This is a genomic window from Anaerocolumna sp. MB42-C2 (genome assembly GCF_030913705.1).
GTDB lineage: Bacteria > Bacillota > Clostridia > Lachnospirales > Lachnospiraceae > Anaerocolumna.
Map to the genome: position 1 here is coordinate 2,249,185 of NZ_CP133190.1, position 115,343 is coordinate 2,364,527.

The 115,343-nt window shown below is 36.8% G+C and carries 99 protein-coding genes, 4 tRNA genes, 2 pseudogenes and 1 other annotated feature (1 of these 106 running past the window's edge); of the genes and pseudogenes, 24 read left to right on the top strand and 81 right to left on the bottom strand.

Features of this window, described 5'->3' with window-relative positions:
- The 6 genes from dnaG to RBU59_RS09980 all read right to left on the bottom strand — a co-directional run.
- Positions 1–73, bottom strand: partial view of a DNA primase gene (gene dnaG / locus RBU59_RS09955; RefSeq protein WP_308147724.1) — the 5' end (the start) only. It extends 1,715 nt beyond the left edge of the window; 73 of the gene's 1,788 nt are visible here — the first part of the coding sequence; it begins with the start codon at positions 71–73; its stop codon lies beyond the left edge, outside the window.
- Positions 74–334: 261 nt separating this feature from the next.
- Positions 335–1,345 carry a deoxyguanosinetriphosphate triphosphohydrolase gene (locus RBU59_RS09960; RefSeq protein WP_308148568.1) on the bottom strand — a complete coding sequence of 337 codons (1,011 nt, stop codon included), beginning with the start codon at positions 1,343–1,345 and terminating at the stop codon, positions 335–337.
- 368 nt (positions 1,346–1,713) lie between these two features.
- Positions 1,714–1,857, bottom strand: a complete 144-nt coding sequence (locus tag RBU59_RS09965; protein ID WP_308147725.1) for a FeoB-associated Cys-rich membrane protein — start codon at positions 1,855–1,857, stop codon at positions 1,714–1,716.
- A gap of 13 nt (positions 1,858–1,870) precedes the next feature.
- A complete protein-coding gene (gene feoB / locus RBU59_RS09970; protein ID WP_308147726.1) occupies positions 1,871–3,937 on the bottom strand; it encodes a ferrous iron transport protein B in 2,067 nt (688 codons plus the stop codon).
- Positions 3,937–4,161, bottom strand: a complete 225-nt coding sequence (locus tag RBU59_RS09975) for a FeoA family protein (protein WP_308147727.1) — start codon at positions 4,159–4,161, stop codon at positions 3,937–3,939. Before RBU59_RS09975 ends, feoB begins: the two co-directional genes overlap by 1 nt.
- Positions 4,162–4,558: 397 nt before the next feature.
- Positions 4,559–4,633 (bottom strand) — tRNA-Pro (locus RBU59_RS09980).
- A gap of 336 nt (positions 4,634–4,969) precedes the next feature.
- Between RBU59_RS09980 and RBU59_RS09985 the strand changes: the two genes are divergently transcribed.
- Positions 4,970–5,605: an epoxyqueuosine reductase QueH gene (locus tag RBU59_RS09985; protein WP_308147728.1), complete on the top strand. Its 636-nt coding sequence runs from the start codon at positions 4,970–4,972 to the stop codon at positions 5,603–5,605.
- Between the two features lie 52 nt (positions 5,606–5,657).
- Here RBU59_RS09985 and RBU59_RS09990 read toward each other — a convergent pair whose 3' ends face one another.
- Together RBU59_RS09990 and RBU59_RS09995 are read right to left on the bottom strand one after the other, a co-directional pair.
- On the bottom strand, positions 5,658–5,912 hold the full coding sequence (locus RBU59_RS09990) for a helix-turn-helix domain-containing protein (RefSeq protein ID WP_308147729.1): 255 nt from the start codon (positions 5,910–5,912) through the stop codon (positions 5,658–5,660).
- Positions 5,913–6,584 carry a GOLPH3/VPS74 family protein gene (locus RBU59_RS09995; RefSeq protein ID WP_308147730.1) on the bottom strand — a complete coding sequence of 224 codons (672 nt, stop codon included), beginning with the start codon at positions 6,582–6,584 and terminating at the stop codon, positions 5,913–5,915.
- Between the two features lie 376 nt (positions 6,585–6,960).
- Between RBU59_RS09995 and RBU59_RS10000 the strand changes: the two genes are divergently transcribed.
- From RBU59_RS10000 to RBU59_RS10035, 8 genes are all read left to right on the top strand, one after another.
- Positions 6,961–7,629 carry a response regulator transcription factor gene (locus RBU59_RS10000; RefSeq protein WP_308147731.1) on the top strand — a complete coding sequence of 223 codons (669 nt, stop codon included), beginning with the start codon at positions 6,961–6,963 and terminating at the stop codon, positions 7,627–7,629.
- Positions 7,626–8,639, top strand: a complete 1,014-nt coding sequence (locus RBU59_RS10005; protein ID WP_308147732.1) for a sensor histidine kinase — start codon at positions 7,626–7,628, stop codon at positions 8,637–8,639. The genes RBU59_RS10000 and RBU59_RS10005 overlap by 4 nt, the downstream gene beginning before the upstream one ends.
- A gap of 96 nt (positions 8,640–8,735) precedes the next feature.
- Complete coding sequence (locus tag RBU59_RS10010; protein ID WP_308147733.1) at positions 8,736–9,503, top strand: ABC transporter ATP-binding protein; 768 nt, start codon at positions 8,736–8,738, stop codon at positions 9,501–9,503.
- Entirely contained in the window at positions 9,493–11,721 is a 2,229-nt protein-coding gene (locus tag RBU59_RS10015; RefSeq protein ID WP_308147734.1) for an FtsX-like permease family protein, read from the top strand. Before RBU59_RS10010 ends, RBU59_RS10015 begins: the two co-directional genes overlap by 11 nt.
- A gap of 250 nt (positions 11,722–11,971) precedes the next feature.
- On the top strand, positions 11,972–12,184 hold the full coding sequence (locus RBU59_RS10020; RefSeq protein WP_308147735.1) for a hypothetical protein: 213 nt from the start codon (positions 11,972–11,974) through the stop codon (positions 12,182–12,184).
- 7 nt (positions 12,185–12,191) lie between these two features.
- Positions 12,192–12,575 carry a DUF2085 domain-containing protein gene (locus RBU59_RS10025; RefSeq protein ID WP_308147736.1) on the top strand — a complete coding sequence of 128 codons (384 nt, stop codon included), beginning with the start codon at positions 12,192–12,194 and terminating at the stop codon, positions 12,573–12,575.
- 19 nt (positions 12,576–12,594) lie between these two features.
- Positions 12,595–13,227 carry an RNA polymerase sporulation sigma factor SigH gene (gene sigH, locus RBU59_RS10030; RefSeq protein WP_308147737.1) on the top strand — a complete coding sequence of 211 codons (633 nt, stop codon included), beginning with the start codon at positions 12,595–12,597 and terminating at the stop codon, positions 13,225–13,227.
- 84 nt (positions 13,228–13,311) lie between these two features.
- Positions 13,312–13,384, top strand: a tRNA-Thr gene (locus RBU59_RS10035).
- A gap of 215 nt (positions 13,385–13,599) precedes the next feature.
- Here the strand turns inward: RBU59_RS10035 and RBU59_RS10040 are convergent.
- Positions 13,600–13,893 carry a hypothetical protein gene (locus RBU59_RS10040; RefSeq protein WP_308147738.1) on the bottom strand — a complete coding sequence of 98 codons (294 nt, stop codon included), beginning with the start codon at positions 13,891–13,893 and terminating at the stop codon, positions 13,600–13,602.
- A 594-nt stretch (positions 13,894–14,487) separates the two neighbouring features.
- On the opposite strand from RBU59_RS10040, the gene RBU59_RS10045 reads away from it, so the two are divergent.
- Positions 14,488–15,294, top strand: a complete 807-nt coding sequence (locus RBU59_RS10045) for an EcsC family protein (protein ID WP_308147739.1) — start codon at positions 14,488–14,490, stop codon at positions 15,292–15,294.
- A gap of 139 nt (positions 15,295–15,433) precedes the next feature.
- Here the strand turns inward: RBU59_RS10045 and rlmB are convergent, their stop codons facing one another.
- From rlmB to cdd, 14 genes and pseudogenes are all read right to left on the bottom strand, one after another.
- Complete coding sequence (rlmB, locus tag RBU59_RS10050) at positions 15,434–16,174, bottom strand: 23S rRNA (guanosine(2251)-2'-O)-methyltransferase RlmB (protein WP_308147740.1); 741 nt, start codon at positions 16,172–16,174, stop codon at positions 15,434–15,436.
- Between the two features lie 30 nt (positions 16,175–16,204).
- Positions 16,205–16,675 carry a ribonuclease III domain-containing protein gene (locus RBU59_RS10055; protein WP_330698516.1) on the bottom strand — a complete coding sequence of 157 codons (471 nt, stop codon included), beginning with the start codon at positions 16,673–16,675 and terminating at the stop codon, positions 16,205–16,207.
- Positions 16,660–18,057, bottom strand: coding sequence for a cysteine--tRNA ligase (gene cysS / locus RBU59_RS10060; protein ID WP_308148570.1), 1,398 nt, complete (start codon positions 18,055–18,057; stop codon positions 16,660–16,662). Before cysS ends, RBU59_RS10055 begins: the two co-directional genes overlap by 16 nt.
- A gap of 89 nt (positions 18,058–18,146) precedes the next feature.
- The gene (gene epsC / locus RBU59_RS10065) at positions 18,147–18,809 is read right to left on the bottom strand and encodes a serine O-acetyltransferase EpsC (protein WP_308147741.1); all 663 of its coding nucleotides are present in this window, start codon (positions 18,807–18,809) and stop codon (positions 18,147–18,149) included.
- 121 nt (positions 18,810–18,930) lie between these two features.
- Positions 18,931–19,163 (bottom strand) — a binding site (T-box leader).
- 142 nt (positions 19,164–19,305) lie between these two features.
- Positions 19,306–20,508 carry a GNAT family N-acetyltransferase gene (locus RBU59_RS10070; protein WP_308147742.1) on the bottom strand — a complete coding sequence of 401 codons (1,203 nt, stop codon included), beginning with the start codon at positions 20,506–20,508 and terminating at the stop codon, positions 19,306–19,308.
- 17 nt (positions 20,509–20,525) lie between these two features.
- The gene (gene ispF / locus RBU59_RS10075; RefSeq protein ID WP_308147743.1) at positions 20,526–21,089 is read right to left on the bottom strand and encodes a 2-C-methyl-D-erythritol 2,4-cyclodiphosphate synthase; all 564 of its coding nucleotides are present in this window, start codon (positions 21,087–21,089) and stop codon (positions 20,526–20,528) included.
- A 332-nt stretch (positions 21,090–21,421) separates the two neighbouring features.
- Complete coding sequence (locus RBU59_RS10080; protein ID WP_308147744.1) at positions 21,422–22,519, bottom strand: GDSL-type esterase/lipase family protein; 1,098 nt, start codon at positions 22,517–22,519, stop codon at positions 21,422–21,424.
- Between the two features lie 23 nt (positions 22,520–22,542).
- Positions 22,543–23,946, bottom strand: a complete 1,404-nt coding sequence (locus tag RBU59_RS10085) for an MBOAT family O-acyltransferase (protein ID WP_308147745.1) — start codon at positions 23,944–23,946, stop codon at positions 22,543–22,545.
- Between the two features lie 185 nt (positions 23,947–24,131).
- Positions 24,132–24,233, bottom strand: a pseudogene (locus RBU59_RS28655) (methyl-accepting chemotaxis protein); the annotation flags it as partial.
- Positions 24,232–24,528: a hypothetical protein gene (locus RBU59_RS10090; RefSeq protein ID WP_308147746.1), complete on the bottom strand. Its 297-nt coding sequence runs from the start codon at positions 24,526–24,528 to the stop codon at positions 24,232–24,234. The pseudogene RBU59_RS28655 and the gene RBU59_RS10090, both read right to left, overlap by 2 nt.
- Positions 24,529–24,661: 133 nt before the next feature.
- A tRNA-Met gene (locus RBU59_RS10095) sits at positions 24,662–24,735 on the bottom strand.
- 51 nt (positions 24,736–24,786) lie between these two features.
- Positions 24,787–24,859 (bottom strand) — tRNA-Val (locus RBU59_RS10100).
- 237 nt (positions 24,860–25,096) lie between these two features.
- A complete protein-coding gene (locus RBU59_RS10105; RefSeq protein WP_308147747.1) occupies positions 25,097–27,115 on the bottom strand; it encodes a methyl-accepting chemotaxis protein in 2,019 nt (672 codons plus the stop codon).
- A 429-nt stretch (positions 27,116–27,544) separates the two neighbouring features.
- On the bottom strand, positions 27,545–28,069 hold the full coding sequence (cdd, locus tag RBU59_RS10110) for a cytidine deaminase (protein WP_308147748.1): 525 nt from the start codon (positions 28,067–28,069) through the stop codon (positions 27,545–27,547).
- Positions 28,070–28,374: 305 nt separating this feature from the next.
- On the opposite strand from cdd, the gene RBU59_RS10115 reads away from it, so the two are divergent.
- On the top strand, positions 28,375–29,787 hold the full coding sequence (locus tag RBU59_RS10115) for an MATE family efflux transporter (RefSeq protein WP_308147749.1): 1,413 nt from the start codon (positions 28,375–28,377) through the stop codon (positions 29,785–29,787).
- 223 nt (positions 29,788–30,010) lie between these two features.
- Here RBU59_RS10115 and RBU59_RS10120 read toward each other — a convergent pair whose 3' ends face one another.
- Positions 30,011–31,495, bottom strand: a complete 1,485-nt coding sequence (locus RBU59_RS10120; protein WP_308147750.1) for an alpha/beta hydrolase — start codon at positions 31,493–31,495, stop codon at positions 30,011–30,013.
- 269 nt (positions 31,496–31,764) lie between these two features.
- On the opposite strand from RBU59_RS10120, the gene RBU59_RS10125 reads away from it, so the two are divergent.
- Together RBU59_RS10125 and RBU59_RS10130 are read left to right on the top strand one after the other, a co-directional pair.
- The gene (locus RBU59_RS10125; protein WP_308147751.1) at positions 31,765–32,202 is read left to right on the top strand and encodes an RrF2 family transcriptional regulator; all 438 of its coding nucleotides are present in this window, start codon (positions 31,765–31,767) and stop codon (positions 32,200–32,202) included.
- Positions 32,203–32,498: 296 nt separating this feature from the next.
- Positions 32,499–33,782 carry an O-acetylhomoserine aminocarboxypropyltransferase/cysteine synthase family protein gene (locus RBU59_RS10130; protein ID WP_330698518.1) on the top strand — a complete coding sequence of 428 codons (1,284 nt, stop codon included), beginning with the start codon at positions 32,499–32,501 and terminating at the stop codon, positions 33,780–33,782.
- Between the two features lie 91 nt (positions 33,783–33,873).
- On the opposite strand, the gene RBU59_RS10135 is transcribed toward RBU59_RS10130, so the two are convergent.
- From RBU59_RS10135 to RBU59_RS10165, 7 genes are all read right to left on the bottom strand, one after another.
- Positions 33,874–34,590: a hypothetical protein gene (locus RBU59_RS10135; protein WP_308147752.1), complete on the bottom strand. Its 717-nt coding sequence runs from the start codon at positions 34,588–34,590 to the stop codon at positions 33,874–33,876.
- The gene (locus tag RBU59_RS10140; RefSeq protein WP_308147753.1) at positions 34,590–35,195 is read right to left on the bottom strand and encodes an HAD family hydrolase; all 606 of its coding nucleotides are present in this window, start codon (positions 35,193–35,195) and stop codon (positions 34,590–34,592) included. Before RBU59_RS10140 ends, RBU59_RS10135 begins: the two co-directional genes overlap by 1 nt.
- Positions 35,196–35,403: 208 nt before the next feature.
- A complete protein-coding gene (locus RBU59_RS10145) occupies positions 35,404–37,293 on the bottom strand; it encodes a beta-L-arabinofuranosidase domain-containing protein (RefSeq protein ID WP_308147754.1) in 1,890 nt (629 codons plus the stop codon).
- Between the two features lie 136 nt (positions 37,294–37,429).
- Positions 37,430–39,364: a glycoside hydrolase family 127 protein gene (locus RBU59_RS10150; protein WP_308147755.1), complete on the bottom strand. Its 1,935-nt coding sequence runs from the start codon at positions 39,362–39,364 to the stop codon at positions 37,430–37,432.
- A 104-nt stretch (positions 39,365–39,468) separates the two neighbouring features.
- On the bottom strand, positions 39,469–40,302 hold the full coding sequence (locus RBU59_RS10155) for a carbohydrate ABC transporter permease (RefSeq protein ID WP_308147756.1): 834 nt from the start codon (positions 40,300–40,302) through the stop codon (positions 39,469–39,471).
- A gap of 13 nt (positions 40,303–40,315) precedes the next feature.
- Entirely contained in the window at positions 40,316–41,221 is a 906-nt protein-coding gene (locus RBU59_RS10160; RefSeq protein ID WP_308147757.1) for a carbohydrate ABC transporter permease, read from the bottom strand.
- Between the two features lie 73 nt (positions 41,222–41,294).
- Positions 41,295–42,674, bottom strand: coding sequence for an ABC transporter substrate-binding protein (locus RBU59_RS10165; protein WP_308147758.1), 1,380 nt, complete (start codon positions 42,672–42,674; stop codon positions 41,295–41,297).
- 248 nt (positions 42,675–42,922) lie between these two features.
- Between RBU59_RS10165 and RBU59_RS10170 the strand changes: the two genes are divergently transcribed.
- The gene (locus RBU59_RS10170) at positions 42,923–43,819 is read left to right on the top strand and encodes a helix-turn-helix transcriptional regulator (protein ID WP_308147759.1); all 897 of its coding nucleotides are present in this window, start codon (positions 42,923–42,925) and stop codon (positions 43,817–43,819) included.
- A 243-nt stretch (positions 43,820–44,062) separates the two neighbouring features.
- On the opposite strand, the gene RBU59_RS10175 is transcribed toward RBU59_RS10170, so the two are convergent.
- Positions 44,063–45,595 (bottom strand): ATP-binding cassette domain-containing protein, encoded by a 1,533-nt coding sequence (locus RBU59_RS10175; RefSeq protein WP_308147760.1) that lies wholly within the window; start codon positions 45,593–45,595, stop codon positions 44,063–44,065.
- A gap of 704 nt (positions 45,596–46,299) precedes the next feature.
- Here RBU59_RS10175 and RBU59_RS10180 point away from each other — a divergent pair.
- On the top strand, positions 46,300–47,667 hold the full coding sequence (locus RBU59_RS10180; RefSeq protein WP_308143379.1) for an ISNCY family transposase: 1,368 nt from the start codon (positions 46,300–46,302) through the stop codon (positions 47,665–47,667).
- A gap of 247 nt (positions 47,668–47,914) precedes the next feature.
- On the opposite strand, the gene RBU59_RS10185 is transcribed toward RBU59_RS10180, so the two are convergent.
- From RBU59_RS10185 to RBU59_RS10205, 5 genes are all read right to left on the bottom strand, one after another.
- On the bottom strand, positions 47,915–49,342 hold the full coding sequence (locus RBU59_RS10185; RefSeq protein ID WP_308147761.1) for a S41 family peptidase: 1,428 nt from the start codon (positions 49,340–49,342) through the stop codon (positions 47,915–47,917).
- A 90-nt stretch (positions 49,343–49,432) separates the two neighbouring features.
- Entirely contained in the window at positions 49,433–50,248 is an 816-nt protein-coding gene (locus RBU59_RS10190; protein WP_308147762.1) for a TraX family protein, read from the bottom strand.
- 17 nt (positions 50,249–50,265) lie between these two features.
- Positions 50,266–51,936, bottom strand: coding sequence for a M56 family metallopeptidase (locus RBU59_RS10195; RefSeq protein WP_308147763.1), 1,671 nt, complete (start codon positions 51,934–51,936; stop codon positions 50,266–50,268).
- Position 51,937: 1 nt separating this feature from the next.
- Positions 51,938–52,297: a BlaI/MecI/CopY family transcriptional regulator gene (locus tag RBU59_RS10200; RefSeq protein WP_308147764.1), complete on the bottom strand. Its 360-nt coding sequence runs from the start codon at positions 52,295–52,297 to the stop codon at positions 51,938–51,940.
- Positions 52,298–52,678: 381 nt separating this feature from the next.
- Positions 52,679–53,536 (bottom strand): cell wall hydrolase, encoded by an 858-nt coding sequence (locus RBU59_RS10205; protein WP_308147765.1) that lies wholly within the window; start codon positions 53,534–53,536, stop codon positions 52,679–52,681.
- Positions 53,537–54,013: 477 nt separating this feature from the next.
- On the opposite strand from RBU59_RS10205, the gene RBU59_RS10210 reads away from it, so the two are divergent.
- The gene (locus RBU59_RS10210) at positions 54,014–54,532 is read left to right on the top strand and encodes a GNAT family N-acetyltransferase (RefSeq protein ID WP_308147766.1); all 519 of its coding nucleotides are present in this window, start codon (positions 54,014–54,016) and stop codon (positions 54,530–54,532) included.
- Positions 54,533–54,646: 114 nt separating this feature from the next.
- On the opposite strand, the gene rfbB is transcribed toward RBU59_RS10210, so the two are convergent.
- From rfbB to hydE, 14 genes are all read right to left on the bottom strand, one after another.
- The gene (gene rfbB / locus RBU59_RS10215; RefSeq protein WP_308147767.1) at positions 54,647–55,720 is read right to left on the bottom strand and encodes a dTDP-glucose 4,6-dehydratase; all 1,074 of its coding nucleotides are present in this window, start codon (positions 55,718–55,720) and stop codon (positions 54,647–54,649) included.
- Positions 55,721–55,725: 5 nt separating this feature from the next.
- Entirely contained in the window at positions 55,726–56,604 is an 879-nt protein-coding gene (gene rfbD / locus RBU59_RS10220) for a dTDP-4-dehydrorhamnose reductase (protein WP_308147768.1), read from the bottom strand.
- A 124-nt stretch (positions 56,605–56,728) separates the two neighbouring features.
- Entirely contained in the window at positions 56,729–57,292 is a 564-nt protein-coding gene (gene rfbC / locus RBU59_RS10225; protein ID WP_308147769.1) for a dTDP-4-dehydrorhamnose 3,5-epimerase, read from the bottom strand.
- Positions 57,293–57,376: 84 nt separating this feature from the next.
- Positions 57,377–58,246, bottom strand: coding sequence for a glucose-1-phosphate thymidylyltransferase RfbA (gene rfbA, locus RBU59_RS10230; RefSeq protein WP_308147770.1), 870 nt, complete (start codon positions 58,244–58,246; stop codon positions 57,377–57,379).
- Between the two features lie 422 nt (positions 58,247–58,668).
- Positions 58,669–59,034 carry a YbaN family protein gene (locus RBU59_RS10235; RefSeq protein ID WP_308147771.1) on the bottom strand — a complete coding sequence of 122 codons (366 nt, stop codon included), beginning with the start codon at positions 59,032–59,034 and terminating at the stop codon, positions 58,669–58,671.
- 246 nt (positions 59,035–59,280) lie between these two features.
- Positions 59,281–60,486 carry a DUF438 domain-containing protein gene (locus tag RBU59_RS10240; RefSeq protein WP_308147772.1) on the bottom strand — a complete coding sequence of 402 codons (1,206 nt, stop codon included), beginning with the start codon at positions 60,484–60,486 and terminating at the stop codon, positions 59,281–59,283.
- A 74-nt stretch (positions 60,487–60,560) separates the two neighbouring features.
- Positions 60,561–60,791 carry a DUF1858 domain-containing protein gene (locus tag RBU59_RS10245; RefSeq protein WP_308147773.1) on the bottom strand — a complete coding sequence of 77 codons (231 nt, stop codon included), beginning with the start codon at positions 60,789–60,791 and terminating at the stop codon, positions 60,561–60,563.
- Between the two features lie 102 nt (positions 60,792–60,893).
- Positions 60,894–61,577 (bottom strand): iron-sulfur cluster repair di-iron protein, encoded by a 684-nt coding sequence (gene ric / locus RBU59_RS10250; RefSeq protein WP_308147774.1) that lies wholly within the window; start codon positions 61,575–61,577, stop codon positions 60,894–60,896.
- Between the two features lie 107 nt (positions 61,578–61,684).
- A complete protein-coding gene (locus tag RBU59_RS10255; protein ID WP_308147775.1) occupies positions 61,685–62,401 on the bottom strand; it encodes a Crp/Fnr family transcriptional regulator in 717 nt (238 codons plus the stop codon).
- 179 nt (positions 62,402–62,580) lie between these two features.
- The gene (locus RBU59_RS10260; RefSeq protein WP_308147776.1) at positions 62,581–63,768 is read right to left on the bottom strand and encodes an anaerobic nitric oxide reductase flavorubredoxin; all 1,188 of its coding nucleotides are present in this window, start codon (positions 63,766–63,768) and stop codon (positions 62,581–62,583) included.
- Between the two features lie 120 nt (positions 63,769–63,888).
- A complete protein-coding gene (gene rhaM, locus RBU59_RS10265) occupies positions 63,889–64,200 on the bottom strand; it encodes an L-rhamnose mutarotase (RefSeq protein WP_308147777.1) in 312 nt (103 codons plus the stop codon).
- A 410-nt stretch (positions 64,201–64,610) separates the two neighbouring features.
- The gene (locus RBU59_RS10270; protein ID WP_308147778.1) at positions 64,611–65,039 is read right to left on the bottom strand and encodes a flavodoxin; all 429 of its coding nucleotides are present in this window, start codon (positions 65,037–65,039) and stop codon (positions 64,611–64,613) included.
- Between the two features lie 87 nt (positions 65,040–65,126).
- Positions 65,127–65,411: a DUF2325 domain-containing protein gene (locus RBU59_RS10275; protein WP_308147779.1), complete on the bottom strand. Its 285-nt coding sequence runs from the start codon at positions 65,409–65,411 to the stop codon at positions 65,127–65,129.
- A gap of 262 nt (positions 65,412–65,673) precedes the next feature.
- A complete protein-coding gene (hydE, locus tag RBU59_RS10280; RefSeq protein WP_308147780.1) occupies positions 65,674–66,729 on the bottom strand; it encodes a [FeFe] hydrogenase H-cluster radical SAM maturase HydE in 1,056 nt (351 codons plus the stop codon).
- A gap of 428 nt (positions 66,730–67,157) precedes the next feature.
- Between hydE and RBU59_RS10285 the strand changes: the two genes are divergently transcribed.
- On the top strand, positions 67,158–67,667 hold the full coding sequence (locus RBU59_RS10285) for a hypothetical protein (RefSeq protein ID WP_308147781.1): 510 nt from the start codon (positions 67,158–67,160) through the stop codon (positions 67,665–67,667).
- A 142-nt stretch (positions 67,668–67,809) separates the two neighbouring features.
- Here the strand turns inward: RBU59_RS10285 and RBU59_RS10290 are convergent, their stop codons facing one another.
- Together RBU59_RS10290 and RBU59_RS10295 are read right to left on the bottom strand one after the other, a co-directional pair.
- Positions 67,810–69,174, bottom strand: a complete 1,365-nt coding sequence (locus RBU59_RS10290) for an MATE family efflux transporter (RefSeq protein WP_308147782.1) — start codon at positions 69,172–69,174, stop codon at positions 67,810–67,812.
- Between the two features lie 103 nt (positions 69,175–69,277).
- Positions 69,278–69,733: a MarR family winged helix-turn-helix transcriptional regulator gene (locus RBU59_RS10295; protein ID WP_308147783.1), complete on the bottom strand. Its 456-nt coding sequence runs from the start codon at positions 69,731–69,733 to the stop codon at positions 69,278–69,280.
- A gap of 548 nt (positions 69,734–70,281) precedes the next feature.
- On the opposite strand from RBU59_RS10295, the gene RBU59_RS10300 reads away from it, so the two are divergent.
- A complete protein-coding gene (locus RBU59_RS10300; protein WP_308147784.1) occupies positions 70,282–71,040 on the top strand; it encodes a YfjL-like protein in 759 nt (252 codons plus the stop codon).
- 243 nt (positions 71,041–71,283) lie between these two features.
- Here RBU59_RS10300 and RBU59_RS10305 read toward each other — a convergent pair whose 3' ends face one another.
- The 4 genes from RBU59_RS10305 to RBU59_RS10320 form a co-directional block, all read right to left on the bottom strand.
- Positions 71,284–73,593, bottom strand: coding sequence for a sensor histidine kinase (locus tag RBU59_RS10305; RefSeq protein WP_308147785.1), 2,310 nt, complete (start codon positions 73,591–73,593; stop codon positions 71,284–71,286).
- Entirely contained in the window at positions 73,568–74,269 is a 702-nt protein-coding gene (locus RBU59_RS10310; protein WP_308147786.1) for a response regulator transcription factor, read from the bottom strand. Before RBU59_RS10310 ends, RBU59_RS10305 begins: the two co-directional genes overlap by 26 nt.
- A 216-nt stretch (positions 74,270–74,485) precedes the next feature.
- On the bottom strand, positions 74,486–74,998 hold the full coding sequence (locus tag RBU59_RS10315) for a DedA family protein (RefSeq protein WP_308147787.1): 513 nt from the start codon (positions 74,996–74,998) through the stop codon (positions 74,486–74,488).
- 344 nt (positions 74,999–75,342) lie between these two features.
- Positions 75,343–76,761 (bottom strand): aspartate ammonia-lyase, encoded by a 1,419-nt coding sequence (locus tag RBU59_RS10320; RefSeq protein WP_308147788.1) that lies wholly within the window; start codon positions 76,759–76,761, stop codon positions 75,343–75,345.
- Positions 76,762–77,086: 325 nt separating this feature from the next.
- On the opposite strand from RBU59_RS10320, the gene RBU59_RS10325 reads away from it, so the two are divergent.
- Complete coding sequence (locus tag RBU59_RS10325) at positions 77,087–77,548, top strand: Lrp/AsnC family transcriptional regulator (RefSeq protein ID WP_308147789.1); 462 nt, start codon at positions 77,087–77,089, stop codon at positions 77,546–77,548.
- 115 nt (positions 77,549–77,663) lie between these two features.
- Here the strand turns inward: RBU59_RS10325 and RBU59_RS10330 are convergent, their stop codons facing one another.
- The 8 genes from RBU59_RS10330 to RBU59_RS10365 all read right to left on the bottom strand — a co-directional run bounded on the left by RBU59_RS10330 (position 77,664) and on the right by RBU59_RS10365 (position 87,336).
- Complete coding sequence (locus tag RBU59_RS10330) at positions 77,664–78,833, bottom strand: iron-containing alcohol dehydrogenase (protein ID WP_308147790.1); 1,170 nt, start codon at positions 78,831–78,833, stop codon at positions 77,664–77,666.
- Between the two features lie 116 nt (positions 78,834–78,949).
- Positions 78,950–80,044: a response regulator gene (locus RBU59_RS10335; protein ID WP_308147791.1), complete on the bottom strand. Its 1,095-nt coding sequence runs from the start codon at positions 80,042–80,044 to the stop codon at positions 78,950–78,952.
- Positions 80,045–80,066: 22 nt separating this feature from the next.
- Positions 80,067–81,764: a histidine kinase N-terminal 7TM domain-containing protein gene (locus tag RBU59_RS10340; protein WP_308147792.1), complete on the bottom strand. Its 1,698-nt coding sequence runs from the start codon at positions 81,762–81,764 to the stop codon at positions 80,067–80,069.
- A gap of 349 nt (positions 81,765–82,113) precedes the next feature.
- Positions 82,114–83,268 carry a polyamine ABC transporter substrate-binding protein gene (locus RBU59_RS10345; RefSeq protein ID WP_308147793.1) on the bottom strand — a complete coding sequence of 385 codons (1,155 nt, stop codon included), beginning with the start codon at positions 83,266–83,268 and terminating at the stop codon, positions 82,114–82,116.
- A 145-nt stretch (positions 83,269–83,413) separates the two neighbouring features.
- Positions 83,414–84,187 carry an ABC transporter permease gene (locus RBU59_RS10350; protein ID WP_308147794.1) on the bottom strand — a complete coding sequence of 258 codons (774 nt, stop codon included), beginning with the start codon at positions 84,185–84,187 and terminating at the stop codon, positions 83,414–83,416.
- Positions 84,184–85,062 carry an ABC transporter permease gene (locus RBU59_RS10355; protein WP_308147795.1) on the bottom strand — a complete coding sequence of 293 codons (879 nt, stop codon included), beginning with the start codon at positions 85,060–85,062 and terminating at the stop codon, positions 84,184–84,186. The genes RBU59_RS10350 and RBU59_RS10355 overlap by 4 nt, the downstream gene beginning before the upstream one ends.
- Before the next feature lie 20 nt (positions 85,063–85,082).
- A complete protein-coding gene (locus tag RBU59_RS10360) occupies positions 85,083–86,147 on the bottom strand; it encodes an ABC transporter ATP-binding protein (protein ID WP_308147796.1) in 1,065 nt (354 codons plus the stop codon).
- Between the two features lie 82 nt (positions 86,148–86,229).
- The gene (locus RBU59_RS10365; protein ID WP_308147797.1) at positions 86,230–87,336 is read right to left on the bottom strand and encodes a M20/M25/M40 family metallo-hydrolase; all 1,107 of its coding nucleotides are present in this window, start codon (positions 87,334–87,336) and stop codon (positions 86,230–86,232) included.
- A gap of 288 nt (positions 87,337–87,624) precedes the next feature.
- On the opposite strand from RBU59_RS10365, the gene RBU59_RS10370 reads away from it, so the two are divergent.
- The gene (locus RBU59_RS10370; RefSeq protein WP_308147798.1) at positions 87,625–87,876 is read left to right on the top strand and encodes a hypothetical protein; all 252 of its coding nucleotides are present in this window, start codon (positions 87,625–87,627) and stop codon (positions 87,874–87,876) included.
- Positions 87,877–87,982: 106 nt separating this feature from the next.
- Here the strand turns inward: RBU59_RS10370 and RBU59_RS10375 are convergent, their stop codons facing one another.
- Both RBU59_RS10375 and RBU59_RS10380 read right to left on the bottom strand, forming a co-directional pair.
- A complete protein-coding gene (locus RBU59_RS10375; RefSeq protein ID WP_308147799.1) occupies positions 87,983–89,164 on the bottom strand; it encodes an iron-containing alcohol dehydrogenase in 1,182 nt (393 codons plus the stop codon).
- Between the two features lie 85 nt (positions 89,165–89,249).
- Entirely contained in the window at positions 89,250–90,242 is a 993-nt protein-coding gene (locus tag RBU59_RS10380) for an aldo/keto reductase (RefSeq protein ID WP_308147800.1), read from the bottom strand.
- Between the two features lie 412 nt (positions 90,243–90,654).
- Between RBU59_RS10380 and RBU59_RS10385 the strand changes: the two genes are divergently transcribed.
- Positions 90,655–91,326: an HD domain-containing protein gene (locus tag RBU59_RS10385; RefSeq protein ID WP_308147801.1), complete on the top strand. Its 672-nt coding sequence runs from the start codon at positions 90,655–90,657 to the stop codon at positions 91,324–91,326.
- Between the two features lie 101 nt (positions 91,327–91,427).
- Here the strand turns inward: RBU59_RS10385 and RBU59_RS10390 are convergent, their stop codons facing one another.
- Positions 91,428–93,128 carry a methyl-accepting chemotaxis protein gene (locus RBU59_RS10390; protein WP_308147802.1) on the bottom strand — a complete coding sequence of 567 codons (1,701 nt, stop codon included), beginning with the start codon at positions 93,126–93,128 and terminating at the stop codon, positions 91,428–91,430.
- A 289-nt stretch (positions 93,129–93,417) separates the two neighbouring features.
- Here RBU59_RS10390 and RBU59_RS10395 point away from each other — a divergent pair, with 289 nt between their 5' ends.
- Entirely contained in the window at positions 93,418–93,978 is a 561-nt protein-coding gene (locus RBU59_RS10395) for a tyrosine-type recombinase/integrase (protein ID WP_308147803.1), read from the top strand.
- A gap of 509 nt (positions 93,979–94,487) precedes the next feature.
- Here the strand turns inward: RBU59_RS10395 and RBU59_RS28575 are convergent.
- The 3 genes and pseudogenes from RBU59_RS28575 to RBU59_RS10415 all read right to left on the bottom strand — a co-directional run bounded on the left by RBU59_RS28575 (position 94,488) and on the right by RBU59_RS10415 (position 98,351).
- Positions 94,488–94,840 (bottom strand): annotated as a pseudogene (locus RBU59_RS28575) (4-hydroxythreonine-4-phosphate dehydrogenase PdxA).
- A complete protein-coding gene (locus RBU59_RS10410; protein ID WP_308147804.1) occupies positions 94,810–96,951 on the bottom strand; it encodes a ThuA domain-containing protein in 2,142 nt (713 codons plus the stop codon). The pseudogene RBU59_RS28575 and the gene RBU59_RS10410 overlap by 31 nt, the downstream one beginning before the upstream one ends.
- Before the next feature lie 452 nt (positions 96,952–97,403).
- Positions 97,404–98,351, bottom strand: a complete 948-nt coding sequence (locus RBU59_RS10415) for a 2-hydroxyacid dehydrogenase (RefSeq protein ID WP_308148573.1) — start codon at positions 98,349–98,351, stop codon at positions 97,404–97,406.
- 437 nt (positions 98,352–98,788) lie between these two features.
- Between RBU59_RS10415 and RBU59_RS10420 the strand changes: the two genes are divergently transcribed.
- Positions 98,789–99,565 (top strand): IclR family transcriptional regulator, encoded by a 777-nt coding sequence (locus RBU59_RS10420; protein ID WP_308147805.1) that lies wholly within the window; start codon positions 98,789–98,791, stop codon positions 99,563–99,565.
- A 288-nt stretch (positions 99,566–99,853) separates the two neighbouring features.
- Here the strand turns inward: RBU59_RS10420 and RBU59_RS10425 are convergent, their stop codons facing one another.
- The gene (locus RBU59_RS10425; protein WP_308147806.1) at positions 99,854–101,719 is read right to left on the bottom strand and encodes a beta-L-arabinofuranosidase domain-containing protein; all 1,866 of its coding nucleotides are present in this window, start codon (positions 101,717–101,719) and stop codon (positions 99,854–99,856) included.
- Positions 101,720–102,005: 286 nt separating this feature from the next.
- On the opposite strand from RBU59_RS10425, the gene RBU59_RS10430 reads away from it, so the two are divergent.
- Entirely contained in the window at positions 102,006–102,863 is an 858-nt protein-coding gene (locus tag RBU59_RS10430; RefSeq protein ID WP_308147807.1) for an AraC family transcriptional regulator, read from the top strand.
- Between the two features lie 234 nt (positions 102,864–103,097).
- On the opposite strand, the gene RBU59_RS10435 is transcribed toward RBU59_RS10430, so the two are convergent.
- The 9 genes from RBU59_RS10435 to RBU59_RS10475 form a co-directional block, all read right to left on the bottom strand.
- Complete coding sequence (locus RBU59_RS10435; RefSeq protein WP_161837760.1) at positions 103,098–103,415, bottom strand: cyclic-di-AMP receptor; 318 nt, start codon at positions 103,413–103,415, stop codon at positions 103,098–103,100.
- Between the two features lie 312 nt (positions 103,416–103,727).
- Positions 103,728–104,210 carry a C-GCAxxG-C-C family protein gene (locus tag RBU59_RS10440; protein ID WP_330698520.1) on the bottom strand — a complete coding sequence of 161 codons (483 nt, stop codon included), beginning with the start codon at positions 104,208–104,210 and terminating at the stop codon, positions 103,728–103,730.
- Between the two features lie 130 nt (positions 104,211–104,340).
- Complete coding sequence (locus RBU59_RS10445) at positions 104,341–105,183, bottom strand: ABC transporter permease (RefSeq protein ID WP_308147808.1); 843 nt, start codon at positions 105,181–105,183, stop codon at positions 104,341–104,343.
- On the bottom strand, positions 105,155–105,934 hold the full coding sequence (locus tag RBU59_RS10450; protein WP_308147809.1) for an ABC transporter permease: 780 nt from the start codon (positions 105,932–105,934) through the stop codon (positions 105,155–105,157). The genes RBU59_RS10445 and RBU59_RS10450 overlap by 29 nt, the downstream gene beginning before the upstream one ends.
- A gap of 1 nt (position 105,935) precedes the next feature.
- On the bottom strand, positions 105,936–106,691 hold the full coding sequence (locus RBU59_RS10455; protein WP_308147810.1) for an ABC transporter ATP-binding protein: 756 nt from the start codon (positions 106,689–106,691) through the stop codon (positions 105,936–105,938).
- 201 nt (positions 106,692–106,892) lie between these two features.
- On the bottom strand, positions 106,893–107,621 hold the full coding sequence (locus RBU59_RS10460) for a PadR family transcriptional regulator (RefSeq protein ID WP_308147811.1): 729 nt from the start codon (positions 107,619–107,621) through the stop codon (positions 106,893–106,895).
- Between the two features lie 199 nt (positions 107,622–107,820).
- Positions 107,821–110,730 carry a glycoside hydrolase family 38 C-terminal domain-containing protein gene (locus RBU59_RS10465; protein ID WP_308147812.1) on the bottom strand — a complete coding sequence of 970 codons (2,910 nt, stop codon included), beginning with the start codon at positions 110,728–110,730 and terminating at the stop codon, positions 107,821–107,823.
- Between the two features lie 245 nt (positions 110,731–110,975).
- The gene (locus RBU59_RS10470) at positions 110,976–113,294 is read right to left on the bottom strand and encodes a hypothetical protein (protein ID WP_308147813.1); all 2,319 of its coding nucleotides are present in this window, start codon (positions 113,292–113,294) and stop codon (positions 110,976–110,978) included.
- A gap of 240 nt (positions 113,295–113,534) precedes the next feature.
- Positions 113,535–115,304: a hypothetical protein gene (locus RBU59_RS10475; RefSeq protein ID WP_308147814.1), complete on the bottom strand. Its 1,770-nt coding sequence runs from the start codon at positions 115,302–115,304 to the stop codon at positions 113,535–113,537.
- Positions 115,305–115,343: the final 39 nt, after the last annotated feature.

Consider the following 115,343-nt stretch of genomic DNA (forward strand, 5'->3'; position numbering starts at 1 on the left):
CATAGGAACCAATTACATCCACTATGTCGTTTTTCATTCTGATTTCTTCTACCAATTCTTCAGGATAAAACATGGAACTCTCCTTTCTCGTATTTATGATTGCGAAACAATATAGTTGTCTAAATATTTCATACAATTCATACGAATTTTATAGCTTCTGTTGCCTTTAGGGGCAAGATTCAGCTCTAAAATTGTATAAAATGTATGTCATATGAATACATGTTTTGAGTTTCGCAAATGCTTAATTTTTCTATTTAGGCAATTTTAAGAGCTGACATTACCTCCGTGAAGTATTTCTTCCTTTTCAAACAAAAATAGTCCGTCCCAGGAAATCCTAATAAATACTCCAGGATCTTGGTATGGATAAATCCGTAAATTTTGCCACTGCATAACGGTCCGTCATACCGGCTATATAATCGCATACCACTCTGGTTGCAGTCTCACCTTTACTTTCCATCATATACAGGTACTCCTCCGGCAGAAGTTCTAAATTCTTAGTATAATATTCAAACAGCTGTATCAGCATAGCTTCTGCTTTCTGTTCCTCACCTTTTGCTACAGGGTTGGTATATACACTGCGAAACATATACTTCCGCATTTCAAACATCGCCTTTTCTATCTCAGGTGACATGGTGATCTCATCCGTATCTTCACTGTGACTTACAATGTCATGTATGATGGTATTTTGTCTTTCTCTGGGGCTGTGTCCCAAAATATCCGTATATTGTTTCGGTATGTCTTTCTCTGTAATAATATGGGCCCGGATAGCATCATCAATATCATGGTTGATATAAGCAATTTTATCTGACAATCGAACTATTTTACCCTCCAGGGTAGCCGGGCAGCCTTTCGTCTGATGATTTAATATGCCATCCCTTACTTCCTTTGTAAGATTCAAGCCCTTTCCGTGTTTCTCCAATAATTCCACAACCCGTATACTTTGAATATGATGTTCAAAACCCTCCGGACAGATTTGGTTCAACGCGCGTTCTCCCGCATGGCCAAAGGGAGTGTGTCCCAAATCATGACCCAGCGCAATGGCCTCCGTAAGATCTTCATTTAAACGTAAAGCTCTTGCTATCGTTCTTGCATTCTGGGATACTTCCAGGGTATGCGTTAATCTTGTACGATAATGATCTCCCTCCGGAGCTAAAAATACCTGGGTTTTATGTTTTAATCTGCGAAAAGATTTCGAATGGAGAATTCTATCCCGGTCTCTCTGGTAGATAGGACGTATATCGCAGGGTTCCTCATAAACATCTCTCCCGCTGGAACTGTCACTGAATGCAGCATACGAGCATAAATATTCATGTTCCCTTTGTTCTAATTTCTGGCGCATATTGATCTTTTTCTCTAATTTGTTATCTTCCAATTGTTCCATCAAATTAACTCCTGTCTGCCTGATTCGTCAGACTTCAAACAGCCGGTAAAAGTTAATTAATACTTTTACCTAAAACAAATTGTTTCATTTCCTGTTAATACAGGCTTAAATCAAAGAAATGTTATGCCCCAATCTTATGATAATTTGCCTATATTATTATATATTCTACCAAACTTCCTTATTTCCTTTTTTATTTTTTAATTTTTTACTAATATTACAAAAAAACCGTCGACTAAGATGCTTCTGCATAATAATCGGCGATATTTTTATAAAATTTATTAACTGTACTCCTCAGTCTGGCCATACTTGCAGCCGTCATCTGCACTTTTCGCTTATTTCTTATCCATACATTTCATTTTAGAAGGGCAGTCACCGCAGCCGCAACTGCAAAATTTTCCGGCTTTTACTGCCTTTACTTTTTTATAAATAATATAACCCGCATAGATTGCAATTAATCCACCTATAATATATGGCATACTCTGCTCCCTTCTATATAAACAGACTTCCTACCTGAAAGACCAGAACTGCTGCCAGCCAGGCAATAATCAGCTGGAATAATATTGTAAACAAGGTCCATTTCACTGACTTTAATTCTCTTGCAATTACACCTATGGCCGCTGCACAAGGAGTGTATAATAAACTGAAAACCATTAAAGCATAGGCATTCAGGGCTCCAAAACCGGCAGGTCTTAATATCTCTACCAGACTGTTCATACCCTCTGCCGAATTAATATTGGTTATGCCAAATAATACACTGAAACTGGATACAACAACTTCCTTTGCTGCAAGGCCTGATATTAATGCCACTGCTATCTGCCATAAGCCCAAACCAGCGGGGCGTAATACCGGAACTAAATACCTGCCGAGTATTGCTCCGAAACTTTCCGACATATCCTCTACCATGCCATGTAAACCAAAATTAAGTATAAACCATATTATAATGGAGGCAAGGAATATGGTGGTTCCGGCTTTTGTAAGATAATCCTTTACTTTATCCCATACATAGATTAATATGGTTCTCCCATTGGGTGCTTTATATTCAGGTAATTCAATCAGCAATGTATTTTTGATCTTATCCTGATTCCTGGCACCATCCATTTTATTCATGATAAAAGCAGTTAGAATACCAAGGATTAACCCAATTATATACATAGAAAATGCAGCAAGTGTAGCATATTTTCCAAAAAACATACTGGATATTAATACATAAATGGGTATCTTAGCGCTGCAGGACATAAAGGGTGTAATCATGATGGTACGTCTTCTGTCCTTTACATTTTCTAAGGTACGAGAAGCCATTACTGCCGGTACCGTACATCCAAATCCAAGCAGCATCGGAATAAAAGCTCTACCGGATAAACCGATCTTCCCCATCAGGCTATTCATAACATAAGCAACACGGGACATATAACCACTGTCTTCCAGAAATGCCAAAGCCAGAAATAATATAAATATATTGGGTAAAAAGGTTAAAATACCGCCTACTCCTGCTATAACTCCGTCAACGATTAAAGAAGTCAGGATATCACCTGTTCCGGTGGCTGTTAAAAATCTAAGTACTATATCGGAAAATCCATTTAAAACAAATTCAAATATGCCTTTTAAGGCATCCCCTATTGTAAATGTCAAAAAAAAGACCATTGCCATAATAAATAGAAAAATTGGCATTCCGAGATATTTATCGGTAAGTACTTTATCTACTTTATCCGTTGCTTCCACTTTTTTATTTTTATTTACCAGAACTTCTTCTATGATTTCCTCTATAAAATCATATTTCTGATTGATGATATCTGTTTCATAACTGCGTTCCACAAGCCTGCCCAGATTCACAGGATATTTTTTTATAATCTCTGTGTCCTGCTCCAGGAACTTAATAGCATGCCATCTTAAGTTATTCATATTGGGGTATTTTTCTTTTAATATTTTAGAAATTTTGTAGATTTTATATTCTATCTCATCCGAATAAACTACGGTTAATTCTTTATGCTTATTATTTGCAGGTGAATTTTGTTCCGTTATACGCTTGCCATGATGGTGTTCCAGATTATTATCTTTCTCTTTTGTTACATGATGGGCAACTGCATGCATTAATATGTCAAGTCCGGTTTTCTTTCTTGCAGAAACCGGAATAACCGGTATTCCCAGCATTTCAGGCAGCCGGTGGAGATCAATTTCCATCCCGCGTTCTTCTACAATATCCATCATATTTAAAGCCAATACTACGGGTTTTCCTAATTCTATTAATTGCAGGGTTAAATATAAATTTCTCTCTAAACTGGAAGCATCTGCGACATCAATGATAACATCTACATCATCTTCTAAGATATATTCTCTTGTCAGTTTTTCTTCCATGGTATAGGAGGTTAAACTATAAGTACCGGGCAGATCTACCAGTTTATATTTATGATTATGAAATCGAAAAACTCCTTCTTTTTTCTCAACCGTTACCCCTGGCCAGTTTGCTACTTTAAGCTTTGCTCCGGTATAAGCATTAAAAAGGGTTGTTTTACCGCAGTTTGGATTTCCTACAAACCCCACCTGTAATTCTTCTTTCATCAGGCCACCTCCTCTATAAAGATGGCTTCAGCAATCTTATTCCCAATTGCCAGCCTGGTTCCTCTGACTTTGAATACAACTGCACCGTCCGTATTCTGATTCAAAAGCTGTATTCTGGTGCCGCCTATTAACCCTAATGCTTCCAGTCTTCGTCTTACCTGTGTATCTAATTCTAAATCTTTTACAACATAACTATGTCCAATCTGTCCATCTTTAAGAGTCATAAACTGTTCACCTTTCCAATAATTCCTTATTGAGAATAATTATCATTTCCTTTTAAGTTTATTATAACTCCCTATCTGTGTAATGTCAACTCTTGTTGAATATTGTTTTCACATTTTTGTTGAATATTGTTTTCACATTTTTCGTGAATATTATATTAGAATTTTCACTTTAGTAGCGATGTCTTTCTCACAACCTGCTTGTACTGTTCTCTTCCCTTAGAACATTACTGGGAATTACGTGCAATTTACGATTGCATAAAAAAAACGACAGAATTAAATAATTCCATCGTTCTAGTTCTAATCTCTCAACTTATACCTTTACATAAATCGAGGCGACAAGATTTGAACTTGTTCTAATCTGCTCTGCCGCTCTCCACTTATCTCTTTACATAAAAAATCGAGGCGACAAGATTTGAACTTGCGACCTCTGCGTCCCTAACACAGCGCTCTAGCCAAGCTGAGCCACGCCTCGATTATTACCCTGTGAAATATCTATTGATTTTCACAGTAGATATATAATATAATATTCTGAGATAAAAATCAAGTAAATTTTTTTATTTTTATAAAATAATTGAAAAATTAGTTATTGTTCGCAGGCAACAAACGCGGCGTTTTTTTATGAGTGTATTGTCACAGAAAATCGGAGAATTGCAGCGCAAAAACGCTGCCTCTTCGTTTTGTGTGCATTGCGAAGTCTGTTATTGTTCGCGGAACAGCTGCTTTTTGCTGGGAAGTGAACAATAACAAAAATTAGTTAAAATATATTGCATGGTTACTTGTTTTTCACTACAAATATGGAGGTCCTTTTATGGATATACAAAGAAATTATCAAAAAGAACTGGATAAGCTAATTTCCGGACTAGTTATAAATAATAAAACCCCCAGGCTGTTATTACACAGCTGCTGTGCTCCCTGCAGCAGTTATGTGTTGGAATATCTGTCCCAGTTCTTTCGTATTACCATATATTATTACAATCCTAATATATCATTTGAAGAAGAGTATGCAAGGCGTATGGAAGAACAACAGCGCCTTATCCGTGAGTTACCGGTTAAAAATCCTATCGATTTTCTAAAGGGCAGCTACGAACCTGAGCGTTTCTATGAAATAGCAAAAGGTTTAGAAACATCCCCGGAAGGCAGTGAACGGTGTTTTCGTTGTTATGAGCTCCGCCTCACAGAAACAGCTAAGCTGGCTAAAAATAAGTCCTATGATTACTTCACCACTACCCTTTCCATTAGTCCTCATAAAAATGCTGCCAAATTAAATGAGATTGGTGAGAAATTAGCTCAGAAATATGATATTCCTTACCTGATTGCTGATTTTAAGAAAAAAAACGGCTATAAACGTTCCATTGAACTATCCAGAGAATATCAGCTTTACCGCCAGGATTATTGCGGTTGTGTTTATTCCAAAACAAACAGGGAGGCTTCGGACATTTTGTAACAGATGGTTTGATCATCCCCCTGTAAGGGGCCTTACAGTAAGATTATGCTCATCATTCTATTTCCTTTTTTATTTGAGGAATTGATAATCCATCTTCCTTTAGTTTTTTTATCCAAAGAATTCTCTCCAAAGTTTCAGCTCTTTTATATCGTCTTGTCAGGTTCTCCTCGGCCTGTTCAAAATGAAGCATGCCCTCCTCTGTATAAAATTTAAGGGTACTGTATCGAACACCCGATAAAAGAACTAATTCACCAATTGTAACATAATCAGCATTTTCTATAACTTCCATGGATCTTTGCCTTGACAATCAGATCACCCCGCTGCCGGATGTGCTGATTATTGTAATGATTATTGCAATCCATGTATCAATATAATCCACCATCTGCTTGATTAAAGCTCCTGCTTCGCTTTGTTTGATTTCCTTTAAACGGTCATTTAGCTTTTGCATCTCGTATTTCGAAAAATACTTTTTTATTAACCCGCTTTTATTTAATAAGACACCCAGAACAATCGCTTCATCAGAAACATTGCCTTCTTCTAAAAACTCCGCCCGCAGTTTTTCCACAACTTTTGTTACTTCACTTTCATTTGGTAAAAAGCGGACTTTGTTTTTAAATAATCCCTGCTTACTTTCTTCAACAACACACCCATCCTTAACAATGGAGTGGCCAACTGATTGGAACAGTTCATCCGGCCGTTTAAAATCAAAAGCGTATTTCTCAGCGATTGCTTCGATTTTCATCGGTTTGTTGTTCTTAATTAATTCGTATATAGGTTTCAAATACATTTTGTCAGATGACAATTCCTTATTGACAAACACTTTTTTATCATCAAACGAAATATAACCGTCCATCTGCAATTCCAGAAGACCACCAGCCAGAAGACAGGTTGAACTCTCGGTTGAGTTCGTTAATGTTGTACTGCCCTGCGGTTTCAGAGCACATAGAAAAAACTCTTGCGTAAAGGATAGATTTTTCATTATGGTTTCTCCTTGATTAATATTTTACAAATCACTTACTACTTACTACTTACTACTTACTACTTACTACTTACTACTTACGATTTCAGTATAACATATATTGTTCTTTTGTCAATATAGTTTTATGGTCTCTACAAGAATCCATGTGATATGGCGGCAGGGAACATCGGTCCTAGTTACCATAAAAACTCTGCAATCCATTAGGCCTCATTCACTGTGGCGAGCGCCGCTCGTTATTATTCCGCCGTCACATTACCTGCCGCTTTACGATAGAGTTACTGATTGAGTTTATTCGTTTAAGCGTATATACTAATAGGTAACCAAAAGTTAGGAAAGAATATATCGATGCCAGATAAGCATGAAAGGAGAAAATAGAATGGCATATAAAATCTTAATTATAGAAGATTGTAAAGAAATACAAGACGAGTTAAAAATACTGCTAACAGGTTGTGGCTACATTACATGCGTACCAAACAATTTCAATTCCATTATTGAGGATACTAAATCTCTCTCACCTGATTTAATTTTACTGGATATTGGACTCCCTGTCCAAAACGGATTTAGAGTGTGTTCGGAAATACGTAATTTTTCTACCGTTCCTATAATATTTGTAACCAGCCATAATACCGATATGGATGAATTAAACAGTATTACTATTGGTGGGGATGACTTTATCACGAAGCCATATAACACCTCAATTTTGTTAGCTCGCATTGCCTCCTTGCTAAAACGCACCTATGCTTCTAGACAAGCAGAATCTATAACTTATCAAGGAATCACTTTATATTTGGAAAGCTGTAAATTAGAATTTCAAAATCAACCGGTTGAACTTACAAAAAATGAATTAAAAATTTTAGCATTTCTTTTTAAAAATACTGGTAAAATTATTCCCCGTGCGGACTTGGTGGAATATCTATGGGATAATCAGCTATATATAGATGACAATACACTAAGCGTTAATATTACAAGGCTTCGGGATAAGCTAAAGCAAATAGGTATAACTGATTTAATCAAAACGAAACATCGTCAGGGGTATTTGATATGAAATACCGCGACTATTTAAGTGATCAGTTTTTTTGTATTGTTACGCATATTATTTCTATGGTCGGCTGTACATTTTTTTTAATTGCGGTAAATATAGATAAGGGCATCATTTGTATACTTATGTCCGTATGGATTTTAATTGTGTGCCTTTATTTGAACATCCATTATTATTTTCGTAATCGCCATTACAGAGAAATCTTAACTCAACTTAACAATCTAGATAAAAAATATCTGATTGCTGAAGTGATAGATATACCAGTACGATCGGATGATAAATTTTACTACGATATTTTGAGAGCCTCCAACAAATCCATGATTGAACAGGTATCAAAATCCCAAAGGGAACGAAAAGAATATAAAGAGTATATTGAACAGTGGATACACGATATAAAAACGCCTATCTCTGCCATGAGATTAATGTGCGAAAACAACAAGTCCGGTGTAACAAGAAAGCTCATGGTTGAACTGGAAAAGGTAATCCATTTAACGGAACAGACGCTTTATTACGCTCGAAGCGAAAATGTGGAGAAAGATTATTTTATTAAAGAGGTCATTCTATCAGTTGTGATACATGATGCAATTACAGAAAACAAGCTGCTACTTCTTCAAAATCATATCGCTGTTGAAGTAAGTAACTGCCAGTATAGTGTTTATACTGATGAAAAATGGATTGGTTTTATTCTAAATCAACTCATAGCTAATGCAGCAAAGTATTGTAGCAAAACCCCATTCTTGTCCTTTGAAGCTCGATCAGATAGAAGCAAAATTATACTTTCCGTTAGTGATAACGGAACAGGTATTTCGGAAAGTGATCTGCCTCGTATTTTTGATAAGGGATTTACCGGAGAAAATGGAAGAATTAATAAAAACTCTACCGGCATCGGCCTGTACTTATGTAAACGTCTATGTGATAGATTAAGCATCAATATTTCAGCTCATTCAAAGAAAGGAATAGGAACAACAATAGAACTTAGTTTTCCAAAAGGAGATTTCGTTAAAGTTCAGGAGTGACCCCAATGCACTTCTTACATTATTGTAAGAACTTTGAAAGAAAAGTCGATACACTTACGTTTCTTTATTCGTTAAAATGAATGTGAGGTGAAAGAAATGGAAGCAATTTTGAAAATTGAACATATTGAAAAGTATTATGGAAATAAAACCCATGTTACCAAGGCTATCGATGATATTAGTTTTGAAGTGCAAAACGGTGAATTTATTGCCATTATGGGCGCATCTGGCTCGGGCAAAACTACACTTCTCAACTGCATATCAACGATTGATAGAGTAAGTGCAGGCCATATCTTTATACATAATGACGATATTACCGAAATTAATGAAAATGAGCTTACACTTTTCCGCAGGAAAAATCTCGGCTTTGTATTTCAGGATTTTAATTTATTAGATACTCTGACCATTAGTGAAAACATTGCCATGGCTTTAACTATTAACAAAGTGCCTACAAATGAAATAGATCATCGTGTTAAGCAAATGGCTGAAAAACTGGATATACAGTCTGTTCTAAATAAATTTCCATATCAAGTTTCGGGGGGACAGAAACAACGGTGTGCCTGTGCCAGAGCCATAATTAACAAACCTAAGCTAATTTTGGCTGATGAACCTACTGGAGCCTTAGATAGCCACTCTGCGCAGATGCTTCTTAATACACTGCAAGTAATGAACCAGGAACTAGAAGCAACTATTCTCATGGTTACTCACGATGCTTTTACTGCCAGTTATGCGAAACGGGTTCTATTTCTGAAAGACGGTCGTATTTTTACAGAAATACGAAGAGGCGGACAATCACGTAAGCAGTTGTTTGGTAAAATCCTTGATGTAGTCACCCTGTTAGGAGGTGACCTATCCGATGTACGCTAAATTAGTTCTGCGAAATATAAACCGCTCTGCGAAAGATTATCTGATTTATGTACTGACAATGATTCTTGTTGTTGGATTATTTTATGGATTTCTTTCCATTACTAGTCCTTTTTATAACAGCAGGCTTCCTATTCAAATGAATTTGAACTACTTTTCCAGCAAAATGAAAGTTATTATACCATTGATAGCCTTGTTGCTTATTTTTTTAGTTTCTTATGTAAATCGCTATATGATCAAACTAAGGAAAAAAGAATTTGCTATACAAATTATTATGGGTATGGAGCAACGTACCGTTGCTTATATGTTTCTTATGGAAATGCTTATAATGGGCCTCTTTGCTGTTGGAATAGGCATACTGCTGGGAATTTTACTTTCTCAAATAGTCAGTACCATCATTATGAGTAGTTTCGGGGAATCGTACCACCTCTATTTTTCAATCTTCCCTGATACCATTGTGTGGACTTTGGCCTTTTTTACAATATTGTTTATTGTAATTAGTATTAGTAATGTTCATGTTATATGTAAACAAAAGATTATTAATATGCTGTACGATAGCCAAAAGACAGAAACCACTTCTACCATAAAAGATATGCTCCTGCCAAGCTTGCTGGTTACTTCTGTAGCTGCGGTTTGTATTCTGCTTCTCTCCATCAAAAAAATTATCCCTTTTTGGAACCAATTTAGTCAGAAAGCACAGCATATGACCGGAGCAAGTATAGTTAGTACAGTAATTTTTATATTCTGTGCAATTGCTTTTCTTGTTATAACAGGCAAGATGAAAAAAGAGGGAAGTTTTACAACGGTCTTGTTGTCTGTATTCGCTTTGATTACAGGTGTTTTACAATTGCAAATGCAAGGACTTATTGATTCTATGCTAAGAGCTGGTTTAATCAACGGTACTATTTATTCATTCATTCCCCCAATACTTTCGATAGAAATGGTAATGTTCTGTATTTTTGCCTTCTACAGTTGCCTCTCAAGGATGTTAGTCTTGATAAAAAGAAAATCTATACGTTTTAGATATAAGAATCTATTTTTACTAGGGCAAATAATTTCAAAGTTAAAGACCAATTCAAAAACAATGGCAATTTTGACCAGTGTTTTATTGTGCTCACTAGTTCTGCTTGGATGGTTGCCTACCTTTACCACACAGGTAGATGGATATTTAAAGGTGCGATCCACCTATGATGTGCAAATTTTTTCAGCTTATACAATCGTAGATAGTATTGACGATTTACCAAAGACAGGAATTGATTATTCGCGCATCAATAGTTATTTGTATAATGGGGGCTATAAGGTTAATGGCACTGCAAATGTGGAGGTATATTTTCTTAATAGCTGTGATTTTAATATAAGGATTAAAAAAGATATGCCAGTACTTGGTGTTTCCTTAGGTGATTACAACGCTCTGCTAATGCTATCAGGGCGCGAAGAAATATCCCTGCCAGAAAACAGCTATGCTATCGCATGGTCTAATACAGCATTACCGGATGAAATTGAGCATTTCAATAAAGTACATCCACAAATAGAAGCCGGAAATTATACGCTCACAAAAGCTAACGGAGCAAATTATCAAGTAAATGTAGGTATGGGTATTTTTACCAGCGGTATGCATGCAGCGTATATTTTGCCTGATTCCGTATGTAATACACTCACACTTGCAACAACTTATTATGCTGCGAATACCACAAAACCCCTTTCCTATGATTTTGCCGTAAATCTTGATAATAAAATAAGTAATTGGTTAAATAATACTGGAATTATTCCAAAAGGTAGTGGATATGTAAGACTTAAAACTTTACAGTTTAATGAAGGAATATCTAATTCACTTATGCTTAGACTAGGCGGAGCTTATACAAGTTTGGTGTTAATTGTTATCAGCCTTACTATATTAGCCTTACAACAACTTACTGATGCGGCAGAACACCGGCAAAGATTTAAGATAATAGAAAAATTAGGAGTTGATAAAACTCAAATTTACAAGTTAATACGACAGCAAATGTCTGTATGGTTTGGTCTACCTATTTTTGTATCATTATTTGGATCGGGAGTAACTCTTATCTATTTGTCTAAGGTAAATTATAGAAATTATATTCCCTATATCACAGTAAACCATGTGCTCACAAATATATTAAGCATCTATGGAATTTTCCTTTTGGTAATTGTCTGCTATTTAAAAGTGACCTATACTCTTTATAAGCGAATTATAGTGGAATAAATATCAAGGTTACTGTTCACTCCCCTGCAAAAAGCAGCAGTTTTGCGAACAATAACACACTTCGCGTTTATTGGCCTGTGAACAGTAACATATCAAGACTACCTTTTTAAAAATAAATTGGGACTTTATTGAAAATCAAAATATCCTATGTTAAACTATATATAACAATTCTTACATTTAAATAATACAAGAGATTCCTGTAGCGAAGCATCTTCCTGCAAGAATTTTCTTATAAGAGAAAGGTGTTAACATGAGATGTCCTTCGTGTGGTTCTGATCATTGCCATATTATTGAAGAGGTGGAATCCCACCAGAAAGGGTTCGGATTTTTTAAGGGCTGCTGCGGTTATTTAATCCTTGGTCCTATCGGATGGTTATGCGGCCTATGCGGCATGGGCGATAGCCATACTTCTAAAAAAGCGTTCTGGATTTGTAACCAGTGCGGCAGAAAATTCAGGGTATAAAGTATTTATGAATAAGACAGTTTCTTCCATACAATCACAAAAAAATTATCAGTTATGGTGTAAATGTATGGCTCTGGGAGAACGAACCGGATGTCATCAGCTGCCGGAGCGCAGTTTCTTTTATAAAGGTTACCAGTTACCCGTATGCGCAAGATGCACCGGTGTGCTAATGGGATATCTCCTGGCAAGCCCCTGTTATATATTATTTGGATTTCACATTGTCTTTTCTATTTTCAGTTGTATATGTATATTAACAGATTGGGTTATCCAGGCCTGTAAAATCAAATCATCTACCAATAACCGCCGGTTGATTACCGGTATATTCGGCGGTTACGGTATCATGACTCTTCAGATTGCTCTTATTAAAAAGTTAATATTCATACTGAAATAACTATGGAAGGCGGGATACTATGCTTGAGGAAAAAATGGATGCTTTATCAGATGAGGATATTATTGATTTAATTCGTAATAATGACTCGGATGCTATGGATTATATGTTAAACCGCTATAAGAATCTGGTTAGAAAAAAGGCAAAAGCGCTCTACTTAATCGGCGGTGATAAAGATGATCTAATACAAGAAGGTATGATCGGTTTATATAAAGCGATAAGAGATTATAACCCGGGCAAAGATAATTCCTTTCATAATTTTGCCGATCTTTGTATTTCCAGGCAAATATACAGTGCCATTAAGGCATCCAACCGTAAAAAGAATCTGCCTCTTAATACTTACGTATCCCTATATACTCCTGCATACAACGAAAATACTGACTTTGAGGAAAAAGAATCCTTAGTGGATCTTATGTATGAAAATAAAATTTCAAATCCTGAAGAATTAGTTATTGACAAAGAGAGTACTAATATGTTAGAATATGAACTCGTAAGGCATTTAAGCCAATTCGAAAAAGATGTTTTGGATTTGTATCTATTTGACTTCTCTTATTTACAGATAGCGGACAGGTTAAAAAAAGAACCAAAGTCAATTGATAATGCCCTGCAACGGATTAAACTCAAATTAAACAAAGTATTGAAAGAATTGTATTAATTAGTATTTTTATTATAGTTATATTAATAATCATGTTTTGACAATTCTATAATTTATCGTTTAATTCAGTATTTATATTTTTATGCTGCCATGGCTCAGTCGGTAGAGCGTCACCTTGGTAAGGTGGAGGTCACGGGTTCGATTCCCGTTGGCAGCTTCTGATAATACAGTACTTTGAGAGTTTTACAAAAATCTTTATTCCATAAGTTATTCCATAAAAATAAAATTCGTTCCCTATATTGATGGTATAGGGATTTTTTATATGAATAAGTATACATACTATAATAGGAAGAAATTGTATTGGGTATTATTTAGGTGATTTATTAATATATATAAAAAGCACCCCGAAGGATGCTTATAATATTCTAATTTTTATACTACTTTTAATTCTGCTGTTTCCATTAATAACTTTTTCAAAATATCCATTTCTTTTTTCAGTTTTAAAGATTCTATCTCTTTGTTTTTTATTTCTTCTATTATTTTTTCAAATCTCTTACCTTTTTCTAAATAATCATCACCCAGTCCAGCATTATAACATTGTTCGTAAAATATCATTTCTGCTTTCAATTCTTCCTCTTCTTCAAATCTCATTATTTCATTTGATAATTGTTTATGTTTTATTTCTCTTTCTTCATACATTGCCATATATTTTTCTTTTCTTGTCATATTCCCCACCTCCTCTCACTTACAAATTCTACCACATTATTACATTTTTTCAACTATAAATGGCACTCTGGTAAAATGCTTCAAAAGCATTTTCTAATGAATTCTTACGATCGTTTTTACTAAATACAGGAGACATTCTGATCTCAAAAAATACCTCATTTAGTGTTATTGTATTTTCCTTTTTCAAAGACACTAATGTCCCTGTCATAAATTATAGAAAACAGTCAGCAACCGATAGAAACCGGCTGAGTGGAATATATTTACATTGCAAACATAAACTTATTCTGCTACCATTTAATTGTTATATTCCCCAGTATAACATCCCAAAATTTGCCCTGTGCGCCCACCAAATGCATAGGGCCTTTTCTTTTTTTCTTATATCAGTATGTATGTCATCCAATCTATGTAATAATATAATAGAGTACGCCATCCTATTTAGTTCCCACAACACCTTAAAATTAAATTTTTAAGTTTTGTTAATGCTAATGTGATATATGTTATACAAAATATTTTAATTGGTATATACTATCATAAAGATTCATTTTATCTTAATTATTTAGTAATAAAATAATCTTATTTAGAAAGGATATCGCTATGGACCGAATGTTTATGAAACAAATGAAAAAACTAGACAGAAAAGAAGATAATATATTAAACCCTAAAGATAACCCTCTCTTAAAGAATAAAATATTACCTTTTGTGGATAAAATACAGGAAAAGGTACCGGAGAAATTAAGTGCTGCTTTAGAAACTGCTTTCTATAAAAGCTTTAAATTATTTTTCGAAAAAGGGAATGAATATATTGAAAAAACATACAACAAAGAAGATAAACAATTTGAGTTTGAGATAAATGATTATGCCATACAAAGAAAATTTAATAATAAATCCGTTAAACGACTTGATAAACCAGCTAATTATTCCAATATTATCAATACTTCATTTTCCGTGTTGGAGGGCAGTGTTTTGGGTGCTCTGGGTATCGGATTGCCTGATATTCCGATCCTTATCTCATTAATGATCAAAACCATTAATGAAGTTGCCTTAAGTTACGGCTTTAATTATAATACTCCGGCTGAAAAGACATATATCCTTATGCTGATCAGAGGAGCTTTAACTAAAGAAGAGCAGCAAAAAGAAGCGAATAAAGAAATAGATTCTTTCGGTTATAAAACGGATCACCAGATTTACACTGCTATAGATTTGGAAGAACAAATGAAATTAACCTCCTCCGTTTTATCGGATTCTTTATTAACCGCTAAATTTATACAGGGCATACCCATTGTCGGCGCTGTAGGAGGTATTGTCAATTATAATGTAATTCAGAAGGTAGGAAGATACAGTAAATTAAAATATAAAAAGAGATATTTATTAAAAAGATTCGGCAGTGAAAATAAAAATTAACTCTGTTCTTTGTTCCAATGCCTTAAAATAATTTATAAAAGAAGCTGTTAAATAATATGTTATATGTCACAGCATATACCTATTTTAACAGCTTCTTTACCTTTTTCACTTTTATATCAGAAATTATTCTATGCTAAAATCAGCCCATCCTTTGCCTTACGATTTCATATGCCAACACACCCGCAGCTACGGATGCATTCAGGGAATCTATATTTCCAAACATAGGAATTTTAGCGTTATAATCACATTTTTCCTTAATTAATCTTCCTACTCCTTCTCCTTCACTGCCGATTACCAGCCCAATGGGACCACGCAGATTAAGTTTATACATGGTTTCTCCGTCCATATCCGCACAGACAAACCAGAGTCCCTTTTCTTTCAGTTCTTCTATCGTTACGGCTAAATTTGTTACCTTGGCAACCGGAGTATAATTAATTGCTCCCGCAGATGTTTTTGCAACGGTTGCAGTTAATCCTACCGCACGCCTTTTCGGTATGATAACACCATGTGCTCCTGCCTGATTTGCAGTCCTTATAATTGCACCCAGATTATGAGGATCCTCAATATTATCTAATAAAATCAAGAAAGGAGGTTCTCCCTTTTCTTCAGCCGCTTTTAACATATCATCTATTTCTGCATATTCATATGCGGCAGCATATGCAATTACCCCCTGATGCTTTCCGGACTCAGATAATTGATCCAACCTTTCTTTTTTTACAAAAGTGATGATTGTATCACCTTTTCTTGCTTCTCTTGTTATGGATTTAATCGGTCCATCCTGACATCCATCTAAGATAAACAGCCTGTCAATGGTTTTTCCGGAACGAAAAGCCTCCAGTACTGCATTCCTGCCTTCTATTGTAAATTCTTCATATCTCATTCCAAATTAACCTCCATATGGGAAACAAAATTATTTTAATCCTGATTTTATTATTTCCAGAATCCGTGTAAATTCATTATTAAGGTAAAGATATCCGATTAAAGCTTCAAAACCGGTTGCTATACGGTACTCCGTTATACTGGCATTTTTTGCGGAGGTAAATGATTTGGCATTACGTCCTCTTTTAAATATCGCTAACTCTTCTTCGGTGAGCTTGTCCTCAATCTGATGAAACAGCTCCATTTGAGCAGGAGCTTTTACTAAATTACTTACTTTTTTGTGCAATTTATTAACAGGAGCATTCCCATTCTCCACAACTAAAGTACGTATGATTAAATCATAAACCACATCACCGATAAATGCAAGGGTAAGCGGGGAATAGGTCTTTAAATCCGTATCCGGCAGATCCATGTTTGATTTAATATATTGGATCAAAGCTAACGGTTCCTTTACCTTACTCTCGTCTTGAACAGCTGTGTTATCCTCTAAGCTCTTTTCCATCTTACGCCTTCTCTCGTATCTTCCAGAATAATACCTTTCTCTAATAAAAGGTTACGAATTTCATCGGCTTTTGCAAAATCTTTACCTTTTCTCGCATTCTGTCTGTCCTGAATTAACTGCTCTATTTCATCATCCAGGAGTTCTTCCTTTTTCTTAACCTGAAGGCCTAAAATGTCACTTAGTTTTAGAATCTTATCCAGCACTTTTTGAATCAGCTCTTTTGAGTTAGACGATGTAATTTTTGAATTAGCAGCTTTAACTATCTCAAATATAGCTGCAATAGCATCGGCGGTATTAAAATCGTCGTCCATCGCCATATCAAATTTACTATTTAAGCTCTCTGCTTCTGTTAGTATATTCTTCTCTTCCTCCGTTAGTTCTTTGGATTCTGCTGACTCCAGAAGATGCTCCAGATTATAGGTGGCAGTAAGAATTCTCTCCAAACCGTTTTTCGAAGCTTCCATTAATTCCCTGCTGAAGTTAAGCGGACTTCTATAATGCGAACTTAACATAAAGAAACGAAGTATTTGCAGGGGATACTGTTCGCTGATATCCCTTACGGTAAAAAAGTTACCTTCTGATTTTGACATTTTCTTATTATCAATATTTAAAAAAGCATTATGCATCCAGTATTTTGCAAATTCTTTTCCGTTGCAGGCTTCACTTTGTGCTATTTCATTTTCATGATGGGGAAATACCAGATCCTCACCACCGGCATGAATATCAATCTGCTCTCCAAGATATTTTTTACTCATTACAGAACATTCAATATGCCAGCCGGGTCTTCCGTCACTCCAGGGTGAAGTCCAGTAAGGTTCTCCTTCCTTTTTCGGTTTCCAGAGCACGAAGTCCAAAGGATCTTCCTTTTCATCACTGACTGCAATTCTGATTCCTGCTTCCAGATCATCAATGTTTTTCTTGGATAATTTTCCATAGTCTTTAAAACTTCTGGTTCTAAAATATACCGTACCGTTTTTCTCATAAGCATGGCCTTTTTTAATCAGCGCATCTATCATCTCAATCATGCCATCTATTTCTTCCGTAGCTTTGGGATTGGTAGTGGCAGGTTTTACATTTAAACCCTCCTGATCCTTACGGTATTCATCGATAAACCGTTCGGATATCTCCGTAGCGGAGACGCCCTCGTCATTAGCTTTTTTAATGATCTTATCATCCACATCTGTAAAATTCGATACAAAATTAACCTCATACCCCTTGTATTCAAGATATCTTCGAACGGTATCAAATACAATAATAGGTCTTGCATTCCCTATATGGATATAATTATATACAGTTGGTCCGCAGACATACATACGGACCTTTCCCTCTTCAATTGGAATAAATTCTTCTTTCTTTTTCGTTAAAGTATTATAGATTTTCATTTTAGCACCCATTGTTTAACACATCCCCAGGCTGATGTATTACACCATATAAAATGTGAAAGCATCTTACTTGGCATCCTTTCTTTTATTTATTTTTCTAATTTGTGAACTCTGTTACAGACCCGCTTTAATTCTTCCATTAATCTCTTATTTTCCTGCTGTAATCTTATTAAATCACTATAAACCGGATCCGGAAGATGTACCTGATCCATATCTTCTCTCGGTATTTTGACATTATCTCTTTTAACTACACGTCCGGGTACACCTACTACTGTAGAGTTTGGAGGAACCTCCGATAATACTACGGAACCGGCACCGATCTTAGAATTTTCACCTACCGTAAAGGATCCTAGTATTTTAGCGCCTGCACTTATCATAACGTTATTGCCTATGGTAGGATGCCTTTTTCCGCTTTCCTTCCCTGTTCCGCCTAACGTAACACCCTGATACAACGTCACATTATCGCCTACTATCGCTGTCTCACCTATTACCACTCCGTGTCCATGATCTATAAATAAACCTTTGCCGATGGTTGCTCCCGGATGAATTTCAATTCCGGTTTTTCTTACTGTTCTCTGGGAAAACCACCTGGCCAGGAAATAGTGTCTTTGTAAATATAATTTATGTGCAATTCGGTATCTTATAATCGCATGAAAACTGGGATATAAAAATACTTCAAACGGTGTTTTTATTGCCGGATCCCGCTCTTTTATAATTTGCATTTCTTCTTTAATATACCCAATAAAACCCATGAATACAACCTCCTTTGGTTAAACTCTGGCGCGTCATGTGCATCCTGCCCGGTAGGGCTTTTTATTGTATAGGGAAGTTCGGAGAACTTACCTATACAATAAAAAACTCCGTCTCTTACAGGTAAGAGACGAAGTTTATCCGTGGTTCCACTCTATTTTGCATCAGGTTTTAATTACCTTATACAGTCTTATGTCAGATAACGGCTGTGTCCGGATTAAGCTAAGCTATACCTGCCTCACCTAATCAGCTCCCAAATGCACTTCGTTTATATTCTGGCAAAGAATGCTTTCAGCCGGTGACATTCCATCTCTGCTGCCTTACCTATAAACTACTTTTTTGTTCAACGCTTTTCTTATATTTATTTATAATACTGTATCTATTCTATGCAAAAATCAACAAAATGTCAACCTTTGAGTAAAGTATTTTCCAACCGTTAATTCAAACATATTATAATTTTGCCTCGCTGTGAAACTGTTTTCAAACATCTTAATACTCTTACACAACCTCATTGATAAAAACATCTTTATAATTGTCAATCTTCTTTAATTTATCTAAAATCTCTAAAGGTTTTCCGTTAATATTTAGTTTAGCAATCTCATTTTCTCTCATTCTTCCAAAAAACAGTTTTGTTAAGTCCGCTATATCCGCCGTAATCTCCGGCTCTTGATCGGTTAAACTGGCAATACAACCCAGAGGTGAAAATTGCAGCTGATACGTACCGTTATTATCTGTTATAATGGAATCTTCAACTTTCATATATACAGTAGTTTCTTCTTTTGCTGTGATGCTTTTAATAAAGTTACTCCAATTCACTATTCTTGCCATAATTGTTGGATTGGAATGATGTTCAGAACCAGCTGCTGCATCGCTTTTGCTTATAATTTCGGATGAAAAAGCGTTCATCACTATCTCTTCGTAATTTTTCCCGCAGATACATTCGGCTATTCCTATACCGCCATCAGTCATGTATGCAGTATAACCGATTATTTCATCTTCCAACAGGCAGACTAAAACATTTCCCTTTCCACTTTCCATCTCATGGATTAAACGTTTGTAATAATAAGGGGAACGTTTTACGTAAATATTGTAATGCTTTGTTAAAAAACTATTTGTAAACTCCGTCAGCGCCGAAATCATATCTTCTTCATTACTTTTTACATTAACTATCCGTAATTCGCCTTTTATTGCTTCATGTAAATTCAAGCCGCTATTTCTTATTTGTGTCGCTTTTAACAATTTATCTCTCCAGCCTTCCTGTTCGTATACAATTCGAAAACCGAAAGGCAGATAAATAGACTCAGCGGCAGGCATCAAATAAGTAAAAGGCATCTGTTCTTCATACATCTGGTTAAGAGAAGCTTCCAGCAGTAATTTCATTAATCCCTGCCGTCTATCCTCTTTTCTGGTAGCAACTCCTACAATATAATTTAACGGTGTCGGTTTGCCGTTTACCATAACCAGATAGGGATTAAGATGCAGCATAGCACTTATGCGGTTCTGTTTATATGCTGTCAGAATACGGTTATCTTCTGTTTTCCAATCGAAATAAAAATCCGTATATTCTATCGTATCCCCGAAACAATCCTGCCATAAAGAGTAAAGGTCTTCCCTGATCTCTTCTGCATTTTTCCCTAATGTTTGTATTTCATCTATTGTATTAAATATTGTATATTCTGAATTAACTAATGTATGCTCCATGCTATCTCCCACTGCAATTACTTCTTCGAACAGCCGGTGCAGCCGGAACAACTGTCACAATCTCTGTTGTTGCTAAAGTGATCTGTCCCGTTATCGTATCTGTAGTTATCAACTGTAGTAAGCAGACACACCGCATTGGAAGAGATTCCTAAACCTTCTCCGGTAAATCCCAAGCCCTCTTCTGTGGTAGCTTTTATATTGACCTGATCTTCTTCTATACCTAGTGAAACAGCTATATTTTTAACCATTACAGGTATGTAAGGTGCCATCTTTGGTTTCTGTGCAATAATAGTTGCATCGATATTTTCTATTATATAAAACCTCTCTTCCAGAAGTGCCCTGACTTTCTTTAACAACTCTATACTGGAAATTCCCTTATAAGTTTCATCCGTATCCGGAAAATGTTTACCGATATCACCCAGAGCTGCCGCCCCCAATAACCCATCCATAATTGCGTGAAGAAGTACATCCGCATCGGAATGACCTAAAAGTCCCTTTTCATATGGTATATTAACTCCGCCGATTATTAAATCCCGCCCGCTAACCAGGCGATGCACATCATACCCCGATCCAATTCTCATATTGATACCCAATGCATACCGCAATATATTACGGTACTGCCATAACATTAAATGTGAACAAATCTTCACAGGCTGAAAGAATTACTGTATGGCATCCTTTCATTAATATTTTCTTTCAACCACTCTTTATACGCTTTAAGCAGAAATTTAGAAATGAATAAGTTAAAACTATTATATACTATATTAACTTAAATAATCTAGAAATGAAACAATAATTTTTATCATTTAAGGGGCAGAAAACTTACCGGACACTCCCAGGTAAATTAGTTTTTGATTTCTGCGACAGCCCCAGGTAATTTAGTCCTTGAATCTGCAACAAACCCTTAAGGTTGTCATTCTTTTACAATACCATGTTTTAATAGGAACTTGGTCCATATATTGTAATATGCGGCTTTCAGATGAATATTATCAAAGGTATACTCCTTTGGTATACCACCGGTTTTGTCTGTAATAGCTTCATTTACATCAATATAAAATATATTCTTATTATCCGCCAGTAAGGCAAGATGATCGTTTTTATCTTTAATATTTTTGTTATTAAAAATCGGATCGGAATCAGATTTTTTCTTTGATACATTCATGATAGCTTCTACAAATATAATGGCATCAGGCTGGAGTTTTCGTATTTTTTCAATTACCGCTTTGTACTCTTTTATAAATATTTTTGTATTACCGGTACCCAGTTCATTAATCCCAAGCATAATATAAATTTTTTTAAATTGTTTCTTCTCAAGAGCCTTATCAATGGTATATTTTTTATCGTTTACCTCAGCTATTTTCTTATCAAAAATATCATATATCGTAAGACCTACATCTGCAAAATAGGTAGGATTTTTCCATCCGGAATACTCCGATAACCCTACGGTCCTGGAATCCCCGATAAATAATGCATCGTCAAAATAACTTTCATTTACGGTTTCAAACTGGCAGGTGTCCTGATCACTGACAGTTTCATTATCCTGAACCGTGTTGGTTTCATCAGGATTAGTTGCATCAGACTTGGTTATATCAGGTTTTGCTGGAGGCCAAGCTGTTTTCCCCTCAGTTACGGTACTTGACGCTTCCTGGGTATTAGCCTCCTTTATACCGGTCGGAGGTTTATTTCCCTGGGCTCCGTTATTGCCATCCGCTTCCTCCCGGCTGCTGGAATTCTCCTCCACCGTTTTATCTGTGCCATCCAATGGAGCATATACCGTATCGGTGGAAGTAGAAACCGTTTTAATATTGGTGTAACCCTTTAGACTCCAGGGGAAAATATCATCTCTCATAGCTTCAAATACGACAGCAAGCTGAGGCGTCTTTAAAAAGTCAATGGGATAGGATACATAAATATTGCCTTTCCCAAGGTATCCTATTACTGAAAAAACTAAAGTACTTATGAGTATGGTTAATGTCAGAGGATATTTTTTCGGATTTTTGAATTGCTTCATATCTTTTTCTTTCACTCCTGCGATTAAAAATTAAAATACATAAAGGGATTGTTCAGACCGTTTGATAAATTGTAAACGGAATACCAGAATACGATAATCAGAATTATTGTACAGGGTATGCTGTTATCATGTTTTGCAAACCACCTAAAGCCGTAGGGGAAGCAAAAGAAAATTCCTGCTATCAGCAGCCATTTGAACTGATCCAGGTATTTCAAAACATCATATGTATTTACATTAATCCCTGCTGTTATACCAAACATTCTACCAAAATAAACAGCGATATCCTTTAGGTCATTAATGGCAAATAACATCCAGGTCATAGGGAGTATAAGAAGGATATAGATTCTTGAGATAACCCTCGAACGGTCAAGTACAGGTTTTAAATATAATTTTTCCAGAAGTATCAGTAAAAATAGTACCAGTCCCCATAATACATAATTCCAGCTGGCTCCGTGCCATAAGCCGGTAAACAGCCAGACTGCCAATAAATTAAAGACCAGCCGCTTCTTCCCTGCTCTATTGCCCCCGAGGGGAATATACACATAATTCTTAAACCACATACCCAGCGTAATATGCCATCGCCGCCAAAATTCCGAAACAGATTTAGCCATATATGGATGTGTGAAGTTATTTGGCAGAGTGAAGCCCAGCATTTTTCCTATTCCGATTGCCATTAGGGAATATCCAGAAAAATCAAAATACAGCTGCAAGCTGTAGCCCACTGCTCCCAACCAGGCAAGGGGTGTGGATATACTTTGAAAACCAATGGTCTGAATATCATTCCACAGGATACCAAGCCGGTTTGCCAACAGCACCTTAATTCCAAGTCCTATGGTAAACAGTTTTAACCCTTTTTCAAATTTAATTAGATTATAACTCCTGTCCGTAAGCTGTTCCCTAATTTCGTTATAAGTGGCAATCGGTCCGGATACCAGTTTCGGAAACATAAGCAGGTAAGTACCGAAATTAAAAAGGGATGTGGTTTCTTTAACCTCTCCCTTATAAACATCAATGACATAAGATACTGCCTGAAATGTATAGAAACTAATACCAAGAGGCAGCACAACCTCCAGGGATGGTATCCCGTTTCCAGGAGAAAAGAGTTTTAGGATATAATTGATATTATCAATTGTAAAATTAATATATTTAAAGAAAAACAGAATTCCGAAATTGTAAAATAAAGCTAGAAGCAGCCACATTTTTCTCTTCATCGGAACCAGCCTTGCATGCTCCATGTTTTTAACTGCTACGTGATTGATTACAATGGACAGAAAAATTAAAATCAGGGATTTTGTATCACCCAATGCATAAAAACATATACTTCCGAGAAAAAGTACCAGATTTCTATATTTTATCGGTATGGTATAATACAAAATAAGAAAAACAGGCAAAAAACGAAATATAAACTCCAAACTACTAAAGACCACTGCAATGTCCTCCCTTATGTTAAATCCGATCTTAATAGTATTAAATATTACTACCAGTAAAGAATTATACACTATTATAAAAATAATACCATTACGTAAGCTTTAAATAGTTTTACATTTTAATAAATAACTATTACAAATAAATAACAAGAAACTAGTAAATAAGACAACATATGCTAATTCTCCGCCATATTTCTGATTTCATCTGCCACCACAGCAAATCCCTTTCCTGCTTCCCCTGCCCTGGCAGCTTCTATTGCTGCATCTAGTGCAAAAAGGTTGGTCTTAAGATGTGATCTGTAATATAGATTGGGTCAAAATATCGATTTGTTCAACTGCTTTTGACTGTTCGATTGATATTCTCATATCCTTATCAATTGTTTGATGGATTTCATGTGCCGACTTTTGGGACACCAATGCATTATTTTTCAATTCCTGTGCACGCTTGCTTATTTCTGCTGCAATGTAGGAGCCATTTTGTGCATTTGCTGCCATTGCTTCTATCGCACTCTCGATTTCTACAGAGGTTGCATTCATTTCTTCAGCTGTTGCGGCTGTTTCTTCCACCCGTCTTTGATACATGCTGTATACAAAAATCCAGAAACAGAACCTTAGAAAAGAACACTCTATAAATATGTCTTATTTTATGTTCATAAATAAAAAACATGCTGCAAAACCATCTGTAAAAACAGTTTTGCAACACGCCCTATTTCAATAGCGAAGGACGGATTTGAACCGCCGACACCGCGGGTATGAACCGCGTGCTCTAGCCAACTGAGCTACTTCGCCATATATTAAAATAACTAATTTTACGAAAACCAGTATTGTTTTTCGTAAAAATGGGACCTATAGGGCTCGAACCTATGACCCTCTGCTTGTAAGGCAGATGCTCTCCCAGCTGAGCTAAGATCCCATTATCGTACTGCTTTTCAACAGGTACTTTACTATTATATTTACGAAAGACTAATTTGTCAAGTACTTTTTAGAAGTTGTTTTAATGTTTTTTAGCGGTTGTTTGATTGAACTATTAATAGAATGGGATCTATATTTTTTCAGCACATATTCAATACAAAATATAAATCCACTATCCATAATATTCATTTTTATATTCTATTAAAGTGTTTTTTCTTATAAGGCTATAAAGCCTGTACTAAAGTTTAAATATATTTATCTGTTTATCCAGATTTTCTGCCGTAATTGCTAATTCCAAGGCATCTTTACCTACTATTTCACTATTTTCAGTAACCTGCTCCGCATGTTCTAACAGCCCCTCCGAGGTTGCCAGTATCTCCTGAGCCCCTGCAGACTGTTCCTCGGTAATAGCCGCTACAGAAGAAGCAACCTGATCCACATTTTTTACTTTCTCTATCATTGTATTAACCAAATCATTAGTTTCACTGACAGCAGTATAGATTGTATCAAATGTCCCACTGGTAGATTCAACTAATCTGGAGCTTGTGCGAATACTCTCCACACTTTTTTTTGTCTTATCCGCCGTACTTTCCACTAAATCACTGATATTACGGATCAGTCCGGATATGTTTTGAACTGCTACAGCGCTGGTTTCCGCCAATTTTCTAATTTCATCTGCTACAACTGCAAATCCTTTTCCCGACTCTCCTGCCCGTGCTGCTTCAATTGCTGCATTTAAGGATAACAGATTCGTTTCGGAAGCTATTTCCCCGATTAAAGTAATGATATCATTAATTTGCACCGTGGATACCCCTACTTCTTCTACTACTGCTTCTAATGAATTTATTGCGTTTTCAACTTGGTTCATTGCTGCATTTACCTGAACCATATCTTTACGGCCTTTTTCAGAAACTAATACGGTTTCCTGCATTTTATGGCTTGCCCGTTGTCCCATGGTATCTGCTTCCGATACCACGTGTGCCAGTGTAGTTGCATTTTCTGCCACTTCACTGACAGATTTAGCAAGTTCATCTACCGTAGTATTTAATTCCTCCATGGAAGAGGATTGAATTTCAGCAGAAGAATGTAAAGTCTCGGATACTTTACTGCTGTTTTCGGCCTGAGTACTTAACTGCCAGGACATATCTCTTACATCCGTGATAATTCCCCTCATAGTTTCTATGAATTTTTGCATGCTTTTACTCATTACCGCAACTTCATCATTTCCTCTGGTATCAACATTTACCGTAAAATCTCCTTGTGTAATCTGCTCTATTGTACCTGTAAGTTTTTTAATCGGTTTTATTATAACATGAATTACCCTTTCCATGATTATAGTCAATAAAATGATACAGATTATAGCTGCAATGTTAATAATAATCTGCAATTGATCTAAAGCTGCCACAACTTCTTCCTGAGGTATATAGGAAGCTAATACCCAACTGGTGTTATCGATATTCTCAAGGTATGCCATATAAGTCTTAGATCCATCTTTTATACGAAATACATCCTTATTATTTTCACTCAGATGTTTAAAAATACCGGACAGCAGAATATTATTTTTTTTCTCATCCATTTTCTTAGCAATCAGTTCAGTATCTTTGTGAGCTATAATAGTATTCGTGCTTTTATCGATTAAAAAAACAGTCCCGGTTTTCATAAGTTTCATGTCAGAAACCATGGCGGATACATTTTTCAGAAAAATATCCACGGAAGCTACTTTAACGACAGGGCCGCCGGTATGTAATTTAACCGACGCACTTAATACACTTTCACCGGTATGGGCATCCACATAGGTTGAACCAAATCCAAAAGTTTCACGATTAAGTCCCTCCTTGTACCAATCCCTGTCGGTTACCACATAATCGGCCGGCGGTATAAAATCAAACGTATTAATTACTTCACCCTGATCCGTACCTATATATACGCCACTCGGATAACTGTCATTTCTATTCATAGTTGTAGCTAAATATTTAAGAAGTTCCTCATCTGTAAAGTCCACCTGTTCCAATGTATTCTGAACCTCATTTAGTGATGAGATGATACCCTGCGACCAGGTTTCAATGCTATTTACATTGGCACCAGACAGAGATTTTATAATTTGGTCACCGTAACTTAGAATAATTCTCTTGGATGACTGAAATGTTATTGCCAATAATGCTACAATTGATAGAATACTAATAGGTATTACTACAATGATTAATTTGGTTTTGGTGCTTCTTAACCCACCTTTTTCTTTTGTTTTTTTTCTTTTCATAAATACTCACTTTCCTAAGATGTTTAATAGTATTTGTAAATGTAAAATAGCTAACAGATGCCAAATAGCTAACAGATGACTGGTATTACACCTACAATAAAGAAACTATTATAATACTATATAGGCACATAGTCCCAGTGTCAATAAATTATTTACCTTATAAAAAACATTTTTTATAAATAAAATAGGTAATATAATACAAGAAAGAGTCTGGCAAGCCAGACTCTAGCGCTGACGCGCTGTCACGACAGTGACATCTTCCTTAAGTGCGTCATGCGCATCCTGCCGGTCGGGCTTTTTGTTACACAGGAAAGTTCTTCGAACTTCCCTGTGTAACAAAAAAGCATATCTCACTATAGTTTGATATGCTTTTCTTGTATATTAATAATATATAAAAAACAATTGCAGGATACATAAATTAATCTGTATTTATTCCTGAACCAAATTATCCGGTCCAAATCCCATCGGAATCATATCCTCTAAATTATAGATCCAGTAGTCCGCTTCTGATTTTGCTAAGATCACAAAAAATTTTTTGGGATTACAAAACTCCATCATAACCTGGCGGCATACTCCACAAGGCGGGCAGTAATCGGTAATGATTCCATCTTTACCTCCAACAATTGCTATAGCCTGAAAATCCATTTTTCCCTCACTTACTGCTTTAAAGAATGCAGTTCGTTCTGCACAGTTTGTTGGAGAATAAGCTGCATTTTCTATATTACATCCGGTATATATTTTTAAATCCTTTGTCAATAACGCAGCACCCACCTTAAACTCAGAGTAAGGAGAATAAGAAAACTTAAGACTATGAATAGCTTCCCGGATTAACTGTCTGCATGTATCCTCTTTTAAGCCACATGCCGGCTTATCTCCGCGTATGTTTTGAATTAATTCTCCCTGCTTCCTGCAAACCAACTCATTTGTTTTAATGTGATTATTCTCAGTATTCATACACTTAGGCTCCTTTTCTTTTAAATTGCTTATTTTATAGTATATTAGATTTTAGACAAATATATTTTATCACAAAATGGAAAAAAATTGAATAGTATAAGTAAATACATTGTTTCTCTTTCTTTGTGTGATATACTAGTATTTATGAAGTTCATTTATTAAAATTATTTTTTATTATTTAAAATCTTATCCATAAAATTTACTATATAAAATCTTTATTGACGAAATTTTATGAATGCAAAAGATTGAATAGAGTATCCAGATTATTAACTCAAACAAAATTATACATAAGACAGAGGTTTATTATGAAACTTATTCATCAAGCAGTCACTTTTTTTACAGTAAAAGGTATGATTAAACCCCAATTAGTTATAGGAGACCTTCCTCCATCTAAAATCGTCTATAAAAACTTCTTTAATGTGGCTTGGCCTTCTGCAATTGAATCTCTTTTAGTCGGATTAATCGGCTCTGTAGATACCATGATGGTGGGTACTTTAGGTAAGGGATCTATTGCTGCTGTTGGTATCACCAATCAGCCTAAATTTATTCTTTTAGCAGTTATATTTTCGCTTAATGTAGGTATTACGGCAATCGTAGCGCGCAGAAAAGGCCAGCAGGACCGGGAGGGTGCAAACCATACTTTAAGAGTAGGTATGATTCTTAGTGCACTCATTTCCCTTAGTATGTCAATTATGGGTTTCCTATTCGCAGTTCCTATCCTTAAGTTTGCAGGAGCTGATGTATCCTATCTAAAAGATGCACTGGATTATTTTAGGATCCTAATGGTAAGTTTATTCTTTACCGCATTAAATCTCACTATAAATGCAGCACAACGGGGAAGCGGTAATACAAAAATTTCCATGAGGACAAATATTGTTGCAAACATAGTAAATATCACTTTTGATTACCTGTTAATAAATGGTATTGGTTTCTTCCCTGCTTTAGGAGTAAAAGGTGCTGCCATCGCCACATGTCTTGGTGCAATTGCCTCATGTATTATATCTTTTGCAACCCTTCTTAAAAAAGATGTTTTTTTAAGTCTTTACTGCAAAGCATCCTGGAGAATTAATCATCATATATTAGAACCAATTACAAAGGTAAGCGGAAGTGCCTTTGTAGAACAGGTATTTATGCGTATCGGTTTTTTTGCTTATGTGATTATTATTGCCAAATTGGGAACCACCTCATATGAGACTCACTTAATTTGTATGAATATTCTTAATTTATCTTTTTGCTTTGGTGACGGCTTTTCCGTAGCTGCCTCTTCTCTAGTAGGACAAAGTCTTGGTGCCAAACGCCCTGATATGGCAATTATTTACGGAAAAGCCGGTCAACGGCTGGCATTTCTGGTATCTTCGATCCTTTTTATATTTTTTATCACCGGCAGAGAATTTCTGGTTTCTTTATTTACAAACGATCCGGCTATTATAGCATTAGGTGCGGGTATTATGCTGATCATTGCTTTTACTACCCATGCCCAGACTTCCCAGGTCATAATATCCGGCTGCCTTAGAGGTGCGGGAGATACCGTCTTTGTTGCCATTACCTCAATGATCAGTGTTGCACTGATACGTCCGGCACTCACCTGGCTGTTATGTTTTCCTCTTTCATTCGGCTTATATGGTGCCTGGATAGCATTATGCGGAGATCAATTCTTACGTTTTGCTTTAAATTTTATAAGATTCTCTAACGGCAAGTGGACCAAAATCAAGTTATAAAATTAAAGGGCTGTTGTAAAAACCATTCTGATAAAAAACAGTTTTTACAGCAGCCCTTTAATTGTATTAACAGTCTGTTGTATATGCTAAAAAAGCTTATCTAAAATTCATTTTATGTGATATAAAAAGACACTATTTACTGCGTTTGTAGGAGAACATAGTACATATATTCATTTTCATACCTCATACTCAATCATTTCGGACAAACTTATTTAGTTGTATATTATTTTGAATCCTTTTCATTTCTATCCTTAATGAATTGAATAATATCCTGAGTTACTTTCGTATCTACATGTTTTCTAGTCCTGTACTCCTCAGATTTTGGCTCACCTGCTCCAGCCATCATAAAATGATTTAATGCAGCATAAGAATGAAAAAACCAATTATCTGCATCCGCAAAATTATCTTTCCATTTATTATATTGCTTCATTGTGACCTGATAATCTCTTTCACCCTGAAGAACCAACACCGGAGCTTTGATTTTCTTGGCAGCTTTCATCGGATAATAACCAGCCAAATCAATCCAGTAGTCTTTAAAAGCTCCTAATATCATTTTATTTTGTGGGAGATCTTTTGGATTATCCAGCAGATCAATATCTTTCTGCAGTTTTTTTTGATCCTCTTGTTCTTTCACTGTCAGAATTTCATCCCGATAAGCAAGATAATTAAATTGATCCATTATATAATTCTTGATGTGTTCAGCCGGTGCAGCCATTAAAATATAACCGGATATATCGGGTAATTTCTGCGCAATCCTGGGTATTACATACCCACCCAGGCTATGTCCCAATATATAGATTCCGGTAGTATCAACCCCCTCAAGTTTTTCAACCATTTTAGTCGCTGCAACCACATCATTAATAATTTCCTCCTTTATCGTAGCAGTTTTATCCTCTGCTACCTGTTCGCTGTATAAGTAATTTCTCTTATCATAGCGGTAGCTGGCAATTCCCTGCTTTGCCAAGTCCCAGGCAATATCACGAAAAGGTTTATTTTCATAAATACTTTCATCCCTGTCAGAAGCTCCGAACCCCTGTACCAGAATTACTACCGGATATAAACTGCCCTCTCTCGGTCTGGTTAAAGTGCCCGGAATCACAAATCCATCGCTGCTAAAGCTGTATTCAGTCTCAATAACTTCTTCAGGTATGGTATTATCATTTAATGGTTCTTTTGCAGCATATTCTTCATATGAAAATCCAACGATATTATGATTTCCATCGAATGCGATCTGGTAATTGAAGTTACCTATCGTACATACAATGGGTACCATGATATATTGATAAGCACCAACTGACAAAGAATAAGCTTCCTTTATTTTTACCATCTTACCGTATTCGGAATTATAGAATAGTACTGTTTTTTTTGTTTCTTCCGCAGTTATTGCCGTTTTCATGTTATCATCAAATTGGTAAGCCTGTTTTAATTTGAGAAAATTCTCATTCAATAAATCCTTAGCGAATTCTGATGCAACAGTAAGATTATCTCCGCTAACCGGTTTATATACTACTGGTTCATCTGTTGTATCACTTTCAGCTGATTCTGATTTAGTATCCTGGTTTTTATCTTTCGTAACTTTATTATGATTGACAGTTTCATCCAGCTCTGTCTGATTAGAACCAGACCCTGAATCCTGATCTTTATATTGACAGCCGAGCAGAGAAGACACATATAATAGAATTAGTATTGCTTTAACTAGTTTTTTCATTTAGCCTCCCCCTTGCATAACGATCTTTCCTATAAATGTTTCCCTGTTATTTTCATTTTAACATAGGACTATTTTACCATACAAAACTGTAAGTTACAATAAATCACATAGGTTTTTAACATTAATTTTAAAAGTACGATGACACCTGATTGTTATTTTCTAATCGAATAACAATGAAATTTCAGTAAATCCGGGCTTTAGTACTTGTAAACATAGTATTCCCATGGTAATATAAATATTAACCAATACTATTATATAAGGAGGTCTCTATGAAGATTTCAACAAAAGGACGTTATGCCCTAAGATTAATGTTAGATCTTGCAATGCATAATACAGGCGAATATATAACCATTAAAAGTATTTCAGCAAGGCAGGAAATTTCTGATAAATATTTGGAACAGATCATTACACAACTTAGCAAAGCCGGTTATGTAAAAAGTATACGCGGTGCACAAGGCGGTTATCGTCTTGCTAAGGCCCCGGAAGATTACACGGTTGGTTCGATTCTACGTTTGATTGAGGGTAGTCTTGCCCCAGTTGCCTGTTTGGAGGACGATACCAATCTTTGTACCCGCAGCAGTCAGTGCGCTACTTTGGACGTGTGGATGAAATTAAATGAGGCAATTAACAATGTGGTGGATAATATAACTTTAGCAGATCTGGTGGAGAGACAAAATAGTCTGACAGGAAATGATTATATAATCTAATTATATGGTTCGATTTTAGGTTACTGTTTACTCCCCTGCAAAAAGCAGCAGTTCCGCGAACAATAACATGCTTTCGCGAAACACACAAAACGCAATGGCAGCGTTACTACGCTGCCATTCTCCGGTTTTCTGTGATAATACACTCACAAAAAACACGTCGCTATGCCATAAGCTGAATAATTATAAATTATATCTAAATTTAACATATTTTTCTTGACATTAACAAGATTTTCTATTATACTTCATTTCATATTATTCCAATAGGTTTTATATATTATCTGAAAGGTGGTATTTTTATGGAAAAACGAAAGCTAAAATTTGAAACACTGCAACTTCATATAGGCCAGGAGAAACCGGATTCCGCAACAGATGCCCGCTGCGTGCCGATTTATCAGACTTCTTCTTATGTATTTGCTAATTCAGCACAGGCCGCTGGACGTTTTAACTTATCAGAGGGCGGCAATATTTATTCCCGTATTATGAATCCTACTTCTGATGCATTTGAGCAACGAATCGCTGCTTTAGAAGGGGGTATTGCAGCATTAGCTACTGCTTCCGGATCCGCCGCTATTACATACGCAATCCAGAATATAGCACACGCAGGTGATCACATCGTTTCAGCCAATACGATTTATGGCGGAACCTACAATTTGTTCGCCCATACGTTAAGAGATTTCGGTATTACCACCACCTTTGTTAATGCAGATGAACAGGGAAGCTTTGAGGCTGCTATCTTACCAAATACAAAAGCAATCTTTATTGAAAGCCTTGGTAACCCTAATTCCAGTATCATAGATATTGCCGCTGTTGCGGATATCGCACATAAAAACGGTATTCCATTAATTGTTGATAATACATTTGCAACACCATACCTGCTTCGTCCAATTGAATACGGTGCGGATATTATCGTTCATTCTGCTACTAAATTTATAGGAGGCCATGGAACCTCCATTGGTGGTGTGATTATAGATTCCGGTAAGTTTGACTGGGCGGCTTCCGGTAAATTCCCTTATCTTACAGAACCAAATCCAAGTTATCACGGAATCAGCTTTACCGGTGCTGTGGGTGCTGCCGCTTATATTATAAAAGCCCGTGTTACTCTTCTTAGGGATACCGGTGCTACTCTGAGTCCTTTTAATTCTTTCTTATTCCTGCAAGGTTTGGAAACTTTATCATTGCGTGTTGAACGCCATGTGGCAAATACATTAAAAGTGGTTGATTTCCTGAAATCACATCCCCAGGTAGAGCATGTTAATCATCCATCCTTACCGGATAACCCGTACCACGAATTATATAATACGTATTTTCCCAATGGCGGTGGTTCTATCTTTACCTTTGAAATCAAAGGTGGAGCACAAGAAGCAAAAGATTTTATAGACAGATTAGAGATCTTCTCTTTATTGGCCAATGTTGCGGATGTTAAATCTTTAGTTATCCATCCTGCAAGTACTACTCACTCTCAGATGACGGAAGAAGAGCTGCTTGCCTCCGGTATCAAACCAAATACCATACGTTTATCTATCGGTATTGAACATATTGACGATATCATCTATGATTTAAATCAGGCATTCGGTAAATAAACAGCAATTGCTAACCTATAGTAAACTAAAAACTGCTGATGATTTGGATAAAGGCTGTACTGCGGCCCCTAAGCAAATAATCAGCAGTTTTTTATTTCACTTTAATTGCAACGATATCATCTGCCTCACTGTCATATTTGAACATGGAACTACCATCCAATGCTACATAAAACTGTCCTATGACTGTCATTTGTTTTTCTGACTCTGCATAAACGTTAATACCATAACATTCGACATCATTTACATTGGTAGTCCAGCCATCAAAATCAATGCTGTACTCCGACAATTCTTTTGGAAGTCCTAAGTCTTTTGCCTGAATTCCTCTCAACCTATCCAGAGCATCCTGCTGGGATATTACATCAGCTCCGGTTTGTTCTGTTATATCAGGATCTACGTATAATGGATGCTCTGAAAATGCAGCGATACTTCCGTCTGAATAATAACAGAAAAGTTCACCGGTTATTTTATTAACCAAAACGCCTGGTTTAAACGGCCCAATACTGTCACTGACTTGATAAAGATAATAGGTTTCGTCATCTATTGTTAAATTATTGTCCAGTAATTCAAAATTGTATCCACGTTCACCAACTATATCTTGTATATTCTTTAGGGCTTCCTTTTCGCTGATATATTCCTGGGTTGTGTTCCCCGTCTGTTCCTCAGTCTCACTTGTATCAGCTTCCATACTGTTATCTATCGTTTCTCCCGTTTGCGTGACCGGGTCCTTCTTATCCTCTTTCCGGCATGCTGTAAACAACAGACATCCTGACAGAATACAGGTTAATAGCATTATTATTTGTTTTTTCATCAGATCTTTACCTCTAATTTTCTTAAATCCTCTAAAGCTTTCTCAAACTCTGTCACATGTATAGTATGAAATCCGAATGTTTTAGCCGCTTCCAGATTAGGAATGCAGTCATCTAAAAACACGGCTTCTTCCGTGCTAATATCATACTTATCGATTAGCGCTTTATATATCTCTGGTTCCGGTTTAATACTTTTCACTTCATAAGATATAACACCCCCATCTGCAAGTGGTATAAATTTAAAATTCTTCTTTGCATATTCGAAATTAGTTTTACCATAATTGGATAAAAAATAGACCTTATAACCATTTTTCTTTAAAGTAGTAATAAAATCAGCAGAATAAGGAAATTCCTGCACTGTATTATAACTGGTTTTTATAAAAAATTTGATTTCTTCACTTATCCCAGTATCCAGTTCACAGCATAACCTGGTTATCTCTTCATCACTGAGAGCTCCTCTGTCAAATTCACCCCAGACCTTGCCAAGAACGGTGGCTTTACTTAATCTATCCAGAGTTTCCTCATCATAACCGCAGCTTTCCATATAACCTTTCCAGTTAAAATGAGCCAATACCTGCCCAATATCCAAAACGATTGTTGTTATCATAATATCCTCCTACCAGGTGACCTTATATTTATACTCATTTATATTTGAGAAATCTATAATTACAAATTCAGGTCAATCAATGTCTTATCAAATGAATTATAACATTAGCCTTACTCCCAATCAAGACTTATAATCGATAGAAGACCGCCTTAAGAAAAACTTAAAAAATCAGAAAACCCTTCTTATTCGGATTTTCTGATTTTCATTATTATTTTTCACTTGGAGCAATAGGGAAATAAACAGTATAAGGATCATAACCGATGGAATTTAAAGGTACGAATGCTATGTTTTCCCTTTGTCCTATGGTACGATAAGTATTCTGCCAATACGACCACTCTCTTTCATTGTCATTTTCTAATATATTTTCCGGGTGACTGATGTCCGCATAAAGGGTCTTTTCTTCTTTACATAGCCCTGCCAATACCACCGGACCATCTAAAAATGCCACCATATTTGTCTTTCCCGGCAAGGGTAAGGTATGAAGCTTTTTAGGAAATTCAATATAGATTACATCGTTTTTCCACAATTTATGTATGGAAATAAATCCATCTTCATTTCGGGTATACTCTATTTCCTTATGGTTTAGTAATACTACCGGTGTTCCGGTTATCCACCATGGTACTCTTATATTAATAGTAAAAGCTTCTTCCTTATCTGCAATAATATAAAAATAGTCTGCTAATTTTTCTGGATTACCAGGATATTCATACGTAAACCGGTTCACTTTTTGCGAACCGGTTACGGAACCGGTCAGAGAATGATTCTCTGTTATAGGATGATTTCCTGTCAGGGTATCTATCCGCTGGAGTATTTTAACCGAATTGTCCTCCCTGACTATCTCTGCATCGCTGTTAAAAAACTGGCAGATATACAGATCGGAATCTTTCTTATAATAAATGCCGTCATTATGAGCTGCATTGGCCTGGACTAAACTTCCATGACAGCAATAAAAATCATTAGTTTTTGAACTCCAGCCCTTTACGGCTCCTGCCTTTAGCGGCAGGAAATAGGTTAGTAACCCTTGTTCCGGGTACATTGATTTTTGTCCATGGGTAAAGCTTCCCCTCCAATACCCCTGTGCCATAATTCCGTTATATAAATTCCGCTCCCAATAATCCGCATAGATAGAGTTTCCTGTATATCGGAACAGGAAATCAGCCAGTCTCATCATATTATATACGGTACAATGCTCCTGATTTTTATTGCCAAGTCTGGTATGCAGCCTGTTTTTGGGAGTCCACACCTCACCATTTGTCTGCCCGCCGGTAGCAAAACTACCTCGCTCCGTAACTGCTAACTCCCAATATTTTTCCACGATGCGAAACCACTTTTTATCACCTGTAACTTCATAAGCTCTGGCTGCTCCTAATATTTCCGGAATGGTTGTATTGGCATGCATATTGGTCAGTACATCAATTTCCTCCAGTAACGGATCAAACAGTCTTCTTCGGTAATAATATTCCATAAGCGTAATATATTTCTCCTCTTTGGTAATCCCATAAAGCTGCGCCCAGATTTCCAGCATTCCCCCTGTTTCAATATCCAAGATTTCATCAAATTCCTCTTTTGAAAAGCCGGTTACCCATCTGTAAAACCAGTGTGAAAATGAGGTTGCAATCTTAAGAGCCTCCTCATTACCTGCTTTCTCATACATATCCATAAGCCCCATAAAGGTTTTATGAATGGTGTACTGGGGAGCCCATACGGTTTGTTTATTCGCTATCCGATACAGATATTTCTCCGGTATAGAAGCCGCCCATTCTCCACCATTGGCCTGCTGGCATCGAAATAGTTCATGCACAATTGCATTTGCTTTCCCAATTACCTCATTATCACCGGTGGCTTCATACATCATTGCAGCAGCTGAAAGCCAATGTCCTAAAAAATGTCCCCTTAATTCACATACCGGCGATTCCCAACCGCCATGTATATGTTCCGGTATTCGGTCTGTTTTATATAATCCCGCCTCAAAGCGATAATTTAATAATAAATTATCCTTCGTTAATTCCATCATATAAGACCTGTTTTCTTCCCGGCGTCTTAAAAGATCCGTATCTTTAATCTCAACCCTTAACCCATTTAATTTTTCTATTTTCATTTTTTATACCCATTGTATATCGCAGACCCGTCTGCAATATTGCCACAAATGAAAAAGACTGAAAGAATTATAGTGTGGCATCCTTTCTTTCCATATTTTCTTTCACTCTTACCTTTCATTCCACCTGTTGCTTCCTTTACATCTTCACTCTTACCCAGACTATCATTTCACCTGGATTACGATTTGCCCAGGAATAATACGGAGTCCATTTTAATATCTTCTTTTCAAAGACAGGTTCCTGATACGAATGATATAAAACCTCTTCACTCCTGCTGCTGTCACCTAACTTTTCTCCGTCACAGGTTAAAGTGACAATTCCTTTTAACAGCTCTTTCTCATATTGCTCCTTAAACTTCGTCTCTTTCGTAATATATATCTGATGCAGATTATTTTCGTTATCCGCCTCTTCCAGGCAATATATAAGCGGTCCTCTGGAAACGGCTACTTTGCCGATATCCTCCCTGACTCTGGGATTTGCCTGATTTAATACCACTTCCATTTTAAAATTACAGGTAATGGTATCTCCTTTTTTCCATTTCTGGTTCAGGTATACATACCCCTTAACCAATTCAGCTCGGACTTCTTCACCATTTACAACTATTGCATAATCCCTGCACCAGTCCGGGACACGAATGGCATAACGAAATTCTGTCTCTTCCTCCTGATTAAAGATAATTTTTACCGCTCCATCCCAAGGGTAATTTGCCTCAACATGAAATTCTACTTTCTGTCCATGAAAGGTTGTAGTAATATCTCCGCCGAGATACAAATTCATAAAGAAGCAATCTTCTGTTTCTGTGTAGGCATAACAGCCTATGGAGGATAACAGCCTGGCGATATTGGGCGGGCAGCAGGCACATCCGAACCATTTCTGCCGTTCTACTTTTACATGCCTTTTCCGCTGATCTTTTTCGGATGCTTCCGGAACTACCTCCAAAGGATTTACATAAAAGAATTTAGTTCCATCCAGTGACATTCCGCTAATGGCACCATTAAATAATACTCTTTCCAGCACATTCATATATTTGCTGTCTTTTGTCAGTTCAAACATTCTTCTGGCAAAGAAAATCAACCCCACCGCCGCGCAGGTTTCCGCATAAATAGTATCATTGGGCAGGTCGTAATCAAAAGTGAAGGATTCTCCATACTGGGAGGCACCGATTGCCCCTGTTATATACATCTGCTTCCCGGTTATATTATCCCAGAGCTTTTCACAGGCTTTTATTAGACTCTCATCCCCGGTTTCTTTTGCTACGGCTGCCATACCGCTATAGAGATAAACTGCACGGACCGCATGGCCTTCCGCCTTCTCCTGCTGCCTTACTTCCTTGCCGGCCTGATAATACTGATACTCAAAATAACTGTCTTTCCAATGAAAATTGTTTTGGTTTTGTATGGTTTCATTTTTAAAATAGAGCGGCCTTTTTCCCCGTTCATTGATAAAATATTTAGCCAGAGCCAGATGTTTTTCCTCTTTCGTCACTTCATACAATCGGACCAATGCCATCTCGATTACTTCATGACCGGGATAACCGTGTAATTTACCGGATTCTGCACCGAAAATACTGTCTACACAATTCACATAACGGATTGCCGTATCCATAAATTTACGTTTACCGGTTGCCTGGTAATAGACCACCGCAGCTTCTATCATGTGGCCCAGGCAATATAATTCATGATGATCTTTTAAGTTGGTGAAACGCTTATCCAGTCCGTTGATTATATAATAGGTATTAAGATATCCGTCGGACCGTTGTGCTGCACAAATATCATCAATTGCTCCATCCGCAATTTTCTCAAGTTCCGTATCCGGGTTCCACATCAGGCAATATCCCACCGCTTCCAGCCATTTATAGACGTCGCTGTCCTGAAAAACCATTCCCATAAATTTACCGGGGATTTTTCCGGATGCCACTTTAAAATTCTGCATGCAATAACTGGGTTCCGCCCCTTCGATCCGGTCATTTAACGCTTCCCATTGATAAGGAATTACATGATTCCTTATCAGTTGCATATATTCACTAAAGAATTTATCCTTAATCTTGATTTCTTTCATCGATAATACTTTCATATTGCTACGCTCCAATCTTATTCATTTAAACTCCCTTTTAGTATAACAGGAATAAAAATCATTTTCCTATTATCAGATGCACGGCGTAAAACCAGCACCTTTTATCAGTCTTTCATACCGGATAACATAACACCTTTTACAAATGCATCCTGGGCAAACAAAAATACAATTAATACCGGTAAAACAGCGATAGTAGAAGATGCCATAAGTACCGGCCAATCCGTAGAATACATTCCTTTCATACTTGCTAACCCCAGAGGCAGTGTATATTTTTCAGCGTTATTAATATAAATCAACGGAGTAAAATAGTCATTCCAGGTACCCATAAAGCAGAATATAACCAGGGTTGCTATGGTAGATTTGGCCATTGGCAGCAGAATCTGTATGAATATCTGGAATGGATTGCAGCCGTCTATTTTTGCAGCTTCATCTAATTCTCTGGGTACCGTGATAAAGAACTGTCTCATTAAAAAGGTACCGAATGCGGATACCATAGGGGGAATCATTAATGACCATAAGGTATTGACCAATCCGTAGGAAGACATCTGAAGGAAGTTGGTTATAACCGTAACGTGAAAAGGAATCATCATCGTTCCCAGATACAACATAAAGATTTTATCCCTTCCTCTGAAATTAAGCCTGGCGAACACGTATCCTGCAAGTGCTGAGGTAAATACCTGAAAAAATACGACCCAGGCAGATACTTTAACACTGTTCATAAAATAAGCAAAGTAGTCAAAACGGGATGAGATATTCGTATAGTTTTCCCAAACCAGCCGCTTGCCAAAGAGTCTCGGCGGAAAAACAAATACTTCACCTAATTCCTTGAATGAGGAAGATAACATCCATAGGAAAGGCACAAGCATAATAAAGGAACCAAAAATCAAAATGCAATGTGAAATTATCTTAATAATTCTGTTTTTTGTTTTATTTGACATGTGATTTTCCTCCTTAATAGATTTCTCGCATACTTTTTTCCATTTTTAAATTGATAGCAGTTATAATCATTACGATTGCAAACAGCAGATAGGCAATCGCACAGGCATAACCTAATTTAAAGTATTGGAATGCATTCTGATACAGATAATGTACAAGTACGGAAGAAGATCTTCCCGGTCCGCCGGTTGTCATTAACATGACCTGGTCGAATACCTGAAAAGAATTAATGATTGCCATAATAAATACAAAAAACGTGGTCGGCTTTAACATAGGCACTGTGATGTATCGGAACTGCTGGAGCTTACTGGCTCCATCCAGTTTTGCAGCCTCATAATAGGTAGTAGATATTCCCTGCAGACCTGATAAAAAGATAATCATATCATATCCGAGACGCTTCCATATACCCACAATGGCAATGGATACCAGAGAAGTAGAGGCACTTGTAAGCCATTTACCGGTAGGGAGTCCCAAAAATGATAAACCAAAATTCAGCAGTCCAAATTCAGGGTTATAAATCCACTGCCAAACAATAGAGATAACTACCATGGATGTAATAGACGGCAGAAAGAATGCAGCCCGGTAGAACCGCTTTAACCCGATTTTCTGATCCAGAGCTACTGCTAACAAGAGAGATAAACACATTCCTACCGGAACGGTCATTACCGTATACAATATGGTATTACCTGTAACTTGCCATACGATAGGATCATGTATCATGTCAATATAATTTTTAAGTCCGATGAATTTAGGTTTCGTTAACATATCATATTTTGTAAAACTCAGTAAAAATGTTGCTACAACCGGTATAAGCATAAACATGCAAAATCCCAATATGTTCGGCAATAACATAATCCATGCCCACTTTGCATCATTAAATAACTTACTGGGTTTCTTTTTCTTAACCGCAGCTGCTTTCATTTTTCTGCCTCCTTAATGATCCGAATCTAAGAACGCCAGAGCAGATATTACACTCTGGCGTTAAAATAATGAGTTATTCTAAAGCTTCTGCAATTGCTTCATCCGATCTTTTATCAATATTCTGTAAAGTTGTGTCAATGTCCTGAGCATCGGTAAAATACAGTTTGGTTTCTTCGGAAATAATATCACTGCATTTGGACGAATACTGAAGGGCCGATGGATCTACCATAGCATTCTGAAAATAATCAAGCATGTTTTTATAACTGTCACCATGCACATCATCTTTATACCATTTTGCTACCATATCGTCTTCATACATAGATTTACGATTCGGCATCCAAAGTCCGGAACTTACTAAGGATCCCTGATAATCCAAACTTGATAGGAATTGTACAAATTCCCAGGCCTGTTCCGGGTATTTGGTACCAGCCGCAATACAATGCAGATGAGCCTGGCCGGTAGTCAGAACTTTACCGTAGGACGGAAGCGGAGCCATACCCACATTCATACCGGACGCCGCAAGTTCCTGCAGTGCCCAGGAACCGTCAATTAGCATAGCAACTTTGCCGGTTTCAAGCATTTGTACAGCTTTCATACCAACGCTGTCTAAAGTGGTAGCATCCGGTGCGGAACCATCCTCCACACGGACCGCTTTTATAGTTTCTAATACTTCTTTCACTTCCGGTGTATTCATGGTGCTGGTTTTAAAGTCATCGGAATACCTGGCTCCACCATTTGAAATAATCTGTGCAGCGAGAGTATCTGCGACGGTTTCAAGTCCATAACATCCATAAACATCAGCAGATGTCAATTTTTTTGCTACTTCCCTGAATTGATCTATAGTCCAGCTGTTTGCAGGATCGGAGCTCGGATATTCTACACCTGCCTTATCGAACACATCTTTATTGTAATAAAGAATCGGAGACACGGTACAGGAAGATACACCATATACTTTACCATCTATACTCATTATTGTTTTGGAAGAATCAATAAAATCATCTAATGGAAATTCTTCGTTAAATTTATCCGTTATTTCTAAAAGTGCTCCTTTTGAGACAAATTGCCTGTAGGCATTTGCCATCATAAACATAACATCCGGCATGGAATTAGACGCTGCGGCTGTCATGAGTTTTGCATTATATTCACTTCCTGCAAGACCGGGCGTATAGTTTACTTTTATGTTCGGATGTGCTTTTTCGAATATCGCAATACCGTCTTCAACAGCGGCTGTCTCTAACGGACTAGCTTCCCATCCCATAAAATTAAGCGTTACGACATCTCCTGAATCTCCTGATTTTGTAACTCCTGCAGCCGTTTGATCCGCTGAAGTTGTATCTGGTTTTGCTCCTGAAGCTGAGTTCGTTGTCTTACTATTATCTTTGCTGCATCCAACTATGGTTACAGCCGCAATTACAAGAACCAAACAAACTGCCAATACCTTTTTTAATTTCATAGTAACCTCCTCCTTATGAGTCCATTTCCCATATTTAATTATTATTCGACACTATACAATTTTGCAATATTTTTTAAAAATAAACAACTCAAATACAATAACATTGACTTTTTATAGTCATAATGCTATATTATATTGGATTAAATTTATTAAATTCAACATTATGTACATATGTTATGTTAATATGATAATATATACACATTACTGTTACAACTCCCCATACCATAAAAAAGGTGGTCAAATCCCATATGTTATATTTAGTAAGCGACGTAAAATATCCGGTTTTATATTTATCAAGCGGTAATTTAATAAATAACCATACTTTTATCCATCCGGACAGAAATCTAAATTCCAATGTATTGATTATTGTCCGGAAAGGTACCCTGTATATTAATCAAAACGGTGTTAATTATGATATAGGGCCCAACCAGTTTATTATACTTTTTGCAGGACAACGCCATTATGGTTATAAACCCAGTGAAGAGCCGTTATCCTATTACTGGACTCATTTTATAATTAATGATCCGGACTATAAATACTACAGTCCCTCCGGCTTAAAAAGGAATTTAGAAATCTGGAATGCCGGACCTACGCAAACACCTTTTACCAAAACCAATTACATCATGCCGGAATATGGAACTCTGCCAAATAATAATCGTTCTTCCTTATTTTTCGTTCAGCTGCTCGATACTGCCAAAAGAGAAAATTACGCGGCGACTTACCGCTGCCATTACATATTAAGTTTTTTATTGTTGGAATTAAGTACAGAAGCACTGTTTATGCCAGACTTAACGAAGCACAACATTCCCGTAGCTGTCGTTAACATCATTGAATGGATTAGACTCTATTATAATCAACCCTTAACTGTCCAGGGCTTAGCTGAGATGTTCGGATACAACCCGACCTATCTATCCAGTTTGTTCAAAAAGTATACGGGGTATCCCTTAATAATTTACATAAACCGAACACGGATTGCCATATCGAAAAACCTGCTTATCAACGATATTACATTAAAGGTACATACCATTGGAAAGTTATGCGGTTTTCAGGATGAGAAACTTTTCATGAAAGTATTTAAGAAGATTGAGGGAATCACCCCAACGCAATACCGGGATACTTTTTCCCATAAGCATATGAATAAATAGCTTAATAATTCATCCGGCAAAATCATTTTCTATGTGGTTCTATCAATTTTATCCACAAATAAAATAAAGTTTAGTGATAAGATACACAAAAAGAACTGTACAAAGTGGAAATTATACTCCTGGATAACAAGGTAGTAAATTAATTAATAATTTTGTACAGTTTCTTTTTGTATATAGAATATTAACTGCTTAATATTGCTTTTAAGCTATTATTTATCAATAACTAGTTCCTTTGCAGCTGTATTAATCTCCTTTTACTTTTTTTAGTCCTGTTTTCGTTAATTCATATATAGTACTTGCTACTTCTTCCATATATTTTCTGTCATGAGTAACACTGATAATCGTACCGTTATAATCTGATAATACCCCTCGTATCACCGGATTGGATAATGGACTTAAGTTTCTTGTTGGTTCATCTAATATTAAGACATTACAACCTTCCAGTATCAATTTCAGAAGGATCAATTTCGCTTTCTGTCCACCGCTTAAATCCCCGATTTTATGCTCCATTTCTTCCCGGGTAAATTTCATACCTCCCATATAGGTAAATGCTTTGGTGATATCCTCCTTTTGTCCGCTGGTTACCAGAAAATCAACCGGAAACCTATTGTAATCCAGTAATTCTTCATAATGTTGAGGCATATAACCTGCCTTAATGTCTTTACGCTCTAATAATTCTTTTGCAATTCCATGCAAAAAGGTTGTTTTACCGATACCGTTATCTCCCATGATTGCAACATGTTCCGGTCCGGTTACACGCAGAAATATATTCTCGGCTAATACTGCTTCTGCTCCATCTTTGCTTATTTTTAAGGCATCTACAGAATACTCCAATACTTTTTTCCCTTTTGGAATCCGTACATCATTCGGGAAACCAAACAGAATTGCTTCTTCTACATCCGGTATTTCGGTGAACTCCTCGGCTTTTTTTTCAATACGCTTTTCCTGGGACAATAAGTTCTTCATCTTCTTTTTTAATAATCTGCCCCCTGCCGGGTTCCCTCTGGATATGGTGTCCTGTCTGTTATCTACCTTATTATAAATCTGCTGCCAGCGCTGCATTTGTTTTTTATAGTCTTCTCTTTGTTTTCTGGCAACCATCTCCTGTTTCTGTAAACCGCTTAACCGTTTTTCAACATATTCCTCATATCCCATATAAACTATGGTATACTTAGGTTCTGTTTTTCTTTTTACCTGTTCCAAATGAATGATTACATTTGCTGTATTTTCAATCATAGCCTCATCATGGGATACAAATAAAACAGGGCACTTAGAATGATTAATAAAATCCTCCAGCCATTCCAGGGTAGAAATATCCAAGTCGTTGGTAGGTTCATCCATTAAGAGGACATCCGGTTCTTCCGCCAGTAACTTTATCAGCCGGATTTTTACCTTTTCACCGCCGGATAATGTCTTCATAAGCTGATTACTGCTAAACAGGGAGGCATCTATATTCATAGTCCATATGTTTGGATCAGAACAACTATAAATATCCAATTCAGACAGGAAATCTGTTACGCTGCTGTTCAACCACTTTTCTCCCATCTCCTGTTCCAGATAACCTAATTTACTGCCACCTAAGATCTGACCGGAATAATCACAATAAGTATCAATTAAATTTTTATCATAAATAAACTTTAATAAAGTACTTTTACCGTTTCCTTCTTCTCCAATAATAACAGCTTTGTCTCCCTGATTCAGGGTAAAATTAAAGTCTTTCACTAATAACCTATTATCTTCTTTTTTAGAAATAGTCACGTTTTTTATATCTAACATCATTTTCCTTCTTTCATTTTAATTCATTCGCCAGATAAGTTTTTTATTCATTTTCCCACCTCCATAATATGACTTAAGTTTAAAACAGACTAAACCATCTTCTAAGTTCCGATAGTTTCTTATGCAATAAAAAAACACCTTCTTAATGAAAGTGTTTTTTAAGAGATATATTGCTGTCAGGCAGATACGAGTATTTTTATCACTCTTATATTCTCCCTGTTAAATACCTTAATAAGAACTTATCTTAATATGTTCTCATTTTTGTATCTACTAACGCGAATAAAACAACTTTCGATGTAAAAACCCTGTTTAAATTGTTGAAATTACGATTTAAATTCATCATTTTATTCGCCTGCTTTCTTGTTATTGTCATTTATATATTTCATTACATTTCTTTATTAATTTCTATCTTAATTTTTATCTTCATTCTATTTTTTTATCTAATATTATTTCTTTTTAATTTCACTATATTTCTTTATTATATCTTTAACCCTATAAAATATACTCAAAACCTATAACTATCCTAACATAGCACTATTAAGAAGTCAATCCTAAAATTAGATACAAAGAGTTGGTTATGATTCATTTATGATAATGTCTTAGTGTACCACAAATGATTATGTCCCAATTAGTCGTTCATATATTATAATAGAACCTCATGACTTAGAAATGAGGTGGACACAATCAGAAAGGTATTACTAACAATGGACGAAAACCAAAAGTACGAGGTCATTAAAAAACTCGTAGACACAAATGGTAATAAGAAAACAGCTGCTCTTAAAATAGGTTGTTCAGATCGACACATCAATCGCTTAATAAAGGGCTATCAAGAACAAGGTAAGTCTTTCTTTATTCATGGTAACCGAGGGCGACAGCCGGCCATTACTCTTCCTACAGATACAAAACAGTTAATCTTGGACTTATATCGTACCAAGTACAGTGACTGCAATCTGACCCATTACTCTGAACTTCTCAAAGAAAAAGAACATATCAGTGTATCTGTCAGTGCCATTACTTCTATTCTTAGAAAGGAATACATCCTTTCTCCTAAAGCAAACCGTTCTTCCAAGAAAGCGGTAAAAAAAGCACTAAAGGCTATTCAATCAAAGACTAAGTCTAAAAAGAAAGCAGCTATTATTCAAAGTTCCATCATGGATCTGGAGGATTCGCATCCTAGGCATCCTAGATGCGCGTATTTCGGTGAAATGCTTCAAATGGATGCGTCCCTACACCTTTGGTTTGGGCAATTCAAAACACAACTCCACATCGCCGTTGATGATGCCACAGGGCAGATTGTTGGCGCCTACTTTGATGAACAAGAAACATTAAATGGCTATTATCATGTTCTCTATCAGGTTCTTAGTAATTATGGCATTCCATATCAATTTTTTACTGACAACCGAACTGTATTTGAGTATAAAAAGAAGCATGAAACCTCTTTAGAGAAAGATACCTTTACTCAGTTTGGTTATGCCTGCAAACAATTAGGAATCGACATTCGTACTTCCAGCGTTGCACAAGCAAAAGGGCGGGTTGAAAGAATGTTTGGCACTCTTCAATCCCGCCTTCCTGTTGAACTCCGACTTGCGAATGTAACCAGCATTCAGCAAGCCAATCAATTTCTCCACACCTATATAAAGAAATTTAATAAGCAGTTCGCTTTACCTATTGATAGTATCAAATCTGTGTTCGAAATGCAACCAGATAGTGATAAAATCAATCTGACGTTGGCGGTATTATCTTCTAGAAAGATAGATAACGGAAGTTGCCTGAAATATCAAAATGAATACTATCTTCCTGTAAACAGTCAAGGAATCGCTGTACACCATCGTAAGGGCACCACAGCAATGGTAATTAGATCATTCAATGGTGAACTTTTTAGTTGTATTGGTGAGCAGGTTTATGCACTTGAGTTACTTCCGGAACACAAGCTTTCTTCAAAAGCATTTGATTTAGCGACCATTCCGGAATTACCAAAAAAGAAATACATACCTCCTATGAACCATCCTTGGAAGCAGGCATCATTTGAAAAGTACGCTAAAAGTCAATTACATAGAAAAGATGTAGCTTAACTGATATTTCGAAGTCTGTAGGTTTATTAAGGTTATCCAAATACCGACTGAGCTATGGATTTTCTCCTAAAGTACTATTTAAAACTAAGCACCAGAAATCTGGTGCTTATGTTTAAACTTTTTGAGGACATTTTCAAAAACGGTTGACATCCTAAAATTAGATACAAAGAGTTGGTTCGCATGTGTATCATTTGTTCTGATTCAGTCGCAGGCTGAACTGTAACCTGTTTATTAGTAACTTTCTACTTCACTGACGAATTTCTTTTAAGCAGGTATTAAGCGGGTCTTCCCTTTCCGCAGATAGTATATCCGGCTTTGTTCCAAATTCCTCACTATTGGCTCCATCCGCTGTTGCACCATATATGGGACTATACTGGACAACTAACCCGCTATTTGGCAATATAATATAGACAGGATCTGTTCCGATTCCGTCTCCACCGGTTCTTCGCCCTACTAATTCTGCAAATCCGGAATATTTAGAAACCATAGCCGCATATTCGGAGGAGGAATAATTCATTTCACTAACCAGGAGCCAGATCTTACCTTTAAATAACTTTTCTTTTCCCATGGGTTTTATGGTATATACATCGTCGTTAAAATAATCTAATTCTTGTAAATCAATCTTATTCATTTGAGGCAACATCGGAAGTTCCTTTACCGGTTTCCACAAACCGGTTTTTATACCCTCCTTTATCTTTAAGAATTTATCATTATTACCTCCTGCCTTAATCAATGAATAAACCGGTACATTGATAACTCTATTAATATTCGGAGACACGATCAAATCATTAAAGTAATCCATCCCTCCGCCGCCATTTCTAGAAATATCTATAATAAGATTACTATAATTGCTGACTTTTTTATAAAATTTTATAAGCTTCTTTTTATCTTCTTTATAACAATCCATATCAAAAGATTGTACTTTTACATATGCAATGTTATTATCTTCTATTATTTTTGTTGTTACATTGGCTGAATCAGTCTTATTTTCATAATTTATAGGCTCGGAAGTATCCGATATCCCATTTCTTTTGTTGGCATCTTCTACCTTTTTAGACAGCTTCTCAAAGAAATCTGTCATTTTTTTATAATTTTTTATCGATATCGGATTATCCAATGCTTTTATATAAGGATAAAGCTGTTCCTTGTATTGTGGGAAATTTGTTACAAACTCTTTTTTATTATTGACTTCAGATGAGTAACGTGTCCCCCATAAAGACATATGCCCGATAAACTCCCGGGGAATAAATTCTTCACGTAACAGATCAAAGAAATCATAATCATTGTTACAGGATTCAAGTAATTTTCTGGTTTTTTTATAGCGTGCTTTTAAATCAATATCATACTTACGTTCTGCCACACCAAAAAACGGATAATTTTTCTGTAATTGCAGAAATAGATAATCAAAATCCTCCAGATATTGTTTTTCTGTGAGATTCATCCAATTCTTGTCCGTGCTTTTCATTTCTTTCAGTATATCTTCTTCTGTAACAATTTCTTTTCCTTTATCTATAACGGTTTCTTTTAATTCTTCTATATCGCTTACATTGGTATCAATTGACTGATCCGTTTTTTCCGTTTGTGCCTTGGAACAAGTCGATTTTGTCCTTATACCTCTCGAACAGGAACCTAAAACTAATACAATAATAAGTAACATGATTAATGACTTCTTCATAACACCCCTTCTCTCTTTACGGCCCCTATTTACTTTATTAATAAATAAGCCTTTACTATCTGACCGCATATCCTTTCCAGTATCTTCTGGTCAAAACAGCGGACGGAGATATCCGATAATGGCCAGTAACAGAAGATGAACAGGGTAAAAAGCATACATAAAAAGCTGAAATTTTCTTCCGCTTTTACCTTTCTCGCCGGAATAAAAGCAAGTAATTAATACGCCCAGATAATTACCCAATACATTAAGGATACAGCTTTGAAACATTCTATTATCCGTCAGTGTATAAGCCACCAAGCGGTAACGCGAAAGTAGAATTACAGGAATAAAAACCAGTATTTTTGTCGTCGTTTTCGTATTTCTTAAAAGATAAAAGGTAAAGATAATAAATATATAACCCTCATGTCCCTCCAACTGCAGAAGTCTTGCAAGCACTCCAGCAAGTGCTACCACACTTATACCGAACAGGGTATGTCCTCTCTGATATAAATAGTTAAAGGCAGACAATGCAAGCAGACCTAAGCCCAAAGTAAACAGGATATTTAAACCGCATTCCCTCCAGTTGCCGGTTAAACCGATAAGGCGGTTTTCTGCCAGATCGAACATTATATAGGGGCCTTGCGCCGCAATGGCTGTCAATAAAATACGGCCAAAGTATCTTTTAATATTGGCAGTATGAACAAATCCCTCTACAAGACAAAATAAAAATATAGGAGCAGCAAAACGGCCTATGTAGTTTAATACTCGGGGCAGCCATATTAAAATCCACATCCCAAGTTGTTCATATCCCTGGGATGTGAGTTCGTCGCAAATAGGTGAAAACAATTCCTGCAACGGAAAAATTCTGACTGTATGATCAAAAAACATGGCAAAGAGAGCGAATATTTTAAGTTTGTGATGATTCATTATAATGATCTCCTCTACTATGGCTGGCTACTTTCAATAACCTGCGCAACGGCACCGGATATTTCTGATCCGGTTGTCCAAACCGAATTTACCCTTTCATCTTCCTCCGTATGTTTATCATATTCGCTATCTCCCTTATGCCAGGCCGTTACCGAGATTATCTGTCCCAGTCTGTCTCGATTTACGGTGATATCCACTGTGCCTATATCTCTCGTTTGCACTCTGCCTGGCATTTCATCCTGATAGATCCGTACCGGCTCATCTTTGTACACATATTGGCCGTTTTCATCCTTACCGATGCCATATTCAGAATATTCCGATTCCAGGGTTTGATCATCCAGGTTTAATTGAAGATTTATCCGAAAAGCACTTTTTTCCACACCAAATTCCCGTGCTAAGGCTTCCGCTATTTTACTCCGAAGAATATCGGGATCCTTGGAATCTTTGGTTCTCATAACATCTAATATTATATGGTCGGCCCGTTTCTGTGAGTTATCTCCTAAAGCGATATCTCTCGTAAGAATTGCCTGTACCGCCCATCTGCAATTGTCACTGCCGCAGTAGCTGCTGAAATAACTGGTGAAAGGTGCCTGTACACCAGTTGCAAAAACAACGAGACTACCAAATGCAAAAAAAATGGAAAGTGCCGTCACCAATGCTGTTGTCTTCTTATAATGTAAGACATTTTGAATTCTTCTCTCTACTTCGGTTTTGGAAAAGGCACTATAAAGCAAGTTCTGGCGATTTCCTGTTATAGCCATAGTAAGCAGGCTGTATGCATAGCTTTGGCGCTCCTCTGCATTGCTGTTTTTTAGAACTGCAGTATCACAAGCGGCCTCTATATCTGCAGAAAGATATTTAGACATGATCCACACCAGCGGATTATACCAGTGGAGACAGAGGACTAGCAGCATTACTGCTTTTGTCAGGTTATCTCTGTGCTTGATGTGTTTGGTTTCATGAGTCAGAATATGCTTTAGCAGTTGTATATTCTGAAACTCCAGCCTTGCCGGTAAGTAAATCCGCGGATTTAAAATACCGGTCACCAGGGGGGAAGCGATATAATCATTGGTGAAAACCAGCACGTGTCCATAATCCATGTCCCTCAAGATACCATTGATCGTTTCATTGTGTTCAACTAACAGACTGTCTCGCAATTTTCTGAAATATCTCATTTTCTGGTATAATAATGTGCAGGCTGTTATGACAATCCCTATAAAGAAAATCAGCATCCGTACATCAATTAATTGAAATAGATAAAATATCGAATTATAATCGCCAGATTGTGCCGTTTCCGCAGCACTACTTTCTGTAACATAGTTTTCAGCAGCCAAATTATCTGTAGTAATTACTTCTGCAGCCGCTGCCCCTGAACCAAGTCTTCCCGGAATTAGGTTTTCTGTGGTATTGGCTGCTGTCTGTGAATCCTCCACTACGGTAACCGCTGTATTTTCCTGACTTAAAAATATCTGGTTTAAAAAGTTTAATTCAGGCACCGGTACACTAAGCGGACTGGAAAGGGAAAAAGGAACCAGAAGTCGTATTAATACCAATGTCCATAAAAAGGGGAAGATTGGCTTAGGCAGTTTATTTTTAAGAAATCCTCTCAAAATCAAAACGATCAGAATCATGGCACTTCCATATAAAGCCATAAGGGAAAGGGGCATACCCATTCTAAAATGCAGCATCTTATTTCACCTCCCGAATCATTTTGGCAAGACGTTCTGCTTCTTTTTCTGAAATGCCGTTGTTTTTGAGAAAAGCGGAAAAGAAAAGTTCACTTGAACCGCCAAACATCTTATCAATTAATTGCTCCGTTTCACTTTGCTGCACTTCATCTTTTGTGACCAGCGGCTTGCAGATAAATCCGGGCTCCTTACGTTCAATAGCTCCCTTCTCAATACATTTTTTAATGACTGTGTAAGTTGTGTTCTTATTCCAGCCAATTTGTGTTGCAAGAATTTCTACAATACTTCGCGCAGAAATTTCTCCTTTTTCCCATAAGACCTCCATAACTTTTAGTTCAGAGTCAAAAAGTTTTATCTCCATATTTTACACCCATTGTATATTGCAGGCAGGCCTGCGATATTGCCACAGAATAAAATGCGAAACAAAAGTTTCGCAGAGTGAAAGAATCACACAGTGGCAACCTTTCCTTTTCAAAATTTTCTTTCACTCTTACTCTCTTTTTAGACTATTGTGATAGTCTCTTTTATGATTTCAGACTATCACAATAGTCCATAATTGTCAATACCTAGAAAATATTTTTTTCTTAGCATAAAGTATATGTTATAATTCAATGTGTTGTAATTCAACTTTTGACTGAATTTAAAAGACATGATACGCATCTGCCTAACAGCTTTGTATTAGCTGCTATAAAAAAGCAAAAAAATAGGCCGTTGAATCAACTTCAACAGCCTTCCGTTTTCTTTATTTAAATTCATGATTTCCTAAAGTAAATGTATTGCCTCTTAAATTACCACTAAAATATTTGTACTGAGTGAAATTCTTCTTAGCGCCTTTCACTGTTATACTAGTGGTTCCGCTCAATGCTGCTTTTGCGGCTTTAATACATTCTTTCTCTGAACTTGATGTAAATTTACCGTTATCATATTGATCCAGAGCATTATTTAAAGCACCGCTTGATGCAGGCCCAAATTGATATTTTTGATAGACTACGCCTTTGACCGTATCCGGAAATGCTCCTGCTCTTTTTCTGTTCATTACCACAATACCAACTGCAAGTTTACCATTATAGGATTCGCCGTTAGCTTCACAGTAAATTAAAGCAGATAATAATCTTAAATCAGTTTTAGAGTATTTTGCTTCTTCTGCTCTTTTCGCAGCTTCTGCTTTCTTTTTTGCTTCTGCTTTTGCTCTCGCAGCTTTTTTCGCGGCAGCTTTTTTTGCTTCTTCTGCTTTTTTTGCTTCTTCTGCTTTTTTCTCTGCAGCTTCCTTAGCAGCTTTTTCTTCTTCCGCTTTTTTATCTTCTGCTGTCTGGGTATCCGTTGCAGTACTTTCCTTGTTCACATCAGCCGGAACTCCTGATGTAACAGCTTCTGTACTCTGGCTGTCTGTAATTGTTGTATCCACGCCCGTTGTACCACTAACAACTTCTGTATTATTCGTTACAGCTACGCTAGCAGCTGCTGTATCTATGGTAGTATCTTTTACTGTAGTATCTTCTGTAACAATATTATCTTCTTCTGCTGCATATGTGTATACATTCGCAAAACTTGTTAATGCAATTCCTGCAAACATACACAATAGTAACTTTCTGAATTTCATAATAGTCTCCTTTTAACGGCTTAATATTTACTTAAGTCATTCCTAGTTATAACCATCAAATTATTACAAATTTCGAACATGTATTAAGATTGGGTAATAATCATTTAATAATTATGTAATAATTATATCATAGTATAAATGGAAATGCAAGCTATTAAAATCCATTCAAGCATAAATTATCCATAAAAAAATCGCTAAACCAGGTTATAATAAGACAAAATATATAAAAACAACCTTGAAGTTTTATTAAATAAGTTACAATTCAGTTAACAAACTGCAATCCTTTTTAAATATATTACAAAAAATCAAATAAAATTTAATACTATTTGACAAAGTTTTGGAAAATATGGTAGCGTATTAGAAAAAAGATTTCACAAAGGGCAAAGAAAGCTGGAAACGAGTTTTAATTCAATATTCTTCAAAAAATGAATTGTGCCGTATTTGCTTAAAAGATTTTTATATAAGAAAGGATAGCGTATGATAAATAAAGATGGTTTACATATCATTAAAGCAGGCCCGGAAGATGCCGAAGCAATTATAGAATATTTAAATATTATCGGCGGTGAAAGTGATAATTTATTATTTGGTAAAGGAGAATTTAATCTATCGGTCAAACAGGAACAGTCCTTTATATCGGGCATAAATAATTCTGCTAATTCCATTATGCTGCTGGGCAAAGTTAATGGTGAGATTGTATCTGTCAGTTCATTATCCGGTTATTCCAAGGCTAGAATTGCTCATAGAGGTGAAATAGCTATTTCCGTAAAAAAATCCTTTTGGGGTCAAGGTTTTGGAACCGCAATGATGAAAGAATTAATAAAATTCGGTAAAGAAACGGCAAAACTGGAAGTTATACAGCTAGAAGTAAAATCTGATAATGAGAAAGCTATCCACTTATATGAAAATTTAGGTTTTGTTAAGATAGGGACCTATAAGAAATTCTTTAAAATAAACAATAAGTATTATGATGCCTATTTAATGAATCTGTATCTGTAATTTGGCACCGGATAAGGACGCAATTCCCTTAAAGAATTCGAGTGTCAAAAGGTCAATTTTGCATTTTGTATGAATGCAGACAAAAATACCTTTTGACACCCTATGGTGTCCTAATTATTTATACATCTCCTGATAATACTTTTGATAATCGCCGCTGGTTACGTGGGACATCCATTCCTTATTATTCAGATACCATTCTATTGTTAAACGGATTCCCTCCGCAAACATAGTCTCTGGTTCCCAGCCGATTTCTGCTTTAATTTTATCCGGTGCGATGGCATATCTTCTGTCATGGCCTTTTCGGTCTTCCACGTATTGGATCAGTTCTTTGTTTATATGAGCTTTCCGGGAATCTCCCTCCGGTAGTAACTCCGCAAGTGTCTTAATAATCAAATCAATAATTTCAATATTCTGTTTTTCATTATGACCGCCCACATTATATATCTGCCCAATTCTGCCGTTTTCCATAACCATATCAATTGCTTTGGCGTGATCCATAACATAAAGCCAATCCCTTATATTCTTACCATCCCCATAAACCGGAAGTTTCTTGCCATTCAGCGCATTGTTAATCATTAAGGGAATCAGTTTTTCAGGAAATTGATAAGGTCCGTAATTGTTACTGCATCTGGTGATATTGGCAGGAAATTGAAATGTATCTATGTAAGCTTTTACCAACATATCCGCTGAAGCTTTACTGGCAGAATAAGGGCTGTGAGGATCAATCGGAGTTGTTTCATAAAAATAACCGGTCTCTTCTTCCAGTGAACCATATACTTCATCGGTTGATACCTGTAGATATTTTTTATCTTCTTTGTATCCGTCATCCGTTTCCCAGGCACATTTAGCCGCATCCAATAAATTGATTGTCCCGCAGACATTCGTATTTACAAAAACCTGTGGATTGCGGATACTGCGATCTACATGGCTTTCTGCCGCAAAATGAACAACTCTGTCAATATCATAATCCTTAAATATATTAAACATGACTTCTTTATTGCAGATATCTTCCTTAATGAAAATATAATTCTTCCTGTCTTGTACGGATACTAAATTCTCAAGATTTCCGGCATAGGTTAAACTATCTACATTAATAATGCGAATCGATTCATTATATTTGTTAAACATATACTGAATATAATTAGAGCCGATAAAACCGGCTCCTCCGGTTACTAAGTATGTCTTCAAGTTAATTACCTCCTGATTAATAATTGTTCCATATATTCCTGTAGTGCTTCCTGCCAGGTTTTCATATTATATCCTGCTTCTTTTAGTTTCTCGTTTTCTAATACAGAGTACTTCGGACGTTTAGCGGGTGCTTTATATTCGTCTGATGTGATCGGGCTTACTATCACGTCTTTTCCTGCCAACCGGAAAATTTCTGCAGCAAATTCATACCAGGTCGTTATTCCTTCACAAGTTGCATGATATACCCCAAAACCGTCATTATCAATCAGAAAGGTAATTGCCCTTGCTAACTCCAGTGCACTGGTAGGTGATCCATACTGATCACTTACCACCTTAATCTCATTTTGCTTTTCAGCTAATGCTAACATAGTTTTAACAAAATTTTTTCCATCGCCGTATAACCAGGCTGTGCGTAAGATACAATATTTTTCGCAAGAATTTTTAACAAATTCTTCTCCTGCCAATTTCGTGGTACCATATACACTTTGGGGATTGGTTACAGAACCTTCTGTATAAGGTGTATCGCCCTCACCATCAAACACATAATCCGTTGATATGTGAATCAGTTTCGCATCCAGGGCAGTGGCTGCAACAGCCAGATTCTTCGGACCGATCGCATTAATACGATAAGCCCTATCCTGATCACTTTCGCATAAATCCACAGCCGTATGAGCAGCGCAATTGATTATTATCTCCGGTTTTATCTCCTGTACTAAATTCATAACCGCAACGGAATTGGTAATGTCCAATATAGTGGGACAATATGCGGTAGGTTCTCCCGTATCGGTATTAACAACTGTTAAATCTGTCCGTTCTTTCAGTACTTGGTTTAATGCCCGCCCCAACTGGCCATTAGCACCTGTAATTACTATTCTTCGTTCCATCTTAACCTCTTTTCCGTACCACCGGGGTTCTTCACATTTTCCCCATTCCTATTAAAATAACCCAAATGCTGCACCTGACTTCAGGTATCAAAAGCTCCACTTAACGTTGGAAAGGAGCTGGCACTTAAATGATTCTTTCGTTATCTAATTCACAGAACCTGATCTGCTTTTTATCTTTTTCGGAAATAGTTATGTCCATATCGTCCTCTATGGGCCATGTTATATTCAGGTCCGGATCATTCCATATAATTCCGCCCTCATCTTCCGGGTGGTAAAAGTCAGTACATTTGTAAGCGAATTCTGCTTCATCTGAAAGCACTAAAAATCCGTGGGCAAACCCTACCGGAACATACAGCTGTCTTTTATTCTCATCCGATAGGATCTCCCCATACCATTTACCGTATGTCTTGGAACCTGAACGTAAATCCACGGCAACATCAAATACTTTCCCTTTTATCACTCGAACCAGTTTTCCCTGAGGATATTTTTTTTGAAAATGAAGTCCCCTCAGTACTCCTTTTCTGGATTTGGATTGATTATCCTGAACAAAAACCTGAGTCAGCCCTGCGGCCTCAAAATCCTGGAAATTATACGTTTCCATAAAGTATCCGCGGCTGTCCCCAAAGCATTTTGGTTCAATTAGATATAAACCTTCGATATTACATTTTATAAAATTAAATTGTCCCATAATTTCTCCTGTTGTATTCTGCTATTCTACCACATCATATTTGCAGTATCCTATTTTGTTTTTGTTTCGTCAGGTTACTATGAATTACAGTCCATTAGCAACATCAACCAGATACCTGCCATATTCAGTTTTTAGCAAAGGTTCTGCAAGTTTTAACAATTGTTCCTTATTAATATATCCTTTTTTATAAGCAATTTCTTCTATACAGGAAATATAAAGTCCCTGTCTTTTCTGAATTGATGCTACATAATTAGATGCATCCAACAGGGAATCATGATTTCCCGTATCCAGCCATGCCATTCCCCTGCCCAAGGTTTCTACTTTTAATTCACCTAGTTCCAAATAAACATTGTTTACTGCGGTGATCTCCAACTCTCCTCTTGCAGAGGGTTTAATATTTTTAGCAATCTCGATAACCCGGTTATCATAAAAATATAGCCCAGGTACCGCATAATTTGATTTCGGTATCTCCGGTTTTTCTTCTATCGATACGGCATTCCCTGCCGCGTCAAATTCTACCACACCGTATGCTTTCGGTTCTCTTACGTAATAGCCGAATATTGTAGCTCCATGTTCTCTTTCCGTAGCTTTTTGCAAGGTTGCCGTGAAACTTCTGCCATAAAATATATTATCACCTAAAATCAGCGCAACTCTGTCGTTGCCGATAAATTTCTCGCCTATAATGAAAGCTTCCGCCAATCCTTTTGGTTCAGCCTGTACTTCATAGGATAGTTTCATGCCAAGCTGGCTTCCATCTCCCAGTAATTCTTTAAATACCGGTAAATCCCTTGGTGTTGAGATAATCAGTACTTCCCTGATACCTGACAACATCAGGATAGAGAGGGGATAATAAATCATTGGTTTATCATAAATCGGAAGTATTTGCTTTGATACTGCCTTTGTAACCGGGTATAACCTCGTTCCCGAACCGCCGGCCAGAATAATTCCTTTCATTTATAAATCCTCCTAAATGATTAATCTGTTCTATATAATATTTCATAATCTAATTTATTTTACCACAGTTTTATAAAAAAATCTTTCACTTTTTTACCAGACAAGTTAATTTTTTATAATTGAGCCATAAAAATCACTTTTCCTGGCAAAATCGGAGAATTGCAGCGTAGGAACGTTCTTTCTCTGGTATAATTAGTCTGAGTATGATACCTTATTATATAACTCATAAAATCTTTCATCCTTTGGGACATTATTAATAAAAGTTTCAGTGATACAAAGGGTAGACACTATGATAAAAGAGTTAGAAATGGCAATTAGGTTGTGAACCTTTGTACAGTACCTTAAGTGATAATTATAAATCACAAAGACTGGCACAAAAAGCTAATTTATATTGTATTGGAACAGGTTTTAAAATTTTATAGCTAACTCCTGTTTTTTAATTTATAAAGGTGAATTGTAACCAATATACCAATCACTGACAGCATAACACTCATAGCAAGAGATTTAAGGATTAACATGGAAATAAAAAGGCCTGCCCATAAAAATAATATGGCTTTCCTTTTCGCTTTCACCGGAACTCCGGTATGATACCGATAGTTTTTTATATAACTGCCAAAATATTTACTTTCCATTAACCGATCTGCCAGTTTCGGACTGCTTACGGAAAAACATCCGGCAGATAATAAAATAAAAGGGGTTGTAGGTAAAACGGGCAGAAAAATTCCTATCGCGCCAAGAGAAAGTGATAGGAGTCCGATTACTATAAAAAATATGTTTTTAATACTCATATAATTTCCTTTCATATAGATGATTGTGGAACAAACTAATTGCATTTATATACCATACAATTAATACAATTCCAAAGCCGGGACTGGGCCTGGACCACACTGTAGCTATGAAATTCGTAATAATTTGTATGGCATATAAAAAATGAATAGGTTCGCAATTGCCAAAGGTCTGTGCCGCTAATAGATTTACTTTCTTTACACCAGATAGTTTACTGCAGACCTATATTTACAATATTATTGCATACTTTATTCTTGTGACACAAGCCTTTTTTCTCCCGTAATCTCCTGAATCGGTTTAATATCCTGGGTTACCTCCAGTACACCCAAGTACTCGCCTGCTTCACTCCTTACAGCATAATAGCGAATTAATATATATTTTTCACCCATTTTAATCCAGAAATCTTCATGCTCTTTTTTACCGCTTTTAAAATCAGCTACAATTTGCTCCACAATGTGGACACTTGCCGGGGGATGGCAATTAGAAACATTTCTTCCGATTACAGCTTTTGTTCTTGGGAAGATTCTCTCGGAACTTTGGGAGAAATACTTTACCACGTCGTCTTTATCAACAAAGGTTATATCAAGGGGAAGGGTATCTAACATCCGGATTAATTCCTCCGTTTTCAGTAATCCCGTAGGGAACGTTATGACACCTGCTTCTTTTTTTTCTTCTTTTTTTTCCCCTTGATATTCCTTAGCCGGATTCCAGACAGGTACTTTTTCAACCATAAAACCGATTTCTCCGCTTTCGTCTGCGATTTTTTTCCATTCATCCAACGTTAATGTTTCTATAAGCATTGGAAGAAGTATATTTTCTTCTTTAAAAATCATTTCAGTAATTTTATCTGTTAGATTTTCAATTTTTTCTTTTATTTCCGTGACCTTGGAGGTTTCGGATAAATATTTTATTGTTTCTTTTAACATAGCGCGGATCTCATCATCCACACCCCACATTACTTTTGGCGGAGCGGTTATTCCATACTTCTCCATATATGGGAAGATCAGATTTTCTTTCCTTAGGTAATGAAGTTCGATATGGGATAATTTATTAAGTCCCTCTTTTAATGCAGTTAGATTTTCTTCTTTTGTCAACTCATCTAAATATGGTTTTACAAACTGATTTAATATTCTTTCGATAGCACGGTTTTCCCGTATTAACGTATTGGCAGGATGTCCGGGAATCTGGGTCTGATCGGTAGGTTGATGTATCTCTTCGATAGAACCCTTAAACACGGCTGCGTGCACATCACAAAGACGCTGAATCTCAGAAACCGGCAGTCCCTCTGCTATTAAAGCTCCCTCCGCTTCGGATATTTCAGTAGCAGATACTCCGGCAAATGCTTCCTCAAATTCTCCTTTTACTTCCTCCACGGTTTTACCCTCATGGAGCTTTGTTATGACCTGTTTTAAAATGTTTTGTCTGTATTCTCTGTTATTAATACTTTCACTCATAATAACTTCTCCTGACTATACACTTCTATGTGTATCATGCTGATTTTATTGAATCAAAGCGAAGAATAATGTACTTAATCCCTGATTTCATATCCATTTTCTTTTAATATCTGTTTTATTGTATCCAGATTCATTTTTTTCATTACTGCACCTTTGGGAATCGTCATAAATCTGCCTGCCGTATTTAACATTCCCGGTTTCATAACATCCGTAAATCCCGCTTTTTCCAATATACCGGCCATATCGGAATCTTCCCTGCATAATTCATAAACCGATTTATTTAAATGAATTATCTTTTCAGCCATTTGACTTTTTCCTTTCTAAAACACTGTATAACACAATCCTGCCAATTAATACATTATTGACCTCTTGATATCATTGCACTTAAGCTTGTGAATTACCTGTAACTAACGACTGACATATTGCTTCAGTAAAATATTATTCTCCAGATGGATATGCTGATGGAGATCCTGCTCTAATTCGATTAATAGGGAATAGGCCTTACGGTAAGTATTACAAACATCTTCCGGCAAATGATAATCTCCTGATACATTACGCAATTCCCTTAGAATTTCACCGGCAGCCTCATGTTCCGTCACAATTTCTCCGGTCAGTGACAGCACTTCCTTTTCGTTCTCCAAAACCTGATCAAGAACCGGAAATAATAAAGTTTCTTCTTTTATTAAATGCTGCTCCAAATCGGTTTTTAATTTTCCGAACAGTTTATAAACATCATATAATTCTCTATGATTTTTACCATGTACTCTTACAATTGTATTTAATAATTCAGATACTTCCGGCAAAGCTTTTCTTAAATAGCTGTGATGGGTATCTTCGATATAAGCAGATAATACCACTTTGCTCATTTCGTTAAAATTACTACCCTGATAATCATTTTGCCGGTCAGCCATGGTCTGCCCTATCTTCTCATAAACTTTAGTTTCATCTATCCCCTGATTCTTTATAACTTCGGACAGGGACCTAAAACCGCCGCAGCAATAATCGATTCCAAATTCATCAAAAACTTTAGTTGCTCCAGGTATTGCAGCTACCACATCACCGATACATATATTTTTATCCATATAATTCATAGTAATTCCTCCTAGATTCTTAGTTTTAAGTAACACACCAGTTACGTTTTTTTGCTATACTTAGTATAACTTGTTCCAGGACAAAATTCTGTGATTTAAATCAAACTTTATAAATCCGCAGTATCTTTTAAAAGTTTTTCATCTAATATAAGAATGGATTTATTGCTGACCGAACGAATGGTTCCCTCATCCTCCATTTGACTCAATTTACGGCTGACGGTTTCCCTTGTTACCCCTAAATAATTTGCCATCCCCTCACGGCTTAAGGGTAGGCGAATGAGTATACCCTCCGTAACAGCTTTTCCATATTTTTCTGAAAAATCCATTAACAAAGAACTAATTCTGGTATCCACACTTCGAACACCCATGCTTTGCAGGCTTTTTTCCAGTCTGGCCATACGGCCGCCAAGTTCTTCAATTATTTTCAAGGCAATATCGGGATACTTAAATAACAATTGCTGTAATTGGAATTTTGTAAGAGTGCAGGCCTTAAAAGGTGTCAATGCTTCCACCGTAAAAGCAGCCGTCTGATTATTTAGTAAATACTGTTCTCCGAAGAAATCTCCTTCTGAGAATATATATAATATTTGTTCTCTGCCATCCGGTGTGTATTTATATGCTTTCGCACTGCCTTCATTAATAATAACAATAGTATCCGGTTTATCGCCTAGGTTGAAGATGGCTTCTCCTTTTTTATAATCTTTATGTTCAATTTTTTCTGATATTTTAATCAGATCTTCCTGGTTAAGCCCATTAAAGATAGGTACCTTATGAATACATAATTTATTTGAGCAAAACATACATTTATTTGATTCTTTAACCATAAAAATCTCCCTTATATAGTTTAAGTGCATGCGTGTACTTCTTGCGTAAGAACCTTCCCTTTTAAGTGAAAGTTAATCTGCAAAATAGAGCACTCATGCACATTTTGTAAAAATCAGCTTAGATTATGAATTTTATCCTTTCTTTAAGTGCCAAAAGTGACTATCTGACACCCCATCTATTATATATGTCCAACAAACTGCCTTCCGTACTCTGTGCAATTGGCTAATTTCTCCTCATCCGGTACCCACAGGGAACGGTGACCGTCATCCGCAAGTTTAAAACCACATCTGCCAAGTTCATCGGTTAACTGCTTTACAGCTTCACCGCTCCAGCCATAACTACCAAATGCCGCTGCGCTTTTTTTCTTGAATTTGAGTCCTTTTACCATCTCAAGGAGCCCTCCGATGGAATGTAAATAACCGTTATTTACAGTGGGTGATCCAACTAATATCGCTTTTGAACGGAATATTTCAGTAACAATATCATTTTTATCTTCTTTTGCAGAATTAAACAGTTTTACAGTGATGGAGTTATCCGCCTTACGAATACCGTCGGCAATCGCTTCTGCCATTTTTTTTGTGGCATTCCACATAGTATCATAAATAATTGTGATCTGGTTTTCCTGATAAGCATCTGCCCATTTTATATATTGATTTACAATCTGAAGTGGATCCTTTTTCCATATGATACCATGACTCGGGCAAATCATAGCTACCGGCAGGTTAAATTTTAAAATTTCATCTATTTTCTTGGTTACCAACGAGCTGAAAGGTGTTAATATATTCGCATAATATTTCAGTGCTTCCTCATATAATTCTGAATTATCTACCGTATCGTTATATAAAGATTCCGTGGCATAATGCTGCCCAAATGCGTCATTACTGAATAAGATATTTTCCTCTGTCATATAAGTAAACATGCTGTCAGGCCAGTGCAGCATGGGAGCTTCAATAAAGATAAGTTTGCTTTCACCAAGATCTAAGGTCTCACCGGTTTTTACCGTTACAAAATTCCAGTCTTCATGATAATGAGCTTTTAATATCTGAGCCCCTTTGGCAGTACAATAAACAGGAGTATCCGGTATTTCTCTTAATAGCTCCGGCAGTGCGCCGCTATGGTCTATTTCACCATGGTTAGCAATAATATAATCAATTTCCTTTAAATCGATTTCCTCTTTTAACCGTGAAACAAATTCCTTATCATAAGGCTGCCACACCGTATCTATTAATACTGTTTTTTCATCACGTATTAAATAAGAATTATAGGAGGAACCTTTCTTTGTAGAATATTCCTGCCCATGAAAATTTTTCAGCTCCCAATCCACTTTGCCAACCCAGGTTACTTTATCTGTTAATTTCTTAGTCATAATATTTACCTCCAAAATTGATTTGCTTTCTTTGTTTATAGTATACCAATTTCATATTATCTAAACTATGATACAAATCACATTTTGAAAATAAGCATAAATCCTTGATTTCAGCCGGATTTAATCCAGATGAAATACTAACTGTAAATCCTGGGTCACAGGGCTGTTATCCGGATTAGTCTCCATAATATCTGCCATATAATCCCACCATTGTCTGTTAATAGCGGTATCTGCTGCCTGTGCCCATAATTCTTCATCCAGTATTTCAATATATCCAAATAATGTATTGGTTTCTCTGTCCAGAAAAATAGAGTAGTTCTTTCCCCCATAAGCATGAATCATATCAATCATCTCAGGCCATAATTCATTATGGCGTTTATAATATTCCTGCTCCATTCCTTCATACAATTTCATTTTAAAACCTTTAATCATATTAATATCCTTTCTTTTTAAAATTCCATTTTTTTGGTAACCATTATCTATATATCATTATACTCACATAATAATTTAAAATAAAGTCTAAAAGAAAATATTATAATATTAGAAAATACAAGAAAGAGTCTGGCTTGCCAGACTTTAGCGCTGACGCGCTGTCACGACAGTGACATCTTCCTTAAAACGCGTCATGTGCATCCTGCCGGTCGGGCTTTTTATGCAATAGTACGCAATTTCTTATTGCATAAAAACAGTGAGCCGTTACAATACAAGTAATTTATCTTACTTAAGGTCAAAGTTAAATAAATTAATTATCTGCTATCAGCTCACTGCTCATTTTATGCTATTATTTTCTTTCTTAAAACCATTATAAGTTTTCCGATTAATTTTATCATTCCATAATTTAATTACAACGCGAGACTTTTACCCAACTGATAACAACGATCCAGGGTTTCTTTATCGGGTTCGCCAAGAACGGTAACACCTTTTCCATTTACAATTTCCGCACCTGCACTGATGAATCTTTCTTCCCAATCAGACATCCATTCACATTCTCCCCAACCGTACGAACCAAACAGCCCAATTCTTTTTCCCTGAGCATATTTTTCTACTTCAGCAACAAAAGGTTCCATATATTCTTCCTCTAATTCTTCCGCTCCCATAGATGGGCATCCCAGAGCAAATACCGGTATTTCCTTCAGCATTTCCGCTTTTATCGCTGTTACTTCAACAACTTCTGCTTCTTTTCCCTCTGATAAAACACCCTCACCAATCATCTTTGCCATCTTTTCTGTATTACCTGTTCCACTCCAATATACTACAAATATCTTATTCATAAGAATCCTCCTTATGTGTTAATGTCCGGGTAACCCCGGAAATAGTTAAACTGGTATTCTAAGAACTGCTGCATTTAAGATCTATACTTATACCGCACAATGCTCCAACAATATGTCTTTTAATGCATAGGCACTGCTGCTATGGCTTCTTTCTATAATGGTGTCATCTTTTTCTACCGCTTGAAGGGCAGAAACAACCATTTTATGGGAAACGGTATTGGTAAATAAAATAAGCAGATCAGGTTTTCCTACCATAGTTTTAAAGTTGGCGGGCATATGAGTAAATACTTTAGCTTTACACTTATGTTGTTTGCATATCTCTTTATATGTACAGACCATTCTGTCATGTCCTCCGACTATTACTATACTCATTTTTCACCTCCGCATTAATTGCAATTGACTTTCATTATCATTTTGTGTTTATAGATTATCATATATCCGATTCATTTGGCAAGTATTTTAATTGATAATAATTATTGTTTTATTCATCCGGTCCTGTAGTTCTCTTAATTTCTCCAAAAATTTGCAGAACTTTAACCACATATTACAAAAGACTAGTCTAATCTCTATTTAGGACTAGAATAGTCTTTTATTTTTATCCGGAAAAACTCGATTCACTTCTCTTTAAAAAATACTAATCCTCCATAGGAACAAAATCCCCTCTGGCACTGATTATTTCATAACCAACCTTTTTCATCCGGTTCTGAAGACAGACCCTGCATTCGGCGGCTTCATCACCGGTACAGATTTTATTGTCATAAAGTTCATATTTTTTTCGTACCGTAACAGGGGACAGGTTGGGCATAACCACGTTAGCACCGGATAAAACGCCCTTTTCTCTTCCAAGAGGATGAATTGTACCAAGCGCGGTAGTTGCAGGTATTAAAGCATTGGGGATCATTAACCGCAATATACTGATTAAATACAGGGTAAGATCCATAGAACCTTTCTCCCTATCAGCAAAAGGGGTATCATGGTGGGGCAGATAAGGTCCGATACCAATCATCGCCGGGGATAGTTCTTTTATAAAAAGCAGATCTTCCGCCAGATGTTCCGCTGTCTGATAAGGAGATCCAACCATAAAACCGGTACCCACCTGATAACCGATTTCTTTTAAGTTCCTTAGGCATTGTTTTCGGTTTTCCAAACTTAAAGAAGCCGGGTGAAGTTTTTCATAATGTTCTTTGTTGGCAGTTTCGTGACGTAACAGGTAACGGTCAGCCCCCGCTTTAAAATATGTCAAATAAGATTTATAACTCTTCTCACCTATGGACAACGTGATTGCACAGTCCGGATAGTTTGCTTTCATAGTTAAAATAATATCCGCCATATCATCATCGGAATACCGTAAATCTTCTCCGCCCTGTAAAACGAATGTGCGAAATCCCAGGCCATAACCCTCTTTGCAGCACTCAAGAATATCTTCCTTGGTCAGCCTGTATCGGGTAACATTGGTATTACTTTTCCTGATGCCGCAGTAGTAACAATCATTTTTACAATTATTTGTAAATTCAATTAAACCTCTGGTATAAACTTTATTATCAAAATATTGCTTAGCCGTTTTTACAGCTTTCTCTCTGAGATATTCAGCATCTTCCTCTGTAAAACCGGTTAGAAGATGTATAAATTCTTCCCTCGTTAAGGTTCTTTGGATTTCTAAGGTATCAATCAGTTTTTTCTTATCAGGCATCTTAATTACTCGCTTTCTTTTATAATAAAAGGGTTGTGAGTGTGCTTTCTAAGCCGAGTGTTTTCTTGTTATTTATTGTTTATTCCTAAACAACAAATAATCCCTGTGCCCCCTAAAGAGGCACAAGGATAGAAAATCAAAACGTAACTACGCAGCAACTAAATAACCATAATACTAACGTAATCATGTATATGTGGTTTGCGTATTCTATACTCTCGCCTTTTCACTTGGGACGTACCCTAATGCTCAGCACGAACTATTTTTAATTTATAGCTATATTATACACCTGCATTGCTTTTTAGTAAATACTAATTCAATAACCTTTTTTCCGAGTAAAAATTTCTATTATTTTTTGTTATTCTCATAAAAGCACACGCATCTTAATCTTTTTGCATAAATTATTACATAAAGCAGAAAGGGGAATTTTATTGCAGGACGATCAATTTTATTATAATAAATTTCAAAACTTCCAGAATTCTAATAGTGAACAGCCGGTTTATCCTGATATGACATTTATGCAGCAACCAGGAGAAGATGGGCGTCCACCAAGAAGAGATGACCGGCAAAGGGATGACAGACAAAGAGATAACAGGCCAAGAGACGAGAGAGGCCCCGGCAGAGATAATCAACCTCCCTTTATACCGCCGCCACCGCCCCCACCATTTACACCACCGCCGGGCGAAGGTGGACCGACGCAAGCTCCAAGATCGGCTCCGCCAGCTTTTTCACCACGTATTCCATCAAGACAAGATGGTCCAAGAGGTATTAGAAATTGTCTATACAGGAATACTTTTATCTGGTTAAACAATGGCAACAGTTTCTGGTTCTATCCGACCTTTGTCGGAAGGCAGGCAGTATCCGGATTCCGTTGGAGAGGTTTTGCCTGGACTTTCGAAAGAATTAATTTGAACCGTATCTGGTCTTTTCAATGTTTCTAATTCGTGATTAAACTTGAAGCAAAAGACAACTGACTTTTAAAAGTCCGCATCTTTTCTCCTTTTTATCAACGGGAGTACAGCAAAACCGGGGAAACCATTTATCTAGTTTCCCCGGTTTGTCATATACAGAATACTTTCACAGTTATCCTCTTGTTACATTGCGTACCCATTTATATGATTTATATCGCAGTGTAGTAAGAGGAATCTTAATAATTTCATCACTCATAATAATCATATATACAATCGGAACCGGCAGTTTCCAGACAAAAGCTGCCAGGGCTCCGAAGAATATGGAGCATCCCCAAAGAGTTGATACATCTAATATCAATCCGAATTTCGTATCACCACCGGCCCGGAATACACCAACTACCATAGTGGTATTATAAGCCTGTCCAATAGCAAAATATGACATAACAAACATCATGACCTTTAAATACCCTCTAGCTTCTGTACTTAAGGTTAATTGACTTTGGGCTATACTGGATACTCCTAAAATCACACCGGCTCCGATAAAACCTAATAAAAGGGTTAAACGGATAAAACGCTTTGCGTATACTTTTGCGAGTTCTTCTTTCTGTTCTCCGATTGCTTTCCCAATTATAATCGCTGTTGCATTCGCCAATCCAAATGCAACTACCATTGCAAGCTGTCTGGTTACTTGAGTAACAGAATTCGCAGCAACCACCGAACTTCCTAAATGTCCGATTATAGCAGCATTTGTTGAAGTTCCTGCTCCCCAGATCAACTCATTTAACATAACCGGTATAGCAAACGTAAAGAAATCTTTCATTAATACATTTTCCTTATGGAATAAATCTTTTATATGAAATTTTAATACTTTATTTACCTTTCTGGCATAAAACCATACAATAATAAATTCTGTTATCCTTGCTATTAAAGTAGCCAGGGCAGCACCTCTGATACCCATAGGTTCCAAACCGAATAAACCGAAGATAAACACAGCGTTTAATATTACATTAATAATCAAGGAAATTAAATAAACAACCGTTGATATTATGACCCTTTCCACACTTCGCATGATGTTAAGGTAAATCATAGTAATAGCTACAAAAATATAGGATATACCCACAATTTTTAAATATTGAATTCCTTCCGTTATTACTGCCTCTTCTGAAGTAAATATTTTCATAATAGGTCGTGGAAATAGTAAAACTGCCATTGTAAAAATAATAGAAACTATTAGTGCAAATCTCATAGCAATTGCAAGTATTTTTTCAATAGTACGAATGTCTTTTTTGCCCCAGTATTGGGCAGTCAATACAGCAGCTCCGGAGGTCAATCCGAAGAAGATCAAAGTCATAATAAATTGCACCTGCCCAGCCAGGGATGCTGCCGAAAGTGACGTTTCTCCTACTTTTCCCAACATAATTACATCAGCGGAACTAACTCCGACATTAATCAGATTTTGTAAGGCCATGGGCAATACCAAAGAAAAAACTAATTTGTAGAAATTTCTTTTTTCTTCCCGGTTATTTATATAAGTCATAAGTATTCTCCTTTAAGTATTTATTAATCCTCTTTTGCTATCAAAAACCTGTGAGCTCTCAAATAATATGTAGGTAAACTAAACTCCGGTCCCTGTCACATTCTTAATCAATATACATAGAAACACGAATTGCTTTGGTTAAGGTTTCATTAATCCGAGTAAAATCCTCCATATCCTTAGGTTTTATAGATTCAAATGCTTCCGTTTCTGCCTTTTTTAAAGCATTTATCATATCCAATGTAAATTTATATCCTTTTTCCGTTAGATAAATATCATAATTTCGTTTATCTTCTTTTGATTGTTTTTTCCCTGCGATATTTTTATTTATTAATCCTTGTATAATACTGGATACCGTCTGCTTAGGATAAAATAAGGCTTCGCAAATAGATCGCTGGGTACAGCCGGAAGAATGTTCAAATATTGCCCTTAAAACAAACAATGCTGAACTGGTAAGATCATAACGTTTTGCAAATTCCGTATATAATCTCTCTACTAAAATCCACTGATTATACCAGCTCTCTATCTGTTCAGGTATAACATTATTATTTTCATATTCCATATTCAGCTCCTTTTAAGTTCGGAAAATTAGTCCGACATAGGACAAAATAACATTTTTTATACAAAAAGTCAATGTTAATAAGCAACAATATAAAAAACTGCTGCAATTCTCCGGTTTTATGTGACAAGCATTATTTGATTTACGAGCTAGAGTCTGGTTTACCGGACTCTAGCGCTGACGCGCTGTCACGACAGTGACATCTTCCTTAAGTGCGTCATGTGCATCCTGCCGGTCGGGCTTTTTGTGCAATAGGAAGCAATTTCCTATTGCATAAAACCCAAATAAAAAAAGAAAAACTGATTTAGTTAATATACTGTGGTATAATTTGAGTTAATACCTTTTTAGACACGGAAATCATAATATCAAAAGAGAGTATAAGAAGAATAAAAGAACTTATATACCATATTAGTACTCAATGGTGTTTGTTAAACCGGATATAAACCTATATTAATGGATTTCATAAATAATAACAGAAAGGAAGCCCGGACAATTATTTCTGTCTTATCTTGGGGTAGTACAGAAAAATTCGGTACTTGGTGTAATAAACTATGAAAAAGAGGACACTGCTTAAATTGATTTCAGGCATAACCGTATTTTTAATCATTTTTTTCTTATTTAATATATACAATGGATTTATGGGTAATCCCTTAACCGCCAAATTTGCTAATTCTAAAATAAAAGCTTATGTAAATAAAACTTACCCAAACCTTGATCTGACCATTTCAGAAACAAAATATACTTTTAAAGATTCGGCCTATTATTCCAAAGTCCAGTCAAAAAAAAGCCAAGATACACAATTTACGGTAAGCTGCAGAAAAGGCAGAGTTACGGATGATTATGAATATGAAGTTGCCAATAAATTTACAACCTACCGCCGTCTGAGCGAGACTTTTAATAAAGATGTGGAAGATATTTTAAGTAAGGAATTTCCTTATCACACTACAATCGTGATTGGAGATTATGGTAAAGAGGAGTTGAATTTTAACAAACTGAAACTGGATATGCCCTATGATCTTACTAATCCCCCGTTACCTGCATCTTTAACTGTATACTGCTCCAGTGACGTGTTTACCTATGAAGTATTAAGTAAGCGGCTGCTTGAACTAGACGCCATTATGAAAAGACATAATATTCCCATCACTACTTATTCATTAACACTGGAAGCTTATGAAACGGAAGAAAAACCTGCAAGTCACCGATTATATTTAATAGATTTTCCCGCTGATAAAATTAACAGTACGGATTTAGTTCATGTACTCAAAAAACATCAGTCAGACTGGGAGCAGGACCCTGCACACCAAAAGTAAAAAGTACAGTTAAACTTGCTTTTTATAAAAACCTAAAAGTTCATCAGAATTAAGATATATAATTTTCACTTATCATAAAACTACAAAAATATGGGAATTATATTTCGCACAAATGATCAGCGAATATAATTCCCATATTCTCATAAGACATTCCTCTTTAGATATCGTTGTATAGTCCGGGCATCAATCCTGCAGAAGAACATGGTCACTTAAGCCACCGCAAAGGTTACTTGAAGGTCCTTACTATTTATTCCATATAATAACTGCTTTAAATAAATCCCCGTCCAAATGAATCATAAATTTGCCTCCCTGAACCTCTACAAAGTTTTTTACAATAGCAAGACCAAGACCGGCTCCCTCCGTATTTCGCGATTTGTCACCTCGTACAAAACGCTCGGTGATATCCTGGGAGTTAAAATCCAGCTCTGAAGCTGAGATATTTTTTAAGGTTACGATAACTTCTCCCTCTGAGGTCTGTATCTCTATATAGGCCCTGGTATAAGGCATTGCATATTTGGTTATATTAAGTATCAGGTTTTCAAAGATGCGGTACGTTTTGTCACTGTCTAACTTTAATATCACCTTTTCCTCCGGCAAAAGCCAACGAAATTCCACTTCAGACTGTTCAATCTTATCCGATAGTTCGAATTGCACCTGCTTTATTAAAGATACTATATCCATATCCACTAAATTCAGGGTAATATTATTACTGGAGGCTTTGCTGATTTCAAATAAATCTTCGATCAGGCTTTTTAACCGCATTGATTTTTTATCCAGGGTATCGATATAGGAGTTCCTATCCTCCTCTGTAATATTTTCTTCTTTTAATAAATTAATGTAAGTGATAATAGCGGTCAGTGGAGTTTTCAAATCATGGGAAACATTTGTTATTAAATCCGTTTTCAGTTTCTGGCTTTTCATTTCTTCTTCCACAGCCTTCTTAAAACCAAATTGAACCTTTGTCAGTTCTTCCTTTAAGGGATTAAATACTCCTAAATCCTCTTCAATGGCCACCTCCAGGTTGCCCTCCGCCATACTTCTGGTAGAATTAAGCAGCTTAGCATATTTCTCTTTAATATCCGTTACATACTTTCTCATTATAAAAAATAAGATTATAGTATAAGGAATCAATGCAGCAATGCCCAAATACCAGATACTGCATAAAACCGCCAAAATAATAAAATTCACTGCAAGAATCTTAAAAATAGCCTTATTGGAAGAGTCGGTCAAATCAATATCAGAAAGAAAAGCAATGAGTCGTTTTCCATTACGTTTTACCCATACCAGAAAGATTCCGGTTAAAGTTCTTTCTTTAAAATAGGACTTTAATCCTAAGCTAAACATATTACGCAGGGATAATACAGCCACAAATAAGATCATAAATATTAAAATATAACCAAAAAAATTAGCCCCATAATCCATAATCCTCTGCATCCAATAAGGAAATATGGTATATTCTGTAAAATTAATTAAATGATCAGATACGGTTTCATAAGCGACACCAGACATTTCTTCGTATATTCCAAATGTAAAACATATACCTAAAAACCCGATCTCAAATGGTATTTTATCTGCCAGGGTTTTCACTAATCCAAAGGATTTCTTAAACGGAAGAAAAAGTGCCAGCAAGACGACCAGGACAATGGAAATGGCATAAACATAAAGAAATCCTCCATTTCTAAAAGACCAAACCTGTCTCCACTGATTATCATAATCAGCTCCTTTCGTATAATAAAAATCCTTATCTTTGGAGGCGTATATAATCGTTATATCTGAGGGAGCTTTTATCTGATTGAAGTATTGATACCAGGAACTGTTATCTAATTCACGGCTGAATAAATCTCGATTCAATTCCAGGGTTTCAAAACTTTCTTTCCAGCTTTCCTCCAAGCCACTTAACTCCGATATCTCTAAGCTTCCGTCTTCCTTATATTGAAATACCGTATAATAAGGATATATAGCTTTTACTTTCTGTGCTTCTTCCGAAGTTTCCTGCAGCATTTTCAAATTAGTAACTGTATTGGTCAAAGTCTTTCCGGTTTTATTATCTATCATATAATACTCTAACCCATAATTAGCCAGGCTGTTATTAAAAAATGAATTATACCAGTGTTGTAACGTATTATTAAAATTTTGAACAAATTCTTCTTTCTCATAATAGGTATCGTTATAATAAACTTCATTATCTGTATCTGACTTATCTATATATTCTTCGCTGTATTCTGTGTTCGCTGACAGTACCTTGTTCATAGAGTCGGGCAAAAATACTTCTCCCGGGGTCAAAACCTTATCCTTTCTCTGCTCCATAACATCCCAATACAGACAATAATTTCCCCGGTATAGTTCCTCTATAAATTCTTCTTTATAAGAATTCTCCATTCCTGCTCTGATTTTATTGTCCTCTATCGTAGACTTCTCCATTATGGAATTCGCATTTTGCAAAAGAATCGGATAAGTAGCAATCACACCTATGGAGATCGCAGAAAGCAGCAACACACTGATAAATATTCCTAATACTTTTGACAAATTATTGTTTTTCGATTTTGTATCCAACACCCCACACCACCTTCAAATATTTTGGATTTTTCGGATTTATTTCTATTTTTTCTCTGATATTTCTTATGTGAACCATAATGGTATCCGTACCAACTGCCCTTTCGTTCCACACTCTCTCATAAATTTCTTCAGCAGAATAAACCCTGCCCGGATTTTTAATCATTAATGCTAAAATCTTAAATTCCAGGGGAGTTAACTTAACCGGATTTTGGTCCACAAAAACCTGAATTGTATTTTCATTTAACTCAAGCCCACCGATTACGTAGACATTATCTTCTTTCTTTTCCTCTAATATGTTTAGATATTTGGAATAGCGCCGTAAATGGGAATTTACTCTGGCAAGGAGTTCCATGGGAGTAAAAGGTTTTGTCATATAATCATCCGCTCCGATATTTAATCCGGTAACCTTATCGATTTCCTCGGATTTGGCAGTCAGCATAATAACAGGAAATTCGTATTTTTCCCTTAATTTTAAGGTCATGGTAATCCCGTCCATTCTTGGCATCATGATATCTACTATTGCAAGATGTATCTCTTCCTCTTCGATCATTTTAAGGCCCTCTACTCCATTGGATGCCTTAAAAACGGTATATCCCTGATTCTTTAAATAGATACTGATTCCTTCTAATATTTCCTTATCGTCTTCCACTACCAAGACATGACTTGCCTCCATGTTAACCTCCATCTATCCTACGAGAATAATTCATTATTTCTATTTGGTGAAACTATTTTTAATCATAATTACAAATAACCTTTGTACTTATTATTTCAAATCTTATTTTTCCTCTTTTTAATTTACCTAATCCTATTTATTATACACTTTGCTGTTACTTCTTTCAAATTATAATAACTGACTGTACTTTAGCTGTTTTTTCCTTTCATAAGCTTATTAACTGCTTAATATCTGCAGAACAGGATCGCCCAAGAGATAACCGGCACCGACTAAAACCAGGTTCCATATGGTAATTCCAAACACAGAAAAAACCGTATATCTCCAAAAATTCATTTTCAAGATACCAGCCGGTATGGGTATAATGGTTCTAATTACGGGTATTAATTTACCGATAAATATACCGATATATCCTTTATTTTTTACTTGTTCCATTGCCTGGTCAATTGCTCGTTTAAGTTTGGGAAACTTTTTTATATGCCTGGTCAATAGAAACTCACCTCCTAATCTCCCCACAAAATAAAGTAATGAGCTCCCACAAAGTCCAGCCAATACCGAAAGCAAAAGCGCCATACCGAAGCCAATTCCTCCCTGAGCGGCCCAGATTCCTGCCATGGGCAGAATCAGACCTGCCGGAAACCCTGGCAGGTTTAAATATTCTAAAAATACAATAATGAATATTGCAATGGCACCGTACTGATGAAAATAACTTGTTATAATTTGAGTGTCCATTTATTCCCTTCCTCTTTCTATAGCATTTAACAATCATGTCTTTTACTCCTTACTTTGCTTCTTTTGTTGCTTTTTGAATACTATAAAATATAAATCTAAAAAGCAACTCTATAAAAAACGAAAGAATTTCTTAAGAAAATTAAAAAAACCTGGGAAAGGAAAGAATTAAGCGTTGCGAATCTTGTCCCCTAAAGGCAACTGAAGCTATAAAATTCGTATGAATTGTATAGAATATTTAGATAACTATATTGTTTCGCAATCATCTAAAAAAAGATTATTACCGGATTAATACCGGATAATAATCTTTTTTATAATATATAAATTACACCAAACAGGCCTTAGTATTAAATTGTTTGTATCAATGCATACTCAAGATGATGTTTTGGTTCCGTCATATCAGCGGAATTTAGTATTGCATCAAGCTGATCTAATGTCAATTCCGTTTCTTCCACTACCAGCTTCTTTAATGGAATACCTGTTTTCAGAGATTTTTTTGCCAGTTCAGCCGCTCTCTGATAGCCGATAAAAGGACATAATGCAGTGGAAATACCTACGCTTGCATCTAATAATTCCTGACACCGGTCCTCATTGGCAGTAATATCTGTTATGCAATTATCTGTTAAGGTTGCTGCTGCACTTGTTAATATCTCAATTGATTCAAAAAGATTATGGAATAACACCGGTTCGAAGGCATTTAATTCCAATTGTCCTGCTTCTGCAGCCATGGTAATTGCCATATCATTTCCTATAATCTGAAAGGTCACCTGGGTTACTACCTCAGGTATAACCGGGTTTACTTTTCCTGGCATAATGGATGAGCCGTTTTGTTTTGCAGGTAGATTGATTTCTGCTATTCCTGCCTTAGGTCCGCTGGAAAGCAACCGAAGGTCATTACATATTTTTGATAAATTAACCGCACAGGTTTTAATTACTCCAGATATATAGATAAATCCGTCCAGGTTCTGAGTTGCATCAAACAGGTCAGATGCCTGTTTACAGGAGGTTTGGCATATTTTATTAATATTAGGTACGATTTGCTTTAAATATAAAATATTAGCATTAATGCCAGTCCCTATGGCAGTCCCTCCCATGTTTAATGTCGATACCTCCTCCAATGATTTTTCCAAGCGGCAGATATCTCTGGCTATCACGGAAGCATATGCCTGAAATGTCTGTCCAAGCCGCATGGGTACTGCATCCTGAAGCTGGGTTCTTCCAATTTTTAATATATGATTAAATTCTTTGGACTTTTTAAGCAAAGTGCTGTGAAGACGTCTTAATTCATTCATTGTTTTAGGCAGCATTTCTAAAACTGTCAATTTGCCTGCACTGGGAATAACATCATTCGTAGATTGTGACATATTGACGTGGTCATTCGGATGAACCAGCGTATAGTCCCCTTTTATCCCTCCCAGTATTTGGACAGCGCGGTTTGCAATAACCTCATTGGCATTCATATTAGCTGAGGTACCTGCACCTCCTTGAATGGAATCTACAATAAACTGGTCTCTTAATTTGCCTTCTATAATTTCATTGCAGGCACAGATAATGGCATCAGCGATTCTGCTGTCTAATACATTTATATTCCGATTCGTAACAGCTGCCGCTTTCTTAATCTTAACCAGATTCCGAATAAATACCGGATGCATAGGTCTTCCGGTTATATTGAAATTTCTTTTGGCTCTTAAGCTTTGTACACCATAATAAGCATCGGCTGGAACAGCCAGACTTCCGATCGAATCAGCTTCAATTCTCATTTCCATTCGTATCATCCTCTCTTTTTTGTATTAATGCCACAAATTATGAACATGAGGATAACATGTTTTTCCTTTTCCGTAAAGTAACTCTGTGCAGATACGAAGATAAATAATTATTTGACCCTGAAACATAATAATATAAAATTATTTGGTGATTTTCTTTAAATAATTAAATTCACTTAATAAAATATAGTTTTTATATGTACTTGCTTGTAAAGATGGATTATATAATTTATAATATTAAGAATCAGTTCTTGAATTATATAGAATACGACAATACGAACAGTTATTCAATTAAAATATAAATTACTAAGAAAGGAAGCGGGCATGTATGGATCATATTGATGAACAGATTTTAATGATGCTGCAAAAAAATGCCAGAACTCCGCTGAAAGTTATAGCCGAGAAAGTATTTTTATCATCTCCGGCAGTTGCAGCCAGAATCAGCAGATTAGAAAAAGAGGGAATTATTAAAGGTTACCACACGGAAGTAAATTGGTTCAAATTAGGATATCATATCACCGCTTTTATTAATTTAGAGGTGGAACCGTATCAAAAACCGGAATTTTATCCCTTTATCAAAGCATGTCCAAACGTAATCGAATGCAACTGTGTAACCGGACATTATGCCATGTTACTTAAAGTATGTTTTTACACCACCATGGAATTGGATACCTTTATTGGACAGATTCAGAAGTTCGGCAGAACCAGCACCCAGATTGTTTTCTCTACAGCAGTTGAGCACAGGGGAATACAGGAGATTACCAAAACAGAAGAAACTGACATGCCCTGATCGTTATATATTTTACTGCGCCATATATTTTTTGCCTCATTGATATGATTCACCCGGCAAAGATCCTCACAATAAAATGGCCGTATGTCGGGTCAATCATATAATTTATTATATATTATTTATAAGAATCCTCTAAGATCTTAATACAGTCTTCTTTGGTTAACGGTACCGGATCTACTTCAAATAATCCGCCCATGGTATCATATGCTTTCACTACGTATTTCTCAATTTCTTCTTTCTTAATGCCATAATCGGACATCTTAAGTTCATCCACATGGCAAGCCTTTTGCAGTTTTACTAAAGCATCTACAAAGTCCATGGGGTCTGATGCATTCTCCCTACCCATGGCTTTTGCCATTGCAATTAACCTCTCCTTACAGCAATCCTGACCTGCAAAAAAAGTATAATAAGCTTTGCTGATCATAATTAAACCGGCGCCGTGAGGTAAACCGGGATGATATGCACTTAAGGCATGTTCCAGGGAATGTTCGGAGGTACAGCCCGAGGTGGATTCCACCATACCGGCTAAGGTATTCCCCAATGCCACCTTTTCTCTGGCATCTTCGTCCTTACCGTTCTCTACTGCTTTTGGAAGATTTAAACCGATCAGTTCGATTGCTTTTAATGCATACATATCACTCATAACATAAGCTGTTTTATTGATATAACCCTCTGTACTGTGAAACAGTGCATCAAAACCCTGATAAGCAGTTAAATCAGCCGGTACAGTTAACATTAGATCCGGATCTACCACTGCCAGAACAGGAAATGTTTTTTCGTAACCAAATCCGATTTTTTCTTCCGTATCTTCTTTCGTCGTAACTGTCCAGGGATCTACTTCCGTACCGGTTCCGGCTGTTGTTGTTATAGCTACTACCGGAAGAGGGTCATTTGGTACCGGTTGTCCTTTTCCGGTGCCGCCTGATATATAATCCCAATAATCCCCATCATTTACAGCCATTACAGCAATTGCTTTTGCTGAATCAATGCTGCTGCCGCCCCCAAGGCCTATAACAAAATCACAGCCATTTTCTTTGGCAAATTCCGCTCCCTCCATAACATGGGCTTTGATAGGATTCGGCAGAATCTTATCAAATACAACACAGGAGACTCCGGCCAAATTAAGTTCTTTCTCTACCCTGTCTAAATAACCGTTTGCTCTTGTAGATTTTCCTGATGAAATAACAATCAATGCCTTTTTACCGGGTAGCTTCTCCTTATGCAGATTAGAAAGCTGCCCTTTCCCAAAAAGTAACTTTGTAGGTATAAAATAATTAAAATTCATATCTTTCACCTAATTCCTTTCTATCAATTTCTCTTATAATGTTACCCCTTCGTATCATACTTACCTGTCAAATCATCTTACACCTTAGAGTTAACTAAAGGTCAAGTATTTTATGCTTATTCAAAAAATTTTCTTATTCTTTCCGAGGGTTTTGTATCATACTGTTCCAAAAGTATTTTTATTAACCACATATAGTGATTCAGAGCTTCTGAGTGGTACCCGGATTTTTTAAACAAATCAATCAAAGTATAGTTTACTTCTTCATCATAAGGTAACAGGACAGCTAAATCTTTATAATACCGGATTAATTCATTTATATCATTTTCACACTGAAATACACCAATGATTTCCCGTAATATTTTTACAAAGGTTTTACGAAATTCTTCATCTCTCTCCATAGACCAGATATATCCCTGTTGTGATAAAAATCCTTTATCATAAATCAGAAATGCCCTGTCAATGGAAAGATATGTATTTTTATCATCCTTGTCAAACCGGCTTAAGGCCTGGTTTACTTCAAAATAATCACAATCCACATTATGTGCGGCTAAACAGTATTTGTTTCCGCTATAGTTGATATGAAGTTCATCCCTGACCTCTGAAAATATCGTACGGATTCTGCAGATAGCTGTCTGAAGAATTGGTAATGCTCTTTGGGGTTCATAGTCAGGCCATAAATTATCTATGATGAGATCTTTATGTACATAACTGTCATGGTTCATCAACAGATAAGCAAATAACTCTTCCGCTTTCGCTCTTTCCCATTTAACCGGTGTGCCTCCGATAAAAATATCGAATTTACCAAAACATCGAATGGTTAATTCAGAAGATTCGGAGGGTTTATTTCGGTTTCTGTCAATTTGGATTTTATCTAGCATCTTTTGAAAACGTTCTTTTCTGACCGGTTTCATAATATAGTCCACCGCATTCAGATCAAAGGCCTGTACCGCATATTGATTCCAGCTGGTTACAAATACAATACTGGTATCCGGACTCACTTCCATAATCCTTTCTGCCAGGGTAAGTCCGTCAATTTCAGGCATTTCTATGTCTATAAAAGCAACATCCACAGATAAAGAGTTTATTTCCTCTAACACCTTAACCGGATTCTGATATTTCTTAATCACTTCCATTTTGCCCGAGAGAAGAATCAGATCACTTATCTCTTCCAGGGTATACCATTCATCATCAACTACAATTGCTCGAATCATATTGTCTTCCTCGCTTATAAACTTATATTATAATAGAAAAAGGAATCGTTAAAGATACTATCGTTCCCACTCCATGTGTGCTTTGAATATTCAAACCTTTATTATAATATTTAAGCAGCCTTTTATGTATATTAATTAACCCAATGCTGCTAACATTAGAATCGTCTGTTAACAGACCTGCTAATTTTTCCTCTGAAATGCCGACACCATCATCTTGTATTTCAATTAACAACTCATCGTTTCTGCAGATAATTCTAAGCCATACATTACCACCGTCCGCTTTTTTTAAAATACCATGGCGGATAGCATTCTCAATTAATGGCTGAAGTACCATTCGAGGTATTTTAACGTCCGGTATTTGCTCACAAATTAAATGATAATTAAGCCGTTCTCTAAACCGTGCCTTTTCTATCCTTACATAGGTATCTACCGTCTCCAGTTCATGATCCAGTAATACAGTAACCGATTTACTGTCAAAATAATACCGTTCAGCTAAATATTCACCTAAATTAGTAATGAGTTCTTTCGCCTCCTCCGGAGCCCTGGTTATCATGGAGGCGATAACACTTAATGTATTGTTTATAAAATGAGGGCTGATTTGTGCCTGAAGAAAAGAAATTTCATGCATTTCAGCAATATTCATAGCATCGGAAGCCAAATGTTCCAGACTTTCCTGCTTTTTCGCATAAGGTGTAATATCTTCAAAATATACCATCTTTCCTATACCAAAGCCATCCTCTGCCATAATCGGATTCACTGAAACCGAGAAAACTCTTTTCTCCCCGTCATAATTTCGACTGAATTCAAATTTATTCGTATCCTCCAGTAAAGGATACAATTCAGGATTCCGGGTTAAGAATGAATGGATGGAATGCCTTCTGTGTTTTTTCAAATCTTCCGGGTACAATTTAAGAAATGTATCATTATAGTCAATAATCCGGTCAGCTATATCAAGTAAAAGAATTCCCTCTCTGGATTGTCTGAAAACCATCTCCGTGGCAATCGGTATCGTTTTAAATATACGCAGTCCAAAAATGCCATATAAGTACAAAATACCGGAAAAGAAAGTTGTAAGCGGAAAATAATCTATCCCCAGGTAATTTAAATTACTGGCATTTAGATACACAGAAATCCATGGAAATATACAAGCGATGATCATAATAATATATCCGCTTCGATATGATTTAGGACTTTTCGTAATTGCTTTTATATAACAGTAAACTGTAGAACATCCAAGAAAAGTACCTGATGCTACCATTAAAAAAAACAAATTTCCTTTTGTTGAGAAAATGACCGGAAAAAATCCGTTACTTTCAAAACGATAGGAGGAAATATAAGAATGATGTATTCCATTCGTGTAAAAAATGATAGTATAAAGAACCGGATGATATAACAGCAGATATTTAGCAATATTAATATATCTTTTTTTCACCATTGCATACTCCAATCCCATCAAAGCCCAAAGGTAATGCTGAACCGGTATTGCTAAATGCTCCGCATTAAACCAGAATAGTGCAGTACGAAACTGATTGGAATTGATCTCTCCGACATAACAGCCATTGTAGATTATAGCCGTAAACATCAATAGATAGAAATACTTCGCTCCGGGCATTTTTGTTCGCTTTTTAGAATAAAACAGCAAATAGACTGCACATATAACTGACAGAGAAAGTAATGATGTGCAAAAAAACCTTATTTCATTCATATCTGTATATGGCATTCCCTTCTCTTATGATATTTTCTTCCTGTCTCTCTTTAGATAAATGCAGAAATAATTTCCAATCTATGTAACATAAGTATTTACTAATAGAAAAGAAATGTCAAGAGATACTTAATTACCATATCAGGATGTCGTAATTTATATAAATACAATAGGATTAGGGTATCAAAAGCTCAATTTGCATTTTGAGAGAATATAAAAAGAACGGAAGGAAACTTAAACGTCAGTTTTCCTAATCTAACATTTCGTTTTCCTTCCATTCCCTCTGTCTCTTATGTTCCTATAAATTTTCTGCCCATGGTATTATAAATGTGTTTATAAAGCTTAGTCAGTTTGGATCGCGTATCATTTAATCACAGGCAGCAACAAATTCATTCCACACTTTATTATGAAGATCCTCAGCATCCTGAGAGATATTCTGTATGATTTCACCGTCTTTTACGGAAGCCGGTACTACAATGGAACTCTTCATTTCCTCTGAGATATAATCTTCCGCTGCTTTTGTTGTGCAGTAATATCCTATATATTCAAAACATTTGGCTGATATCTCCGGTCTTAGGATATAATCCAAAAAGGCAGAAGCCGCATCGGGATTCGGTGCCTGCGATGGTATAAATCCTGCCATAATTCCAAAGCCCAGCCCCTCTTTGGGATATACGACCTTTAAATCAGGCCTTGCAGCAAGTGCCTGGGTAACCTGTGATGTATATAAAAATGCAGCACTGACTTCCCCGCTGATAATATAATCCTGGGCATTGGTATCACTTATAATGCGGACATTGGGAGCCAGTTCTTTTAACTTATCTCCTGCTTTTTGAATGGTAGGAAGGTCATTAGTATTAAAGGATTCTCCCATGGTTTTTAAGGTAATACCGTTAATAACACGGTAATTTCCGACGATAGCAACGCTGTCTTCTAAAGCTGTATTCCACAAATCACTGTAACCGGTTATTTCAAAATCAATCAAAGCCGGGTCATATACAATTAAAGGAATTCCTGCTCCATAAGGAACCGTATATTCATCCTTTGTATCATAAAACTGCCCCTGGTAAAGAGGGTTGATGTTTCCTATGTTAGAAATCTTAGATTTATCCAGTTTTTGTACAAGACCCTCTTTGACTGCCAAATCAATAATATAATCATCTGCTATAACCAGATCATAATCACCGCCTTTTGTTTCTTCAAGTTTGGCGAGCATATCTTCATCATAATCAAAGTTTGAATAATAGATACGTACTCCGGTTTCTTTTTCAAACCCATCCAAAACTTCCTGTGGAAACATACCATCCCAGGTATATAAATTAAGGTCTCCCTCTATTTTTCCACTTACTTTCTCTGCTGTTTCACCTAATACTGTATCCTCAGTAACAGCACCCTCTCCTGCAGTCTCCGCTGCCGGAACTTTATCCTGTGCAGCCGTATCTTCAGAATTATTCTTAGCACACCCTGAAAACAAAGATACCACCAGGGTTAATACAGCAAACAGTCCAACTAATCTTTTCATAATGCTTCCTCCTTAAATTATATTCATGATGCCGGGGTCAAAACCCTTAATTGGGGCTTTTGACCCCGGTATCTACTCATTTAGTTATTTCGTAACTAGGTTTTTATCTGAATATACCACACAATTGAGACACTTTACTGCTTTTTTACTTCAGCCTTTTTTTAATCTGTCCTGACAGAACCAGCAGAATAATGGTAACAGCTAACATAATACTTGCAAGAGCATTAATCTCCGGCGTTACACCGGTTTTTAATCTGGTATATATTTTTATCGGTAACGTATTAACCTTAGGCCCTGTTACAAAAATACTAATGACCACGTCATCAAAGGACATGGCAAAAGATAATAACATTCCCGAAAGAACCGCAGGCTGTATTAGCGGCAGGGTAATATCAAAAAATACTCTTATAGGAGAAGCCCCTAAATCCCTGGCAGCTTCTTCAATACTTTTATCCATTCCGATCAGACTTGCCCGGACCATCATAAAGATATACGGTATACAAAATGACGTATGTGCAATCACTAAGGTAGTCATACCGAAAGGTAATCCCATAATTGAAAAAGTCGCTAAAAATACCATACCTAATATTATTTCAGGAATCATAATGGGAATCATAGAAAAATACTCTACAAACCCATTTGCTTTCCTTTTTATTCTGGTCATTCCAATCGCACCTAACGTACCGATAAAAACTGCCGCCAGGCAGCTCAAACAGGCTAACACAAGACTGTTGAGCAAGGCCTCTTTTATATCTCGGTCACGTAATAACTGCTGATACCAGGATAGAGACCAGCCGCCCCATATGGATGTAATTTTTGACTCATTAAAGGAATAGATGACCGTTAATACAATAGGAATGTAAGTAATAATTAAAAATATGGTTAAATAAAGCATTGGAAGTTTTGTTCGATTTTTCAAAATAATCCCTCCAATTCTTTTGTATTAGCCAACTTACGGTAAAGTCCGATGATCAGGGAGGTTAAAATCATAAGTATCACAGATAAGGAGGCTGCGAACGGAAGATTTCTGCCCTTAGTCAGTTGCTCCTGTATTACATTACCCACCAAAACAATCTTATTACCGCCTAAGATGTCCGATACAAAGAAAAGACCCATGGAGGGTATAAAGGTAAGCACCACACCGGATAAAAGTCCGGGAAGGGTAAGCCGGAAGGTAACCGTTATAAAGGCTTTGATTCTGCCGGCCCCCAGGTCTCTGGCCGCCTCCACCAGTGTCCAGTCCATTTTCTCAACACTGGAATAAACAGCCAATATCATAAATGGAACTAAAACGTAAATCATACCAACCACGACTGCCGGATAGGAATATAGCAGCTTTAAAGGTTTTTCTGTAATATGTAATCCCATAAGTACCTGGTCTAACGTGCCATTACTGCGAAATACAATAATCCACCCATATAACCGGATTAAGCCACTGGTCCAGAAAGGTATCATGAGAAGCATCATAACTCTGTTCTTTATATTTGCAGGTAATTTTGCCATAAAATATCCGAAAGGATACCCGAATAAGGTTATTAATAAAGTTACAACAAGGGCTAACTTAAGAGAGGAGAGGAACGTACTGATATATAACGGTTCTAAAATCCTTATGTAATTATCCATTGTAAACCGGTTAACCGTACCCCACACCTCAGCCCTTGTTAAAAAACTTAACACCAGCATATAAATAAAAGGAACCAATACAAAAACCAAAGTGAATACATAAATTGGGACCAGTGTCAGCCATAGAAATCTATTTTTGTTTTTTTTCTTATTTTCCGTTATGAAATCCATTGCATATAAAGGTTCCTTTCCTAATTATTAACGATAACCGCATTATAGGTATTCCAGCCTATTTTTGCTTCATCACCGATTTCCAGATTATAATTAATTCCATGGCGGCTGGCAACTAACTCCTCTTTATTATTCAATTGGAATACCATTCGAAGTAATCCGCCGGCAAAAGATTTATCCATAACCTTGGCTGTTATGGGATATTCCATTTCTTCATTCACCAGGATGTTTTCACTCCGTACTGCTAAGGTGATCCTATCACCAATTTTGAAATTCTTTTCTGTCTTTTTGACTGCAATACTCTCCATTCCGACGGAAACCATCAAATTATCTTTATCTACGAAAGATACTTTTCCCTCAATGACATTGGCATTTCCGACAAACTTAGCGACATAACTGGTTAATGGTGTATTATAGACTTCATCCGGTGTTCCAACCTGTTCAAAGATACCGTCCCTCATAACTACAATACGGTCAGACATATTAATTGCTTCTTCCTGATCATGAGTAATATATATAAATGTGATTCCTAATTTCTTCTGCAATTTTTTCAGTTCCAGCTGCATTTGCCTGCGCAGCTGTAAATCCAAAGCTCCTAAAGGTTCATCCAATAAAAGTATCTTGGGATTATTGATGATAGCCCTGGCAATTGCAACCCTTTGCTTTTGACCACCGCTCAGTTCGGAAGGTTTTCGTTTCTCAAAACCTTGCAATTGAACTAATTCCAATACTTCTGTTATTTTCCTTTTGATTATTTCCTTAGGTAATTTTTTTAATTTTAATCCATATCCGATATTCGATGCTACATCCATATGGGGAAATAAAGCATAACTTTGAAACACAGTGTTTACATCTCTTTTGTTTGGTTCCCTATCCGTAACATCCTCACCACTTAAGACAACATTTCCAGAGTCAGGTGTTTCAAGACCTGCAATAATCCTTAGTGTAGTTGTTTTACCACAGCCGGACGGCCCTAAAAAAGTAATAAATTCACCTTTGTTTATATTTAAATCTATACCTTTTAATACTTTGGTATCACCGAAGCTTTTTGTTATCTTTTGTAATTTTAATATTGTTTCCTCCATACATTCAGCTCCAATTTCTTTATTTTCCTAGTGTTTTAGTATGTTATTAATTATTCCAGTATATTCCTGTTAAAATAGTATGTCAAGTCATTAATTTCAACGTGATATTACTGCATCGTTCCAATTCATCTATATGGGTATATTCTTTTGTGGAGTGTACGGCATTCATTCCGCAGGCGATAACAATTCCCGTAATTCCATTACGAACAAAGTTGTTATTATCACTTCCGCCGAATGTGGCAACATAATCGGTTTCATACCCCAATTCTCTGCAAGCTCTATCAAAACGCTTCACAACCTCTTGCGCCTTGTCTATTTCATATGCAATACATCCGAAAGAAGTTTCAAATTTCAGCTCTGCTCCAAAAGACCAGGCAGTTTCTTTAAATATATGTTCTATCTTATCAATCTCGGCTAATGTTTTATTGTGATTCAGACTGCGTACTTCCCCTTTTAAGATACACTTTTCCGGTACTATATTTCGGGCAAGACCCCCCTCAATAATCCCCACATTAACCGTAGTTTCTTCATCAATCCGCCCCTGTTTCATTGCGGTAATTGCTTCTGCTGCTGCGGATATTGCGTTAATACCTTCTTCAGGTGCAAATCCTGCATGGGATGCTTTACCGGTAAATTCAGACGTAAAGGAAACCAGCGTCGGAGCTTTTAAGGCAGCTGTACCCACCGGACCGCTTAGATCAAGTACATATGCTTCTTTAGCTTTAATCTGATTATAATCAAATACTTCACTGCCACGAATATACACTTCTTCTGCAATTGTAAACAATACTTCGACACTTCTATGTGACAGCCCTTTCTCTCTTATGGTCCGCACAGCTTCCAGAATAGCTACTACTCCCGCTAAATCATCCGCTCCTAAAACCGTACTTCCGTCACTCGTAATCGTACCGTCTTCCTGTATCATAGCTTTTTTACCGGTACTAGGCTCAACCGTATCCATATGAGCGGAAAAAAGCAGCGGATCACCTTTTATATCTCCTTTTAAAAATCCGTATAGATTTCCTGCATTCCCACCATAAAACTTATAAGCATCATCTTCGGTAACTTCAAATCCTAACCCGACTAAATATTGCTTTAAAACATCTGCCATTTCTCTCTCTTTAAATGACGGAGCATCGATGGATACCAATTTAATAAATTCCTCCGCTGCCCTGATTTTATTTATCATGTTTCTTCCTCCTTCTTCTTTTATATAATTTATAGGAAATAGCTTTTTGAATATGCCATGCAATTGATACAAATTTCATCAGTTGCCTTCCGGGCAAGATTCTATAGGAATATATGCAATTTGGCGAAACCATAATTTAATATTTGCTTTTACCGAATGAATCATAAAATACATTAAATGAAATATACTATTATCTACGGTAAAAATCGTAAAAGTTTTGATTCTATTTTACTTTTAAATTATATTAGCCATAATTAGTATTTCATTATGGGAAAGGAGTAACTTGTAATGTCAAAAGTTATTATGGGTATTAAACTAATGGAGCGTATGAAGTCAGCAAGTAAAGTGCAGGAATTACTTTCCGATTACGGATGTGATATCAGCACACGACTTGGTCTTCATGTTGCTGCTCCGGACGCATGCAGCCCCCATGGACTCATCATCTTGGAATTTATTGATGATGCAGATGATGCAGCTGCCGAATTTGAGGAAAAGCTGGCCAAAATTGCTGATGTCAAAGTCCAGAAAATGGTATTCTAGCTCTTGGTTAAAGAAAAGCCCGTTTCAAAACTTACACGTTTTAATACATGCGATTTCTTCTTTCGCGGGTATAAAATTGAAAGTTTTGATACAGGCTTTTTGGCAATTATCTTGCCATCTTAAATATCTCTTCCATATCTTCCATTTTAAGTATTTGAAAACGTCCTATGGTTCTGGTATTTTGAAAACTGCACTTATAGGCTAGTTCGTGAATCTGCTCATCCGTTGCCTCTACTCCTAACTCACGGATAGAAATAGGCATACCAATACTCCGGTAGAAATCTTCCATGACCTTAATCCCTTCCAGTGCCGTTTTATTAGTATCATTGAAATTATTCGGAACACCCAGTACATTAACTGCAAACTGTGCAAAACGGCTTTCGGAGGTTTTATATACATATCTAGCCCAGCTTCCCCATACTGCAGCCAGACCGGCACCATGAGTAACATCAAACATACCGCCTAATTCATGTTCCAGCTGATGGGGAGCCCAATCTCCTCCTGTGGTGCCGCATCCGGTCAAACCATTGTGGGAAATACTTCCGGCCCACATGATTTCCGCTCTGGCATCATAATTACTTGGATCCTCCATTAAAATTTTTGCATTCCGGATAACCGTTTTCATTAAAACTTCACTAAAACCATCCGTTAATTCCATGGTTTTACCGGTGCTAAAATAACGTTCCATGGTATGCATAAGAATATCTGCACATCCGCTCTGCGTCTGATATTGAGGCAGGGAATAGGTTAGTTCCGGGTTCATAATAGCAAATTTACAGCGGCCGTAGTCCGTATTGCAGGCTCTCTTAAGCCATCCCTCTTCATTTGTTATAACACAAGAATTACTCATCTCACTTCCTGCTGCAGCTATTGTTAATATCACACCGATTGGCAGGCAGCCGGTTGGAGTCTGTTTCCCTGTAAATAAATCCCAAACATCGCACTTATTTGCAATACCATAACCAATTGCCTTAGCAGAATCAATAACGCTCCCCCCGCCAACTGCCAGGATAAAGTCGACTTCTTCCTTTCTGCAAAGTTCTATTCCCTCATATACCTTGGATAATCTCGGATTGGGAACTACCCCGCCCAGACTGACATAACTTATCCCCGCAACTTCCAGTGAACGGAAAACCCTGTCCAACAGGCCAGATTTAACAGCACTTTTACTGCCGTAATGAACCAGAACCTTTTTACAATTTTGCTCTTTTACTAATGTTCCTGCCTGTTCCTCTGTTCCTTTACCGAATAATACTTTAGTAGGTGTAAAATATAGAAAATTTTCCATGACAATATACCTCTTTCTCTGATTTAGTAAAACCTGGTATCTCTATTGTATTACCTAGAGATAGCTATAGGTCAATGGTTTATTTTTAAAACAAATCATATTTAACTTTTAATTCACTTGCCTCCAGTAATCCGTTTAATTGCTCCAACTTAGTTACACTTCCAATCGGAATTACGTCAAAAGGCTGATTCAGTAAATAAGCCACGGATAAGGCAAACACAGAAATACCTGTATTATTATGGATTTCAAGAAATTTCTCATATAATTTTAGGTTTCTGCTATTTAAATATGCTTTCTTTAAATTATCAGTAAGTTTCAGTTCCTCTATAGATGTTAAAAGGCTTCCCTCTCTCACCTCTGCTTTCGCCTGATACAATTTTTCAAAAAATCCATTGGCAGTTGAAGTATAAGGAATCAATGGCAGCTTTGTTTTTTTATGCCATTCATAAAATGCCTCATCCGTTACTTCCATGGTAGCATCCCGCTCCGGTTGGTTATTCATATTAAGGCTGGCGGCACTCCATTGATTGGATACAGCACTAAATCCCTGCAGGTTATGCTCTTTTGCATAATTGTATGCTTTTTCCATACGTTCTCTACTAAAATTAGAAGCACCGTAATATCGAATTTTACCACTCTTTACCAGTTCTTCCATCCACTCTAAAATCTCTTCCATCGGCTTGTTTTTATCATCCCGGTGAAGCCAGTACAAATCTATATGGTCAAGCCCTAATGTCCGCAAACTTTCATCAAGGTCATGATGAATGTCTTCTTTGGTAACCCTTGGTATATGAGGTGCCTTAAAATCATAGTGTGCTCCTTTCGTACCTATTATTATATCATTTTTTATTTCTTTTAATTTTAACCATTTCCCGATGATTTCTTCACTTATATTTGCCAGCCCAGGTACCCAGCGGCAGTATACATTAGCCGTATCAATAAAATTTCCGCCTGCTGCAGTATATGTATCCAGCACCTGGAATACTGTTTTCTTCGTTAATTTCTCTCCAAAATTTCCGCCGCCTAAACAAATATTACTTACCAGCAGATCCGTTCCGTTTAATTTTATTTTCTTCATAATAAACCTCCTGCGTGTAAATCTTTTATAGTTCAACAATAGTATTCATAACATATTTATCCAGAAAACAGGTTAATATTAACAATCCATAATTAGATATCATTATACTTCTTATGTATATAGCAGTAAAGCATATTTAAATAAATCCTGTGTTTATACAATAATGAAATTTATATAATGCAGAGAACAATAATCTCTATAGGATTTTAATACGCACTAACATTCTATCTTCAAGCCGATGTATTTCTGTTAGCTCAAGTGTATGTCAGCTTAGCTCTATTTTCTAGGTTTTGTTTTCCGAACACGAAAGATTATTGACAATTTTATACTAAAATCGTATCATTAATGTAAATTTTGTAATATTTTAGAATTTACAGGAAAGTAAAATAAATACACAAAGGAGTGGATGAACTTGCGCAATAAGGTTTTGGATAAGAAAATTTGCTTATTAGCCAAAGAATATATGCAGGACCATATGAAGCTGGATTCTTCGCATGATATTAATCATGTTTATCGGGTTTTATTTATGGCTATGGATATAGCTCAATATGAAATCGCGAATGCGGAGATAGTTTATTTAGCAGCTATTTTACATGATATTGGCAGAAGATATGAGTCTGAACAAAACAGATCCCATGCAGCTATTGGTGCAGATATGGCATATAAGTTTCTAATTAATAATGAGTACGACAGTAAAAAATCCTTGTGGGTGTCTGATTGTATTCGGTCCCACAGACATAGTGATTTGATTGAACCAACTACCATTGAGGGTAAGATTCTGTTTGATGCGGATAAGTTAGATTTTACGGGAACAATGGGGATTTCACGTACATTAATGTCTATGAGCAAGATGAATAAACCGCTGTACTGCGTTATGGATAAATCTACTCGCGTTGGCGGACATTTCTTTGAATATTATGATTCTGTTTTACGCAAAGTTTCTGAAAAAATGTACACTGCCAGAGCAAAAGAAATTGCAAATAAGAGAAAAGAAATTGCAGATATTTTTGTTAGTGAAATGAAAAATGAAATAAATCAGTGTTATACAATGGAACAGCTTATTGAAAGTTTATTCTCATCTTAACTTGTGATAAATGATAATAGTCAGCCATAGATATATATACTCTTGGCTGACTATTATTTTATTACGTAACCAACGCCTTTATCGGTATCTCTTTCTTACTTTTATAGCTTAAATCCGGATATATTCATCTGCAGTTCCTGGGCAAGGATGGCAAGATCCTGGGAAGATTTTGTGATTTCTTCCACCGTAGCCGACTGTTCCTCAGATGCGGCACTGATCTGTTGACTGGATGCCGCGCTTTCCATAGCAATCGATGTGATATTTTTAATGGATTCATTCAAACCCTCACTACTGCCCCTGATCTCCCTGGTGGCTGTGCTGACATCCTGCAGTTTAGCCGTAATGGCAGTAATTTCATTATATATTTGCTCAAAAGAATTACCCGCCCTGTCAACAGTTGTGACACCTTCCATAACTGCATTAGTTGAGGTATTCATAATTTCTACAACTTGATTTGTTTCTTTCTGGATACTTTCGATTAATTCTGCAATCTCCACTACAGAATTTGCAGACTGTTCTGCAAGTTTTCGTATCTCCTCTGCCACTACTGCAAACCCTTTTCCCTGTTCCCCTGCTCTGGCTGCTTCAATTGCCGCATTGAGAGAAAGAAGATTGGTCTGGTTGGCAATTTCTTTTATGACAGCAATAATCTCGCCTATTTCCTTGGACTTATTTCCCAATATTTGTACTTTTTCGGAAGACTCTTGTGTAATCTGTCTGATGGATTGTATTTTTTCTATGGCTTCTTTTGCTTCTTCCACACCTGTCCTAGCCTCTGTCGAAACCTTTAAACCGGACTCTGAAACATGATCCACATGCCCGGCTACCTTTTGGATGTTGGATACAATCTGTTCTGTTACATTACTGATATCATTGGAACTTTTTGCTTGGTCAGACGCCCCTTCCGCCAACTGGTTTATGGTTTTAGCTACTTCCTCCGATGAAACAGCCGTTTCTTCCGCAGAAGCGGAAAGCTCTTCACTGGATGAAGCGACCTGCTCTGAGGCGTCCGATACTTTTCTTATTACATTCTTTAAACTCTCTGTCATTTCATTAAAAGATTCCGCCAATTCTCTGATTTCATCCCGGTTTTTTACTTTAACGGCCTCTACAGTTAAATCGCCTTTAGCTATCCTTTTAGCAGAATTTACAATTTTAAGTATAGGTGTCACTATAAGCCTTGCCATTATAAATGCTGCTGCAAACCCGATAAGAACACTGATTAAAATTATTGTAATTGTTATATTTCTGGTCCTTAAAAAAGCCTTGTTGGAACCTTTATAAGCCTGGACACCCAAATCATTTTTATTTACAACCAGCTTATTGATTTTTTCTTCGATCTGATCGGATAAAGATCGGAGGTTTTCAGCTGCTTTTACTGCTTCATCATTTTTCCCCTGAAGTATTAAATCAATAATATCTTCTTCCTGGGGTTTTAACTGCTGCCAAAGTAAATCCACATCAGCCGATAATTGTTTCGATTCATGCATCACTATGGTTGTATTAAAGGAATTCATATTACTTTCAAATTGATCAGTAAGACTTTTTATGGTATCCGACAGCTGTTTTTTCATATCCATATCTGTTTCCCGCATCATGTTATTTCTTGCCCTGCTAATTGAGATTAAATCCACCTGGGCATCCTTGATGTACTCAATTCCTTTGAAATGTAAATTATACAAGTCATCCAGTTCATTATCCATATTAGATAGTTCAATTAATGAGTAAATCCCGATTGCGGTGATGAGCAATATTAACACACCAAAAATTAAAAGCATTTTTTTTCTCACATTTACTTTCATTTTTTCCTCCTGTGTATAACATAATGTCCATTCGATTAAAAATGATGGTATAATATCCCAAAAAAATTCTGTGTGACTATATCACTCGCATGTAACATTATGCTTATTTTGATACGTTTTAATAATATCTAAGTTGCTGATAAATCAATGATTAAGTAGATTTCATTTTGAAATATCTAATATAAGTTGTTTTGATATAAAGTATCTTTTATAATAGATTCATGCAGAAAGTTATATTTAACTATTCCAGTATATTCCATGTCAATAGCAGAGAAAGGAACCAAACACCATGACGGTTGAACCAATTCGAAGTAAAATAAAAATTAATCAGATGTACCATTATTTAAAAGGAAAAGATGATAAATATGCATTATTATTTAAATTCGGGCTGAATACAGGTCTTAGAATCAGTGACATACTTCCAATGAAAGTAAAGAATGTATATCTTGAAAATGGTAGTTTTAAAGAATATCTGACTTTAAAAGAGAAAAAAACTGCCAAAGAAAAAAAGATAAAAATTAACAATGCACTAAAAAATGTACTATCAGAATATATCAAAATACACAGGCTGAGTAAAGACGATTATCTCTTTCCCAGCCAGAAAGGCGGTCACATCGGAAGAGTACAAAGCTACCGTTTTTTGCGGGAAGCCGCAGAAACTGTAGGAATTGAAAATTTCGGAACACACAGTCTGCGTAAAACATGGGGCTACTGGACCTATAAATTATCAAAATATAATATTGGATTAATAATGGATACATTTAACCACAGTAATCAGAAGATTACCTTAAGATATATTGGAATAAACCAGGACCAAAAAGATGATTTATATACCCTGGTACAATTCTAATATTCAGTAATATGATTGTTTATAAGCAATATTTTATAATTATACATCAAAAACTATATCTAAAATAACATAACTAAATATCCGGAATGTATACAGGTCATCTGGACAGCTTTATTTTACACACCAAAGTGTCTTTAAAGGAATGTTTAATTCCATGATTGTATATTGACATTTACTTTAGGACGATATATAGTTAAAGTATCAAAATAAGCATAATGTTACATTTTTATTCATATCAATCAATCTGCGGTTCGATATATCTCATAGTAGGTTTAAGATTTTCTTTTAATATCATTATACTTCGAAAAACTGATAATCTATATTACTATCTTTAAGTATCCAGAATGAATTTAAATATGATGGTTTAAAAAAGCCATTACTCATATTTTTACATCGAGCAATGACTTTTATTCCGTATTCCTGTTAATAATATTATTTTACCTGTAGTTAGCAACGATTACCCTATGCCCCTGATCATGATATAAAGAAACTACCGCATCATAGGCTCCTTATAAAGCCGGGTGAAAAACCGAATCCGCACCAATTAGACCGGTAACATCAATCCCATCCACTCTGGCACGTTCAATGGCCGGTCTGATTTCGGAATCATCTTCATCACCAAATAAACCGTGTTCCCACTTTGGGGATTTAAACTGGCGACTGCCAGTCTGGGATTGCCGATACCGGAATTTTTCATTTCCTCAAAACATCTGAGGATATATTGATATAAATTTTCTTCCGTTACATAATCTATCACATTCCGCAGTGACAGATGTCTGCTTAAGAAGGATACTTTTAATCCCATAACCTGAAACATGGTCATGGGATCTTTTACTTCACTTTTAAATAAACTGATGTAAATTCTTTTAGTTCCTTTAAATGAATTCTTATGTTTACTTTATCATTTTCCTTATTTTCTACAATTTTTATTTCATTCTCTTGCCGCAAGATTTTATATTGTTCAAGGGCTTTTTTACCCATTACAATATCTGTTTCAATGTCATAAACCGGTACTATCTGTTTAATTGGTCTTGTTACTCCGGAAGTTGTATTTACAAAAGATAATATCAGCGATGTGGAATCTTGTTGATCCTCCATTAATGTAATATGTACACTTTCCGTTGCATTGGTTTTTAATATAAGATTCTCATTTGAAACCCATAAGACCGCATTGTAAAATAACTGTACAAAATCTTCATGCCCATTGGTATAACACAATTTATCCGTCTGATTGGCAAAATAAACAATTCGTCCTTTACCATATTCATTCACCATAACGGTGGGATATTCCGTATTCATATCAGGGATCCAGGCGTATTCCGGGGGTTGATTATAGATTTTGGGAACATAGGTGCATACAACGCTTCCTTTACTTTCTTTATTCACAGTACACAAAAGTGTCATTCCCTCATTCATAATAAGTTTCGTTTTGTGGATATTCATGTTATTAAGAATAGGGTGATGTTCTTTTACCATCTGATAACAATCAGAGGATGTATCCTTTTTCATCCCGGTAAAACTGCAGCCGAACAGGTCTCTTAAACCGAAATCAACTCTTCTCTTGCCATTTTCATCATAAAGGGAGGTTTCATAAGAAGCGATTAGCCCACCTCCCTGTTTAACATATTCCTTTATGATTTCAATCTGTTCCCCGCTTAACCATGCACCATTTGGTATAATTAAAGCCTTTAAACCTTTTAGTCTGTCAAGACTAAGTTCCAGGTCTGGGATAAAGTTATACTGAATATGATTGTTCATTAAATTACGTTCCACACCCTTTATGAAAACTCCGTAACCGTCTTTTGCTTCATTATCATTGCCTAACCCGTCTCTGCTGTATTTGGAATAGTAGACGCCCACATCTTTTACCGGAATCTGATTCTTTAATAAACTTTCATTATCTTTTAAATGCTGGTAAACCTCTTGTTCTATGTATGCATTTCTGGTGTCAAAGGTTGCTCCGGGATATTGACCGTTAAAGTAAGTATTCCAGAAACTTGCACCGACACTTACCGCTTCCCACATCCAGATCTTTGTCTCACACTCAGGTGCTTTTATGTATCTCCATTTTGTTCCGTTATTCCCGGTTAGCAGCACTGCCTGTTTCACTGAGTCGATGGATTTTAGAAAACGGATACTGGAAGCGGCATAGGTTAAATCATCATATATTTTGGTATCTCCGGCACACCCGTCTAAAAATGCCGGACTTACAAGGAAATCAAAGTGCTGTTTGGCATTATAAAGATCAATTCCGGTTTTTAAGGCATTGGAAGCATGAAACATACCAAATATCTCCGCACAATAAGCCTTTTCTTCACCAAAGCTTTTCACTGTATTTCGCATAAGTTTAAGATGATCATCGGCACATTTTGTCTTCCAATCCCGGTATTCACGAAATAAATCCGTTGCATAATCTCCGCCGGCCGGTATTTCTTTACCGGTATCCCTTCTGTATCTTTCCCTGCAGGTCTGACAATAGCAGGGACCGGTACCGAAACCGACACTATTTTCCCAAACACCGTCGATATCATACCTTTTCATCAGCTCTGTAATGTACTCCACCGCATGTCCATTAGCATATACACCGTTATAACAGGGTTTATGCATCTGATTCCATCCAATTTGGGTACTTCCGTCTTCATTCTGCCCAAACCAGTCAGGCTGTCTTTCATATCTGGTCTCTTCCACCCCCCTGAAATCCACACGTACTATTACCCGTATATCATTTTTATGGCACTCTGTAGCAAGATCATATAACATATCCTCTGTGGTCATAAAGGAATTCAGTCTTGCCAGTTTTGTTTTATTCTGAAAGAAATCAATTATCCCTCCTGCATTTACTATAATACAATTCGAATGGGTATCCTTTAGATACGTTACGACCTTTTCTGCATCATAATTTTCAATATCCGGTTCCCGTAAAACCGTCTGTAACATACGTAATTGTTTCTGGTACCAAAATTGTTTTTCCATATAAAATCCTTTCGTATCACATCTGTTTACAAATAGGACACTGCCACAAATTAAAATGGTTGAAAGCATTGTAAGTGGCATCCTTTCTTTGTTATTATTTCTTCCAACACTTAAAACCTTTGCTTATTATGTGCTTTTATAAGAAAGAGTCTGGCTCGCCAGACTCTAGCGCTGACGCGCTGTCACTTTAGTGACAATCCACCCTAAAGGATATTATCCTTTTGCGTGTTCATGCGCATCCTGCCCGGTAGGGCTTTTTTATTACATAGGGAAGTTCGGAGAACTTTCCTATGTAATAAAAAATAAACAGAAGTTAACTCAAACATTAACTTCTGTTATATTTAAAATATTATTAGTTGAGCTTACCGCCTTTGATTTATATATTAACAATTATGCAAAAAGCTATTTTTGCAGTGAAATATATTAATTCCAGACTATTATATCAGGTATATTTATAATATGGTATTTACCTGTTCACCGTTCATCCATTTATCAATATTTTCAAATACGATTTTAGCTCTGAGCTTCATAGACTCTTCCGAAGCAAAGGCTATATGAGGAGTAACGATTGTATTTTTTGAATGTAACAACGGATGATCTGTATTTAAAGGAGGTTCGATTTCAAATACATCGATACCTGCTCCGCCGATTTTATCATTATTTAAAGCTTCTGCCAAAGCGTCGGAATCTACAACCGGACCGCGTGCGGCATTAATCAGAATCGTTTTTGGTCTCATAAGAGCGATTCTTTCCTTGTTGATTAAATGACGTGATTCCTCTGTAAGCGGGCAATGAAGAGTAACAATATCAGAATTGCTTAATAATTCTTCCAGAGTAACATATTTAATATATTCAGGAGCATTCTTTTTCGGGTATAAATCATAAGCCAGGATATTACAGCCAAAAGCATGGCATAACTCAGCCGTACGGGAACCGATTGCTCCGGTACCAACCACACCAACGGTTTTGCCTTTTAATTCTCTTCCTACCAGACCGTCTTTTGTCTTACCTTCACGGCAGCGTACTTCAACCTGAGGAACATTTCTTAATAGAGAAAGTATCATTCCCATTACCAATTCTGCTACAGATTCATTGGAATATCCGGAGGCATTACTTACTGCGATTCCCATACTTTTTGCTGTTTCCAGATCCACATGGTCAACACCGGTAAATGCTACATCAATGAATTTTAAATTTTTGCATCTGGAGATTACTTCCCCTTTCAGAGGCATATTGGCAATCATAACTATGTCAGCTTCTTTCGCTCTCTCTACCATAACTTCGGTATCGGTGTCTTTTTCATATGCTGCAAAGTTATGTCCCTGCTCTTTTAATTTCTCAGCATAACTGTCTAATACTTCCTTTGAAATACCTAATGACTCTAATAATACAACGTTCATCTTAACACCCATTGTAACATATCCACCCGCAGATATGTTATTGCCACATAATACGTTGAAAGAATCTGTTTGTGGCACCCTTTCTGTTTTTATATTTTCTTTCAACTTAATATAATTTTATTTAATAAAATCATGTTTTGTTTATTAAAACCTGTTATTATCATAGCACTCTGTTTTTCATATTGCAATACTATTTCATTAAATAATTCAAAATTTTATTTAATGAAATATCTTGAAGTAAATCAGTAATTGTGCTATTCTATCATTGAATCTCTCTCTTTCAAATTAAGAGCATTTTAGCTCATTTGTCCATGTCCCTGGAATTCACTTTGACTCAAATACTTTTCTAACTACTAATTACTTAATTTATAAAACATTCTTTTTATACAAATTTTATACAATATCTCATCCCGGAGAATTTAAAGAAAGGCATCCTAATGATTGATAAAAACAATCCCTCTCAATTTAATCAGTCTGCTGAAAAAACCATGCGGATTATAGAATTTCTGGCTGAAAATAATCGGCCTATGCGCCTTATTGATATAGCAGGTAATTTAAGCTTAAATACCAGTACCACGTTACGTTTTATTAACACCTTAACTGAGCTTGGATATATTGAACAGGAATCTAATTCCTCTAAGTATTATTTAACCTACAAAATCTGTTCTATTTCCAACAAAATATATTCTAAAACAAGTTTGCGGGATATAGTAAATCCCTACTTAAGAAACCTTGCAAGACAAGCCGGTGAATCCGCATGCCTTGCGATTGAACAAAGCCGCCAGGTTGTTTATATTGATGTTGCCGACGGACCGGATCAAATGGTAAAAGGTATGCAGCGTATCGGCAATATAGCTCCTATGCATTGTACCGGTATCGGCAAATTACTGCTGCTTAATTATACGGAGTCAGAACTGGATGATCTGATTGCACGGAAAGGACTCACTAAATATACTGACAATACCATTGTTACTAAGGAACAACTATTGGAAGAATTAAAAAAGGTAAGAGAAGCGGGTTATGCTTTTGATAATGAAGAATGCGAGATAGGAGCCAGATGTATTGCTTTCCCAATTTATGACTTTACACATAAGATCATTGCAGGTTTTAGTATAACCGGACCTATTAACCGGATAAGCGATAACTTCATTAAGAATCATATTCCTTTCATGAAATCTATCTCCGTTGAAATATCCGGGAAGTTATCCGCGTAGCAGCCGTAATTCGCAAGTATGATTAATCTATGATTCTTTGGTCTGATTATATTTCGTTAACTGTAATAATTTATAGTTTTATTATAACATTCATAGTATAAAATAGACCTAAAAGGAATTACACACATTTATTCTGTATGTCGATTCCTTTCAGGTCTATTTTTTACTCACAAGTAACGTTATAACTGCAGCCTGTATTACATTATACTTCAATCACTTTTCTGCGGCCAGACTTTTTAAATTCTATCCTGTGGTTTTTTTCTATTGTTTACAACTTGATTTTATCCTTTATAAGACCGGCATCTCTGTTAAACGCAGATTCGTACAACCATAGGGTATTAAGGTTATTTCTTCGATCTCCTCAGAGATCCAGGTAAGTCCCGGTTTAACGGCAGCTGAACCATTAATCATAGGCCAGTCAATTTTACTGCCTTTTACTTTCGCTTTTATCGGAGCATTTGCAGGGGAAAATGGAACTTTACCCACTTCTCTTTCTTCAAAATAAATACTATCTAAAATCTCCTCCTTATTTATTCGTAAACCATAATTCCAGGGGGACAATGCATAGATCTCATAATCACAGTGCGGATATTCTCTGCCGGTTATGTTCTGATTAATCTGAACCCACTTTTCCTTTATTTCCAGTGCATAAACTAACGGACCTCTGACTATGGAATAAAGACCGTTTGGTCTTACTGCCAGCTCCGCTTTCATAGGCAGCCTCAACTGAAATTCTGATTCTCCATCCCATTCATTATTTAATGTAATAAATTCTCTGCTGTCTTCTTTGATTCCATTACCTGGTATATTTATTTCCGGTGTTTGACACCAGGCAGGAACTCTTAAATGCAGCGCAAAACGTATTCTCTTATCCGTTTTTACTTTAAAATGAACGGTATCTTTAAAAGGATAATCCGTTTCCATGGTTATCTTAACCTTGACTCCCTCTAAAACTGTCTGTACCGACATAGGTGCATACAAGATAACTGCGAATCCATCTTCTGCTTTTAGTATGGTATTCATCGTAAATTTTGGCCAGGGCTGGCTTAAGTTTGCCGTACAGCACCCATAATTGGGTTCCAGACCAAAAGTATGTGAGTCTCCCCCGTTGGTATTAAATAAAGCCTCTTCCCTCCTGCTGCATTCTACCTGATTGACCTGTTGGTCGTATTGATGACTCCACATATCCGGGCTGAACGTAGCCGGAAGTGCATTAAAGGCTATTTTTTCTAACTGGTCGCCCCAGCAGGCCTTACCGGTAATGGCGATAAGATGTTCTAAGGAATACATATATTCCGCCACTGCACATAACTCCGTTCCCTGCACCGGACTTTTTCCCGCCAGACATTCATCTCCTGTAAATACTCCTGTTACCATTCCATGGTATTTCTCCAGCAGTTCAACCATTTTCTCCGCACTATGTAACTGCTCATCCTCTCCCGTCATTCGTGAAATTAAAGCACCGGATTTTAATGCCATGGCATTATTAACTACATGGCTCATTTGGCTCCAGCGTCCCTTTTCGTCCGGTTTGGTATAAGGCCAATGCTTAAAAAACTTAATCCAGTCAAAACCCTGGCAATGAAGCTTGGATGCCAGATTAAGCAGCCACTCTTCACCGGTGCGTTCATAAAGCCACCAGATAGAAATGAGGCATTCATACCACCTTGTCTGTGCCCAGGAAAATAATAAATTGCTGTCAATATGGCGGTCTAAATTAAGTAATGCTTTTTTAACCACTCCCTCAATTCGATTATCCTGGGTAAAATCATGGTATAATACCAGTACCTTAAGTATCAGAAACAGAGCCCAAATATCATACTGATTACGGTCTGTTTCATCACCTGGACAAATCCACCCATCTTCATCCTGCTGTTTCATTATAAAATCTATATACCTTGATGCCCGGGCTTTCATATCCTCATTATCCAGCAGCCAGGCCAAGGGAATAAAACCGTCCAGCCAATAAGGCACTCTCTCCCATCCCTCTTTATCCCCTCCTATCCACATGCTTTCCTTAATATCCGGCCAGAATTTATCCAGATTACCGGATAACCCATCTGCTTGAATTTGCAATTGTTCTAATAACCAGCCCTGTGGCTTCAGGTCCATTGCAGGTAATAGTGTAAAAACCTGTTTTTTTAGTTTATTCATTAGATCTCCTATCTGCTGCCCAATGCAGCTTACATTCATTTTCTGTACAAATAATTCTGTTCATTTTCTAGTTTATCAGGTATAATGAATAATTGAAATTGCAAATACTGCACTATGATATGCATATTATGGATGGTGTTTGTAATGGTTTTGAGATATAATAGTTGTGATTTATAATGGTTGGTGTATCGGATGCTTGAGAATATAATGCCTGAAATATGAGACCTTAAGAATATGAGACCTGGTGAATATATGCCTTTAATATATGACGTTTGGAGAATATAGAATGCAAGAGTATAAAACAGATAATGAAGAACAGAATCAGATACCGGTAAGTTTAACTCCCTGGCCGGAATTTACAGGTTCTAGTTTCCGGCATTTTTTTCATAATGAAAAACATATTACAAGAATATGTGATTTTTATGTTTTGATCTTTATGCTGGAGTCAAGTCTTATATTCCGGGAAGACGGCAGGGATGTTGTGGTAAATAAAGGAGAATGGTACATTCAAAGACCCGACCTGCTGCAGCAGGGTATAAAAGGGAGTCCGGCTCCCTATTACTTTTATGTTCATTTTTCTGCCAGGGAAATACCAAATACTGAAACAATCTCTTTAAACAAGGATCAGAATAAGTCATACGTTATATTACCCAAGAGCGGTAACTTTGACAGTAAGTTTCTACTGCCGGTATTTAATCAGTTAGATTATTGCTGCAGAAATAAAACAATATCTCTTCTTAACTGTCAGTCCATATTTCTATCTATTCTGCATACAATCTCGATTGGTAATTACCCGGAGGAAAAATCGGGGCTTGGCCGGCAGATAACGAAGTACATCTCAGAGAATTATAACAAAGATATAAACTGCAATACATTAGCAGAACAATTTCACTTCTCCACGGAATATATTAACCGAAAAGTAAAACAGTACTGTGACCAGACACCGGGCCAGTATCTGCAGCAAATCAGGATTTCAAGGGCTAAAGAACTCTTAGCCAATACGGATCATACTCTTTCCTACATAACAAAGGAAACCGGTTACCATGATACCACTGTCTTTTACAAAGCCTTTAAAAAGCAAACCGGAATCTCCCCCGGTAACTGGCGTGAAAGAAGCAGAGGAATGGAAAAATGGAACGAGTAACAAGATAGTGTCCGGCTTGACAGAATCTGGCACTGACGTCCTGTCACTTCAGTGACAATCTGCCCTAAAGGATATTATCCTTATGCGTGTTCATGTGCATCCCGTCCGACAGGGCTTTTTATCTTATAGGATGTAATTTCAGATGAAAAAACCACGCTCCTGATAGTACCGTAATATCTCTATCAGGAGTGTGGTAAATTAACAAAAGCATTCAATTAGGACTTTAATAGTTATTTAGATTTTCTCAAATCGGTCTACATCCATAACAAATATGGTTGCGCCTCCAACATTAACCAATACCTGCATAGAGGTGTACTCAGCCGGTCCGACGGGATTGGATATTATCTGCTGACGCGGGCCGCATTCTTTTTTCACAACACTGATAACCTCTTCTACTTTCTCTTCTTCTGTACCAATCATCAGGGTGGTATTACCTTCCCTAAGAAATCCTCCGGTAGAAGCCAGCTTTGTTACGTAAAACCCTTGTTTATTCAAACCTTCCATTACCCGACTGCTGTCAACATTGCGTACAATTACATAGATTAGTTTCATAGAATCCCATCCTTTCAACATTATAATCGATTTGCAAAGCATTTATTAATTAATCTTTTTCTTTCTGTTTTGCATATTCGTTTTTCTTCATGTTCCTTGACCTTATCAATGGTATCCCCAAACTTAAACTTTCCGTTATGTTATAACAATTTATACATGCTGCCATTTTCTAATTTAATTATAGTATATCAGGATTGGAAAGTAAAGTTTAAAAAGGGGTATTTTACTTTTTATCTATTCATGTTTGTATTTTGGATGGCGTTACAATTGTTGTAAGTTGTTTTTATGTAGTATCTTAAGACATCATTCAGTTTATGATTGTCGAGGATTATCTATTATATAGTTATCCAGGATATCCGCCGCCATACCTACCAATTCTACGCATGGTCTTTTTTTATAATACTCAGCTGTCCGCAGTTCAGGAATCGGACTCTCCTTACCCGCTCCTAACCCCAACAATTCCCTGCAAATGATGGAGTGATTATGTTCCTCAAATTTACCGGCCAGGACTTGAATTCTTTTATAATGCTCTGTTTTTGCAGCCTGATCTTTAGGATCAGAATAACCGTATAACAAACCTGCTGCCATAAACATACCGCTGACTGCACCGCATACCTCTCTTAACTTTCCCATCCCTCCTCCAAAGGAAGAACTTAGTTTTAAGGCCGTATCCGAATCCATCCCATATGAATCATGAAAGGCCAGAAATACAGCCTGGGCACAGTTATAACCTTCTTTAAATAATTCCATGGCATACTCAGCACGGGAACTATCCTTTATTTTCTTTTCTTTCAAATAGATCATCACTTTTCTTTAATTAAATATAGGTATTCCGTCAATTTAGGAATACCTATATCTTAGCCTATTATAAAGAAATTTTCCAGTAAAAATATTTTGATATAACCTATCAACCATCTACTGAGGGTTAAATCCAATGCATTATTTGAATAACCCACCTTATAGGACTTAGGAAACTCATGATCTGAAAGACCTTTGGCATGTTTTCTACTGCTACAAACGTTCCTCCAAGTAAGGACAGAATAACTGCCAAACTGGACGCGGAAATATTGGCATTCATATCACTTTTACTTACTCCGCAAATAAAAGCTGCATAAAGGCAAGCAATAATGGCTATAAAACCGGCTATTATAACTGTTTGGACAGGCTTAAGCTCCCATTTTTTAATAAATAACAGCATAATTAACATAGCCGTTTCCCCTTGGAGGAACGTTATGATAAAATTATGAATAAGAAATCCAACATAATAACTACTTTTTTTCTGCAGGGAATAACAGTATCTATCCAATGTCCCAAGAGATTTGTCTTTTATAATTACCGATCCCTGAACCACCGCAGTAACCATAAATAAAGTCATAAGAAATGCAATTGCTCTTTCTGTTTTTGTCAGTGATTTAACAGGTCCGGTTAATTTTTCCATATTCTGAACTGATATTATCTCAGGTTTCTGATTCGTGTTTTGATAATCTAAAATAATCTGGTATTTACCTGTTATTAAATCACTATACATGGATTCCGCTGAAGCTCTTTCATAAACAATAGGAATTCTGCTCTTTATTACTTTATCTATATGTGACTTATCTATTTTTTCAGAAGATATGATTCCAATTCGCAAATCAGACTTTCCAATATTATTAAAATATCCTGCCGCCAAACATAACAGCATTGGAAATAAAAAAGAAAAAATAAAGATAAATTTATGGTTATAATTTCTGATAAAATTATTTTTGATAACCAGGTAAATACCCATTTAAGTATTCCTCCTTTTTAAACCAGATGATTGCGGCAGCACTTATGATAAGTCCAAGTACCAGAAATACTGCTGTGATGATAAACATAGAATGAACCGTGTCCCTCTGTTTTACATCATACAAATACCTGAATATACTTTTATTAATCCACGTCAGCGGAGATAGATAAAAAACAGCCTGCCATCCCCTGTTAAGAGATCCAACAGGATAAAAACTTCCCCCCATTATCGCAAATAGACAAATGGGTATATTAATAATATTTTTAACTACGACAAAATTCTTCATGCCAAATCCGATTAATAACCCTAAACCACAGGAAAAGAAAGTTTCCGCAGTTAATAGAATAATAACTGGTATTAATTTACCCCATATCGGCACTCTTAAGATCAGGCTGCAGCTAAGCAGAACTATTATATTACATAAGGCAAATACAACTACGCAGGATAATAATTTACTTAATACAATTTCAATTTTTTTCACAGGAGCAGCTAAAATTCTAGCAGCCGTATTAGAACAAGCCTCATCTTTTCCTGCATAAGCGGCAGTAATAATACTGTAAAGAATGCAAAATGGAACCGTAACTAATGTATAATACTGATAGCTGGTTATTATTTTATTATAACTTCCCTTTAACAGAGCACCTAATATTATAATTAAGATAAACGGAAAAATAATATTGTACCCTACCGCGAATCCGTCCCGGACCCTTTTTGACAGATTACTTTTGAACAACGTCCAAAAAATACCCATGTTATACCTCCTTATCTCTCAAATCCGTACCGGTCAGATTCAGAAATATTTCTTCCAAAGAATTAAATCCCAGTTTTCTGTATTTTTCTTTGAATTCTTCTATCTCCATGTCTTCCAGAATAGTTCCATGGTCAATTAATATAATATGACTGCAGATTTCCTCTATTTCCTCCATGTAGTGAGAAACATAGATAACCGTGGTACCTATAGCCCTAAGCTTTTTGATGGATTCCATAATATGATTTCTGGATTGAGGATCGATACCAACAGTGGGCTCATCCATAATTAATAGTTTCGGCCTGTGAGCGATGGAACAGGCTATATTAAGCCTCCGTTTCATACCACCGGAAAACTCTGTCGGTTTCATTTTATAATTTTCGGAAAGTCCTGTAAATTCTAAAGCTTCCTTAGTTCTGCTTATTAGCTCTTTTCCTTTAACCTGATAAAGAGAAGCAAAAAACTTAACATTGTCATAAGCACTCATATCATCATAGACAGCAATATCCTGCGGAACTACTCCCAGCGCCTTTTTAAAATCCAGCATCGTTTCCGTTATATCCTTATCCTTATATTTAATAACACCTCCGTCTTTTTTCTCGATATCGGTAATCATTTTAATCGTAGTACTTTTTCCTGCCCCGTTGGGACCTATAAACCCTATGATTTCCCCTTCCTCAACGCTGAAATTAATTCCCTTTACAACTTCTTTTTCTCCATAGTTTTTTGTTAATGCCTTAATTTCTAAGATTGAACTCATACAAACCTCCTGTTTTACGATTATAATTTTTATTTTAAATAATATAAATTATCTAATATTATATATCCAATATTGGATATACGAATTTATTTGATGGGCAGCTACAGAATACTATTTTTAAAAACAGAATGGCACGTTCCTATCTGCCGCTTCTTAATTTTCTTATGATCTAATTATTCTGTGATTGCCCTGTTTTATAATTTATTTATTATTTACCTGCCTGGTTAGTTCTTCTATTATTTTATCCAAATTAACAACTGCATTACCCGGATCTTTTTTTATGACATCTCTTATGCTGTTAATATAATTTAACTTTTCTTCCACCTCCGAATCGGTATGTTCGGCTTCAATACGGTCAAAATCAAAATTTCTAATCATCACCGCTGTCTGCTCACCGGACTTTATATACTGGTCTATATTTTTTAACAATTCTTCATGCCAGGTGATCTGCCCCCTGATACTATCGATGGTTACAGAGAAGCTTAACCGGTTTAATTCATCGGACTCCTCTCCTGTCTTGATATCCCTCCATTTAATCCAGAAGTTCTCCTGCTCTTTTAAAGCGTCTATATGTTTATTCAGTATCTTTAGACATTCCTCTTTTGTTAAAGTTCTAAGCATGGGGCCGGTTATAAATTTCATTGTGGATATAGGCCAAAGTGGTTTATTCAGTTCTTCCGCCATTTCTTTATAAAGTTCTTTCTTACCGCTTTGCGTAATTTCGTAGATTTTACGGACCCGTGAACCGGTTCTTTCCTCCTTTAATACCTTAATATGTTTCTCTTTCTCCAGTTTTGTAAGAGCATAATAGATAGAACCCGATTGTATCTTCGCCCATTGTTCCATGCCCGAAATCTGCAGGAACTTCTGTATCTCATAACCATGGGTAGGTTTAATATTAATATAATATAAAATAAATCCTCTTATCATTGTATCTCCTTGATCTCATATAAATTTTAGCATTAACCGTAAGAAAAGAAAAGCAAATATCCAACATTGAGTATATATTATAACCAATGTTGGATATTGTCAAGAGGAAATTATATTTTATTTCATACATTTATGAACAAGTTAGATTTTAAAACAATTGCCATCGCTTATGCCATGGTCTACTCATATTATTTAATAATTATATCTCCTCACCGGATATCTGAACCATTACCGTGGAATAAGCAGGTACCGATACACGCACATTTTTTCCTGAGATTGTAACATTACCTTCTAATTCTGTTCCGAATAGATCCACCATACCTGCCCTTTTAGGTTCAGCGGTAAATTCCAGATTAACCTCTGCTTCCTGCCCGCTGATTTCACATATTCTTACTTCCAGTTTCCCCTCCAAACGGAAAATTCCCGACACAATTACATTCTGAGTTTCATTCAGGACTCCCCCATTTATCTTCAGTAAACTTTCTGATAAAGGCAATGTTCCCTCATGAACATTTCCCGATTGATATAACAGCGGGTGAAGTAATTGGGAAACAATATATTGCAAAACCACAGGGTTCTTATCACTAATTCCGGCATACAGGGTTATATTATGAATTCCTCTCTCCGGATACGGATCAGGATTTGTCGTGGAATTAATTAAGGTGCAGCTTAAGCCGTCCTCACTGCCCCGATACCCATATTTGCAATCCGAAGCCAGGAACACCGTCCTGCCGCCTTTTTCAGCCAAGGCTGCACCAAAGGTAAGTCCGGGTACATCTAACTGCATTCCTTTCCTTTCCTGAACTCCGCCGGGTACATCATATAGGAAATTGTCTGTCTCTTTTAATGGCAAATGGTAGAGGAGTACCGGTACCGGTTCTTTCTCCCTGCTGATTTCATGCCAGTCGATCTCCAGATGAATCGTTAAAGCCCTTGCACCCTCTTCTAAGAATACTTCTGTCTTAACCGAGGAATTTTTCACTGTCTGTTCCACTGTAAAACCCTGGCGTAAAGTTCCATTTTCGATTGTTATCTTATTTGTTTGGAAACATTCAGATAAGATATCCGTGTATCTTCCTATCTGCCATGCACTGGAAGAATCCCGTTCCGTTGTGAGATACCTAAGTCCGCCTCGTTCCTTATCTTTTAATAACTCTGCTCCGGTTTCTTTCTCCTTTAAGGAAATCAGAGAACCGTTTTTAAAGTCAAATTCCGCACGGAGGAATTTATTTTCCAAAATGATATTTTCCGTCGGTTTATTGGTTCTCTCGGTGGGCTGAAGGTAAATACTATATTCTTGTGCTTCCTTTTGTGAAAGTACAATCGTAGTAAACCCAAAAGCAGGAGCCTTAACTTTTACCAAAACTCTAAAATATTTATGATCCCAGTAAGTTTTTGGTTTGTTATCAAGTAACTGTATCGGAATTTCTTCTCCGTTAGCTTCCTGGGCATAAAGATAGCGCAGATCTCCGGTATAATCCCAAACCGTCAGCAGACAGTTATCTTCCCTGTCACAGGCTGTTACGTTAAAGATATGATAGATTCTGGTTAGTCCGGCACCCTGCTCTGGCGACGGCATACCTTTTAACGCAGTAATACCATAGCCTGCTCCGGCACCCTCCGACTGCGAATAGGCTTTTCTCTGAACCGGTAAGCCCTCCTCTATAGAGATACCGGAGGTATTAATATTTCCGGCTATAGCCTGCATGGCAAAGGAGGCCCTGGTGCCGGCTGTTGCGATTGAATGGGATATCAGACCCATGGCATGTTCTCTGCTTTCCTGAACACAGGAACCTGTTAAAATATCATGAAAATGGGTGAATAATACACTCTGCCATGCCGATTCATAATGGCCAGCCTGATATTCGGTATGAAGTCTGCCCTTGGCAAATGCATCCAGACACTGGGCTTCATACAGTCCATTCTCAGCTTGACGGTTTCCCAGTTTCAAACGGCTTTGGGTGGTATAACAGCCTGGGAATATAAAGTTAAGTTCCTGTTCTACTACCGGAACTTTATCCCTGACCGACTCTGCCGCATTAAAATAATCATGGAAAGTGCCGAACCGTAATTTAGGAAATACAGGCCATTCCATCATTTCTATAGCTCGTTCAATATCTTTCCTTGTAGGGCCGCCACCATGGTCTCCTACACCGTAAACCACAAGTCCTGTCTTAAGTCCGCCGGAGCGTTTCGCCACATCGATTAAGCCGATAGCAGGCAGCGGAGTAATCCCGCTGTTATACCAGTATTGCTCCCTGTAAACCAATAGTTCCTTACCGGACTTTGAGCGCCAGCGGTATAATGCATTATCTCCGTCCAATCCCCTGCAGTGATAATAATATTTCACACCGCCCAAAGTGTCTAATTCCGGTAAATGAGCGGAATGTCCGAAAGTATCCGGAGAAAAATCAATATCAAGAGAAGCTTCTTCCACTTCCCAATGTTCCTTTAAATACTTCTTGGTATAATAGATATGATTTAATAACGACTCGGCCGACGGCATGTTTTTATCTGTTTCCACCCAGGCAGAAGCCGTGACTTCCCATCGTCCTTCCTTAATCCGCTGTTTCATTTTCTCCTTTAATTCAGGTGCATAGTCCTCAATGATTTTATAAACAGCTGCCTGAGATTGAGAAAAATGAAAGTCAGGATACTCCTCCATTAATTTTAACATAGTCTGAAAAGTAGCTATGGTTGCAGCTACCGTCTCCTGCCAGCCCCACATCCAGTTCATATCAATATGGGCATGAGCCGCCAGAATAAGTTCATATTCTTTTGCTGCCCCGGCAAGGGGTAACAGCATCTGTTCGGCTTCCATACACGTATTATTGGTAAGTGCCCCCTCCACCTCCATCTTATCCAATAGATAATCCAGGGTTTGATGCAGAATATCATCATATTTGCCTTCCAGTTCTTTCGAAAGACGAATTGAGAATTCTATCTCTGCTAAGATTCTCGTATTCCAGACATTTGGTGTGGTTATTCCATAAAATTCTTCCATCGGCTGGCCAAAGGTTTCCTCGTAATGATATTTTTCACGGTTTCCTCCAACCTGCCGCTTTAATCTGGTATATTTTGCTGCCAGATGTTTCGTTTTTTCTTTCACTCTAAAACCTCCTCTTCAAAGTTTTTGAATTGTATCAGTTGTATGTATCCAGTGATTTGATTGCCTGTTGCAATTACCTTTTGAATATCGATAACTCCGTATCAAATTATAATATAAGCAGTTCACAAAATATACAGTTTTTAGTAAAAATTATATTGAATTACAGCGTTCTGTTAATCAATTTCTTTATTGCCAGGGTGCACTCAATCTCACTCAAATCCAGACGCTTATCAACCCGATACTTGTTATTTATAAATACCGTCAATCCTTATTCGTTGGTTCCGGCTCTCATAACTTAATAGAACTGTCCCGGATGATTCATCCCATATAAAATCAACGGGTACCGGAGTTTCATTTTCGTCCTGAGCTTTAACCGATATTACAGGTTTTGGCAGCCTTACCCTAAGATAAGCGTTTATGTGGTCTGCTGCTTTTACATTCATGGTAAATCCTTGCCCCTCGCCTGTTTCTTCCAAGGAAAATACCCTGGCCGAACAGCCGATAACCCTATACTTAACTTCTTCTATTTTAGCAAAGTCAAATAATATGGTAATTTCGTCTTCTTTCAATTGTTTTTCTGTAATGATCTTATAATCGTTCTCCAGCATATCGGCAAACAAACCATGGAACGTATGTACCTTGGATGATTCAGGCAGATCACTTTCACCCATAACCGAGGAAATGATATACGGGCCCCGCCTAATAGTTAACTGATTTGTATACTCCCAGGAACGGCTGTTTAAAGCTAATAATTCTTTCATCCGTTTTCTGAATTTTTCTGCTAATCCCTTAGAGGTACACAGTTTAGCCGGAGCTATATTCCACATCAAAATATATCCCTTTCCGACTTCTGATATGCCGTCTTCCGGTCTGCGGGGTATCCCAAGCATCTCGAATAAATGTTCTGCCGGACTCTCATACCCTGACTGATTTTTATCTTCTGCCAGGGAACGGTTCCACCAGCCTTTTATATTGTGATACGGGTCACTTCCGTCACCGATATACATTAATGACCCACCGTCTTTCACCCAGGCCGCAAGAGCATTATTAACATCGGGAGATTCCGGTTTAATATACTCATAACTTAGAACTAAAGTATTATAATCATCCAGATATCCGGGAAATCTTCTGACATTATCCAGTTGAACCGGTCTGACGGGAAGACCGTATTTTAATAAAGGTAAAACCATACCGAAAAAGTTCGGAAAAGAGCCGCTTTGAACAAATGCAAGATAGTCATCCTTATTGTTAGTCACCGCTTCCATATATGCCTTGCTTTCCTTGGAACAATCCTCTCCTCTATGTTCCCTGTCTTTCAATTCACGCAAGGTTTTTTCCATGTTAATAATATTTTCTTCCGGCACGATACCCTCCGGATAACTTCTCTGGAATAACCCGGAATCTGACATAAATACTCCGATACCGCTATTGATTCCATCAAAAGCATAATCCGTCTGATCCATATCTCCAAACAACTGCACCATACTGTTAAGCAATGTTGCATATTCCCCGGGGATTGCTTTTGCTCCCGGCATATTCGTAGTAGGAATAGTGCCGCCTGCAAGGCCTGCTTTACGAGGAAATACGCCGTTAAATACTCTTCTTGGCCAGGGACAGATTTCATAGGTATGGACTGCAGGATGTAAAAGAGATGCAGCTGCTGTCTTTAGATAATTGTACCTGTAATCCTCCCAGGTATATTCTGTATTGTCTTCAATAGGATCATGAAGAAACCACATTCTTCTGCCGGTACCTTTAACCAGTTCCTGCATAATTCCATATTCAAGATAAGCAGTTTCAAAAGTTCTTTCTTTCACCACTCCCTCATAAACATTAGCGCTTCTGCTGGTGCCTGTCCAGACCTGTGCAATATAACCGTCTACAGCCGGGGAGTCTATTAACCCCCCCTCCGGACTGATAATCTTCCACTGGGTGTAATTCACAAGGCTGTGGGTAGGAATATAAAACCGCAGAACACGGTTATAGTTTGTTAATGCATATTCCTTTAGAGCCGTACCGATACGCCCGATTGCTCTGGCATATAGATATGCTTTTAATTTTGCACATTTATATCTGACATCAAGACCGGTGTGAGGCGGCTGCCAGGGTTCTCTGTAATAAAGAAGGTATTCCCGTTTAAAACTTTCAGAATAACCACCGTAATCCCAGAATTCCGGTTCCTCCATATGGATTGCCATAACACCTGCATCCACGGCGGTTTTTAATTTTTCTGTCAGGTAGTCGGTAAATGCAATGGAAGGAGACATATAGGGTACCTCTTTCCCATGTTTGATATGTTTCCCATACCGGTCCATCTGACTCTCATCCCAATGATTTCTGCCATCATATTTACCGTACAGGTAATCCTGATATTCTCCCCAGGATATACCTGTCATTAAATGAACCACATAACCTTTCTCCCGAAACTGTCTTACCCGTTCCGGCATGGTGGAATCGATACCATAGACCATAATAAAATCACACTGTACATCGATATTCGGCTCCCATGGTGCACTTTCCTGAAACCCTGTTAATTCCTGAGTGCGTTCCCTGATATAAGACATATTGATTTCTCCTTTGCTTTTCTGAAAAATTATTCTTTCTTTTGCTAAAAAATGTGGGTTATATTCTAGGAGCATTGTATAAAACCGATACGGGTTTTCAGGAAGGAATGCTTCTTGTTTACCGCAAAGCTTAATACAAATTTCCAAAACATAACCCACATTTCAGGATAGCACCGGGTAAATTTAAATTCCGACATATTTAAAATCCGTATATTTTATTTATACCGGCTTATTACTGTCTTAATCCAGAATATCGTCTCTTGATTTAGCGCATTCATTTACATAGTTTAAGTAATCTTTAAAGATTCCGTTTTCCTGTGTCATTAAGTAGTCCTGATATTCTTTCAGAATTGATTTTGCTGCCTCTTCGGTATCCGCAAAGAAAGCACGCTGCTGGTAATCTTCCATAGTAGTTCCCTCAAATGCAAACTTCTTAACCTTATCGTAATTCTCATAGTTAATTACAAGTCCTTCTAACGGATAACCGTCCACACGTTCAACCGGACGTGCCAGCATATATTCTGTCTTTTCCGGAGGAGCCGCATCTGCATCACCGGCACCCATTTCACCCCACCAGGTAAAACGTTTATCTGCCTGAAGAGTACGGCCTAAAATATAATTGATACCTTTCTCACGAAGTTCATCATCCACAGAAGAATCACCGGCAGCCTTTCTGGCAAGTATTTCGCTTTTCAGACGAGGCTGACCGTCGCTGTTAAGTTCATAAGTGTCTCCTTCAATACCGTACTGGCAGAGCCGGGCACCTTCTTCACTGTTAACATAATCAAGATAGGTGAGTGCAGCTTCTATATTAGAACAGGAAGTCGGAAAGATTATTGCAGGGGAACCTGCACGGCCGTTTTGTTCAAGCTGTACGATCGGCTGCCCGTCTTTATAAGTCATAGGTCCGACCGGGATGTAGCGCATCTCCGGATGGGAACTGTATAAGCCGGTAAGCTTGGTGGAATTAATAATACTGTTAAACTGGGCGGCGGCAAATAATGCGGTTCCGTTTCCGACCTTTTCATCTGCCTGGGAATCTGTCTGCTTAAAACATTCCACATCCAGCAGCCCCTTGTTAACCAGTTTCCAGATGAACAGATTTTTATTCATCCATTCATCGGTCATTGCAAGATAAGTATAGGTACCGTCTGCCTGTTTTCTATAGTTGCTGAACTTCTTCTCCGCGAAATTAATGCCATATTGAGAATAATCCCAGCCGTTATGATAGGTGGTTGCAACGATGGTGTCGTTACCGTTAACATCTTTAAATCCATGTTCTTTTGCTTTTTCCATAAAATTATACAGATCATCCGCAGTTTTTATAGATGCCGGATCAATTCCCAGTTCTTTCGGTATATCACCGCGGACAAATACACCGTATGTCCAGTTCGTCACGTCCGCATCGTCTCCGGGAGTTTCCTGTGGCAGTATGTACCGGTGACCGTTAAAACCTTTATAATCCAGGTCGTTTTCCAGATAGGACTTGGATACTATACCGATGTCATAGGCATTAGCCAGATTCGGATAATTGGGCAGTAAATCTTCAATGGGGAGAAGCCTTCCTTCTGTTGCGGCCTTTTTGATTACTGCGGTTTCACCACCATTACCTCCCCAATAAGGTGCGTTAATTATATCGGGCATATCACCGGATGCAAATAAGAGATTCAGCTTTTCCACTTCACTCATCATAATGCCTTCGAATTCCACGGTAACTCCGGTTTTTTCTCTGATTTTTTTCGCTACTTCGTTGTTATACTGATCCGATGCCGTTTTAAATCCGCCGTTCCAGCATATCAGCATTTTTAACTTTACATCATCGTATTTCTTCGGACCTGCCTGAGCCTTGTCCCCGCCGGTACTGTCTGCAGTGCCTTCGGTACTTGTACCGGTTCCCTGTGAATCAACAGGTTTTGTCTCTTTCGTATCGTTCCCCGGCTTGCCGCACCCTGAAAGCAGGGACAGCGTCATCACCAATACCATTAGGATACCAAGCAATCTTTTTTTCATATAACACACTCCTTTTTAAATTATTTTGTATGATTTTTA

What these genes read in the sequence shown, in the direction of transcription:
- RBU59_RS09965 (WP_308147725.1), bottom strand. Translation starts at nt 1,857, where the DNA reads ATGCCATATATTATAGGTGGATTAATTGCAATCTATGCGGGTTATATT.
- feoB (WP_308147726.1), bottom strand. Translation starts at nt 3,937, where the DNA reads ATGAAAGAAGAATTACAGGTGGGGTTTGTAGGAAATCCAAACTGCGGT.
- RBU59_RS09975 (WP_308147727.1), bottom strand. Translation starts at nt 4,161, where the DNA reads ATGACTCTTAAAGATGGACAGATTGGACATAGTTATGTTGTAAAAGAT.
- RBU59_RS09985 (WP_308147728.1), top strand. Translation starts at nt 4,970, where the DNA reads ATGGATATACAAAGAAATTATCAAAAAGAACTGGATAAGCTAATTTCC.
- RBU59_RS09995 (WP_308147730.1), bottom strand. Translation starts at nt 6,584, where the DNA reads ATGAAAAATCTATCCTTTACGCAAGAGTTTTTTCTATGTGCTCTGAAA.
- RBU59_RS10000 (WP_308147731.1), top strand. Translation starts at nt 6,961, where the DNA reads ATGGCATATAAAATCTTAATTATAGAAGATTGTAAAGAAATACAAGAC.
- RBU59_RS10005 (WP_308147732.1), top strand. Translation starts at nt 7,626, where the DNA reads ATGAAATACCGCGACTATTTAAGTGATCAGTTTTTTTGTATTGTTACG.
- RBU59_RS10010 (WP_308147733.1), top strand. Translation starts at nt 8,736, where the DNA reads ATGGAAGCAATTTTGAAAATTGAACATATTGAAAAGTATTATGGAAAT.
- RBU59_RS10015 (WP_308147734.1), top strand. Translation starts at nt 9,493, where the DNA reads ATGTACGCTAAATTAGTTCTGCGAAATATAAACCGCTCTGCGAAAGAT.
- RBU59_RS10020 (WP_308147735.1), top strand. Translation starts at nt 11,972, where the DNA reads ATGAGATGTCCTTCGTGTGGTTCTGATCATTGCCATATTATTGAAGAG.
- RBU59_RS10025 (WP_308147736.1), top strand. Translation starts at nt 12,192, where the DNA reads ATGAATAAGACAGTTTCTTCCATACAATCACAAAAAAATTATCAGTTA.
- sigH (WP_308147737.1), top strand. Translation starts at nt 12,595, where the DNA reads ATGCTTGAGGAAAAAATGGATGCTTTATCAGATGAGGATATTATTGAT.
- RBU59_RS10040 (WP_308147738.1), bottom strand. Translation starts at nt 13,893, where the DNA reads ATGACAAGAAAAGAAAAATATATGGCAATGTATGAAGAAAGAGAAATA.
- RBU59_RS10045 (WP_308147739.1), top strand. Translation starts at nt 14,488, where the DNA reads ATGGACCGAATGTTTATGAAACAAATGAAAAAACTAGACAGAAAAGAA.
- rlmB (WP_308147740.1), bottom strand. Translation starts at nt 16,174, where the DNA reads ATGAGATATGAAGAATTTACAATAGAAGGCAGGAATGCAGTACTGGAG.
- RBU59_RS10055 (WP_330698516.1), bottom strand. Translation starts at nt 16,675, where the DNA reads ATGGAAAAGAGCTTAGAGGATAACACAGCTGTTCAAGACGAGAGTAAG.
- cysS (WP_308148570.1), bottom strand. Translation starts at nt 18,057, where the DNA reads ATGAAAATCTATAATACTTTAACGAAAAAGAAAGAAGAATTTATTCCA.
- epsC (WP_308147741.1), bottom strand. Translation starts at nt 18,809, where the DNA reads ATGGGTTTTATTGGGTATATTAAAGAAGAAATGCAAATTATAAAAGAG.
- RBU59_RS10070 (WP_308147742.1), bottom strand. Translation starts at nt 20,508, where the DNA reads ATGGAGCATACATTAGTTAATTCAGAATATACAATATTTAATACAATA.
- ispF (WP_308147743.1), bottom strand. Translation starts at nt 21,089, where the DNA reads ATGAGAATTGGATCGGGGTATGATGTGCATCGCCTGGTTAGCGGGCGG.
- RBU59_RS10080 (WP_308147744.1), bottom strand. Translation starts at nt 22,519, where the DNA reads ATGAAGCAATTCAAAAATCCGAAAAAATATCCTCTGACATTAACCATA.
- RBU59_RS10090 (WP_308147746.1), bottom strand. Translation starts at nt 24,528, where the DNA reads ATGTATCAAAGACGGGTGGAAGAAACAGCCGCAACAGCTGAAGAAATG.
- RBU59_RS10105 (WP_308147747.1), bottom strand. Translation starts at nt 27,115, where the DNA reads ATGAAAAGAAAAAAAACAAAAGAAAAAGGTGGGTTAAGAAGCACCAAA.
- cdd (WP_308147748.1), bottom strand. Translation starts at nt 28,069, where the DNA reads ATGAATACTGAGAATAATCACATTAAAACAAATGAGTTGGTTTGCAGG.
- RBU59_RS10115 (WP_308147749.1), top strand. Translation starts at nt 28,375, where the DNA reads ATGAAACTTATTCATCAAGCAGTCACTTTTTTTACAGTAAAAGGTATG.
- RBU59_RS10120 (WP_308147750.1), bottom strand. Translation starts at nt 31,495, where the DNA reads ATGAAAAAACTAGTTAAAGCAATACTAATTCTATTATATGTGTCTTCT.
- RBU59_RS10125 (WP_308147751.1), top strand. Translation starts at nt 31,765, where the DNA reads ATGAAGATTTCAACAAAAGGACGTTATGCCCTAAGATTAATGTTAGAT.
- RBU59_RS10130 (WP_330698518.1), top strand. Translation starts at nt 32,499, where the DNA reads ATGGAAAAACGAAAGCTAAAATTTGAAACACTGCAACTTCATATAGGC.
- RBU59_RS10135 (WP_308147752.1), bottom strand. Translation starts at nt 34,590, where the DNA reads ATGAAAAAACAAATAATAATGCTATTAACCTGTATTCTGTCAGGATGT.
- RBU59_RS10140 (WP_308147753.1), bottom strand. Translation starts at nt 35,195, where the DNA reads ATGATAACAACAATCGTTTTGGATATTGGGCAGGTATTGGCTCATTTT.
- RBU59_RS10145 (WP_308147754.1), bottom strand. Translation starts at nt 37,293, where the DNA reads ATGAAAATAGAAAAATTAAATGGGTTAAGGGTTGAGATTAAAGATACG.
- RBU59_RS10150 (WP_308147755.1), bottom strand. Translation starts at nt 39,364, where the DNA reads ATGAAAGTATTATCGATGAAAGAAATCAAGATTAAGGATAAATTCTTT.
- RBU59_RS10155 (WP_308147756.1), bottom strand. Translation starts at nt 40,302, where the DNA reads ATGTCAAATAAAACAAAAAACAGAATTATTAAGATAATTTCACATTGC.
- RBU59_RS10160 (WP_308147757.1), bottom strand. Translation starts at nt 41,221, where the DNA reads ATGAAAGCAGCTGCGGTTAAGAAAAAGAAACCCAGTAAGTTATTTAAT.
- RBU59_RS10165 (WP_308147758.1), bottom strand. Translation starts at nt 42,674, where the DNA reads ATGAAATTAAAAAAGGTATTGGCAGTTTGTTTGGTTCTTGTAATTGCG.
- RBU59_RS10170 (WP_308147759.1), top strand. Translation starts at nt 42,923, where the DNA reads ATGTTATATTTAGTAAGCGACGTAAAATATCCGGTTTTATATTTATCA.
- RBU59_RS10175 (WP_308147760.1), bottom strand. Translation starts at nt 45,595, where the DNA reads ATGTTAGATATAAAAAACGTGACTATTTCTAAAAAAGAAGATAATAGG.
- RBU59_RS10180 (WP_308143379.1), top strand. Translation starts at nt 46,300, where the DNA reads ATGGACGAAAACCAAAAGTACGAGGTCATTAAAAAACTCGTAGACACA.
- RBU59_RS10185 (WP_308147761.1), bottom strand. Translation starts at nt 49,342, where the DNA reads ATGAAGAAGTCATTAATCATGTTACTTATTATTGTATTAGTTTTAGGT.
- RBU59_RS10190 (WP_308147762.1), bottom strand. Translation starts at nt 50,248, where the DNA reads ATGAATCATCACAAACTTAAAATATTCGCTCTCTTTGCCATGTTTTTT.
- RBU59_RS10195 (WP_308147763.1), bottom strand. Translation starts at nt 51,936, where the DNA reads ATGCTGCATTTTAGAATGGGTATGCCCCTTTCCCTTATGGCTTTATAT.
- RBU59_RS10200 (WP_308147764.1), bottom strand. Translation starts at nt 52,297, where the DNA reads ATGGAGATAAAACTTTTTGACTCTGAACTAAAAGTTATGGAGGTCTTA.
- RBU59_RS10205 (WP_308147765.1), bottom strand. Translation starts at nt 53,536, where the DNA reads ATGAAATTCAGAAAGTTACTATTGTGTATGTTTGCAGGAATTGCATTA.
- RBU59_RS10210 (WP_308147766.1), top strand. Translation starts at nt 54,014, where the DNA reads ATGATAAATAAAGATGGTTTACATATCATTAAAGCAGGCCCGGAAGAT.
- rfbD (WP_308147768.1), bottom strand. Translation starts at nt 56,604, where the DNA reads ATGGAACGAAGAATAGTAATTACAGGTGCTAATGGCCAGTTGGGGCGG.
- rfbC (WP_308147769.1), bottom strand. Translation starts at nt 57,292, where the DNA reads ATGGGACAATTTAATTTTATAAAATGTAATATCGAAGGTTTATATCTA.
- rfbA (WP_308147770.1), bottom strand. Translation starts at nt 58,246, where the DNA reads ATGAAAGGAATTATTCTGGCCGGCGGTTCGGGAACGAGGTTATACCCG.
- RBU59_RS10235 (WP_308147771.1), bottom strand. Translation starts at nt 59,034, where the DNA reads ATGAGTATTAAAAACATATTTTTTATAGTAATCGGACTCCTATCACTT.
- RBU59_RS10240 (WP_308147772.1), bottom strand. Translation starts at nt 60,486, where the DNA reads ATGAGTGAAAGTATTAATAACAGAGAATACAGACAAAACATTTTAAAA.
- RBU59_RS10245 (WP_308147773.1), bottom strand. Translation starts at nt 60,791, where the DNA reads ATGGCTGAAAAGATAATTCATTTAAATAAATCGGTTTATGAATTATGC.
- ric (WP_308147774.1), bottom strand. Translation starts at nt 61,577, where the DNA reads ATGAATTATATGGATAAAAATATATGTATCGGTGATGTGGTAGCTGCA.
- RBU59_RS10255 (WP_308147775.1), bottom strand. Translation starts at nt 62,401, where the DNA reads ATGGTTAAAGAATCAAATAAATGTATGTTTTGCTCAAATAAATTATGT.
- RBU59_RS10260 (WP_308147776.1), bottom strand. Translation starts at nt 63,768, where the DNA reads ATGACTAAGAAATTAACAGATAAAGTAACCTGGGTTGGCAAAGTGGAT.
- rhaM (WP_308147777.1), bottom strand. Translation starts at nt 64,200, where the DNA reads ATGATTAAAGGTTTTAAAATGAAATTGTATGAAGGAATGGAGCAGGAA.
- RBU59_RS10270 (WP_308147778.1), bottom strand. Translation starts at nt 65,039, where the DNA reads ATGAATAAGATATTTGTAGTATATTGGAGTGGAACAGGTAATACAGAA.
- RBU59_RS10275 (WP_308147779.1), bottom strand. Translation starts at nt 65,411, where the DNA reads ATGAGTATAGTAATAGTCGGAGGACATGACAGAATGGTCTGTACATAT.
- hydE (WP_308147780.1), bottom strand. Translation starts at nt 66,729, where the DNA reads ATGCCTGATAAGAAAAAACTGATTGATACCTTAGAAATCCAAAGAACC.
- RBU59_RS10290 (WP_308147782.1), bottom strand. Translation starts at nt 69,174, where the DNA reads ATGACTTATATAAATAACCGGGAAGAAAAAAGAAATTTCTACAAATTA.
- RBU59_RS10295 (WP_308147783.1), bottom strand. Translation starts at nt 69,733, where the DNA reads ATGGAATATGAAAATAATAATGTTATACCTGAACAGATAGAGAGCTGG.
- RBU59_RS10300 (WP_308147784.1), top strand. Translation starts at nt 70,282, where the DNA reads ATGAAAAAGAGGACACTGCTTAAATTGATTTCAGGCATAACCGTATTT.
- RBU59_RS10310 (WP_308147786.1), bottom strand. Translation starts at nt 74,269, where the DNA reads ATGGAGGCAAGTCATGTCTTGGTAGTGGAAGACGATAAGGAAATATTA.
- RBU59_RS10315 (WP_308147787.1), bottom strand. Translation starts at nt 74,998, where the DNA reads ATGGACACTCAAATTATAACAAGTTATTTTCATCAGTACGGTGCCATT.
- RBU59_RS10320 (WP_308147788.1), bottom strand. Translation starts at nt 76,761, where the DNA reads ATGGAAATGAGAATTGAAGCTGATTCGATCGGAAGTCTGGCTGTTCCA.
- RBU59_RS10325 (WP_308147789.1), top strand. Translation starts at nt 77,087, where the DNA reads ATGGATCATATTGATGAACAGATTTTAATGATGCTGCAAAAAAATGCC.
- RBU59_RS10330 (WP_308147790.1), bottom strand. Translation starts at nt 78,833, where the DNA reads ATGAATTTTAATTATTTTATACCTACAAAGTTACTTTTTGGGAAAGGG.
- RBU59_RS10335 (WP_308147791.1), bottom strand. Translation starts at nt 80,044, where the DNA reads ATGATTCGAGCAATTGTAGTTGATGATGAATGGTATACCCTGGAAGAG.
- RBU59_RS10340 (WP_308147792.1), bottom strand. Translation starts at nt 81,764, where the DNA reads ATGCCATATACAGATATGAATGAAATAAGGTTTTTTTGCACATCATTA.
- RBU59_RS10345 (WP_308147793.1), bottom strand. Translation starts at nt 83,268, where the DNA reads ATGAAAAGATTAGTTGGACTGTTTGCTGTATTAACCCTGGTGGTATCT.
- RBU59_RS10355 (WP_308147795.1), bottom strand. Translation starts at nt 85,062, where the DNA reads ATGGATTTCATAACGGAAAATAAGAAAAAAAACAAAAATAGATTTCTA.
- RBU59_RS10360 (WP_308147796.1), bottom strand. Translation starts at nt 86,147, where the DNA reads ATGGAGGAAACAATATTAAAATTACAAAAGATAACAAAAAGCTTCGGT.
- RBU59_RS10365 (WP_308147797.1), bottom strand. Translation starts at nt 87,336, where the DNA reads ATGATAAATAAAATCAGGGCAGCGGAGGAATTTATTAAATTGGTATCC.
- RBU59_RS10370 (WP_308147798.1), top strand. Translation starts at nt 87,625, where the DNA reads ATGTCAAAAGTTATTATGGGTATTAAACTAATGGAGCGTATGAAGTCA.
- RBU59_RS10375 (WP_308147799.1), bottom strand. Translation starts at nt 89,164, where the DNA reads ATGGAAAATTTTCTATATTTTACACCTACTAAAGTATTATTCGGTAAA.
- RBU59_RS10380 (WP_308147800.1), bottom strand. Translation starts at nt 90,242, where the DNA reads ATGAAGAAAATAAAATTAAACGGAACGGATCTGCTGGTAAGTAATATT.
- RBU59_RS10390 (WP_308147802.1), bottom strand. Translation starts at nt 93,128, where the DNA reads ATGAAAGTAAATGTGAGAAAAAAAATGCTTTTAATTTTTGGTGTGTTA.
- RBU59_RS10395 (WP_308147803.1), top strand. Translation starts at nt 93,418, where the DNA reads ATGACGGTTGAACCAATTCGAAGTAAAATAAAAATTAATCAGATGTAC.
- RBU59_RS10410 (WP_308147804.1), bottom strand. Translation starts at nt 96,951, where the DNA reads ATGGAAAAACAATTTTGGTACCAGAAACAATTACGTATGTTACAGACG.
- RBU59_RS10415 (WP_308148573.1), bottom strand. Translation starts at nt 98,351, where the DNA reads ATGAACGTTGTATTATTAGAGTCATTAGGTATTTCAAAGGAAGTATTA.
- RBU59_RS10420 (WP_308147805.1), top strand. Translation starts at nt 98,789, where the DNA reads ATGATTGATAAAAACAATCCCTCTCAATTTAATCAGTCTGCTGAAAAA.
- RBU59_RS10425 (WP_308147806.1), bottom strand. Translation starts at nt 101,719, where the DNA reads ATGAATAAACTAAAAAAACAGGTTTTTACACTATTACCTGCAATGGAC.
- RBU59_RS10430 (WP_308147807.1), top strand. Translation starts at nt 102,006, where the DNA reads ATGCAAGAGTATAAAACAGATAATGAAGAACAGAATCAGATACCGGTA.
- RBU59_RS10435 (WP_161837760.1), bottom strand. Translation starts at nt 103,415, where the DNA reads ATGAAACTAATCTATGTAATTGTACGCAATGTTGACAGCAGTCGGGTA.
- RBU59_RS10445 (WP_308147808.1), bottom strand. Translation starts at nt 105,183, where the DNA reads ATGGGTATTTACCTGGTTATCAAAAATAATTTTATCAGAAATTATAAC.
- RBU59_RS10450 (WP_308147809.1), bottom strand. Translation starts at nt 105,934, where the DNA reads ATGGGTATTTTTTGGACGTTGTTCAAAAGTAATCTGTCAAAAAGGGTC.
- RBU59_RS10455 (WP_308147810.1), bottom strand. Translation starts at nt 106,691, where the DNA reads ATGAGTTCAATCTTAGAAATTAAGGCATTAACAAAAAACTATGGAGAA.
- RBU59_RS10460 (WP_308147811.1), bottom strand. Translation starts at nt 107,621, where the DNA reads ATGATAAGAGGATTTATTTTATATTATATTAATATTAAACCTACCCAT.
- RBU59_RS10470 (WP_308147813.1), bottom strand. Translation starts at nt 113,294, where the DNA reads ATGTCTTATATCAGGGAACGCACTCAGGAATTAACAGGGTTTCAGGAA.
- RBU59_RS10475 (WP_308147814.1), bottom strand. Translation starts at nt 115,304, where the DNA reads ATGAAAAAAAGATTGCTTGGTATCCTAATGGTATTGGTGATGACGCTG.